Source organism: Alkalihalobacillus sp. CinArs1 (assembly GCF_947387515.1).
In the GTDB taxonomy this organism is placed as follows: Bacteria; Bacillota; Bacilli; order Bacillales; family Guptibacillaceae; genus Guptibacillus.
Genome location: NZ_CANDOB010000004.1, coordinates 56,344 through 170,388, shown reverse-complemented (window position 1 = coordinate 170,388; position 114,045 = coordinate 56,344). Strand labels below are relative to the sequence as shown.

General features: G+C 41.0%; 126 protein-coding genes, 1 pseudogene and 1 other annotated feature (1 of these 128 only partly in view). Of the genes and pseudogenes, 39 read left to right on the top strand and 88 right to left on the bottom strand.

What is annotated here, in order from left to right; all coding sequences use genetic code 11:
• The 4 genes from PFZ69_RS18385 to PFZ69_RS18370 form a co-directional block, all read right to left on the bottom strand.
• Positions 1-1,643 carry the 5' portion of a DUF7408 domain-containing protein gene (locus tag PFZ69_RS18385; RefSeq protein ID WP_270182560.1) on the bottom strand. 751 nt of this gene lie to the left of the window's left edge, so 1,643 of the gene's 2,394 nt are visible here — the first part of the coding sequence; it begins with the start codon at positions 1,641-1,643; its stop codon lies beyond the left edge, outside the window.
• A gap of 96 nt (positions 1,644-1,739) precedes the next feature.
• Positions 1,740-2,183 (bottom strand): GNAT family N-acetyltransferase, encoded by a 444-nt coding sequence (locus PFZ69_RS18380; RefSeq protein WP_270182559.1) that lies wholly within the window; start codon positions 2,181-2,183, stop codon positions 1,740-1,742.
• Positions 2,184-2,185: 2 nt separating this feature from the next.
• Positions 2,186-3,664 (bottom strand): hypothetical protein, encoded by a 1,479-nt coding sequence (locus PFZ69_RS18375; RefSeq protein WP_270182558.1) that lies wholly within the window; start codon positions 3,662-3,664, stop codon positions 2,186-2,188.
• Between the two features lie 85 nt (positions 3,665-3,749).
• Positions 3,750-3,989: a hypothetical protein gene (locus PFZ69_RS18370; protein WP_270182557.1), complete on the bottom strand. Its 240-nt coding sequence runs from the start codon at positions 3,987-3,989 to the stop codon at positions 3,750-3,752.
• Positions 3,990-4,126: 137 nt separating this feature from the next.
• On the opposite strand from PFZ69_RS18370, the gene PFZ69_RS18365 reads away from it, so the two are divergent.
• Positions 4,127-4,483, top strand: coding sequence for a hypothetical protein (locus PFZ69_RS18365; protein WP_270182556.1), 357 nt, complete (start codon positions 4,127-4,129; stop codon positions 4,481-4,483).
• A gap of 39 nt (positions 4,484-4,522) precedes the next feature.
• On the opposite strand, the gene PFZ69_RS18360 is transcribed toward PFZ69_RS18365, so the two are convergent.
• Positions 4,523-5,014 carry a universal stress protein gene (locus PFZ69_RS18360; RefSeq protein ID WP_270182555.1) on the bottom strand — a complete coding sequence of 164 codons (492 nt, stop codon included), beginning with the start codon at positions 5,012-5,014 and terminating at the stop codon, positions 4,523-4,525.
• 220 nt (positions 5,015-5,234) lie between these two features.
• Between PFZ69_RS18360 and PFZ69_RS18355 the strand changes: the two genes are divergently transcribed.
• The 3 genes from PFZ69_RS18355 to PFZ69_RS18345 all read left to right on the top strand — a co-directional run bounded on the left by PFZ69_RS18355 (position 5,235) and on the right by PFZ69_RS18345 (position 8,157).
• Positions 5,235-6,833 carry a GAF domain-containing sensor histidine kinase gene (locus PFZ69_RS18355; protein WP_270182554.1) on the top strand — a complete coding sequence of 533 codons (1,599 nt, stop codon included), beginning with the start codon at positions 5,235-5,237 and terminating at the stop codon, positions 6,831-6,833.
• A gap of 12 nt (positions 6,834-6,845) precedes the next feature.
• On the top strand, positions 6,846-7,499 hold the full coding sequence (locus PFZ69_RS18350) for a response regulator (protein WP_270182553.1): 654 nt from the start codon (positions 6,846-6,848) through the stop codon (positions 7,497-7,499).
• Between the two features lie 94 nt (positions 7,500-7,593).
• Positions 7,594-8,157: an NADPH-dependent FMN reductase gene (locus tag PFZ69_RS18345; protein ID WP_270182552.1), complete on the top strand. Its 564-nt coding sequence runs from the start codon at positions 7,594-7,596 to the stop codon at positions 8,155-8,157.
• Positions 8,158-8,175: 18 nt separating this feature from the next.
• Here PFZ69_RS18345 and PFZ69_RS18340 read toward each other — a convergent pair whose 3' ends face one another.
• The 11 genes from PFZ69_RS18340 to PFZ69_RS18290 form a co-directional block, all read right to left on the bottom strand.
• Entirely contained in the window at positions 8,176-9,246 is a 1,071-nt protein-coding gene (locus PFZ69_RS18340; RefSeq protein WP_270182551.1) for a Ger(x)C family spore germination protein, read from the bottom strand.
• On the bottom strand, positions 9,243-10,337 hold the full coding sequence (locus PFZ69_RS18335; protein ID WP_270182550.1) for a GerAB/ArcD/ProY family transporter: 1,095 nt from the start codon (positions 10,335-10,337) through the stop codon (positions 9,243-9,245). Before PFZ69_RS18335 ends, PFZ69_RS18340 begins: the two co-directional genes overlap by 4 nt.
• A 22-nt stretch (positions 10,338-10,359) precedes the next feature.
• Positions 10,360-11,838: a spore germination protein gene (locus PFZ69_RS18330; RefSeq protein ID WP_270182549.1), complete on the bottom strand. Its 1,479-nt coding sequence runs from the start codon at positions 11,836-11,838 to the stop codon at positions 10,360-10,362.
• 174 nt (positions 11,839-12,012) lie between these two features.
• Positions 12,013-13,452 (bottom strand): NADP-dependent isocitrate dehydrogenase, encoded by a 1,440-nt coding sequence (locus PFZ69_RS18325; RefSeq protein ID WP_270182548.1) that lies wholly within the window; start codon positions 13,450-13,452, stop codon positions 12,013-12,015.
• A 452-nt stretch (positions 13,453-13,904) separates the two neighbouring features.
• Positions 13,905-14,477, bottom strand: coding sequence for an SCO family protein (locus PFZ69_RS18320; protein ID WP_270182547.1), 573 nt, complete (start codon positions 14,475-14,477; stop codon positions 13,905-13,907).
• A 184-nt stretch (positions 14,478-14,661) separates the two neighbouring features.
• Positions 14,662-15,432, bottom strand: coding sequence for an SDR family NAD(P)-dependent oxidoreductase (locus PFZ69_RS18315; protein WP_270182546.1), 771 nt, complete (start codon positions 15,430-15,432; stop codon positions 14,662-14,664).
• A 67-nt stretch (positions 15,433-15,499) separates the two neighbouring features.
• Entirely contained in the window at positions 15,500-15,817 is a 318-nt protein-coding gene (locus tag PFZ69_RS18310) for an ArsR/SmtB family transcription factor (protein ID WP_270182545.1), read from the bottom strand.
• Between the two features lie 401 nt (positions 15,818-16,218).
• Positions 16,219-17,142, bottom strand: coding sequence for a cation diffusion facilitator family transporter (locus PFZ69_RS18305; RefSeq protein ID WP_270182544.1), 924 nt, complete (start codon positions 17,140-17,142; stop codon positions 16,219-16,221).
• A 150-nt stretch (positions 17,143-17,292) separates the two neighbouring features.
• Complete coding sequence (locus PFZ69_RS18300) at positions 17,293-17,439, bottom strand: hypothetical protein (RefSeq protein ID WP_270182543.1); 147 nt, start codon at positions 17,437-17,439, stop codon at positions 17,293-17,295.
• A 35-nt stretch (positions 17,440-17,474) separates the two neighbouring features.
• Positions 17,475-17,597 (bottom strand): hypothetical protein, encoded by a 123-nt coding sequence (locus tag PFZ69_RS18295; protein WP_270182542.1) that lies wholly within the window; start codon positions 17,595-17,597, stop codon positions 17,475-17,477.
• Between the two features lie 102 nt (positions 17,598-17,699).
• Positions 17,700-18,026, bottom strand: coding sequence for an ArsR/SmtB family transcription factor (locus PFZ69_RS18290; protein ID WP_270182541.1), 327 nt, complete (start codon positions 18,024-18,026; stop codon positions 17,700-17,702).
• Between the two features lie 255 nt (positions 18,027-18,281).
• On the opposite strand from PFZ69_RS18290, the gene ctaG reads away from it, so the two are divergent.
• Positions 18,282-19,187 carry a cytochrome c oxidase assembly factor CtaG gene (ctaG, locus tag PFZ69_RS18285; RefSeq protein WP_270182540.1) on the top strand — a complete coding sequence of 302 codons (906 nt, stop codon included), beginning with the start codon at positions 18,282-18,284 and terminating at the stop codon, positions 19,185-19,187.
• A gap of 40 nt (positions 19,188-19,227) precedes the next feature.
• On the opposite strand, the gene PFZ69_RS18280 is transcribed toward ctaG, so the two are convergent.
• On the bottom strand, positions 19,228-19,692 hold the full coding sequence (locus PFZ69_RS18280; protein ID WP_270182539.1) for a hypothetical protein: 465 nt from the start codon (positions 19,690-19,692) through the stop codon (positions 19,228-19,230).
• A gap of 150 nt (positions 19,693-19,842) precedes the next feature.
• On the opposite strand from PFZ69_RS18280, the gene PFZ69_RS18275 reads away from it, so the two are divergent.
• Positions 19,843-20,577 carry a TraR/DksA C4-type zinc finger protein gene (locus PFZ69_RS18275; protein ID WP_270182538.1) on the top strand — a complete coding sequence of 245 codons (735 nt, stop codon included), beginning with the start codon at positions 19,843-19,845 and terminating at the stop codon, positions 20,575-20,577.
• Between the two features lie 58 nt (positions 20,578-20,635).
• Here the strand turns inward: PFZ69_RS18275 and argS are convergent, their stop codons facing one another.
• From argS to PFZ69_RS18260, 3 genes are all read right to left on the bottom strand, one after another.
• Positions 20,636-22,321: an arginine--tRNA ligase gene (gene argS / locus PFZ69_RS18270; RefSeq protein ID WP_270182537.1), complete on the bottom strand. Its 1,686-nt coding sequence runs from the start codon at positions 22,319-22,321 to the stop codon at positions 20,636-20,638.
• A 49-nt stretch (positions 22,322-22,370) separates the two neighbouring features.
• Positions 22,371-22,581 (bottom strand) — a binding site (T-box leader).
• 58 nt (positions 22,582-22,639) lie between these two features.
• Positions 22,640-22,834, bottom strand: a complete 195-nt coding sequence (locus PFZ69_RS18265) for a hypothetical protein (protein WP_270182536.1) — start codon at positions 22,832-22,834, stop codon at positions 22,640-22,642.
• 221 nt (positions 22,835-23,055) lie between these two features.
• Positions 23,056-23,370: a hypothetical protein gene (locus PFZ69_RS18260; protein ID WP_270182535.1), complete on the bottom strand. Its 315-nt coding sequence runs from the start codon at positions 23,368-23,370 to the stop codon at positions 23,056-23,058.
• Between the two features lie 152 nt (positions 23,371-23,522).
• Between PFZ69_RS18260 and PFZ69_RS18255 the strand changes: the two genes are divergently transcribed.
• Positions 23,523-23,690, top strand: a complete 168-nt coding sequence (locus PFZ69_RS18255; protein ID WP_270182534.1) for a YfhE family protein — start codon at positions 23,523-23,525, stop codon at positions 23,688-23,690.
• Between the two features lie 48 nt (positions 23,691-23,738).
• On the opposite strand, the gene PFZ69_RS18250 is transcribed toward PFZ69_RS18255, so the two are convergent.
• Positions 23,739-24,374: an N-acetylmuramoyl-L-alanine amidase gene (locus PFZ69_RS18250; RefSeq protein ID WP_270182533.1), complete on the bottom strand. Its 636-nt coding sequence runs from the start codon at positions 24,372-24,374 to the stop codon at positions 23,739-23,741.
• Between the two features lie 152 nt (positions 24,375-24,526).
• Here PFZ69_RS18250 and PFZ69_RS18245 point away from each other — a divergent pair, with 152 nt between their 5' ends.
• On the top strand, positions 24,527-25,090 hold the full coding sequence (locus tag PFZ69_RS18245; protein WP_270182532.1) for a sigma-70 family RNA polymerase sigma factor: 564 nt from the start codon (positions 24,527-24,529) through the stop codon (positions 25,088-25,090).
• The gene (locus PFZ69_RS18240; protein WP_270182531.1) at positions 25,087-25,725 is read left to right on the top strand and encodes a hypothetical protein; all 639 of its coding nucleotides are present in this window, start codon (positions 25,087-25,089) and stop codon (positions 25,723-25,725) included. Before PFZ69_RS18245 ends, PFZ69_RS18240 begins: the two co-directional genes overlap by 4 nt.
• A gap of 32 nt (positions 25,726-25,757) precedes the next feature.
• On the opposite strand, the gene PFZ69_RS18235 is transcribed toward PFZ69_RS18240, so the two are convergent.
• Positions 25,758-26,798: an ABC transporter permease gene (locus PFZ69_RS18235; RefSeq protein WP_270182607.1), complete on the bottom strand. Its 1,041-nt coding sequence runs from the start codon at positions 26,796-26,798 to the stop codon at positions 25,758-25,760.
• A gap of 28 nt (positions 26,799-26,826) precedes the next feature.
• Positions 26,827-27,681 carry an ABC transporter permease subunit gene (locus PFZ69_RS18230; protein WP_270182530.1) on the bottom strand — a complete coding sequence of 285 codons (855 nt, stop codon included), beginning with the start codon at positions 27,679-27,681 and terminating at the stop codon, positions 26,827-26,829.
• Positions 27,682-27,838: 157 nt separating this feature from the next.
• On the opposite strand from PFZ69_RS18230, the gene PFZ69_RS18225 reads away from it, so the two are divergent.
• The 3 genes from PFZ69_RS18225 to PFZ69_RS18215 all read left to right on the top strand — a co-directional run bounded on the left by PFZ69_RS18225 (position 27,839) and on the right by PFZ69_RS18215 (position 30,261).
• On the top strand, positions 27,839-28,771 hold the full coding sequence (locus PFZ69_RS18225) for a hypothetical protein (protein ID WP_270182529.1): 933 nt from the start codon (positions 27,839-27,841) through the stop codon (positions 28,769-28,771).
• Positions 28,752-29,630, top strand: a complete 879-nt coding sequence (locus PFZ69_RS18220; RefSeq protein ID WP_270182528.1) for a protein-glutamine gamma-glutamyltransferase — start codon at positions 28,752-28,754, stop codon at positions 29,628-29,630. Before PFZ69_RS18225 ends, PFZ69_RS18220 begins: the two co-directional genes overlap by 20 nt.
• 91 nt (positions 29,631-29,721) lie before the next feature.
• Positions 29,722-30,261 carry a GNAT family N-acetyltransferase gene (locus PFZ69_RS18215; protein ID WP_270182527.1) on the top strand — a complete coding sequence of 180 codons (540 nt, stop codon included), beginning with the start codon at positions 29,722-29,724 and terminating at the stop codon, positions 30,259-30,261.
• 34 nt (positions 30,262-30,295) lie between these two features.
• On the opposite strand, the gene PFZ69_RS18210 is transcribed toward PFZ69_RS18215, so the two are convergent.
• On the bottom strand, positions 30,296-31,567 hold the full coding sequence (locus tag PFZ69_RS18210) for an MFS transporter (RefSeq protein WP_333489750.1): 1,272 nt from the start codon (positions 31,565-31,567) through the stop codon (positions 30,296-30,298).
• Between the two features lie 152 nt (positions 31,568-31,719).
• On the opposite strand from PFZ69_RS18210, the gene PFZ69_RS18205 reads away from it, so the two are divergent.
• Both PFZ69_RS18205 and PFZ69_RS18200 read left to right on the top strand, forming a co-directional pair.
• Positions 31,720-32,253 (top strand): RNA polymerase sigma factor SigX, encoded by a 534-nt coding sequence (locus tag PFZ69_RS18205; RefSeq protein WP_270182525.1) that lies wholly within the window; start codon positions 31,720-31,722, stop codon positions 32,251-32,253.
• Positions 32,253-33,458, top strand: coding sequence for a GerMN domain-containing protein (locus PFZ69_RS18200; protein ID WP_270182524.1), 1,206 nt, complete (start codon positions 32,253-32,255; stop codon positions 33,456-33,458). Before PFZ69_RS18205 ends, PFZ69_RS18200 begins: the two co-directional genes overlap by 1 nt.
• 117 nt (positions 33,459-33,575) lie before the next feature.
• Here PFZ69_RS18200 and PFZ69_RS18195 read toward each other — a convergent pair whose 3' ends face one another.
• From PFZ69_RS18195 to PFZ69_RS18185, 3 genes are all read right to left on the bottom strand, one after another.
• Complete coding sequence (locus tag PFZ69_RS18195) at positions 33,576-34,073, bottom strand: hypothetical protein (protein WP_270182523.1); 498 nt, start codon at positions 34,071-34,073, stop codon at positions 33,576-33,578.
• The gene (locus tag PFZ69_RS18190) at positions 34,066-34,269 is read right to left on the bottom strand and encodes a hypothetical protein (RefSeq protein WP_270182522.1); all 204 of its coding nucleotides are present in this window, start codon (positions 34,267-34,269) and stop codon (positions 34,066-34,068) included. Before PFZ69_RS18190 ends, PFZ69_RS18195 begins: the two co-directional genes overlap by 8 nt.
• Positions 34,270-34,473: 204 nt before the next feature.
• Complete coding sequence (locus PFZ69_RS18185; protein WP_270182521.1) at positions 34,474-35,097, bottom strand: NUDIX hydrolase; 624 nt, start codon at positions 35,095-35,097, stop codon at positions 34,474-34,476.
• Between the two features lie 140 nt (positions 35,098-35,237).
• On the opposite strand from PFZ69_RS18185, the gene PFZ69_RS18180 reads away from it, so the two are divergent.
• Complete coding sequence (locus PFZ69_RS18180) at positions 35,238-35,732, top strand: BsuPI-related putative proteinase inhibitor (protein ID WP_270182520.1); 495 nt, start codon at positions 35,238-35,240, stop codon at positions 35,730-35,732.
• Between the two features lie 37 nt (positions 35,733-35,769).
• On the opposite strand, the gene PFZ69_RS18175 is transcribed toward PFZ69_RS18180, so the two are convergent.
• The gene (locus PFZ69_RS18175) at positions 35,770-36,444 is read right to left on the bottom strand and encodes a DUF1836 domain-containing protein (RefSeq protein WP_270182519.1); all 675 of its coding nucleotides are present in this window, start codon (positions 36,442-36,444) and stop codon (positions 35,770-35,772) included.
• A gap of 170 nt (positions 36,445-36,614) precedes the next feature.
• Here PFZ69_RS18175 and PFZ69_RS18170 point away from each other — a divergent pair, with 170 nt between their 5' ends.
• Positions 36,615-36,890, top strand: coding sequence for a hypothetical protein (locus tag PFZ69_RS18170; RefSeq protein WP_270182518.1), 276 nt, complete (start codon positions 36,615-36,617; stop codon positions 36,888-36,890).
• Positions 36,887-37,282 (top strand): hypothetical protein, encoded by a 396-nt coding sequence (locus tag PFZ69_RS18165; protein WP_270182517.1) that lies wholly within the window; start codon positions 36,887-36,889, stop codon positions 37,280-37,282. The genes PFZ69_RS18170 and PFZ69_RS18165 overlap by 4 nt, the downstream gene beginning before the upstream one ends.
• A gap of 64 nt (positions 37,283-37,346) precedes the next feature.
• Here PFZ69_RS18165 and PFZ69_RS18160 read toward each other — a convergent pair whose 3' ends face one another.
• The 5 genes from PFZ69_RS18160 to PFZ69_RS18140 form a co-directional block, all read right to left on the bottom strand.
• Positions 37,347-37,517: a hypothetical protein gene (locus tag PFZ69_RS18160; RefSeq protein WP_270182516.1), complete on the bottom strand. Its 171-nt coding sequence runs from the start codon at positions 37,515-37,517 to the stop codon at positions 37,347-37,349.
• Positions 37,518-37,585: 68 nt separating this feature from the next.
• A complete protein-coding gene (locus tag PFZ69_RS18155; protein WP_270182515.1) occupies positions 37,586-38,578 on the bottom strand; it encodes a zinc-binding dehydrogenase in 993 nt (330 codons plus the stop codon).
• 141 nt (positions 38,579-38,719) lie between these two features.
• Complete coding sequence (locus PFZ69_RS18150; protein ID WP_270182514.1) at positions 38,720-40,687, bottom strand: hypothetical protein; 1,968 nt, start codon at positions 40,685-40,687, stop codon at positions 38,720-38,722.
• A gap of 30 nt (positions 40,688-40,717) precedes the next feature.
• On the bottom strand, positions 40,718-41,986 hold the full coding sequence (locus PFZ69_RS18145) for an ATP-grasp domain-containing protein (RefSeq protein WP_270182513.1): 1,269 nt from the start codon (positions 41,984-41,986) through the stop codon (positions 40,718-40,720).
• Positions 41,987-42,246: 260 nt separating this feature from the next.
• Complete coding sequence (locus PFZ69_RS18140) at positions 42,247-44,358, bottom strand: ATP-dependent Clp protease ATP-binding subunit (protein WP_270182512.1); 2,112 nt, start codon at positions 44,356-44,358, stop codon at positions 42,247-42,249.
• Between the two features lie 338 nt (positions 44,359-44,696).
• On the opposite strand from PFZ69_RS18140, the gene PFZ69_RS18135 reads away from it, so the two are divergent.
• A complete protein-coding gene (locus PFZ69_RS18135) occupies positions 44,697-45,161 on the top strand; it encodes a hypothetical protein (RefSeq protein ID WP_270182511.1) in 465 nt (154 codons plus the stop codon).
• On the opposite strand, the gene mnmH is transcribed toward PFZ69_RS18135, so the two are convergent.
• Complete coding sequence (mnmH, locus tag PFZ69_RS18130; RefSeq protein ID WP_270182510.1) at positions 45,124-46,185, bottom strand: tRNA 2-selenouridine(34) synthase MnmH; 1,062 nt, start codon at positions 46,183-46,185, stop codon at positions 45,124-45,126. The genes PFZ69_RS18135 and mnmH overlap by 38 nt on opposite strands.
• Before the next feature lie 115 nt (positions 46,186-46,300).
• On the opposite strand from mnmH, the gene PFZ69_RS18125 reads away from it, so the two are divergent.
• The 3 genes from PFZ69_RS18125 to PFZ69_RS18115 all read left to right on the top strand — a co-directional run bounded on the left by PFZ69_RS18125 (position 46,301) and on the right by PFZ69_RS18115 (position 47,628).
• A complete protein-coding gene (locus PFZ69_RS18125) occupies positions 46,301-46,648 on the top strand; it encodes a hypothetical protein (protein ID WP_270182509.1) in 348 nt (115 codons plus the stop codon).
• 107 nt (positions 46,649-46,755) lie between these two features.
• Positions 46,756-47,118, top strand: coding sequence for a DUF4870 domain-containing protein (locus PFZ69_RS18120; protein WP_270182508.1), 363 nt, complete (start codon positions 46,756-46,758; stop codon positions 47,116-47,118).
• 312 nt (positions 47,119-47,430) lie between these two features.
• On the top strand, positions 47,431-47,628 hold the full coding sequence (locus tag PFZ69_RS18115; protein ID WP_270182507.1) for a DUF2188 domain-containing protein: 198 nt from the start codon (positions 47,431-47,433) through the stop codon (positions 47,626-47,628).
• Positions 47,629-47,738: 110 nt separating this feature from the next.
• On the opposite strand, the pseudogene PFZ69_RS18110 reads toward PFZ69_RS18115, so the two are convergent.
• The 4 genes and pseudogenes from PFZ69_RS18110 to PFZ69_RS18095 form a co-directional block, all read right to left on the bottom strand.
• Positions 47,739-47,990 (bottom strand): annotated as a pseudogene (locus PFZ69_RS18110) (KGG domain-containing protein); the annotation flags it as partial.
• A gap of 127 nt (positions 47,991-48,117) precedes the next feature.
• Positions 48,118-48,486: a KGG domain-containing protein gene (locus tag PFZ69_RS18105; RefSeq protein ID WP_270182506.1), complete on the bottom strand. Its 369-nt coding sequence runs from the start codon at positions 48,484-48,486 to the stop codon at positions 48,118-48,120.
• Between the two features lie 172 nt (positions 48,487-48,658).
• Entirely contained in the window at positions 48,659-49,099 is a 441-nt protein-coding gene (locus tag PFZ69_RS18100) for a hypothetical protein (RefSeq protein ID WP_270182505.1), read from the bottom strand.
• A gap of 150 nt (positions 49,100-49,249) precedes the next feature.
• Complete coding sequence (locus PFZ69_RS18095) at positions 49,250-49,948, bottom strand: AIM24 family protein (RefSeq protein ID WP_270182504.1); 699 nt, start codon at positions 49,946-49,948, stop codon at positions 49,250-49,252.
• A 159-nt stretch (positions 49,949-50,107) separates the two neighbouring features.
• Here PFZ69_RS18095 and PFZ69_RS18090 point away from each other — a divergent pair, with 159 nt between their 5' ends.
• Both PFZ69_RS18090 and cls read left to right on the top strand, forming a co-directional pair.
• Complete coding sequence (locus PFZ69_RS18090; RefSeq protein ID WP_270182606.1) at positions 50,108-50,503, top strand: DUF948 domain-containing protein; 396 nt, start codon at positions 50,108-50,110, stop codon at positions 50,501-50,503.
• Positions 50,504-50,558: 55 nt separating this feature from the next.
• Positions 50,559-52,058 carry a cardiolipin synthase gene (cls, locus tag PFZ69_RS18085; RefSeq protein ID WP_270182503.1) on the top strand — a complete coding sequence of 500 codons (1,500 nt, stop codon included), beginning with the start codon at positions 50,559-50,561 and terminating at the stop codon, positions 52,056-52,058.
• 5 nt (positions 52,059-52,063) lie between these two features.
• Here cls and PFZ69_RS18080 read toward each other — a convergent pair whose 3' ends face one another.
• On the bottom strand, positions 52,064-52,603 hold the full coding sequence (locus tag PFZ69_RS18080) for a GNAT family N-acetyltransferase (RefSeq protein ID WP_270182502.1): 540 nt from the start codon (positions 52,601-52,603) through the stop codon (positions 52,064-52,066).
• A gap of 204 nt (positions 52,604-52,807) precedes the next feature.
• Here PFZ69_RS18080 and PFZ69_RS18075 point away from each other — a divergent pair, with 204 nt between their 5' ends.
• Entirely contained in the window at positions 52,808-53,359 is a 552-nt protein-coding gene (locus PFZ69_RS18075) for a histidine phosphatase family protein (RefSeq protein ID WP_270182501.1), read from the top strand.
• 206 nt (positions 53,360-53,565) lie between these two features.
• Here the strand turns inward: PFZ69_RS18075 and PFZ69_RS18065 are convergent, their stop codons facing one another.
• Positions 53,566-53,739: a hypothetical protein gene (locus tag PFZ69_RS18065; protein WP_270182499.1), complete on the bottom strand. Its 174-nt coding sequence runs from the start codon at positions 53,737-53,739 to the stop codon at positions 53,566-53,568.
• 128 nt (positions 53,740-53,867) lie between these two features.
• Here PFZ69_RS18065 and PFZ69_RS18060 point away from each other — a divergent pair, with 128 nt between their 5' ends.
• Positions 53,868-55,205 (top strand): DUF2254 domain-containing protein, encoded by a 1,338-nt coding sequence (locus tag PFZ69_RS18060; RefSeq protein ID WP_270182498.1) that lies wholly within the window; start codon positions 53,868-53,870, stop codon positions 55,203-55,205.
• Between the two features lie 34 nt (positions 55,206-55,239).
• Here the strand turns inward: PFZ69_RS18060 and PFZ69_RS18055 are convergent, their stop codons facing one another.
• From PFZ69_RS18055 to PFZ69_RS18030, 6 genes are all read right to left on the bottom strand, one after another.
• Positions 55,240-55,755, bottom strand: a complete 516-nt coding sequence (locus PFZ69_RS18055) for a redoxin domain-containing protein (RefSeq protein ID WP_270182497.1) — start codon at positions 55,753-55,755, stop codon at positions 55,240-55,242.
• A 17-nt stretch (positions 55,756-55,772) separates the two neighbouring features.
• Positions 55,773-56,153, bottom strand: coding sequence for a YueI family protein (locus PFZ69_RS18050; protein ID WP_270182496.1), 381 nt, complete (start codon positions 56,151-56,153; stop codon positions 55,773-55,775).
• Between the two features lie 114 nt (positions 56,154-56,267).
• Complete coding sequence (locus PFZ69_RS18045) at positions 56,268-57,539, bottom strand: M48 family metallopeptidase (RefSeq protein WP_270182495.1); 1,272 nt, start codon at positions 57,537-57,539, stop codon at positions 56,268-56,270.
• A gap of 180 nt (positions 57,540-57,719) precedes the next feature.
• Complete coding sequence (locus PFZ69_RS18040) at positions 57,720-57,971, bottom strand: hypothetical protein (RefSeq protein ID WP_270182494.1); 252 nt, start codon at positions 57,969-57,971, stop codon at positions 57,720-57,722.
• Between the two features lie 211 nt (positions 57,972-58,182).
• Positions 58,183-58,491, bottom strand: coding sequence for an AzlD domain-containing protein (locus PFZ69_RS18035; RefSeq protein ID WP_270182493.1), 309 nt, complete (start codon positions 58,489-58,491; stop codon positions 58,183-58,185).
• A complete protein-coding gene (locus PFZ69_RS18030; protein WP_270182492.1) occupies positions 58,484-59,194 on the bottom strand; it encodes an AzlC family ABC transporter permease in 711 nt (236 codons plus the stop codon). Before PFZ69_RS18030 ends, PFZ69_RS18035 begins: the two co-directional genes overlap by 8 nt.
• A gap of 103 nt (positions 59,195-59,297) precedes the next feature.
• Here PFZ69_RS18030 and PFZ69_RS18025 point away from each other — a divergent pair, with 103 nt between their 5' ends.
• Positions 59,298-59,867, top strand: a complete 570-nt coding sequence (locus tag PFZ69_RS18025) for a helix-turn-helix domain-containing protein (protein WP_270182491.1) — start codon at positions 59,298-59,300, stop codon at positions 59,865-59,867.
• 18 nt (positions 59,868-59,885) lie between these two features.
• On the opposite strand, the gene PFZ69_RS18020 is transcribed toward PFZ69_RS18025, so the two are convergent.
• The 10 genes from PFZ69_RS18020 to PFZ69_RS17975 form a co-directional block, all read right to left on the bottom strand.
• A complete protein-coding gene (locus tag PFZ69_RS18020; RefSeq protein ID WP_270182490.1) occupies positions 59,886-61,298 on the bottom strand; it encodes a dihydrolipoyl dehydrogenase family protein in 1,413 nt (470 codons plus the stop codon).
• Positions 61,298-62,470, bottom strand: a complete 1,173-nt coding sequence (locus PFZ69_RS18015) for a dihydrolipoamide acetyltransferase family protein (protein WP_270182489.1) — start codon at positions 62,468-62,470, stop codon at positions 61,298-61,300. Before PFZ69_RS18015 ends, PFZ69_RS18020 begins: the two co-directional genes overlap by 1 nt.
• A gap of 15 nt (positions 62,471-62,485) precedes the next feature.
• Positions 62,486-63,481, bottom strand: coding sequence for an alpha-ketoacid dehydrogenase subunit beta (locus tag PFZ69_RS18010; protein ID WP_270182488.1), 996 nt, complete (start codon positions 63,479-63,481; stop codon positions 62,486-62,488).
• Positions 63,478-64,542: a pyruvate dehydrogenase (acetyl-transferring) E1 component subunit alpha gene (gene pdhA / locus PFZ69_RS18005; protein WP_270182605.1), complete on the bottom strand. Its 1,065-nt coding sequence runs from the start codon at positions 64,540-64,542 to the stop codon at positions 63,478-63,480. Before pdhA ends, PFZ69_RS18010 begins: the two co-directional genes overlap by 4 nt.
• A gap of 29 nt (positions 64,543-64,571) precedes the next feature.
• Positions 64,572-65,672, bottom strand: a complete 1,101-nt coding sequence (locus tag PFZ69_RS18000; RefSeq protein WP_270182487.1) for a Glu/Leu/Phe/Val dehydrogenase dimerization domain-containing protein — start codon at positions 65,670-65,672, stop codon at positions 64,572-64,574.
• A 25-nt stretch (positions 65,673-65,697) separates the two neighbouring features.
• Positions 65,698-66,093 carry a thioesterase family protein gene (locus PFZ69_RS17995; protein WP_270182486.1) on the bottom strand — a complete coding sequence of 132 codons (396 nt, stop codon included), beginning with the start codon at positions 66,091-66,093 and terminating at the stop codon, positions 65,698-65,700.
• Positions 66,094-66,253: 160 nt separating this feature from the next.
• A complete protein-coding gene (locus PFZ69_RS17990) occupies positions 66,254-67,048 on the bottom strand; it encodes an ABC transporter ATP-binding protein (RefSeq protein ID WP_270182485.1) in 795 nt (264 codons plus the stop codon).
• Positions 67,014-68,039 carry an ABC transporter permease gene (locus tag PFZ69_RS17985; RefSeq protein ID WP_270182484.1) on the bottom strand — a complete coding sequence of 342 codons (1,026 nt, stop codon included), beginning with the start codon at positions 68,037-68,039 and terminating at the stop codon, positions 67,014-67,016. The genes PFZ69_RS17990 and PFZ69_RS17985 overlap by 35 nt, the downstream gene beginning before the upstream one ends.
• 85 nt (positions 68,040-68,124) lie before the next feature.
• On the bottom strand, positions 68,125-69,141 hold the full coding sequence (locus PFZ69_RS17980; protein WP_442865219.1) for an ABC transporter substrate-binding protein: 1,017 nt from the start codon (positions 69,139-69,141) through the stop codon (positions 68,125-68,127).
• Between the two features lie 163 nt (positions 69,142-69,304).
• Entirely contained in the window at positions 69,305-70,279 is a 975-nt protein-coding gene (locus tag PFZ69_RS17975) for an NAD(P)H-dependent flavin oxidoreductase (protein ID WP_270182483.1), read from the bottom strand.
• A gap of 128 nt (positions 70,280-70,407) precedes the next feature.
• Between PFZ69_RS17975 and PFZ69_RS17970 the strand changes: the two genes are divergently transcribed.
• A complete protein-coding gene (locus tag PFZ69_RS17970) occupies positions 70,408-70,938 on the top strand; it encodes a gamma carbonic anhydrase family protein (protein ID WP_270182482.1) in 531 nt (176 codons plus the stop codon).
• Positions 70,939-70,971: 33 nt separating this feature from the next.
• Here the strand turns inward: PFZ69_RS17970 and paaX are convergent, their stop codons facing one another.
• From paaX to PFZ69_RS17920, 10 genes are all read right to left on the bottom strand, one after another.
• Positions 70,972-71,862: a phenylacetic acid degradation operon negative regulatory protein PaaX gene (gene paaX, locus PFZ69_RS17965; protein ID WP_270182481.1), complete on the bottom strand. Its 891-nt coding sequence runs from the start codon at positions 71,860-71,862 to the stop codon at positions 70,972-70,974.
• An 86-nt stretch (positions 71,863-71,948) separates the two neighbouring features.
• Positions 71,949-72,725 (bottom strand): enoyl-CoA hydratase-related protein, encoded by a 777-nt coding sequence (locus PFZ69_RS17960; RefSeq protein WP_270182480.1) that lies wholly within the window; start codon positions 72,723-72,725, stop codon positions 71,949-71,951.
• Between the two features lie 121 nt (positions 72,726-72,846).
• On the bottom strand, positions 72,847-73,620 hold the full coding sequence (locus tag PFZ69_RS17955) for an enoyl-CoA hydratase-related protein (protein WP_270182479.1): 774 nt from the start codon (positions 73,618-73,620) through the stop codon (positions 72,847-72,849).
• A gap of 15 nt (positions 73,621-73,635) precedes the next feature.
• Positions 73,636-73,959, bottom strand: a complete 324-nt coding sequence (locus tag PFZ69_RS17950) for an EthD family reductase (RefSeq protein WP_270182478.1) — start codon at positions 73,957-73,959, stop codon at positions 73,636-73,638.
• 26 nt (positions 73,960-73,985) lie between these two features.
• Positions 73,986-74,459, bottom strand: a complete 474-nt coding sequence (gene paaD, locus PFZ69_RS17945) for a 1,2-phenylacetyl-CoA epoxidase subunit PaaD (protein ID WP_270182477.1) — start codon at positions 74,457-74,459, stop codon at positions 73,986-73,988.
• A gap of 18 nt (positions 74,460-74,477) precedes the next feature.
• Positions 74,478-75,254, bottom strand: a complete 777-nt coding sequence (gene paaC / locus PFZ69_RS17940) for a 1,2-phenylacetyl-CoA epoxidase subunit PaaC (RefSeq protein WP_270182476.1) — start codon at positions 75,252-75,254, stop codon at positions 74,478-74,480.
• Complete coding sequence (paaB, locus tag PFZ69_RS17935) at positions 75,254-75,595, bottom strand: 1,2-phenylacetyl-CoA epoxidase subunit PaaB (protein ID WP_270182475.1); 342 nt, start codon at positions 75,593-75,595, stop codon at positions 75,254-75,256. Before paaB ends, paaC begins: the two co-directional genes overlap by 1 nt.
• A gap of 15 nt (positions 75,596-75,610) precedes the next feature.
• Positions 75,611-76,558 (bottom strand): 1,2-phenylacetyl-CoA epoxidase subunit PaaA, encoded by a 948-nt coding sequence (gene paaA, locus PFZ69_RS17930; RefSeq protein WP_270182474.1) that lies wholly within the window; start codon positions 76,556-76,558, stop codon positions 75,611-75,613.
• A gap of 123 nt (positions 76,559-76,681) precedes the next feature.
• Positions 76,682-78,208, bottom strand: coding sequence for a fatty acid--CoA ligase family protein (locus tag PFZ69_RS17925; protein ID WP_270182473.1), 1,527 nt, complete (start codon positions 78,206-78,208; stop codon positions 76,682-76,684).
• 147 nt (positions 78,209-78,355) lie between these two features.
• A complete protein-coding gene (locus tag PFZ69_RS17920; protein ID WP_270182472.1) occupies positions 78,356-79,345 on the bottom strand; it encodes a lipoate--protein ligase in 990 nt (329 codons plus the stop codon).
• 156 nt (positions 79,346-79,501) lie between these two features.
• Here PFZ69_RS17920 and PFZ69_RS17915 point away from each other — a divergent pair, with 156 nt between their 5' ends.
• Positions 79,502-79,693 (top strand): hypothetical protein, encoded by a 192-nt coding sequence (locus PFZ69_RS17915; protein ID WP_270182471.1) that lies wholly within the window; start codon positions 79,502-79,504, stop codon positions 79,691-79,693.
• A 40-nt stretch (positions 79,694-79,733) separates the two neighbouring features.
• Here the strand turns inward: PFZ69_RS17915 and PFZ69_RS17910 are convergent, their stop codons facing one another.
• The 4 genes from PFZ69_RS17910 to PFZ69_RS17895 all read right to left on the bottom strand — a co-directional run bounded on the left by PFZ69_RS17910 (position 79,734) and on the right by PFZ69_RS17895 (position 85,667).
• Positions 79,734-80,468: an MBL fold metallo-hydrolase gene (locus tag PFZ69_RS17910; RefSeq protein WP_270182470.1), complete on the bottom strand. Its 735-nt coding sequence runs from the start codon at positions 80,466-80,468 to the stop codon at positions 79,734-79,736.
• A 5-nt stretch (positions 80,469-80,473) separates the two neighbouring features.
• The gene (locus PFZ69_RS17905; protein ID WP_270182469.1) at positions 80,474-81,421 is read right to left on the bottom strand and encodes a sugar-binding transcriptional regulator; all 948 of its coding nucleotides are present in this window, start codon (positions 81,419-81,421) and stop codon (positions 80,474-80,476) included.
• 94 nt (positions 81,422-81,515) lie between these two features.
• Complete coding sequence (gene tkt, locus PFZ69_RS17900; RefSeq protein WP_270182468.1) at positions 81,516-83,516, bottom strand: transketolase; 2,001 nt, start codon at positions 83,514-83,516, stop codon at positions 81,516-81,518.
• 477 nt (positions 83,517-83,993) lie between these two features.
• Entirely contained in the window at positions 83,994-85,667 is a 1,674-nt protein-coding gene (locus PFZ69_RS17895) for a glycoside hydrolase family 13 protein (RefSeq protein ID WP_270182467.1), read from the bottom strand.
• A gap of 188 nt (positions 85,668-85,855) precedes the next feature.
• Here PFZ69_RS17895 and PFZ69_RS17890 point away from each other — a divergent pair, with 188 nt between their 5' ends.
• Complete coding sequence (locus PFZ69_RS17890; protein WP_270182466.1) at positions 85,856-86,584, top strand: amino acid ABC transporter ATP-binding protein; 729 nt, start codon at positions 85,856-85,858, stop codon at positions 86,582-86,584.
• Between the two features lie 68 nt (positions 86,585-86,652).
• On the opposite strand, the gene PFZ69_RS17885 is transcribed toward PFZ69_RS17890, so the two are convergent.
• From PFZ69_RS17885 to PFZ69_RS17840, 10 genes are all read right to left on the bottom strand, one after another.
• A complete protein-coding gene (locus PFZ69_RS17885; RefSeq protein WP_333489749.1) occupies positions 86,653-87,552 on the bottom strand; it encodes an ABC transporter substrate-binding protein in 900 nt (299 codons plus the stop codon).
• 13 nt (positions 87,553-87,565) lie between these two features.
• Complete coding sequence (locus PFZ69_RS17880) at positions 87,566-88,228, bottom strand: ABC transporter permease (RefSeq protein ID WP_270182465.1); 663 nt, start codon at positions 88,226-88,228, stop codon at positions 87,566-87,568.
• Complete coding sequence (locus PFZ69_RS17875) at positions 88,221-89,360, bottom strand: ABC transporter ATP-binding protein (protein WP_270182464.1); 1,140 nt, start codon at positions 89,358-89,360, stop codon at positions 88,221-88,223. The genes PFZ69_RS17880 and PFZ69_RS17875 overlap by 8 nt, the downstream gene beginning before the upstream one ends.
• A gap of 167 nt (positions 89,361-89,527) precedes the next feature.
• Positions 89,528-91,834: a YhgE/Pip domain-containing protein gene (locus PFZ69_RS17870; RefSeq protein WP_270182463.1), complete on the bottom strand. Its 2,307-nt coding sequence runs from the start codon at positions 91,832-91,834 to the stop codon at positions 89,528-89,530.
• 171 nt (positions 91,835-92,005) lie between these two features.
• Complete coding sequence (locus tag PFZ69_RS17865; protein WP_270182462.1) at positions 92,006-92,581, bottom strand: TetR/AcrR family transcriptional regulator; 576 nt, start codon at positions 92,579-92,581, stop codon at positions 92,006-92,008.
• Positions 92,582-92,593: 12 nt separating this feature from the next.
• On the bottom strand, positions 92,594-93,841 hold the full coding sequence (locus PFZ69_RS17860; protein ID WP_270182461.1) for an ATP-binding protein: 1,248 nt from the start codon (positions 93,839-93,841) through the stop codon (positions 92,594-92,596).
• Between the two features lie 115 nt (positions 93,842-93,956).
• Positions 93,957-95,372: a protoporphyrinogen oxidase gene (gene hemY, locus PFZ69_RS17855; RefSeq protein ID WP_270182460.1), complete on the bottom strand. Its 1,416-nt coding sequence runs from the start codon at positions 95,370-95,372 to the stop codon at positions 93,957-93,959.
• On the bottom strand, positions 95,365-96,321 hold the full coding sequence (gene hemH, locus PFZ69_RS17850; protein ID WP_270182459.1) for a ferrochelatase: 957 nt from the start codon (positions 96,319-96,321) through the stop codon (positions 95,365-95,367). The genes hemY and hemH overlap by 8 nt, the downstream gene beginning before the upstream one ends.
• Positions 96,322-96,343: 22 nt before the next feature.
• Positions 96,344-97,384, bottom strand: coding sequence for a uroporphyrinogen decarboxylase (gene hemE / locus PFZ69_RS17845; protein ID WP_270182458.1), 1,041 nt, complete (start codon positions 97,382-97,384; stop codon positions 96,344-96,346).
• A gap of 207 nt (positions 97,385-97,591) precedes the next feature.
• Positions 97,592-99,754 carry a transglycosylase domain-containing protein gene (locus PFZ69_RS17840; protein WP_270182457.1) on the bottom strand — a complete coding sequence of 721 codons (2,163 nt, stop codon included), beginning with the start codon at positions 99,752-99,754 and terminating at the stop codon, positions 97,592-97,594.
• Between the two features lie 155 nt (positions 99,755-99,909).
• On the opposite strand from PFZ69_RS17840, the gene PFZ69_RS17835 reads away from it, so the two are divergent.
• The 4 genes from PFZ69_RS17835 to PFZ69_RS17820 all read left to right on the top strand — a co-directional run bounded on the left by PFZ69_RS17835 (position 99,910) and on the right by PFZ69_RS17820 (position 103,182).
• Complete coding sequence (locus PFZ69_RS17835) at positions 99,910-100,416, top strand: antibiotic biosynthesis monooxygenase family protein (RefSeq protein WP_270182456.1); 507 nt, start codon at positions 99,910-99,912, stop codon at positions 100,414-100,416.
• A 60-nt stretch (positions 100,417-100,476) separates the two neighbouring features.
• On the top strand, positions 100,477-101,226 hold the full coding sequence (locus PFZ69_RS17830; protein WP_270182455.1) for a PRC-barrel domain-containing protein: 750 nt from the start codon (positions 100,477-100,479) through the stop codon (positions 101,224-101,226).
• Positions 101,227-101,376: 150 nt separating this feature from the next.
• Positions 101,377-102,246: a formate/nitrite transporter family protein gene (locus tag PFZ69_RS17825; protein ID WP_270182454.1), complete on the top strand. Its 870-nt coding sequence runs from the start codon at positions 101,377-101,379 to the stop codon at positions 102,244-102,246.
• 51 nt (positions 102,247-102,297) lie between these two features.
• Complete coding sequence (locus PFZ69_RS17820) at positions 102,298-103,182, top strand: diacylglycerol/lipid kinase family protein (protein ID WP_270182453.1); 885 nt, start codon at positions 102,298-102,300, stop codon at positions 103,180-103,182.
• 55 nt (positions 103,183-103,237) lie between these two features.
• Here the strand turns inward: PFZ69_RS17820 and PFZ69_RS17815 are convergent, their stop codons facing one another.
• Together PFZ69_RS17815 and PFZ69_RS17810 are read right to left on the bottom strand one after the other, a co-directional pair.
• The gene (locus PFZ69_RS17815) at positions 103,238-103,594 is read right to left on the bottom strand and encodes a DUF3243 domain-containing protein (RefSeq protein ID WP_270182452.1); all 357 of its coding nucleotides are present in this window, start codon (positions 103,592-103,594) and stop codon (positions 103,238-103,240) included.
• 13 nt (positions 103,595-103,607) lie between these two features.
• Positions 103,608-104,123, bottom strand: coding sequence for a type 1 glutamine amidotransferase domain-containing protein (locus tag PFZ69_RS17810; RefSeq protein WP_270182451.1), 516 nt, complete (start codon positions 104,121-104,123; stop codon positions 103,608-103,610).
• A 163-nt stretch (positions 104,124-104,286) separates the two neighbouring features.
• Between PFZ69_RS17810 and PFZ69_RS17805 the strand changes: the two genes are divergently transcribed.
• On the top strand, positions 104,287-104,721 hold the full coding sequence (locus tag PFZ69_RS17805) for a ferritin-like domain-containing protein (RefSeq protein WP_270182450.1): 435 nt from the start codon (positions 104,287-104,289) through the stop codon (positions 104,719-104,721).
• Positions 104,722-104,761: 40 nt separating this feature from the next.
• Here the strand turns inward: PFZ69_RS17805 and PFZ69_RS17800 are convergent, their stop codons facing one another.
• From PFZ69_RS17800 to PFZ69_RS17785, 4 genes are all read right to left on the bottom strand, one after another.
• A complete protein-coding gene (locus PFZ69_RS17800) occupies positions 104,762-105,493 on the bottom strand; it encodes an EcsC family protein (RefSeq protein WP_270182449.1) in 732 nt (243 codons plus the stop codon).
• A gap of 19 nt (positions 105,494-105,512) precedes the next feature.
• The gene (locus tag PFZ69_RS17795; RefSeq protein WP_270182448.1) at positions 105,513-106,724 is read right to left on the bottom strand and encodes an ABC transporter permease; all 1,212 of its coding nucleotides are present in this window, start codon (positions 106,722-106,724) and stop codon (positions 105,513-105,515) included.
• Positions 106,721-107,461, bottom strand: a complete 741-nt coding sequence (locus PFZ69_RS17790) for an ABC transporter ATP-binding protein (protein ID WP_270182447.1) — start codon at positions 107,459-107,461, stop codon at positions 106,721-106,723. The genes PFZ69_RS17795 and PFZ69_RS17790 overlap by 4 nt, the downstream gene beginning before the upstream one ends.
• A 64-nt stretch (positions 107,462-107,525) precedes the next feature.
• The gene (locus tag PFZ69_RS17785; RefSeq protein ID WP_270182446.1) at positions 107,526-107,996 is read right to left on the bottom strand and encodes a PCYCGC motif-containing (lipo)protein; all 471 of its coding nucleotides are present in this window, start codon (positions 107,994-107,996) and stop codon (positions 107,526-107,528) included.
• A gap of 253 nt (positions 107,997-108,249) precedes the next feature.
• On the opposite strand from PFZ69_RS17785, the gene PFZ69_RS17780 reads away from it, so the two are divergent.
• Positions 108,250-108,681, top strand: a complete 432-nt coding sequence (locus tag PFZ69_RS17780) for an HIT family protein (protein ID WP_270182445.1) — start codon at positions 108,250-108,252, stop codon at positions 108,679-108,681.
• Positions 108,682-108,710: 29 nt separating this feature from the next.
• Here PFZ69_RS17780 and PFZ69_RS17775 read toward each other — a convergent pair whose 3' ends face one another.
• A complete protein-coding gene (locus PFZ69_RS17775; RefSeq protein ID WP_270182444.1) occupies positions 108,711-109,598 on the bottom strand; it encodes a hypothetical protein in 888 nt (295 codons plus the stop codon).
• A gap of 183 nt (positions 109,599-109,781) precedes the next feature.
• On the opposite strand from PFZ69_RS17775, the gene serC reads away from it, so the two are divergent.
• The 4 genes from serC (at position 109,782) to PFZ69_RS17755 (ending at position 113,551) form a co-directional block, all read left to right on the top strand.
• Positions 109,782-110,870: a 3-phosphoserine/phosphohydroxythreonine transaminase gene (gene serC / locus PFZ69_RS17770; protein WP_270182443.1), complete on the top strand. Its 1,089-nt coding sequence runs from the start codon at positions 109,782-109,784 to the stop codon at positions 110,868-110,870.
• A 126-nt stretch (positions 110,871-110,996) separates the two neighbouring features.
• On the top strand, positions 110,997-111,512 hold the full coding sequence (locus PFZ69_RS17765; protein ID WP_270182442.1) for a tryptophan transporter: 516 nt from the start codon (positions 110,997-110,999) through the stop codon (positions 111,510-111,512).
• Between the two features lie 165 nt (positions 111,513-111,677).
• Entirely contained in the window at positions 111,678-113,318 is a 1,641-nt protein-coding gene (locus PFZ69_RS17760) for an ABC1 kinase family protein (protein ID WP_270182441.1), read from the top strand.
• Entirely contained in the window at positions 113,315-113,551 is a 237-nt protein-coding gene (locus tag PFZ69_RS17755) for a hypothetical protein (protein ID WP_270182440.1), read from the top strand. The genes PFZ69_RS17760 and PFZ69_RS17755 overlap by 4 nt, the downstream gene beginning before the upstream one ends.
• A 39-nt stretch (positions 113,552-113,590) precedes the next feature.
• Here the strand turns inward: PFZ69_RS17755 and PFZ69_RS17750 are convergent, their stop codons facing one another.
• A complete protein-coding gene (locus PFZ69_RS17750) occupies positions 113,591-113,992 on the bottom strand; it encodes a YkvA family protein (protein ID WP_270182439.1) in 402 nt (133 codons plus the stop codon).
• Between the last annotated feature and the right edge of the window lie 53 nt (positions 113,993-114,045).

Sequence of the window (114,045 nt, the reverse complement as noted above, 5' to 3'; positions counted from 1 at the left end):
GTGCCACTGATGAGGTAGACATGGTTTAAATCGTACGTTAAGTTACTAGTGATCTCACCAGTCAACTGACCATCTTCCACTGCTAGATCAGCTTCGAGTTCACCTAGTTGGACTGATGGTACAGTAACTGTTGCAGATCGTGTCGACCAGTACTCTACATCCTGGAATGTGATCTTCTCTCCATCTGCCGTATTTTCTTTCATAGGAAACGTGCTGTAATCAATATCTTCATAGACGTGATCTGTTTTTGGTGAAAGAGATAAGGTTTCCCCCTCAAATGAAAGACTATAATCCCCGCTCCCATTTGTTAAAAGTGACGCACTTCCATAACCTGAAGCCATTCCGGATTCATTTAGCTCGAAAACCATCATTTCATTCACTTGTGTTCCTTGCAATCGATCTTTTGCTCCTACGAGATAGATACCAATGCTAGTAATCAAAGCGAGCGAAGGAATAATCCACCATCCCCACTCACGTCGATCTTTTTTCTTCAAAATAACGTAGAGAACAGGTACAACTACTATAAGATAGATCGCAAACACCATAACCAACATTGAAATCGGGACGACAGATCCTGGGAACATCTCTGAGTCATATGTAAGCTGCTGAAGCATGTCATCCGTTGAGTTGTACCCTCCCCTGCTAATATCTACAGTGTTTTGAATCAGTTTATCCCACCATTTGCTATTTCCTTCCCAGTCAACGAGGGCTTTTGAGGATGGGTTGTATGTAAGCTGAATGACCTGTCCCATACCGATAGAATCACTAACAACGAGTGGTGTGTTACCTTCCTTAAATTCTACCTTTGCTGAATCTTTCAATTCACCAGTCATCACTTCAAAGTTTGATAGAGACAGTGACTCCTCGGAATTAAGAACCTTGAATTCGTTTAACTGCTCTGATCCTGTTGGAGTAAGCGGTAACAGGTCACTCAACGACCCAATACGCTCCGTCACCCCAGAGGAACTCCCGATAACGAGGCTACCCCCTCGTTCAACCCATTCTGCTATCTTCTCCTGTTGATCATCTGAAAATACCGCTGCGTTATACTCATTAATAACAATGAGGTCAAATACCTCGAGTGCTTCTGCTGAATTATAAACGGAGTCCATTTGAATGACTTCTGGAGAACTTCCATTTATCGTCGTCACCTTAATCGCATTGAACGCATCTTGATCATCACTAAGCACACCGACTACAAGGCGATCGAACGGTAAAAAAGAAGGCGTTAAATCGAGATCTCCTGAAAGCTCCACTTGCTTTCCGTCCTCAAAGCCTCCCTCATAAAAATAAATATGCTGCGTTTTCTTTGTAGGGCTTGTCGAATGCTGGACGTGCTCCCCAAACCCTGAAACAGTGAGCTGGAAGGTTTTTTCCTCACCTTCCCCTAGTTCTACTGGAACAACCTGGTTGTGACCAGAGGAATAGCCTTTGCTTGAAGCAATGACCAAATCGCCCTTTACACTCTCCCCTTTGTTCTTAAGGGTGAGCTCGACAGGAAAGCCTTTTCCAATCTGTGCTTTTCCGTCGATGCCTATGTTTGTTTCTACCTCTATCCCACCTGCTGCATCGGCATAATGAGGTACCGAGATCGCAACTATGAAAAATAGAATAATTGCTAATTGTTTATGTATGTTCCTCACTTTTTCTTCCCCCTTTTTCATCGTCTCTCCACTAATTGAACGATTGATTATGCAAAAAAGTTCCATCTTCTGATAAAGAAAATGGAACAATATCCCTTACCGAACAGAAATCGATAACCTTATCATATCTCTGCATACGATTCCGTTCTCAATTATTTCTTCTTCATAGCGTTCAAAATAGCCATGTTGAATGTCTATGATCCTAAATCCACACTTTTGGTATAGAGCTAGCTGACCTATACTAGAGTTTCCTGTCCCAATTTCAACAGTCTCCACTCCCATTTGTTTTGCTTTAGCTAACGCATCCTTTAACAATCTCTTACCTATCCCTTTTCCTCGATATGATTCTTCTACTGCTATATTCATGATTTCTACGGAAGATCCTTTATGTAACAAAACATAAGTTCCGATGATCTTCTCACTAATTCTCGCGGTGTAACAAACCCCATGCGTGAGATATTCTTTCACCTTCTCGATTGATGGATCTGCATCGAGGAGAAGATCAAACGGATAGTCTTCCAACTCTCTATCTATTTTCATGATCAACCTCCTTTACTTGTTAACTTAAACGTTGTATTGTTCTCTTCAAGCTGTTCAACATAGGGAAAGTGACTGATCTTCAAGTTTATTTCGCTAGCATTTTCAAAATACGTTCTTTCGATCAATATATTTTGAACTTCTTTTTCAGGGGTCGGATTTAGTGAGCTACCGATAGGCTCTAAGATGTTTCCATCTTGGTCGGATATTTCAATAAGCGGGCCTTGCCTATATTGATAGACCTCAGACTCAGAATCACCTGAGATGTTATATTTTAAATTTTGCATACCTTCCGTCACGTAATTAAACCAAGTATTGAATTGTTTGTCCTCAACACCTTCTAACCCAACCAATATCCCCATCAATTCTTCATGTGGACCACCGTATGTATCATTAGTAGACAATCCTTCGAAAAAGATGTTCACGCCATTCTTAGATCCAATCTTTTTCTCGATAGATTGCGATTCTCCTTTATCCATTCTCAACCCTTGAGTGATTATTTCTTTCGGAATTGTAAACGTCATGGGCGTGCCTTCATCCATGAATTCAAGCGCAGTCACTTCAATGTCTAGTTCATTCGGGAATTCTGTAAACCCTCTCATGTTCACTTCATACTGCCCTTTTCCTAAACTCCCGACACTCACTTGGTCTTCAAAAACTTCTCCATTCGGTTTCTTAACTCGTAACGTCATACCTTGTAATGGCCGCTCGGTATCCATGTTGAATAAGAGCTTTGTATTATGAATAAATAAAGTGAGCGCTTCCCATTCGATCGTTCTTCCATCGTTCAAATTTGTTCTCTGATTAAGCTCCATCCTTTCGAGCTCATCATTTGCATTTGTAGGCAGTGAGAGACCGATCTTCATTGACTCCATTGCCTTCTTATCTTCAAATGAACCGTGAATCATGTTTGGCTGACCGATAACAATTTGATCAATTTCTTCATGTCCAGTTATGTTTTGAAGCTTTTCAAAGTTCTCTTCAGAACCTGTCATTCGTATGTTTATGCCTCTATACAATCGATAGTTATGTACATACCCTTTGGACAGCCAATTCGTCTCGAGTGTTGTGAGTTCAAAATTATAACGTTTCCCATCTGCCATTAGACCGACCTCTTCAAACATCAAATATGGCACGTCCAATTGCTTTTGATCCTCTCTGCGTAAATCGATACTATAAATAAGCTGTAGCTCACCTTGGTGTAACCATGCTTTTTCAACCTTCAAGGTGCGCTGAACCTCAATTAATAGTTTCTCATAATCTACATCTTCAAATAGTTGGTAGTTTGCAGCTAGCTCTGATCCAGTTAATTGCCTCGTCAATTCAGCCATCAACATTTGTTCAGAGTCAACTTGCTCGAAATCATCACTAATCGCAAAAGTAGGCTCTTCACCATGGTTCCAATTCATATAGAGGAGAAAGCCAGTAAAAATTGCTAAGACAATCAAAAGCTTGGGTGTATTCTTCTTAAGAATAATCTTCACTCCTTTTTACAGTTATTCCAGATTTATCATACTATTCTTTCTATTGGCAGCAAAGGGCTACAAAAAAACCGTGTTCACGACACGGTTAAGATGGTTTATATTTAGATGAAATTCCGATGCTGATCACGAGTGCTACGATTAAACTGATAAGATCTATTGGATTATACAACAGACCGAACGTTATGCTTCCTGTTATCTGCTGACCCTTGCTCCAGATCGGCAGCCATTCTGGTTGGAACGCTTTGTTCACAATAAAGCCGATGACCAAATTACATATAAAATAAAAACAAAATAAACTAATTGTGAAAATCACATATTTCTTCAAGTATCCCTACTCCTTCTAACACGTCTTCTCCAATATTGTAACCTGTCTTAATCTTTTTTCTCAACTTACCAGCAGTGACACATTCCAATTAATATCCATACCGTATAACTATGTAGAAGAAAAAAAGGAGGGGTGAAATGTACTTCCATTACAGACCACCGTATATACCACCAAACAGATATGTACCTTCAGAATATCTTCGACCGATGCCACCTGTTCAAGTAACTCGCTTTCAAGCTTCTGCAGGTACGTGTCTTCACCTTATGGAAGAAGGTAGAAAGCTATTGAACAAAGTGCATGACGACCATCATTTTGCGCACGAGCTTAAAGATGCAGCTCAAAGTAACGACCACACCTATGTTCACTCCCTTATTAGAAGTACTGGTGTTCAGTCTGCTTTGAAAACCACCTATACACCAGATGCGATTCGAATCGATCTTCATACCGGGGACGAAAGTGATTGCAGCGAACTCTCGATCAAGCTTTGCTGGTAATGAAAAAGAGAGCCTGACTAGAGGCTCTCTCATCATGAATTATTTCACGATTAATACCTGACATGGTGATTGCTGGGTTACTTTCTGACTAACGCTTCCTAACATCCATTTTTTCACACCACTCAAACCTCTGCTGCCAATCACGATTAACTCTGCTTCCGTCATAACAGCTAGATCTACTATCTCCTTAGCAGGATCACCTGCTCTTACTTCTGTGTGTACGTTTATACCCATATGCCTTAAAGTTTCTTTCACTTCCCTCAGCATGGCTTCTCCCTGACTTCGTTCAATGTTCATGCCTTCAGTATTTTCGTTCACAGGAGAAGGAACGCCAGCATGGCCCTCATTTCCAATGCTACCAGTTCCATAAGGAATTCTCGTTGCAGCCTGAGTCGAAAACTTATTCGAGTCTTTCATCACATGTACAAGCGTGAGGGAGGCTTGGTTGAGCTCTGCAAGCTTTACTGCTTGATGCAATGCTTTTTCACTATCTTCAGAACGATCATAGGCAACCAGAATTCTTGAATACATACTATTCACTCTCCTTATGGATTGAAGTAGTAATGATATACCCGGTTCCTCTAGAAAATAACGCTGTGGTTGAAAGCGTATTCTTAACGATATATTTGTTACATGATCATAACGTAGAAGTAATCAAATTCTTTCAAATCTTCTCAAAGCGAATTTAGAAACTGAGGTTCTTGTAGTATAATGAACTCTACTATTTGTACGTTTTTTGGAGGGAGAGACTGTGGAAGATAAGCAACACGAACAAGAACTGTTAACGCTTAAAGCGATCGCTGAAACGCTAAACCGTTCGACTGATTTAGAGAAGATGCTCCAGGCTGTGTTAGAAGAATTGCTGAGTGTAACCGGACTAACATCTGGATGGATATTTCTCACACACGATCGATCGAGCTTTACGTGTACTGCAGACTCACATTTACCTCAAGCCTTGTCACAGAACAACAAGCAGTTGATGTGTTCTGGATCATGCTGGTGCTTGAACCGTTATTGGGATGGCAGGCTTAAAGAAGCTGTAAACATCATTGAATGCAAGCGTCTAGAAGATGCCACGAAGTTAAAACTCGGTAATACTGAGGGACTGACGCATCATGCTACCGTACCTCTTGCTGCAGCAGGTGAAACGTTCGGGTTACTTAACGTCGGGTCTCCTGGAAAAGAACAGTTTTCAGATGAAGAATTAACGTTATTAGAATCTGTTGCATTTCAAATTGGTACCGCTATTAAACGGACGCTACTGTTTGAAAGTGAACAAAAGCGTGGCGAGAATTTCTCTAAACTCGAAACGATTACGAGAGAACTTTGGAAACAAGAACGAATCGATCATATCATCGACATCGTAATAAATCGTACAGGCAAATGCTATGGATGGCCATTTGTTGGCTTTTTTGTAAAAGAGGGAAACGATTTTCTGTTATCTAAACATCATATAGATGGGGAAAAATCACTTTCGAAAGAATGTTACGCTAAAGAAGAACTTCCTATGATCGATCAAGCTTTTGATGAACAGCAAACTGTGGAGACAACTAGTGAGTTTTCACTATATCCAGAGGCAGCTTCAACGCTCTCATTACCAGTTTCAGTAAAAGATGAGCATATCGGCGTTCTTTTAGTAGCAAATGAAAAAGACAACGCTTTTGAAAGTAGTGAAAAGGATGTTACGAAAGCAATCGCAGATCATATGGCTCTAGCGATTGAACATGTAAAACTAAATTACAAGAAACAAGAGCTGCTTCTCGCTGAAGAAAGGAACAGGTTAGCGAGGGATCTTCATGATTCTGTTAGTCAGAAGCTCTTCTCCTTGTCGATGACGGCTAGAGGAGCGCGCAGCTCACAAAAAGAAGAAAACCCTGTTCTAACAGATGCGCTATCAGATATTCAGCAGATGGCTCAGGACGCGATGCGTGAAATGAGAACCCTGATCTGGCAGCTAAGACCTGCTGGAATGGAGGCCGGTCTTATGACTTCATTAAATTCCTATGCGACAGGTCTTAACTTAGAGCCTCACTCTGAGACAGAAGGCATTAAAGAGTTACCGAGGTTTATTGAAGAGGCTTTGTGGAGGGTCGGTCAAGAAGCGTTAAACAATGTACACAATCACGCAAACGTGAAAGATGTTCGAATTAGTTTGGAGATACAGGAAAAGCAAGTAGCGCTTACGATTCAAGATTCAGGAAAAGGATTTGACCCAACCACACATTCGTCACTCACGTTAGGGATTCAGGGAATGAAAGAACGAACGGAGCTGCTAGGCGGTTCCTTAGAAATCAATAGTATTCCAACTCAAGGCACTACGGTTAAAGCCGTTCTGCCGCTAATGAAGTAGAAAGGGATCGATATGAAAATAAAACTTCTCCTTGCAGATGATCATTTAATGGTACGAAAAGGATTGAGACTCTTCTTACAAACGCAGACAGACATCGAAATCGTAGGCGAAGCGGCAACAGGAAAGGAAGCAGTAGACTTAGCTGAAGAACTTCATCCAGATGTTATTTTGATGGACCTTATCATGCCTGAGATGGATGGCATTCAAGCCACTAAAAGCATTAAAAAACAATTACCGAAAACCAAAATCATCATTCTCACGAGTTTCTCTGATCAAGAACACGTTTTACCGGCTATTCGAGCAGGTGCAGAAGGATATCAACTAAAGGATATCGACCCGGACGAACTGATCTTTACAATCCGTTCTGCTTATAAAGGACACCGTCACCTCCATCCTCAAGCAACGAATCAAATACTTTCACATATGAATGGGACTTCAGACGCAGAAGGTGAGCCATCACTCGAAATGCTTACACCGAGGGAGAAAGACGTATTACGAGAAATCACAACAGGTAAAAGCAATAAAGAGATCGCGACAACGCTATATATTACCGAAAAGACAGTCAAAACGCATGTCAGCAGTATCCTCTCCAAACTAGGACTACACGATCGAACACAAGCTGCATTACTAGCTACCCGAAAGAACTGGTTTGACGCATACGACTAAAGTCTGAGAATGGTATCGGTCATTCTGTGGATTACGACTTCTCTCTATTCTGATAATCTAAAAGTATAGAAAAAATAATGAAAGGGGAATACGCATGAATATTCTTGTAATCAATGGCAGCCCACGTGAACAATCCATGACACGCAACTTATCGAACACAATTATTGACGAACTAGATGAAAAAGGGATCAACGTCCTCTCCTTTGATGTGAATTTTCATGAACTACCGCTTTTCAAAGGCGATCAATCAGACCTAGAGCATCCTGAGGTACAGCGCCTCTTAGAATATGCGACGAAAGCTGATGCTTTCTTTCTTTGCTCACCTGAGTACCATAACGGCATGAGCGGCGCCCTAAAAAACGCCCTTGATTTTCTTGGGGGAAGTCATTTTAAACATAAGCCTACAGCGCTTGCTTCCGTAGGTGGCGGTGGTAAAGGCGGCATCAATGCTCTTAACAACATGAGAACAGTGATGCGCGGCTTATACGCACTCGTGCTGCCTGACCAGTTTTGCGCCGATCCGACTTGCTTTGATGAGAAAGGATACATGGCAGACGAACAAGCGAAAGAACGATTATTAGTCGTAGTGAAAGAACTGATCACCCTCACTAAACAAGTGAACCAGCCGACGGAAACACAACAAAACGCATCCAACTGATCTTGGATGCGTTTTTTCTTATTCGATTACTCCTGACTCTGTTATCACGACCTGCATATTAAATTTAATATCAACTTCTTGATAACGGTCCTTCCACTGATCGTAATCAAACTTTCCTCTCGTTACACTGCGTACAGCGTTTCCAAGACCCAGCGGATCGATGCCCTCCTCCTGGAATTTCTTAATCATCTCTCTTCCTTTCGCTTCAACCTCTGCCTCCATATCCTTTTCTATCTTATCTATCACTTTGGCACTTAATTCCTCTCCTGTATACTCTTTTATAACACCCAACACTTTACCTTTTATCGTAATCTCGTTCTTCTTTAACATTTTTAAGTCGATGTTTCTTTTTGAAGCAATATTGTATATTGATGCATGATCACCATTACCTAGGTCGGTTGTAAACGAATCGTTGCTGCTGAAATTTTCATAAAGGATTTTGAATGTAAAGAGATCGTCAGCAGGCAATTCAGCTACCATTTTATCTTCCTTTAGTAAAGCTAGCCCCGCGATCTTCACTTTTCCTTCCTCTAACGTGATGAGTGGAAGAAATGGATCATTTCCTTCTGAAAAGTAATAGTAGAAAAAGTTATGTAAATTGGTTTTCGGTAACATTCCATAATTACTGTTATGGTCTAAAAGACTATGAAGAAAATGACCTGTATCTGCATTCCCAAAGTTCGTACTTAACATTTTTTCGATGTCGGTATCTGAAATCGCTAGAAACGCACGTGACCCAATAAAAGGATCTCTTTGAAGGGTATCTGTGAGTTCCATGATTCCATCTTCTTCAGCAATCTCTCTGCTATAAATCGCGAGCTGTAATTTCCCACTTACGAAAGGCTTTGGAGATTCCGAATTGTATTGACTTCTTATTTCCTTACTAATTTCAGCTTCCTCAATATAAACACTGTTCTGAATCGTTCCATCTGCCTGAAATTGCGGAGCAACTGCGATTCCTTTAATTTTTCCATCCTCTCCTTTTTCATATCCAATAACGGTTACCATCTGAATGTCGTCCACAACTGAATTTTCTACACAGCCACTAAGTAAAAGAATGCTTATGCATAATAGCACTGGTAATTTCATTGTAGCTTCCTCACTTTGTATACGATGAATTGTAAAAGAAAAAGAAGAGGTATATAGATATAAGTCATATAAAACCCAACCTCACTTATACTACTATTCAACAAATCGATGTTTCCTCTTTCCGTAAGCATGCCATTCACAATCAATACTAAAATCAGGATTGGAATTGTCGCCTTTCTTTGCTTCACTTTGATGAGCCTTCTGATTCCTCTCCCTGCAACCCAGACTGTGATACACATATTCGGAAGAATAACGAGTGCCCAAGTTGCAATACCAATGTACTCAAAGCGTTCTACAAACGGCATCTCAGCAATTTTCCACGTAGTTAACGTTGCCCAAATTGTTTTTTCTAACTGACGCTCACTAAAAAAAGCGATTGTAGCGACCATGACGACCACATACATAAAAACCGTTAAGAGATGTCCGCCTTGAGCCCAACGATGCGATTTGGCAGGGTCTTTGATGAACGGAAAATAAATAAGAAGTGTCGAGAAGCCCAAGTATGGAAGTGAAGCACCTTTTGCACCTGCATAGAGTTCTGAAATCGAATGATTAAGTACCGGTAGAAGGTCTCTAAAATGACCGTGATACAACGGAAACGCCATCGTTAGAAGAAGATAGAACGGTAACACGACTCCAAAGAAGGAAATACCCGTAACGACCTTAAAACCGCCAGAAAGGCAGTAGTAGACGAGGAGTAAAAAAACACATCCAAATATCCATTTATTAAGATCTGGAAACATCCAAACTTGCACCACTTCTATGTATGTTCTTAAAACGGTAATGCTCATCGCGATAAAATAAATAATAAGAATCCAGCTCAGAAAACCTCCCAACCATTTCCCAAAAAGGTTTTTATGCACTGAAATGATATCACCATTTTCTTTTAACAATATTTTGTACATGAGAAAGATGATCAGGTGAAGGCTTAATCCTGCCGCCAGAACTGATATCCACGCATCGTTCCCTGCTTCTTTTGTAACGATGCGCTGAAATCCCATAACCCCAACGCCTACTTGCATCGTATGAACTAAATAAAACACAAGGAAAGGTGAAATTTTATGTTGTTCTTTAACTTCCGCATCTCGCATATAAAATCTCTCCTTTCACCTGCTATTCATGAAATTCGTTCTTATCTTTTTCAAACCTCACCGTCGATTCAGTTTGTAGTTGAATCGGTCTTTTCGTTTGAAATTTATTAGGTAACCTGATCAAAGCATCCTTTAAATCTTTTACACGAAGTGGATAAATCGGTTCAAGAAACGGCTTGCCTAAGGACTTTAATCGGAGTAGATGAATAAGTAAGAAACAGAAGCAGAGGACCACTCCTAGTAATCCCCATAGATGAGCAAAGAGTAAGAATGGAAAACGTATGAGTCGTATCGTATTACCCATGCGATAAACAGGTGTTGTAAAAGATGCAAGAGCTGCTAACGCCACGATGATCAATAAAACATTGCTCGTTAAACCCGCTTCAACTGAAGCAGTTCCGATTACAATACCACCTACGATACCGATCGTCTGACCAACCTTAGTAGGTAGCCTTGCCCCCGCCTCTCTTAATAGCTCGATCGATAGTTCTAAGAATATTGCCTCTAGAATAGGAGGAAGTGGTATTTGCTGCCTTGAGCTTACGAGCGTACTGAGTAAGTCGCTCGGGATAAGCTCGTAGTGATACGTCAATGTTGCTACATAGAGCGGTGTTACGAGAATCGAGAACAGCACTGCAAATATTCGAATCAGTCGTGCCGTAGATGCGATTATCCAATTCACGAAATAATCTTCGAACGCTGAGAAAAACTCGATAAATGTTGTAGGCCCAAGAAGAGCTTGAGGAGAGCCTTCTGATAAGATGACGATCTTTCCTTCACAAAGCACGGATGCTGCTCTGTCCGGCCTTTCTGTATCAACAAGTTGAGGAAAAGGAGAGTTCTTATTATCCGTAATAAGCTGCATGATGACGGAATTATCTACGACTTGATCAACATGAATGCCCTTAAGACGATCTTTGACTATCTGTATATTTTCTTGATTCGTAATGCCATCTAAATAAAGGACAGCTACTTTTGTATGTGTAAGTTTTCCAATTGTTATTTCATAGGCTTTCAGCTCATGTACAGGCAGTCTTTTACGAATCAAGTGAAGGTTTTTATCAAGCGATTCCACAAATGATTCCTTTGATCCTACTACTGTGAACTCTACTTCAGGCTGTGACACTTTTCTTGAAATATCTGTAGGGGAAGGAATTAAAGCACATTCGTTCGAATTTTCGTTGAAACGAAGGATAAGATACCCAATCATGACTTTCTCACAAATGTCCGAAAGATCATCTGTTAGAATGATTCCTGGAATTGGAACAGTATCTTTGACTTCTTTAAGAGATGAAACCTTATTCTTCACCATTGGCGCTAAGATTTTTTCGCTAAGTTCTTGCTCATTAACTAACGTCTTAAAGTAATAGATAAAATATGGCATACCGGTCTGTTCACTTTTAAAATGGAGAAAGTCCCCGGATGTTTTCAAGTTAGCAATGAGTTGGGGTAAGTTCTTTATCTGATCAGGTTTTTGTCGTTTTCTTAGCCATTGAAACACACAGATCACCCCCTCTTTCCTCCATTACTATCTGTACGTTAGTGTTCTCACTATTCATTTGATTATCCAAACATACACACAAAAAAGAAGCGCTATAATGCGCTTAAAGTTAGCCTTATATTCACCTATTAAAAGAAGCCTGCCGAGATTTTCTCGACAGGCTTTCATACCCATTTATTGACCTTGTGCTAATGAATAAGCAATTTTCCCATTAAAACGGTAGAGGTTTTCAATCTTGATCCAATCAAGCTCTTCGTCTTCGATGCGTGAAAGCAGTTCACGTATTTCTGACTGCTCGACTTGCTTTCCTTCTGCCTTTTGGAAACGGCAACGCCAGTGATCAGATAGGAACGTTTCTGAGAAACCATTTGGATAAACTTTCACTCCGCGGTTTGTCATCATGACGAACTCAAAGGATTCTCCAGCCGCTCTTTCAAGCTTTTCGCCGATTTCATCTACAGTAAGTGTGTTGTTGAATAAGAAGACATCTGTACCATCTAATTCTCTCTCAACTTCGTGTTTTGGACGGTCAAAATCTTTTTCTTTTTGAATTGTTTTCTTGTTATACGAAACGGGTTCGAGCGTTGATGGAGACTGACCAAGACGTTCAACGACAGCCGCTGCAAATTCTTTCGTTCCTACAGCTGCTTTCCCTCTTGCCATGTCGCCTGTTAAAACTCCGTCTTCAATCGTCTTCAACCATGCATTATGAATCTTCTCAGCCGCTTCAGGCTGTCCGATATGAACGAGCATCATGATTGCTCCGTGTAAAAGGCCAGACGGATTTGCAATTTCTTTGCCCGCGATATCCGGTGCACTTCCATGTATTGCTTCAAACATAGCGATTTCGTCACCGATATTAGCAGAGCCCGCTAAACCAACACTACCAGCAATTTGAGCAGCTATATCGGAAGCAATATCTCCGTAAAGGTTTGGTGTTACGATCACATCAAACTCTTCAGGTGTATCTGCAATACGCGCCATTCCAATATCTACGATGTAATGACTAGATTCGATATCCGGATATTCCGCTGCGATTTCTTTAAAGACTTGATGAAATAAACCGTCACTTAATTTCATGATGTTATCTTTCACTAAGCAAGTGACCTTTTTTCGGTTGTTTTGACGAGCATACTCAAACGCATAACGAACAATACGCTCAGAACCTGGACGAGAAATCAACTTTAGACTTTGAACAACATCAGGAGTTTGTTGATGTTCGATTCCTGCATATAGATCCTCTTCATTTTCACGTACAATCACTAAGTCCATGTCTGGATGTTTGTTTTCAATAACTGGACTATACGAAACGCATGGGCGAACGTTTGCATACAACCCCATAGCAGTTCGAATCGTAACGTTTAAGCTTTTATAGCCCCCACCTTGAGGTGTTGTGATCGGTGCTTTTAGAAATACTTTCGTACGACGTAATGAGTCCCATGCTTCTTGTGGGATTCCTGTGGAGTTACCTGTAAGATAAACTTTCTCACCTACATCAATATACTCTGGTTCTATTTCTGCCCCAGCTTGTTCTAAAATGTGCATCGTTGCTTCCATAATTTCAGGACCTATTCCGTCCCCTGTCGCAACTGTAATCGGACGCTTTTCTGCCATGGTTCTCTCCCCTTCTCTCTGGTCAGTCTCACAGATTCTATGATAAACCATCATGTTATCGCTTTCCTTCGTTATTATAGAAATCCTGTTGTTTTTTGTCAATTTAGCACGATGTAGCGCTAAATCAAAAAAGAACCTCATTGATGAGGTTCAAAACTATTCAGTGCTTCCCATACCGTAGGAGTACGAATACATCTTGCTTTCCTGCGGACGAACGCCCGATCCTCCTCCCGGACAAAAAACGTCCGGTCCGGGGTCTCTGTCGCCCGTTCTACCGCGGGAGTCAAGCTGTATTCACTCCTACTAGATTGCAGTCAAGTAACAATGTCCTACCTATTGTGATGATGAAATCTACTACTATTTTTTTCGCATCTTTTTCAAACGTTTCGCTTTAGGACGCTATTAAATTAATTTTGCAAAGCAGACGAAATTCAATCGTGAGGTTCTTCCTATTATTGCAGTGCCTTCACATCGTCTACGATTTCATCATATTTTACGTTCGAAACACCTTCGTATTTCATAACTACGATTCCCTCTTTATTCACGAGATAGAAAGATGTTCCGTGAGTGAATTGATCAGAGTTAGGGTCAGGTAGTGCTAGTGTTTGAAAGCTATTCTTCGCAAACTCCTGGATTTCATCTCCATCATAACCTGTTAGGAAATGCCAGTTAGATAAATCTGCATCAAACTTTTGAGAAAATGTTTCTAGCTGTTCAGGTGTATCACGTTCTGGATCTACACTAAACGATACGATTTCAGCATCGATATCTTGCTCTGCTAGTTTATCCTGTATTTTAGACATATTGGATGTCATAGGAGGACATACCGTATCGCAATTCGTAAAGATGAAGTTCGCAAGCCAAACGTCACCTTCTAAATCCTTAAGACCAAATTCGCTGTTTGTGTGATCCGTATATGTAAACTCTTCAACTTTCCAATCAAGATCATCGGGTACATCTTGTCCGCATGCTGCTAATAGCAAGATACTGATAAGACCGATCATCAATGTTAATTTTCTTTGCATTACTTTCTTCCCTCCAAACGTAATCGTTCTCTTACTACCATATATGATATATAATCGACTTGCCATACGTTTTATTCGTTAATTTTGAGCATTTCTTGAAATAGCAAGAGCCTGAATTAAATTCAGGCTGCTTGAGAAATAGTTATCATTCTTACTAGTTCATAAGGTATGAGCAAAATCACCCTCATTTTTCTTTTTGAACATTTCTAACGATCCTTGTCGCTAGTTTTCGAGGCATGAATCGTACGGATTTTGCCATCAAGCGATTTTGTCGACCAGGTATGATCACACTTCTGTTGCTCATAAACCCTTTATACCCTATTTTAGCAACAGACTCTGCATCCATCGTACCCATATCGAAAAGTTTTGATTTACCTAAGTCCGCTCGGTCGGCAAAATCTGTTTTTGTAGGACCAGGACATAGTGTCGATACTGTTACACCAGAACCGTTTAACTCGTTTTCTATCGCTTCAGAAAACGAAAGAACATAAGCTTTAGAAGCATAGTAAACGGCCATTAGTGGACCTGGTTGAAATGCAGCCGTTGAAGCGATGTTTAAGATCTTTCCGTGACCTCTATCTTTCATTCCGCGTAAAAATAGCTTCGTTAAATGTGTGAGGGAATTGATGTTCAAGTATAACATGTCCATCTCTTGCTGGAGGTCGTTCTCTATAAATCGACCAAACATGCCAACACCAGCGTTATTAACGAGAATGTCAACTTTCTTCCCCATTCTTTGTACTTCAGCATAAACTTCATCCGGTGCCCCGGGCTTCGAAAGATCGCTTACGATGACGTCTACCTGAATACCATGCTTCCTTAATTCGTTTGCGTTTTCCTCTAATTTCTTTTTGTTTCGTGCGACTAGAATCAGGTCGACGTTATCTTTCGCCATTAGTTTGCCTAATTCATATCCTAAGCCACCAGATGCTCCAGTTATCAGTGCAGTTTTCATATAAATTACCTCCATTACTTCTATTGGTTTAAACTTTTAAACATTAAATGTGTTAAAAAGTAGAAGACTAAAAGCAAGCATCTTCTACTTTTGCTAACAAGTGTTTTAATGTTGTTACGCTATCTTCTAACTGTAGTGAATAAAAACGTGTCGTACCTTGTTTAGAAGCAGATACAAGGCCTACTTCACGCAGGATCTTCAAATGGTGAGAGATCGCTGGTCTTGATAAAGTTGATTTCTCCGTAATTTCATTGACGCTCAATTTGTCATGTTCACTTAAGAGCATGATAATATCCTGTCTATATGGATCACCTAACGCTTGAAAAATTGGTGTGCTTTTTCTAAAAAGATCAATTACCTCGTGATGCTCTTGTTCGTTATTCATAGAAACCCACATCCGTTCAAAAGTTTAAACATATAATCTAATATGATAATAAGGAAAAAAGAGCTGGTTGTCAACCCAACTTGTCGAGGAACCCATTTCATTATTCGGTGCTCCCGATACCGTAGTCGATGACGATCGCATGCTTTCCGCGGACGAACGTCCAAGCCGGAGGTGAAACCCACACCCCGGTCTCGGCCGCCCGTACGACCGCAGGAGTCCGCGATCGTCTCTCCTACTTGATGAGAATTTATCCAAAACGAACATTCCGTCCAATGGTTTAACAGGCAGATATTTCAATATCCATCAACATTAATTAGAATGGAAATTATCATCTACTTTCATCTACCTTCGAGACTTTCTCTACACTCTGTGGTTGTCAACCTCTCTAAGCCTATGTACAACTACCGATCGTCCACAGACGACTCAGCCATCAGACAACGTTCATCTTGGTAATCGACTTGGATCGTTAAATGTTCCAGATGCAGCTCTTCAACAAACTCTTGAATTCGTTCTTTAATGTGGATGATTTCAGCTTTGTCTAGAGACTCTTCCACAACGATATGAGTACTAAGAACATGCTGTTCGCCATCGAGAGACCATAGATGCGTATGGTGGGTCGAAATAATGCCTGGTAGAGCTACAATCTTACTCTTTATCTCTTTAAGATCTACACCTTCAGGTACAGCATCTAAAAAGATCATAAGTGTTTTCTTGAGGTTCTTAATCACATTCACCAACACATAGAGCGTAATCATAACCGAAAGAATCGGGTCGAGAATCGGGATGTTTTTAAACATCAGAACGATACTCACGATCAATACAGCTACCCAGCCTAGTACGTCTTCAAGTAAGTGCCACGTTACCACTTTTTCATTCATGGATTTACCACTACGGAGTTTAAAAACAGCTGCACCGTTCACGAGAACGCCTAGAATTGCTAATACCATCATTCCACTCGCTTGAACAGGCTCTGGATTTAAGAGACGAGGGACGGCCTGTGTCAAAATAAAAAGGGAGCCGCCAATTAAAATGATGCTGTTGATTAAAGCTCCTAGTAACGAAAATCTTCTATACCCAAAGCTAAACGTGGCGTTACTTCCTTTACGGTTTGATTTCTTTTGGAGATACCACGAGATTCCTAATGATAATGAATCTCCTAAGTCATGCAGAGCATCAGATAGGATCGCCATACTGTTCGTTAAGAGGCCGCCTATGATTTCTATGATAGTAAAACTGAAGTTTAGGAAAAATGCCGTTTTAATATTTTTTACTGAGCTGTGATTATGGTGTCCCATCTTATCCCTCTCTTCGCTCGAATTCGCCATTATTATGTATTCCTTACTTCATGCTGTTTATAACAAAAAAAGACCTTTCTCCTCGGAAAAGTCTTTTATACATTACCAAATGCCCAGACCCAGTAGGCGACTCCCCATACTGCGCTGATAATAAGTAATATAATAAGCAGTCTTATATTTTTACTCCTCATGTTCAGGCATCTCCTTTTGATTCTCTTCCTTTCTTTCTTTTCGTTTTAGCATATAAAGAAAGAAACCAAACAGTCCGAAGACAACAAAGAAGATAACCGTCGACATGACGACTAAGATTGATCCTATATCCGTCATCTCGCCCACCTTCCTATGAAAACACTGTTAATTCCTTAGCCACTATAAGATAGATAGATCGATAATGCACCGATCACAACCATCGTAATAAAAGGCAGAATAAAAGCTAAGAAAATAACAGCAGATTCAGTTTTATGCTGCTTAATTTTTGCTAACATGCTTATTCCCCTCTCGTTCGTTCTATCCACATTATAACTTCGCTTACATTCATTCAACACCTAATTTTATGAACGTTTCCAAACTTTTTTCAATCATTCCTACTAATCATGACAAGCATGATTGATCGCCTGACTCAAAAGCGCCATAACGTGTGTATCATCTGGGGAATAATAAATGCTTGTTCCTGCTCGTCGAAATTTAACCAGCCTTAAATTTTTCAAGAAACGCAATTGATGTGAAACGGTGGATTGAGACAATTGAAGCCCTTCCGCTATTTCACTAACAGAGCATTCATGATCTGCTAGAAGATTTAAGATGCGTATTCTTGTAGGATCACCTAGTGCTTTAAACGTTTGCGACACGATAAATAACGTTTCTTCATCAAGATCCACGTTCTCAAGGATAGCGTCTCTTTCTTGATTATCCATACTTTTTCCTCCGTTTTATATGAATGTGCGTTCATATATGGTCCTGATGCCATTCTATGTGAAGGTTTGCTCTACTGTCAACTAGAGGTCAGAATGTCACGGTTCCTTCACACATTCCTATTAGGTATTGTTGTATTTCATTTGATTCCTTTTTACAATAATGGTAGAGGTTAATGAGATTTTGTATTGATGTGGTATGATGGGTATGTTGATTTGCTATGACTGGCTTATGAAATATAGATGGAGGTGTTCCTGATGTGGGAACAATTATCAAGCACGTTTTCCTTTAGTGCGTTGTGGAGCCCTGGGTTAATGGTCGCTGCCATTTTCGTAGGAGTACTCTATTTACTTCTAACTGGACCATGGAAAAATTCTTTTAAAGATTCAGCTCCTTTTCCGTTGTATAAAAAGCTGTTCTTTCTTTTAGGCGTATTTATACTCTATATTGGATTCGGTGGACCTTTATCACTTATGGGGCATTTACTTTTAAGTATCCATATGACCGAGATGGCACTCGTTTATTTAATCGCACCGCCATTGATGATCATCGGTACGCCAGCGTGGATGTTAAGACCGCTTCTCAATATCAAGGTCGTCCATAAAATTGTGAAGTTCTTTACGTTTCCAATCATTTCATTGCTCTTATTTAACGGGCTGTTTTCCTTTTATCATATCCCTGAGATCTTTGACTACTTAATGGTTAACTATACAGCTCAGGATATTTACAAGGTCGCACTGATTCTATCCGCTTTTGCAATGTGGTGGCCACTTGTATGTCCTGTCCCTGAATATGATACCTTATCAGGAGTGAAAAAGCTTGGATATATCTTCGCAGATGGTGTTCTATTAACACCTGCGTGTGCATTGATCATCTTCGCTTCAACTCCTTTATATGCTACTTATACTGATCCAACTGTATGGGCGACGGCAATGGGTTACTGTGTTCCTGGGGGCACTACTGTACCTCCTGAACTTTTCGCTCAATTTAAACCACTCGGAATCTTAGAAGACCAGCAATTAGGTGGAATCATCATGAAGATTATTCAAGAAATCTCATATGGTTCTGCACTAGGCTACATCTTCTTCCAATGGGCACGAAGAGAAAGAGAAAAAGATGCAGAAGAACTACAATCCGCAGATTTTCGAATGAGTGAAATTTAACTAAAACAGGCAGTGAGGAAAAATTCTCACTGCCTGTTTTTTAATTCGGTAATCTTCTTAATAAGAACTTTCGACACACAAGTCCTATTCCAACACCTATCACAATTCCGAGTATCGGAGTGAATGTGGGTGGAATCGGTATAACATTCGAGTAAATGACTCCGATCGTTGAAAAATATGCCCCTGAAACAAACGGAATACTTACGTATGTAGGAATACGCATGCTAAGACGCTGATATGCCATCACATAGCTTTCAAAAATCGCAAACAAATAGATACATGGATAAAACATCGCCCATTGATAGTTTGTTACATCGACTGCAAGGCTTGACTTGCCTTGAAAGCTATACAGAATGTTCAAGTTAAGGTTCGAGTTTACATTGATTAAAAATTCGAGAAGGATAAAAAATCCGCCGCGAATATAAGCACGATTTAAAATTTGTCCAAACCCTGGAAACGCGATACTCCAAAGTAAAACCTCAATAGGATAAAACTTCCTTTTCATCTGATCACCAGTTTCTCCACAGCTTTGTCACTTCCCTATTTTTTCCAAATAACTAGGATTCATTCTTTATTCATGGAATTATTTTCAGAAGTAGCATGTGAAGCTTTGCTACATACTACAACTATCCATAAAAATAAGGAGGCTGTATTTATGCTGACAACCAATCAGCTTCGTTCATTTAAAGAAATGATAAAGAATCGATTAGCAGAAATTGAAGAACAAGAAAGAACTGAACAAGACGATTTTGGTCTATCGCAGGCCTTTGTTCAAGAATCCACCGGTGAACTATCAAATTACGATAACCACCCTGGTGATACTGGAACTGAGTTATTCGAACGTGAAAAAGATTTGTCTTTAGATGAACACTTAAAACAAGAAAAAGCAGAACTAAACCTTGCCTTACAAAGAATCAACCAAGGTAAATATGGTGTTTGTCAGGAATGTGGAAAAGAAATTGCTACTGAACGGCTACTCGCCATGCCAACAGCAACAACTTGCGTCGACCATTCTCCATCTGATCAAACTTCCCACAATAGACCTGCAGAAGAGTCTGCAAATCCGTTTGGAAGATACGATAACGATAACCGTGATGCGAATTTCTTTGACTCTGAAGATTCCTGGCAACGTGCAGCGAGTTATGGAACATCAGAAACCCCTTCAGATTTCATCGATCCAAAAAAAGACTACGACAATATGTATGTCGAAGCAGACGAACCATATGGGTATGTTGAAGAGATCGAGACGTTTCTTACATCTGATATCGATGGGAAACCGACTGGTGTTATGCCGAATGAATCTCATGAACGATACGAAGAGACGATCGATGAATATGAACAAAATATGTTTGATGGAACAGTCGAGGATACGGATTACACGGGCTATTAAAAAAACGCAGATCCACTTAATGGGTCTGCGTTTTCCTTATAAAGCCTGAACCATGTTGTTACATTTCTTGCGGTGCATGAATTCCGAGTAATCGAAGACCTTCTGTTAACACGATCGAAACGGATGCCACTAAGTCTAGTCTACCTTGTTTCATATTTTCTTCATCAAGTATTCTTACATGGCTATAATATTTATTGAAAGAGCGAGAGAGATCGATCAAGTATTTAGCAACGATCGATGGGTCAAATTCACGCGCTGCTCTTTGAACCGTTTCAGGAAAAGCATTGAGTAACATAACGATTGGCCATGCCTTCTCATCCTCCACTCCAGAGACATCACCCTTAGTGTATTGTCCCTTTCTTAAGATCGAACATGCCCTTGCATTCGTATATTGCACGTACGGACCTGTCTCTCCTTCAACTCTCAACATGCTTTCGAGAGAGAAATCGATGTCGTTTCGACGGTCATTCTTCAAATCGTGGAACAGTACAGCTCCTACACCAACTTGTTTTGCAATAACATCTTTATTTAATAACGAAGGATTTTTCGTTTCAATATTAACTTTCGCAAGCTGAATTGCCTCTTCAAGCACTTCTTCTAGGAGAACGACTTTCCCTTTACGCGTAGACATTTTTTTGCCATCCTTCAACATCATACCGAATGAGATATGATGCATGTTTTCTGCGAAATCAAAGTCTAGCTTCTTCAATACTTCGATCAGTTGTTTAAAGTGCAAGCTTTGTTCATTCCCTACTACGTATAAAGATTGACTGAATCCATATGTTTCGTAGCGGTATAACGCTGCTGCTAAATCACGGGTAGCATATAACGTTGCTCCATCTTTTTTCTTAATCAAACATGGAGGAAGGTTGTCGTCGTCCATCTCTACAACTAGCGCACCTTCTGACTCTTTGAGCAACTCTTTGTCAGATAGAAGCTGAACAACGCGATCCATCTTATCGTTGTAAAATGCTTCCCCGTTTGTTGAGTCGAAGGAAATATCCATCAATTCATAGATACGATTAAACTCTTTTAGTGATTCTTCTCTAAACCACTCCCATAACTTTACGGCCTGCTTATCTCCATCTTCTAAGCGCTTAAACCATCTTCTTCCTTCATCTTCAAGATTGGCGTCTTTCTCAGCTTCTTCGTGAAACTTAATGTATAGAGCGAGAAGTTCTTTAATCGTATTCTGACGAACCTTTTCTTCGTCACCCCATTTCAAGTAAGCTGCAATCAGCTTACCGAACTGAGTTCCCCAATCTCCCAAGTGGTTGATTCGGATAGGCTCGCAGCCTATTTTTTCAAGTAATAGAGCTAGTGAATTTCCAATAACAGTTGAGCGTAAGTGCCCCATTGAAAAGGGCTTCGCTATATTAGGAGAAGACATGTCGATTGGAACCTTTCCATTGTTGCCATGATTGCTCCTTCCGAATTCATATCCACTCTCTAACACGTCACTTATGATTTCTGATGAAGCCTGTCTCTTTTTCAAATACACATTAAGATAGGCCCCTACAGACTCACATCTTTCAAACGCAGGATGTTCTAATTTGGGCGCTAACTCTGATGCGATTTGTTGAGGAGAACGTCTCATGATTTTAGCGAGATCAAAACATGGAAAGGCAAAATCTCCATAGCTTTCTTGACTTGGTTTTTCGATTCGGTTGAGGATGGTCTCGTACGCTACTTTATTTTCAATCACATGATAAAGCTCATTTGCAAATATGTCTTTATAGTTCAATTAAAAATCCTCCTTCATAATATACAAAAAACTCCGCCTCTAATCATTGATTAGAGACGGAGTAATCCGCGGTACCACTCTTATTGCCTGGTTACAACCAGTGCCAACTTTATTCCATAACGGGGAAACCGACCATTCCTACTAATCGTTCAGAACAGTATCTTGAAAGTCCGGTTCATGCTTGCCTAGGCTCCAGGCTCACACCATCCCCGGATCGCTTTTCCCTTCACAAACACTACTCTCTTTCGCATAGACGTTGTTATATTACTAATCAGTATAGCTAAATCACACAAAAAATCAAACCATTTTTTTGGCACATTAGCCTGAGTGCTGTTCCTGAGGTTGTTCTTGACGTTCTCCATCGGCCAAACCTTCTTTATAAGCTTCCCGATAAATAGAGGTCATGTACATGTAAATAAGCTGTCTTACTTTAGGTTCAACGTTGACGACTTCTAAATGTTTCATACACCGATCTACAGCGAGCTTCTCCTTCTGAGTGTTTCTTATCGTCATCGTAAGAACCACCTTCCAATTTAGTACCTTTATTATACATTACTTAAACAACAAGAGTACATACATTCGACAAAACCTATCAAAACATCAATGAAAATGATACAAATGGACAGCAAACCTGACTGTTCATCTGAGTCTTTTTGCATATATCTCGTTTGTTCAACTTATTTTCACCATACAACTATTGAACAATCGGTATACAAAAAAGTAGAACGAGAATATTACTCTCGTTCTACTTTTTCCATCTCTTCAATGACAGGTTCCTTTGAACCATGCCATGCATAAGCAACGTTGTAAAGTTCACCTTCGACTACTAAATTCCAAGTCATCTCATCTTCTACAACAAGCTTTTTGGCATCACCTTCACCCTCGGGCTGTACAAAGACATAGTACTCGTGGTGATGACTTTCCTTACTAACGATTTCGCCTCGTTCGATGTGCTCTTCATGAACATACGTATACTTCCCTAACAAAAGAGCTCCCACGATCACAATGAAACTTCCTATTATGAGATTCGTTAATTTTTTTCGTTCCATAATTCCTCCAATAGTAAAAACGACATACGCTTATCATTAAGTTACCACAAAATCGTGTTCGATAACAAAATAGAACATGTATGTTTAACTCATTTTCTACCAGGGTATCGATTTAATATAAGCCGATATTTACTACAAGGAGGAATAGCATCATGGCTAAGAACTCTCAATATCAACCGATTCACGAAAAAGGTTTTCAATTAAGTGATGCACAGGAAGTTGCATATGCAAAGGACTTTAAAAAAGCGGACATCGCAGGTGGCGTTCGAAAGCCTAAAGTAAAGCGAGCGAAAAGTGAAAATCCAGATTTATTAAAATAAGAACAACAAATGAGTCATGCAGCAGCATGACTCATTTTTTATTGACGATTATCGTTCTTCTTTTATGATCGCATCATACCCTTTTTCTCTTAATTCAGTACAAAGTGTTAGTGCTCGTTTCTTCTCTTGAAATGCACCAGCTTGCACAACATAGACCGACTGCGTCTTTTTAACAACGGCAAGCGCAACAGACTCTGCAAGTTTCAATCGAAGCGCACGTAGTTTCGCCATGTCCTCAGTTGAATCCAAAAAGCCATATTCTACAATGAGCGTTTCAACTGATCCAGTGAGGCGATGCATAAAGTAATAATCACGATCGTCTCTTCCTTTTCGCGAGAACACTCGCCTGAGAGGCATTCCCGCTGACGTAAGAGCATGTCCTGCTGCTTTTGCAAGCTTACCATCTGAATAAATTGAATGGATCACTTCAGCTCCTTTCCCTCCACCCGCGTTAAAATGATTACTAATACAAATTGACCCACCACACCGTTTGACGAGATTCGTTCGCTCTATAGGCGTCAACCCTTTATCGGAGGTTCTAGTCAGCACCGTTTGAATGCCAAGATTATTTAAAAACGATTGCTGATGCAACGACACTTCTAACGTCCAATCCTTTTCCCTTATCCCTCCTGCACATGCACCTGGATCCGTACCTCCATGACCAGCATCGATGATGATCATCATCTTTCACTCCCCATAAATAAATTTACTTCCTACTATATATCGAAAAGAAAAAGGAAAAAGGGGCACGCAAATGAAATAAATTAAAGATACCTGCAACTTTATGTAGGGGCGACCGTCTTTATAAGAAAAAGGACTTTTAAAGGGCTGATAACATGAGAAAGATCGACCTTAACTTAATAAAGAAAAGTGATATTACCTCCTATACCACTGTCGAGAAAACGCAGTTAATCGAACAGTTGATGTCACAATTTGGTGAGTCGATCCTTCGACTTTCTTATACATATGTGAAGGATTGGGGCAAAGCTGAGGACATTGTACAGGAAGTATTTTTAACATGCTTTCTAAAAATTGATACATATCGTGGAGAAGCTTCCTTAAAAAACTGGCTATACCGCATTGCGGTAAATCGTTGCCATGATTACGTTCGTAGCTGGTCCTTTAAACATATCGTTCCGAGCACAATGTTGAAGTTAATAAAATCTCATGATTCTTCTCCTGAATTACTAATCGTGAAAAACGAAGAAGCTTTGAAGTTGCGCAACGAAATTTTAAAGCTTCCCATTAAATACCGTGAATCGTTTATTCTTTTTTATCATGAAGATTTATCGATCAAAGAAATCAGTGATCTTCTAGATACAAAAGAAGCAACGGTTAAATCTCGTCTGCATCGGGCCCGACGCCTGCTTGAAACAAGACTCGGTGGAGAAAGTGAGTGAACAACTTTATGGAAACAAATGATATGAAGAAAAAGGTAAAGAACGTCATGTTTCAGAAGCAACATTTTACTGAAGCAAAAAAAGAAAAAATGCTCGACAATATACTCATCGAACATTACTCGAGACGTCCAAGGAAGAAAAGTATGGTCCTTGAATGGGTAGGGTTAGTAGCCTGCCTGCTCTTACTCATTACGACTACCATTCAATTAACAGGAACCGACATGTGGTTCCCTGAAAACAACAGTGCAGAGGAAAACATTGACTCCCCATATATTAGTGCCGCTTATATGAAGCGGTCAACAGAAATAGCAAAGCGAGACACGGATATTATGGATGTTACTTATTTCGCAAAAGGGAGCACGCTTCACCTTGAATTGATGGTCCCTGACTCCATGACGGAAGAGAAAATGAAAGAAGCAGCTAACAGCTATCTTACGTTACTTTCACACCTTTATATTGAGGAATATAACGGCCTCGGTGATCTTTGGAAATACTATTCTGTTGATATTATCATTACGGCAGAGAACGAATACGCCATACAAAATTATTTAGGTGGAGAGAATAGTGCGATTTTATTAAAAGGTACAAAAGGAAGAGATGACACTCGCATTAACTGGCTTCAACCAAATGAATAAAAATAGCACAACCTCCGCGGTTGTGCTTTTGTCTATCTGTTCACTGCTTTTTGATCTTCGTACTCACTTTCTTCATGGTTGATAAAATAAAATGACCCAGCTGACACGTTCTTCTCTTCTGTTGTTGTATGAACTTCTTTTCTCCGTTTACGCCTCTTCCCTACCTGACCATTTTGAGATTGCTTATAGCCTTCGAGGGTGATGTTAACTGAAAGAATGACTACGACAAAGAAAAGGATCGGGATAAGAGGAATCCACGTATTATACGGAAGAAATTCATATGTAGACCCGATTAGCCCCGACCACTCTGAAGACACCGAACGATATTCGTCCCCAAGCTGTGGATCAGGATTAAAGATTGTACCACCTAAGAAAAGCTTTAGTAATCCGAGATGTAACAACAGGATAAAGACATTGATCAACTGTTGCAGAAAGATGATCATCATTCTTGGCCACAAATGAGGAAAGATATGTTTGAACAAGATCCTTACTTTAGAACCGCCAAGAATTCTCGCACCTTCGATATAGCTTTTTTGCCACAATGAATGCGTCTCATTTGATATCAGTACGGTTGTAGTAGGAACAGCGACTGCTGTTAAGATAATGACTTCAAAGATCAACCTTTCCCAGAAATTATATTGAAACGTACCTTCCATCCCATTCTCCATCAGTACGCCCCTTAAGATAAAATAGCTCAGTAGAGAAATAGGAATGTACTGCATCGCATCTACCAGGCCTGAAGTTACACGAGACGTTTTCTTTGAATAGGTACCAGAGATCACTCCAGCTACAAAGGATAACGACATTCTCATACATGCGATAAGAAGCGCGATTCCAATTGTATATTTTGCACCTATAATGATCTGTTGAAAAAGATGGTATCCTAATTTATCTGTTCCAAACGGCTCAACCTGTGAAGGTGTTAATGGAGCTTTGTCGATCAAATTTCCTTCTTCATTATAAAGCATGAATGTTTGTGGAATGTGGTCATCATACGCGATGGTATAAAATACGCTCCCTCCAAACAAAAGGATAAGAACAAGTATCCCAGTAAGAAACATCGGATTTTTCATTAACACGAGCTATTCCCCCCATTCATCGTTACAATGCCTCCGCTTTGGAAACTCGTTCTGCAAGAAGTTGGTAGAGTCCTAGAATAATAAAGATCGGCACAAAAAGTAACAAAGCGCCAACTGTAAAGAGTTCAGGTGTAGGGTTAGTGTACATATAGCAGATGATACCGTTTAAGTTGAAAACAAATTCCATGATGAACAAATTTGAAAGCGCGAACCAGATGATTGACCTCGAATGAAAATAAATCGGTAACAAAGCGTTTCGAAACATATGAACAAACATGAGAGCAGTTCCTGCAACACCCTTTGTTTTCGCCAATTCGACATAAGGCTTTTCAGCTTCTTCTTCAAACACATGAAGCATGATGCGATAGAATAACAACGCTGGAAGGATCGACAACACGAGTATTGGCATCGCATAGATTCTTTCGAACGCAGCGATATCAACGAGTAGAATACTAGTCTTCTTATAGAACCAAATGACACCGATCTGTACGCATGCAAGAATAAAGACGTCTGGTAACGATTCGAATAAAAACGATCCTCTTTTAATCATCTGTTTAAATTTTATTGGAAGCATCATGGTGAGATATGTTGCCCCTAACGCACTAATGAAAGCTAAGATAAGTGCTGAAAATAGCAAGATCAAGGAATAGTTTAAGTATGTAAAGAGTTCAGGAAACAATGGATATTGGTTATCACCAACTCGGAAGGTGAGCTCGTTATAAGCCATCAGTTTTTGTATAGTCGCGACCAACCGATCTCCATAACCTCCTAGATCAAGTTTCATTCCATTGAACAAACCTGGTAAGGCACCAAGCAGTAAAACACCAACAAAAGATGCTATGAACTTCACCCCAAAACGATAGACCCCTCTAATCATAGATATCCCCTTTCTGTTTCTACCCTTCCACACTTGTAGACGTAAATAATTCCCAAAGGTTGCATATGGCGTGCCAAAATTTCAATTTCACTCAGTGATGAATTTTTAAAAAGATGAATAGGTTGTTAGAAGGAGCATTAAGAGGGGAGGAAATTCTATGAACAGTTCCTTGGAGATGATTCGAAAAGTAAGTGGGATCAGCGCTCTCAAGAGTCATTTTATAGACCTGATTGAACAAGATAAAAAGCTTGCAACTTCTCAAGTAAACAGTGAGGAGGTGTCATTCCCAACGCTTTATGTACTCTCATCATCTATTAGTTCAAACAGATTAACAAAATACTTATCAGATAGAAATAAAGTCGCACTCGCACTAAGAAAAGATATACTCGCAAAAGAACGTGCACCCGCGAGCCCTTTTCCATACTCAATATGTGAGACACCTCAGCTCATCCACTCTGTATTAAGATGGATCGTCACAACTGGGGCTAATGAAAATCTTAACTCGAAATACCGTTTTGTATTAGATCGGTCAGCAGGGTTGTTAACGACGATCTTTCATGACCCGACTGACCTTCCTGCTATTTCTCAGTTATTGTTTAAGCGACATCAAGAAGGACACCCAACGCATTATTTAACGTGGGCATACTTTTCAACACAAAACGTAAGTAGTTTACTTCCCGTGGGCGAAAGACTAGCATCGCATGATCGTGAGGAGAAACATTTCGCAAAGGAACTTCTTCACTTTATTCCTGGGCTGAACGAGTCAGAAAATCCTTATGTACATTTCAGGACGTGGTACGAAGAGAACCTTCCATACCTTGTACTCAATGAAAATAGTTATGAGCTTACAGCGCAGTTAGAGCCCTACTGTGTTGACTTTATGATGAAATACAAAGAACAGCCTGGAAACAGCCGCCTTCATGATGAAGAGTTCCGGTCACTGCCAGCGGAAACACAAAAACGTCTCAGTGACTTTTCATATAAATTAAGAAAGTATTCTCGCTCTGAATGGAATGAATGGTTAACACGGCCTCTAGAAGCACAGGTTCAATCGATTGAGGAGGTAAACCATGATACTTATAGGAGATAAGGTCGCGACGATCGACGATTTTGACCATCGTATGATTCAAAACTCCTTCGAGCGACAGGTGTTAGAAACGCTTCTCAACAGTTCAGTCACACACACGTATCGCTCTCGTGGCGAAGTCGTATTTGAAATGCAGTTTCGTTCAGCAATTACAGCGAGTGCTCGGGAACTTTATTATAGCGGCGCACAATTTGCGGACTTTTATAAATCAAGGTGTAATCCAATGTTTTGGAACTTGATGCCTGACGGAGCTTTTCAGCTAAGACAAGGCGTTCCTCCTGCTGAGGCTATCGTTGATATTTTTCGAAACGGAAGAATCTATGCGTTTGAATGCGCAACAGCCATGATCATCGTTTTGTACAAAGCTGCCTTAAGAATGCTTCCGCCCGTGAAATTCAATACGTTATTCGCAGATATTCGGCTATGGGGTTGGAAGTATGATGCTGACCTCCGGATCGTTCATAATATCCCATCGCAATATATTCCTGGCGATATACGGTATGTAAAGAATCCAGACGTAAATCCATTAACACCTGAATGGCAAGGTGAGAACATCGTCGATATGGGGGATGGTATGTATTTTGGTCATGGACTTGGTTTTAGGACGCTTCCTGGGATCATCGATGCCCTTGCGAGAAGACGACGACCTGGCGCCATGAGGATGCCTTACCTTCTTGAAACAGCAACAAGGCCTGGCTTCTCATATTTATACCAATTTGCGACTATGAGACTTGAGCAAGAACAAAACGTATTGTTATTTGACGATCAGCTGGAGAATAGCTCTTTATCTCTAGATGAATATAACAAGAAACAAGAAGAATTATTAAAGGAATACATTACGATTCGTTTTCCTCAATCATAAAAGAAGTTCATAAACTTCTTTTTATATAGATGACCGCCCTCCACTCTATGGATCGTTCTGCATATAGTATAAAAAACGGACGGTGCAGAACATGGATACTTTTCCAACACTTTTAACATCACGATTAGTGCTAACAGCTCTTCATCCGAACGATGTTGATGCTTTATTTTCCATTTTTTCAGATCCGCTAGTCACGTATTACGATACGGGTGACACCATGAAGACTAGGACACAAGCAAATCACTACATCAACGCTTTTAAAGATCCATCTTCGATTTCAACAACAAATTCAATTCGATTTGCCGTTCGTCTTAAAAGCAACAACCAACTGATCGGCACTGCAGGATTCCAAAACTGGGATCGCAATTCTTCCAAAGCGGAGATTGGCGCAGTACTATCGAGAGATTATTGGCGAGGAGGATATGGTTTGGAGGCAGCGAGGTCCATTATCGATTTCGGATTTTCAAAGATGAGATTACACAAAATTTATGCCCAGACCATCCAAAACAACGAATCTGCAGTCAAGCGCCTCAAACAGCTAGGGTTCAAGAAAGAAGGCTGTTTTAAAGAGCATATCTTTCTCCATCAAAAGTATTATGACGTTCTTGTTTATTCCATCTTTTCTAAATAAAAGCTCCTCCCATTCGATTGGAAGGAGCTTATTATTATGCGGGTTTCTTTGGAGGTGGAGATAAAAAGGCTGCAACCGTACCAAGGATTGGGAAAATCAAGATAAGTAATAAAATCTCTGTATACCCTCCAAATGTATCGTAAGCCACACCAAAAGGTAATGGACCGAAAGCAGAACCGATTACCATCGTTGTAGTCGCGATCCCTTTTATACTTCCTAGGTTTTCTCTGCCAAAATAATCTGGCCAAATAATGTTGAGGGTGATCCTCTCGATGCCACCTATGACTCCCCATAATACGCCGAACACAATTGCCAGGACATACGTATCTACTTGAGTCAATAACAGGATAAAAACCATTTGACCGATGAAAGAAAGGCCTAAAACGATATGTACATTAACACGTTCTAAAATAAAACCTGATGCCATCGTTACCGGAAAACCAACGATCGCCATGATACTCAAGATCAGTGCAGCTGTTTGGTCAGGTACACCTTGCTCTCCCAATATGGAAAACAAATGAAACGTGAGCCCTGTATTAACGAGTGCTGGGATACTCACACAAAATAAAATCAACCAGAACGCTCTCGTCCTCATCGCTTCCTTTACTGTCCAATTCGTTTCAAACCCTTCCTCATCTTCTTCACCCATCTTTTCTTCCTTACGCTTTGCTAGTCTTTTTTTCGAAACCGCATTATCAGGAAGTAAGCCGATGTCTTCAGGTTTGTTTCGGATTAGAAAGAAAACGACTGGTAAAAAGATGATGACGATTGCTGCTCCAAGAATTCTCCAGGCATTTTCCCAACCGAACGAGTTGATCAACCACGTGTTAAGAGGTGGAAAAATTGCAGAACTCAAGAATCCGCCTATCGCCATAAAACTTAGTGCTCGCCCCCTTTTAAGAATAAACCATTGAGGGACAAGCGTATTTGGAACTAGTGTCATTGAACCCTGTCCGAACAATCGGAGCATAAAAAAACCGATGAACAACATGACCGGTCCTATTACAAAGCTATTCCAAAGGCACGCGACCGCTAATAAAGACCCTATGGTGAGCATCATTCGTCTCTGCCCAAATTTGTCTACCATTCTACCAATAATAAATAGTAAAAGACCAGCTGCTAACGTAGCTGATGAATAAATACCAGAAACTAACGAACGACTCCAACCGAAATCTGAGATATAGTGATTAATAAAGACAGAAACGCCGTAGGTTTGTCCAGGTCCTGAAAAGAAAACGCCTAAGGCTGCTGCTGCGACGATCAACCATCCATAGAAAAATGGGGAAGACTGCTTAGAAGATTGCACGACTATTCTCCTTTTCATAAGGTATTGATTACCATTTTACAGAAATATTCATACTTCCCAAAACACTTTGTCCTTTTGAATAAATTTCAATGTCGTTGTAACCTTTTCGTAACGTATGTCGTTTTGTTATATAGGAGGAGGAGGGGTATAACATGAATGAAACATTTGATCGACTGTATAACGACTATCACGCAACATTATTTCAGTTCTTATTTTATATGGTAAAAAATCGTGCAGTCGCAGAGGAGCTTGTTCAAGAGGTCTATATTAAAGTACTACGCTCCTATCATTCATACGAAGAAAGAAGCAATGAAAAAACCTGGCTATTAACGATAGCGAGAAACGTCGCAATCGATTATTTGCGTACACATAACCGGAGAACTTCAAGGTGGCTGAGCAAGTTCGAATTTAACAAACAAAATACGAAAGATGATACACCGCTCCCTGAAGAAATCGTGATGCAAAAAGAAGACGTTCAAGCCATCTACCATAGTTTGAAAAATTGCACGCTCGACCAGCAACAAGTTCTTATTCTTCGCTACATTCAAGAGTTTACAGTGAATGAAACCGCCGAAGTTCTTCAGTGGAGCGTGAGTAAGGTAAAAACCACACAGCATCGTGCCATCAAAGCGCTTCGAGAACTTTTGGACGACCAAATGAAGACGAATTTAAAGGGGGTTTTATGATGAGTGAAAAAACAAAATCTCTGTTATCAAAATTACCCGAAGTTAAAGACCATCAAAGTAAAGAAATGATCTATCAACAAGTTCAAAATAAAATGAAAGAACGAGGTAGTCATGTGAAGAAGAAAAAACGTGCACCATGGATCATTCCATCATTTGCAACTGCAGCAGTCGTAAGTTTATCTTTATTTCTTTTACCAGGCTTATTCAACGAAACAGAAGATCAATCGCAACCTGCCATAGAATCTTCTTCGGGTCAAGGAGATTCCAATGCGAATGAAAGCGCAACTACCGCTACACTCGATGAAGATAAGAAAATTGTAGATGATCCGATCGGTGAAGCTGAAGATAGCGACAAGGGATTTGCCGCTAAGGAAATGGTAACGTTCGATCACTATACTCCTGCTATGCAACATGGCGCAGAAAGTATCGTCCTCTCATTTCCAGATCAAGAGGGGCAGGCTCTCATTCCTCTATCATTTCCTTTTGACAGTGAACAAACACTATCAGACCAATTAAAAGAAATCCTTTCCACCTTCGATGCAAGTGAATACGGACTTTCGGAATCGCCAATCTCTGATGCTTCCTTTACTATCGAAAATACTAATGATTCGAAAACCCTAGTCGTTGACTTCCCAACACCTGGTGATGGCCTTTCATCAAACGAATCGATCATGATTCGAGATAGTATCGCGTGGCTTGCGGATAGTGTCGATGCACAAAACATCGCATGGAAAACGAATGGTGAAGAAGGTTATACCCTAGGTAATTATGGTCCAGCAGAGCAAAGTATTGAAGACGAAACTGCACCATTCTTTCTATTTGAAGCGAGTACGGGCGATCGATACCTTGTAAAAGGTTCACCATTATATGGTGACAACGCGAATGATTTACAGAGCGTTCTCTCCCTTATGAAGAACGGCGATAGCGAAAACAACGCATATGCGCCTTCGATTCCAGAAAGTGTGTCGATCGATTCTGTTGAAAAAAGAGACGATGTAGCTGCGATCACATTCACAGAAGATAGCACATTTGATTCTCAAGAAGAAGCGATGGAAACACTTGAAGCGATTATGCTTACGGCATCACAATTCGGCTATAGCAAGGTCAGCTTCTTTAATACAGGGTTTGACAGGATTGGACCTTATTCTCTCTATGAAGCGATTCCAACCCCTCAGTCCCCAAATGCCCTCTCTCTCGATCAATAATCATAAAAAAACGCATCTGTTAATCCAGATGCGTTTTTCATTACACGGCAGCTTCTTTACCAAATAAAAAAAGAGCTTGAGGCACATGCCATTCCAAGCTCTTAAACTTACGATATGTTATCTTGCTATTTCAGCAATAATCTGAGCTGTTGTCATCTCTGTAGTAAGCTCGAATTCACGTGGTTGAATTGCAGTTTCCTTGCCTTTATCTCTTAATACCTTAATAAATTCATCAGCACTTTCCACGAGTTTTTGATCTTCGAGACTTTGAGCTACTTCTTGACTCGTCATGCCCTCTTTGATAACAAACGTAATCTTTTTAGGTTTTTCCTCTTTTTCCTCTTCTTCTTTTACCTCTTTATCTTTGGAGGTTTCTTTAGAAGTATCTTTAGCATTGATGGCTTCTAACTCTTTTTGTGAAGCCTGCAATGATTCGTACTCTTCTTTCTTTACCATCACCATGTTCTTTTCCTTCAATTGCTCTTCAATCAACTCGTCCGTTGATTTCTTACTCTCTTCAGCCCATGCACTTGAAAACATTAAATAATAGGCTCCGAGAAGAAGAGCAGCAACCAAAAGACCAGCCGCAATTCCCTTTGCTTCTTGCTTACTCATTGCTACCACCATTTGCAGTTTTTGCTTGGCGTTCGAGAAGTTCCGTACGTTGTTTTACAACTTTTAACTCTCTCATTAAGTTAATGTATACATCATCTACTTGTCCTTTAACTTCTTTCGCATAATCGTTAACGAAATATGAGTAAATAAAGAACCCTAGTGACCCGGCAAGCAATAGAAAAATGATCAAAAGCATTATTATCCCCCTACTAACTGTTTTTTGCATTTTCTATATATGTACGTATTTCATCCATCTAATTCTTTCGTGGGGTTTGAAGGCTTTTTGTCTATTTCAGCCAATATAAAAAAATTGCAAACACAAAAAAACTAGAAAATACGACATGAATCGACCTTTTCTAGTTTACCTATTATTTAAGAAACTGGCAATACATCTCTCATCCTACTGTTCACTTATAAGTTGAACGAAGTGGTATAGGATTCTTGCAGTCATCCCCCAAATCACATAATCCTTATAATAATAAAAGAACTCAGGTAATACAGAAGACGACCAGTTATATTCCTCACCATTTGGTATAAGATGAAACGGAAAGCTCTCATCGGGCTTTACATGTATTTTGATATCGTGGCGTTCAGGAGGATTCGATATAAAATAGCTTAAAGGTACTGTAAATACCTCCTCTACCTCCTCAGGATTATGAGACAACGTCGTATCTTTATTAATAACTCCCAGAAACGGGTAGACGATGGATTGAAAAGACGACACAAGGTAATCGAGCTCGCCAATGACTTGAAGATCATTTTCTGATACCCCCAGTTCTTCACACGTTTCTCTCGTAGCTGCTTTCAAGGGGCTATCATCGGTTCGATCGACTTTTCCACCCGGAAAACATACCTCACCAGGCTGTCTGCGCAGTGTATGAGCCCTCACTTCGAACAATACATGGAGTTCATCCTTCACCTCGATTAGGGGAAGAAGCACCGCAAATTTATAGAAGTTTTCGTTACCGAGTACTTCACCTTTTCTCCCTCCAACGTTAGCGTTTATCTTATGCCATAGCTGCATTCTATCGAACTCCTTTTATTCTTCCTTCACATTTATTATATACCCCTAAAAATAAGGATTACCTGCTTTTGATGAAATTTTCTAATAATCGTGTAACCTTTTCTTCACTTGAGTCGTCCAATTAAGAAAAGGGTGATTATATGCTTAAATACTTGGCTATCGGCAGTATCGCATTACTTACGTTAACTGGATGCGGAGAAGGGAATGAGTCAATGAATTCAACAAACAACGGAAATGGAAAGGCCGAAGAGGTTAACACTGGGGCAACTGGCTCCTCTGGCATTGTTGCTGGGTCAATGGAACCTTCCCTCACTTTAGATTCGATTAGTAACGGGCAAGCAACCTTTACTTACAAAGTTCAAAACCAAACTGAAAAGGTTCAAACCGTCGTTTTTCCTTCGAGTCAGAAATATGATTACAAACTTTATAATGAAGAAGGGGAAGTTCTTGTAACCTATTCTGCCAACAAAAGCTTCATCAAACAAGTTGAAAAGGAAGAAGTGAAACAGGCTGATACTCTTGAATATACAATCACGCTCGATTCACTTGCCAAAGGCTCATATACGTTAGAAATCTGGCTTGCAGTTGAAAACGAAGAAGATTTCAAGAAGACCATTGATTTTACGGTAGAATAATTCAAACCAGCTGGCATACCAGCTGGTTTTTTCATTATCAACGCAAGGCCTTCTCTAGATATTGTTTTGACAATGTTTGAAAGTATGCAGCTTCAACAGATAGTGATGAAGAGATAAGCAGACTTTCCATTGCTTCACTCTCCACAAACGTTAACCGACTCTTTGAACAAAGTTCCTGTGCCTTTTCTTTTACAACTGAAAGATTATTCTCTGAATGAACTTCTTCAAATAGACATGCATACGCATGATAAAAAACAAGAGGGTTGATCAAATCATCGTTTCGATCTGCAGGGTTGTTGAAAGCAAATCTTAATAACAGTCGAATGCTTTCAAAGTCATGAGTGTTCTTTAAATCTTCTACAATGAATAAAATCGCTGCCTGTTCAATCGAATACTTTTTCCCATGCTGCGGAGGGCCAATCCAATCTTTAATATCTCTTTTCACCCAATTTTGTACGGCAGTGGAACGAAAGCTTGCATATTCAATTTGATTACCGAGACTCACTATTTCATTGATAGACAATCCGATCGCTCTTTCTTCAGCTTTTAAGAGCTTTTGAAAGACAGTAGGCAGATTATTGTTTTCTTCAAATCTCCCTTCTCCTCCGGTACGCTCCCAAGCTTTCATCAAAATGTCATATGGACTTTCTTGATTCTTGATACATTGTAAGATCTTTCCCATTTCCATTCTAGTTAAATAATAGCCTTTCATCGTACACCCTACCTTATAAGGTCATTTGAACTTATCGTATAGTTTCTTTATGGAAATATCAAGAAGGAGTGCTTCTTACATGTAATAATTGGGCTTTTCACCCCTTATTTTGTTGTAACTGTTTAGGAACTGGGTGAATATCCTGTGTTGTGTAAAGGAGGAGTTCGCTTATGAACATGTACAACAACCCCTACGGGAACCAACAAGTTCAGGGTGCTAACATGCATAACCAAGTACAAGGCGCTATGAATGGTCCTAATCAGCAAGTTCAGGGCGCTATGCACGGATCGAATATGCCAAATCAACAAGTTCAGGGTGCCATGCACGGACCAAATATGCCGAACCAGCAAGTTCAAGGTGCCATGCACGGACCAAATATGCCGAACCAGCAAGTTCAAGGTGCCATGCACGGACCAAATATGCCGAACCAGCAAGTTCAAGGATGATGCACGGACCAAATATGCCGAATCAGCAAGTTCAAGGCGCCATGCAAGGACAGAAACAGCAAGTGCAAGGAGATTTAAAAGAACTTTCAGGGGACATGAAAAAGCTATGTAAGAAGTACAACAATTATCATGCAAACGTTCGAATGACTGATGGTATGGAGTATGAAGGTATTATAATGGACTCAGACAGTGAGCATGTTTCATTACTACTTCCTCAAGAAGTTGGAGAAGAAGAAACAGAGCGTCAGTACGGACGTCGTTACAGACGTTATGGAAGATACTATTTTCCACTCGCAGGCATTGCAGCACTTAGTCTAATTCCTTATTATCGCCCGTATCCTTACTACCCTTATTACGGCTATCCTCCATACGGATATCCATATTACTATTAAAATACCTACAAAAAGACGAAAAGGAAGCCGAGGGCTTCCTTTTCTTTTATGGTTTACCTTAAGCTTATTGCTTACTTTTAACATCCAAGTCATTTCTGGACATGAGCTCTTTTGCTTGCTCGGAAGTAAACCGTTGATTGAGTGAATCATCGGAAATACTGTCAAAAACCATATCTGGGTTCAATGAGGTATTCATCTTGATATCCTGTTTTGATCTATCCCTGTTTTCCGCCATGATATCCACCTCCATCATTAGTTATCATGACCTGTACTGTTCGAAACATACCTCACCCAACATTTAAGCTACATGGTAATTACGATTTTTCCGAACTGTTTGGCCTCAGCTAAATGATTGAACGCGTTCTCAATCTGCCCCAATTCATAGGACGCGTCGATGATCGGTTCAATGGAATGATTCGTTACAAAATCCAGCATAGCGCTAAATTCATCTGCACTCCCCATCGTCGAACCAAGAAAATTGTATTGTCCGTAGAAGAAAGCTCTTAAGTTAATTTCAGCTGTATCACCTGTTGATGAGCCAAAAATGACCAAAGTACCTCCACTCCGTAAGAGATCTAACGATCGGTTGATCGTCGCTGCTCCTACACTTTCGATTACAAGATCGACCTTTTCTTCTTTAGCAACGTTCGTCCAGTCATCTTCATTTGAAAGAGCGAGATCCGCTCCAAGATCGAGGGCTTTTTTGCGCTTTTCCTCACTTCTTGAACTAACGATTACCCTAGCGCCAATCGCTTTAGCAAATTGGAGTAAAAATGTCGCAACACCGCCACCGATTCCTGGAATAAACACCGTTTGATCACTTTTTAACTGTCCTCTTGTGAATAAAGCACGATAAGCTGTTAGTGCTGCGATGCCATAAGAAGCAGCTACCTCAAACGAAAGAGAAGAAGGCTTTTGAATAGCATTTTCTTCAGGAAGCACGATACTTTCTGCAAACGTACCGTCTCCAGGAAAACCAACAATTTGAAAGCCTTCGGGCGGTGCTGCAGCATTTTCTTTCCAACCGATCCCTGGATTAATGAGCACCTCATCCCCTACTTTTACTGATTGGACGCCTTCACCTACTTCACTGATGATTCCCGCACCATCTGAGCCTAAGATGACGTCAGGATCTCCGTTTGATCGTCGCGTAGGAACAGACAAATCTCTATGATTTAATCCCGCTGCTCGTAATCGGATTTTCACCTCACCTTTTCCAGGTCGAGGTTCTTCTAAGTTATCTTTGAATACTAGTCCTTCTTTTCCTTTGACTCCACCGTGCACATAACCTTGCATATGTAACTTCCCCTTCCTATAGTCATTTCGTCTCTTCTATCCAATGGTACTATTTATTCCCGGTGTTTTCGAATTCGTAAACCTTACCGCCGTAGTTAAAAAGTAAAAAGCATCAGGGGATAGTCCCTGACACTTTTATACTTATCCACTAATCCATTTGTATTCTTTCCCCCAGCTTTCTTTTGCAAGGGTTTTCACTTTTGCTACACTGTCTTGTTCAACTGCATACGAATCGCCCTGTTCGTATGGGTTGTAGTGAAACGCATAGAGACGAGAAGTGAATTCATCAAAAGGAAGCGAGCTTTCGCCAAAGTACTCACCGTTACCCATAACCGTACTAACAATTCCTTGCCCCCAGTTCTGAGAGCCGTCGTTATTCGGGTTATAGAAATAAACACGGTAGTTACCTTTAGGACATTTCGCAATTCTTTGAATCGATACCGCGTGGAAACCAAGCATCTTTCCATGAACGTTCGTGATGAATATACCGACAGGGTTCGGATAGATCAACTCATATTCATCGTTGTATTCCGGATGGTGAGTTGCATAAAACAGTCTCACAAAACCAGGATAGTCTGCGATGTTTCCAGTAATCGGTTCAATAACAGTGCTGAATCCTTTTTGTACCCAGTTTCCATAAAAAGCTGGATTTACCCAGCGATGTCCATCTTCTCCTCTTAGAGCTACCCTCGTCATCATCTCACTATAAATACGATCGAGGTGAGGAACTAAAACGATTGAAACAGGATCAAGTTCAGGATGTAGTTCAGGTGCTAATCCTCCCTGAAGATCCTTAGAGTAAATGTTAACACCTTCAAACACCATATCGATTTCACCGTCACGTGCAGCTCGAGGGATGATTTCTAATAAATAACCTGGAGCATGCTGTGCCCACAAGCTGATTCCCCTTGCAGCCTGACAGGTTGGGTTCAATCCTTGACCTACTCCGAGCGGTTGTCCGAGTACACTTATGACGCCAGCAAGGAGGATACTGTTCGCCGTTAACCCTTCACCTTCGTTCGCTTTGAACAATGCGTTTCGAACCTCTGGGCGGATATCAAGCTCAATCAGTCTTCTTAACCCTGGGATAACGGGTGATGCTGATAGTACGCCTCTTTCTAAGAGCAACGCTAGTCCGTATACAGATTGACATGTTGTCGGGAATAGAGCGACTTTTATAAGCTGATGAACGAGTTCTTCGTGCTCTTCGAAATTCGCTTTTCCTTTACCACTCAGTTGTAAAAGAGCAGGGAGAAGCTCCGGTGACTTCCTGCTTAACAAGCGTGCAAGCACGCTATGATGAGGAGAGCAAAGGCCAGTATTTCGCATCGATCGACCTAAAATTTCACTTTCCCGTTGAAGCTCTTCAACGGAAAGGTTCATCAATTGCTTCCGATATTCATTAGGCTGTGAATATAAATGACTTAAGTTAGACGGTCCTTCAATAGAGGCGACATATTGCTGAAGAACCTCTTTCTGCGTATCATTCTCATTTGATTTAAGCATTTCTTTCGCCATTTTGATGATGGAAACCGTTCTTTTGACCATTATCGGCCGCTGTGCAGTCAAACGTTTGATTTCATGGATCAGCGTTTCAGAAAGCGCACTCGATGAAAGGTATCGAGAGATAAACTGGAACAAACGCTGAGCCTCATCGGCATTCTCTTTTTTCTCGATTCGAGAAGCCTCTGTAGCTTGAGGGAAAAGCAAATCCAAATTGAGCGCCATGACCTCATTTAAGAAATCCATCGCCATTTCTTTAGAAACAGTAGGATGCTCCTCCATGCCTTCAGCAATAGCTAGCATACGTAAGTTACTAAGCATCTCAATGACATAAGGAAGCCCCTTCGCTTGCAGCGAACCTGCGACTAGCGGAGGCTGAAGCTTCGATGGATCTTCCCAAGGACCGTCTTGGAAAACACCTGCTTCATCAAAACGATCTGCATATTTAAATAGGATTTCGAGACCTTCTTCTGTTTCTAGGAGACGGTTTGCTTCTTGATAAACATCCGTCTGATATCTCGATTTTGCGTATGTTGGTGCCTCGCTGAGCTTAGTCAATGACTGGGAAAACCTTGCAATCTTTCCTTCTGTTACTTCAGATGGCATGCTTAATTCTCCTTTATGATAAAGAATATTCTACAAATAAAAATCGTACTTTTCATAGTATTCTAGTAGGCGTCTCATCTCGGCACTATCATCACCGAAGAAGAAAATCGTTCCATAGTGGTTACCAAAGCCTACTCGCTCTGCCACTTTACCTTGCGGTGGAGTGAACATGTCATGCTTTTCGAAGAAAGGATGCTCTTCAAGCTCATCTGGAATCGTTAGTTCTTCAATGTAAGTGACGTGCGGGTGTACCATAAGGCAGCCTGCATATCCATTAGCTTCATCTTCAGCTGGGAAGAATTTTCTTAGCTCTTCTTCTGTCGTGTTCGGGTCACTACAAAGAATTTGTGCTTCATATGCACTAAATCCGTAAGCGCGTTCAATTAAGTCGAAAATATGACCTCCTGGAACACGTGCAGCTACTTCACCGAAGTGCAACGTTCCGTCAGGCATGATGAAATATTCAGGATGAATAACCCCGTTCTCAATCTCAAATGCTTCGATCAGTTGCTCGATCGCTTGACGGATAACTGGTCTTTTCGATTCAAGAGTTGGAGAAGGCGGAACAAAGTTTGAATAACCTAACTTCACATATTCAGTGATGTTCAAGAATTGAATTTGTCCTTTGTGAACAAAAACTTCACATGAAAACTCTTGTCCATCAAGATGACTTTCCATCAAAAGTGGAAAATCATTGTCTGTTAGAGCTTCGATATCGGCTGGATTATCGATGGCACGGTGACCAACAGAACCTGCCTTATCGAGAGGTTTACAGTGAATTGGATCGTATTTATCTCCATCTACTTTAAGGAGTGCTTCATTAACTCGTTTCAGGAAGCGTTTGACATCATCTTTGTCTCTTGCCTCTTCAAAGACACCCACTTTAATTCCTGCAATCTGAGCCTTCCTCTTCATCATCCCCTTATCTCTCAATAGAAGTGAACGATTAAAGAGTCTTGGTTCTTGACGGAATCTGGCGTTTAGGGCTCCTGCCCATTCTACACATTCTTCATATAGTGGAACTGCAACTTCTGCACCAAGTGCTTTCAGCTGCTTATAAAGCTTGTCTGACCCTTCATTCAAACGATCAAACTCCCACCCTACAAATGTGATATTATGTTTTTCAGCGTAGTCTTTGAAATCAGGTGGTCCTACTACTACAAAAGGCCGTTTCAATTTATCACAGGCCTCAATTGCTGGAAGACTCCATCCAATTAAAGCAGTTAAATATGGAATAGTTTTTCCTTCTGGCTGACTTTCTTCCAACGTCTGGTTCATTTCTAATTGATCCAGTTCCATTCGTTTTCGCTCCTTTTTTTCGTATAGTAGAGAAATCTTCCTGAGCTTCCCTCTCTAACGTAGCAGATATACGATGACTTTTTAACTAATATTCTGACTTTTAGCCAAATTACGACAAAAGAAGTCGGCATTCTCTGTTATTCGAGTTAATTCGACTAGTCGAAAATCAGAAAACCAGCTAACTTCTCTATTCCCTAAATTTTCTATTTTCTAACAAAAAAAGAAAGCCACCCAATTGAGTGGCTTTCTAAAAATATAGCTTACGAAGCATTTTTCACAGCGATTTTATCTTCAATTACCTCTACTTTTACTGACGTTACATTGCCTTCGTCAACAAGTAGATCAGCTATTCCATCTTCAACGTGTTCTTCGATTACTCTTCGTAATGGGCGAGCACCGAACTGTGGATTGTATCCAAGCTCTGCTAACTTCGATTTAGCTTCCTCTGTGATCTCGAGGGTAATTTGCTGCTCAGTTAGACTTCCTTTTAACTCATCGATCATCAAGTCAACGATCGATACAAGACTTTCTTTCTCGAGTGACTTAAAGGATACGATCGAATCGAAGCGATTGAGAAATTCTGGTCTAAAGTAAGAGCCTAGGCTTTCCATCACATCGGTATAGCTATCAGCCGATTCAAACCCTACTGTAATACGGCGTTCTGTACTTCCTGCGTTGCTCGTCATGATGATCACGGTATCTTTAAAGCTCACTGTTCTTCCTTGGCTATCCGTCAATCGACCATCGTCTAAGATTTGTAGGAACATATTTTGAACATCTGGATGTGCTTTTTCAACTTCATCGATCAATAGAATGCTATAAGGCTTGCGGCGTACACGTTCTGTCAGTTGCCCTGCCTCATCATGACCTACATATCCTGGTGGTGAGCCGATCAATTTAGAGACGGAGTGTTTTTCCATGTATTCACTCATATCGAGTCGAACCATCGCATCTCGATCTCCAAATAACTCTTCAGCTAGAGATTTAGATAATTCTGTTTTACCGACACCAGTAGGCCCTACGAATAGAAATGAACCGATCGGTCTGTTCTTACGCTTCAGACCTGCGCGACTTCTTCGAATTGCTTTTGCAACCTTATAAACAGCGTCCTCTTGTCCAATAACTTTAGCATTCAGCTGTTCAGCAAGATTCTTCATCTTCATCTGTTCATCTTCTTGGAGTTTTTGTACAGGTATACCTGTTTTACTCTCGATGATTTGTTGAATATCTTCTAAGTTTACAAGAGCTTCCGCTTGATCATTCACACTTAATGATTCTTCTAGTTTCTTTTCAAGCTTTAATTCTTCATCACGGAGCTTTGCAGCTACTTCATAATTCTCTTCATCCGTCGCCTTCTTCTTTTCTACTGCAATTTGTTCGAGCCTCTTTTGTATTTCATCATGATTAGAAGTTGTAATCGTTAAGTTTCTTTTTGCACCAGCTTCATCCATTAAGTCGATCGCTTTATCTGGTAAGAAACGGTCTTGAATGTAACGATTTGATAATGTGACACAAGCTTTTATTGCTTCATCAGAAAACGCCACCTCATGATAATCTTCGTACCTCGGTTTTAGACCTTCTAGAATTTGAACCGCTTCTTCAATCGATGGCTCGTTAACCATAACTGGCTGAAAACGTCGTTCAAGAGCTGCATCTTTTTCAATTTGACGATATTCTTTCAACGTAGTAGCACCGATTAATTGAAGCTCACCTCTAGCGAGCGCAGGTTTCAGAATGTTTCCTGCATCCATCGATCCTTCGGCTGAGCCTGCTCCAACGATAAGATGAATTTCATCGATAAAGAGAATGACATTCTTTCTTGCTTGCAGTTCTGAAATCAACTGTTTCATTCTCTCTTCGAACTGACCACGGATTCCTGTGTTAGATACGAGAGATGCAACATCTAACAAATAGATCTCTTTGTTTTGTAATTTCGAAGGAACGTTTCCTTCAGAAATACGAAGTGCTAGTCCTTCGGCGATCGCTGTTTTCCCTACACCTGGTTCACCAATCAGGACAGGGTTGTTTTTGTTTCGACGATTTAGTGTTTCGATGACCCGTGCTACCTCTTGATCTCTTCCGATAACTGGGTCGATCAATCCTGCTTTTGCAGCATCTGTTAAATTCTTTCCTAAGTCATCTAGTAATCCACCGTTACCAGCGTCGGTTTGCTCACTAGGTTGAGTATGACCTGATTGATTCATAAATGATTGAAAGAAATCATCAAATTGACCTTTTGATGACGGTGTTGTCTGACCATTCATCACATTTGCATAGCAAGAGTTGCACAGATGAACACGTTTTTTAGAATGATTGATCTGAACATTCAACTGAACTGTTGCAGGATTTTGATTACATTTTTCACAAAGCATATGATGGCCTCCCTTAAAATTTATAAGATCGTTATATAATAGTGCGTTACTTGTATTAGTTAAGGTCAATGTATTTTGTTTTGACTTTGACTATATTTGACCTTGTAACCATATTATAATCTGACTATCTTTGACTTTCAAGTGTTATGCATTTTCTAATCTGTTCTTATAAACAAAGCCGCGATAATTGTATCGCGGCTAAAAAAATGTAATATTTGAAATAAAGGAATTTTTTTGAGGGTTGGATAATAGATTGTATTAAACTACTTTTCGACAAAGGGTATACAAGTTTACTAGTCTGGCAACAATGGTGATAGATTATAAAGGGAGGAATACCAATGAATGATTCAGTCTATCAATTGATAGTTGAAACGACCGTCAAGCGCGTGCCTACCTGTCATGAATCACCTAATGATTTCTTCATTGCCCTGGATGACTGTGATTACCCGTACCTTATCCTACCTACTCCTAAAGAAATGTTTGATAACGATGATGTCTTTGCCATTCGTTTAATTCCTGATGTGTTGAACAAATTCCGCTATGATTTGGACAACTCTTATACAAAGCTTTCGTTCAGTCGATTTTCTACTTTTTTCGATGATAAAACGTATTATTTTGGCCCAGAAGATAACATGCTAGTGAAATTCCTAACCTCTTCTATCTACAAGAACTATGTAGCGTGGATCAGCCACCTGTACTTCAAACGGATCGATGATTTAATTGAACAATACAATAATGAACCGGGCAAAGAGCAGAGAAAATCAATTAAAGCGAAACTTTCTCGCCTTCTAATCGAAGCTTAGACACTAGACGCTCCACTTCATTCTGGACAAGTTGGCATCCTTCATCAAGAGACTCATAGTGAACTTTTATAACCTCACCCACATTCTCTGTCGCCTTGTAGGTGTACCTAGGATCGTAATAATTCACCAGAAGGCTTTCGACGACTGCTTCATAGTTCTCTTCCTCAAGTGCGAGGGATATATAACGTCGTTCATTATCTGGCAGACGTTTCTCGATTCTTTGGATGCCCTTTACTATTTTCTCTCTATTCTGTTCGGGATGATATGTATCTAAAATGGTTTTTATTCGATAAGAAAGCGGGGCGTGAACATGTATGCGCGTCCCTTTTTGTTTGCCCTCAAAGATAAAGTCCGGAACGATAATGTTCCCAAGTCGCTTACTTTCAGACTCAATTACATAATAATCTGTCTCCCCTATTTCATTTAACCGATGAGAAAGCTTCGCTTCAAACTCCTTTTGACTTCTTTCAGGTAAATTCACTCTTCCGAAAACTGATCCTTTATGTGCAGCTAAGCCTTCAAGATCAATGACTGGGTAGCCTTTGTTTTTTAAATAATGTAAAATGTCTGTCTTAGATGTCCCAGTAAACCCTTCCACTATAAGAAAAGATACGTTTTTTTTAGCATGGCTTTCAAGTATTCTCATGACATTTTGACGATATGACCGAATGCCACCAACAAGTTGACGACATGGCAGCCCCATCATCTCAAAAATCACAGCAAGGCTTCTACTCCTCATACCACCTCTCCAACAGTAAACGACAAACTCCTGTCCTTTTGATAGAACTTTTGCCTTCTGATAAAAATCGGGAAGAGATGGAGACACAAGCGAGATCCCTAAATCCTTCGCTGCTTCTGTGCCTTGTTGTTTGTAAGTTGTTCCAACTAACTCTCTTTCTTCGTTTGAAAAGATCGGCATGTTAACTGCTCCTGGAATGTGGAACTGCTCGAATTCGGCTGGGGTTCGAACATCTATGATCGGTAATTTTCTATCGAAACATTCATCTATCGAAATAGTTCTCATAACGACTCATCCTTTGTATCTCATTATTAGCTCATTATATCATTCTAGACTTAAACCTTTTAAACCCTTGTTTATGTACCTTAAATTCGGGGAAGTTTATATTGAGGTGAAAAATATGGAAACTACTGAAATGGTATCTCGTATACAAGAAACCTTAAACGATTGGGTTGGCGGACATCTTATCATTCAAAAACAAGAGAATGAAGACTTGGATAAGGTAATCATGGTATTAGATCGCATTTCTTTGTTTCACAGAGAGGAAACGATCGATAATTACACGCCTTCTTCCCTCCTACAACTAGAGGGAAAAGGTAAGATCATATCTGAAAAAAATCCCGTTTCCCTTCCAGACGCTAACTATGAAGTACAATTAGAAGATTTAAAAGAAATCGATCGTTCAGCAAATGAGCTAAAAATAACGACAGAGAGAGCACATTACGTGATTACTTATAATTCCAACTAGAAGGAGCCAGCGACAGGTTCCTTTTTTTCGTTGGGAACAAATCGCAAAGAATATCTAAGAAGCCTTAATAATACCTTGTATATAGACGGTTATGAAGGAGGTACTTCATGGAAGAAAAGAACATTCAAACCCCCGATGACGAAACGCGTTCATGGGCTATGTTTGCGCATCTTTCTGCACTATCAGGCTATTTAATTCCGTTTGGTAACATCATTGCTCCATTAATCATTTGGTCACTAAAGAAGGATGTTCATCCTTTTATTAATGAGCAAGCAAAAGAAGCATTGAATTTCCAAATTTGCATGACCATCTACGGCATCATCGCAGGAATACTCACGCTCGTCTTAATCGGATTCATCCTTCTACCTGCAGTTTTTATCGTCCAACTTGTTTTTATTATCATCGCTTCAGTAAAATCGAATCAGGGCGAAGATTATCGGTACCCGCTGACGTTTCGAATGATCACCTAACATTCGACTAATTTTTAATGTTTCCACATAATTTAGGTATGTCCATGTTATAATGGAAGTAAACTTAGAATGTGGAGGGTGTGCCTTGACTGCAAAAGGAAAAGAATGGAACCGTTTTACTGTATGGGCGCTTGCATTTATGGTGTGGGCTGTACCTATCGCTTTTATCGTCGGTTTCTATATCACAACAAGACCTCAATAAACCAGCGGACCGCTGGTTTTTTATTTTTTCTGAATCGTTTTAGGCAGGTTTTAGCTTCCATCTTGTTGGGAAAGAAGTACATATACACCAACTAAAGGAGGAACAAAATCATGAAAGAATTCACAGTAGCACCAAACAAAGATGTAACAGGCTGGTATGTTAAGGTGGAAGATATTGCACCTACAGATTTATATAAAATGCGTTCAGATGCTGTTGAGAAGGCAGAGGAACTTGCAAAGGAAGATACTCCTAGTAAAGTATTGATCTTGAATGATCAGCATGAAGTCGAGGAAGAGCGTAAATTTTAATAACTACTCTAGCCCCTTTCAATAGAAGGGGTTTTAATTTTGTTTAAGTCCATAAAAAAAAAGAGCGGAGGCTTCTCCGCTCTTCGTACCGATCAATTACTGTTGCTGCCGTTTCCGCTATTTTTACCGCCTTTTTTTCCAATCTCTTCGTAAAATTCTTTGTCATGATTCTTAGATGTTTGCTCTCCGCCTTTTTCTCCTATTTCTTGATAAAACTCTTTATCATGCTCACGCGCTGTTTTGTTTCCGCCTTTTTCACCAATTTCTTCGTAGAATTCTTTGTCGTGCTCCCTAGCAGTCTTATTTCCGCCTTTACGCCCTGCTTCTTCTCTACTCATCTTGTTATTGTTATTATCAGCCATTTGAAAATCCTCCTTTAGAATGTGTGTTTATATCTCACTCAATTTACGTATTTTACTGTTTTTCATAAATTTGGTACACTCTATGTGAAGTATCATTTAGAGAGAGCGGGCCCAAACCGCTCTTTTTTTATTTGTTCTGATTTCCACCTTTTTTTCCTATTTCCTTATAGAACTCTTTATCATGATTCTTAGACGTTTGCTCTCCGCCTTTTTCTCCTATCTCCTGATAAAACTCTTTATCGTGTTCACGTGCAGTTTTGTTTCCGCCCTTTTCGCCGATCTCTTCGTAGAATTCCTTATCGTGTTCTCTTGCTGTTTTGTTTCCACCTTTTTCTCCTATTTCTTGATAGAATTCTTTGTCATGTTCATTTGCAGTTGTTTCTCCACCTTTTTGGCCGATATCTTGGTAAAACTCTTTGTTATGTTCTCTCGCGGTTTTGTTTCCACCTTTTCGACCAGCTTCTTCTCTGCTCATCTTTTCATTGTTATTTGCCATGTTCTCTTCCTCCTTTAAGATACTTTTTTCTTTTTTTGCTACAGTTGTGGTATTCCACGGTAGACTTTTTCAAAACCAAATAATGGGGTTATTTTACAAATATAAGCCAATCTTACCAACATGCTATGTTTTCTTCACACAAAAAAAAGCCCCCAACTTGGGGGCTTAGCGATTAAGAGTAGTACACATGGATTGGTCTTTCGTATTTCTTAGAAAGCTTTTCTAGTGATTTCTTTACGTTGATCAAATCGTCTTTATCGATTCCACAACCGATTTTTATTTTAAAACCTTTTTCTTCAAAGGGCTTTAATTCTTTAATCATACTCTCAAAAGATTTCAACCAGGCTGGGTAGTTGGTTTGAAGACCGGCTGGTTTATATTGACCGTATAGATTAGCAATAATTCTTTTATTATCATGACTCAAAGCAAACGAACATTTACCTAGCTTCTTTTTTGGTGGAAATGGAAAGTTTTCGTCTGCTTTCGCTGCTTCAGGGTACGTTTCTTTCACTGATTTTGCAATACCGACATCTAATGCATTGAAGCAATCACATTGGTGAGCAATAACAGTACAATCACTTTTAAGAAGGTTGCCTTTTTCTAATCGAATCATACATGCACTCTCCTTTAGAGAACCCTTTTGTATGATTATAATGAAAAATCAGATAAATTCAATAGGAATATTTTCCTTCGTTCTGCATAAAATGATAGGTTTCGCTATTTTAATAGGATCTTCCTATGAAAAAAGTTTTTTATCCCCTCTTTATCCCTGGTTGTTTTGCATGTATACTTCTTCGAAAGGCTGAACAACCACAAACCCTTCTCCCTCGAATTTCATCTGGATCGACTCTCCACTGCCTCTTCCAAAAAAGGACTTCAGAGACACATCAGTTTGAAAATCTGGGTTTAAATTACCAGACCATGCTACCGTTGCGTTTGGATCAGTAATAACTGGTTTATCTGGTGTTACTCGAATCGTGAGCGGCTCATAATGACTCGTTACGGCAATCATGCCAGGTCCATTACATGTTACATTAAATAAACCACCAGCCATCATCCCAGTAATTCGCTTCATCATTCGAATATCCCAATCGATTCGTTCTTCAAATGAAAGAAGATCATTGCCGTTTACGCTGATCGACTCACCATGACCTAAATGAATGATTGAAATCTTTTTCCCAGAATCAGCTAAGTATAGCTTCCCTCTTCCTTCAGCTTTCATAAGAGAAGCACCTTCACCTGTGAATGCTTTTTTGAACATTTTACCTAACCCATGTTCTAAAATTCCTTCACGTTCGAATTTTATTTCCCCATTATACGTGATCATAGATCCGGCTTTTGCCCATACTTTACCGTTTAAGTTCACTTCCAACATTCTTTCAGTTTCAAGTTCAAAAAAACCTTCACCTTTATCCTTTTGCTCTGTTGATTTTACGAACTCATCCATCGAGTATCGATTCACAAAAACCTCTCCCTTCTATTTCTTACCACCATTTTACAATAATCGCTATAACTTCTCACACAGTTGGTTTAGACTGTAGATATAGACTGTTTGGATCATTCCAGCACAGGGTACATTAAAACGTATAAGACTAAGACTGGAGGTATGACCTTGATCATCGTGTATGTAAGTATTGCACTAGTTGTCCTTTCACTCATTTATCTCGGCATCGTTGCAGTAAAAACCTCTAAAGAAACAAAAGTATCACTGAACGATTTTTCTGCCACTGCAGCAAGACTGCAAGAAAAAGTAGATAAGATCAACGAAGAAACAACGAACTTAACAAACACATCGAATCAAATAACAGAGAACATTCAATCGAAAAAAGAAACGATTCAAGGCGTGATCGGAGAAGCGAAAGCAACTCCTGAACCATTCAAAAAACTTTTCACATCGATTAAGAACACACCAAACCCACAAAAAGATACATCAGATGAAAGGTTGGTCGAACTAGGCGATCGACTGATCGACATGTGGGGCCGCTACCGCGTTAAGAGAAAATCGAGAGCGGAGTAAGGGCGCAGCCCTTACTTTTTTTGTACTGCAAAACAACTTATTAGGTGGGCTACTTATGAAACAAATTAGACAAATCATTTTCTTTATTCTGATGACAACAAGCCTTTATAGCGTGTTGTTCACATCGATCCCCACCCTATGGAAGTGGGTTTTTGGAACAATCTATCTTGTGATCTTATTTTCTATTCTCTTCGTCCTCATGCTTGAACAAAGGTCACCTTATAAAACGTTGTTGTGGATGTACGTGCTGATTTTCTTTCCCATTATAGGGTATGTGTTCTTCCTCTTCTCAGGTCAGTTAGAGGTAAAGGGGCACTTGTTTAAAGAGAAACGTACAAACGGCCTCGAGTTTTTTCAGAAATATGTTAATTTCTCTGCATCAGAGCGCTGGCATGACTTGAATGAGCGGAACCAAAACTTTTCAAACCTAATTGCTACGATGGTGTCTAGTCCTATCAGCATGCGATCCCAAACGAAGCTTCTTTTAAACGGAAGTGATACATTTCCTGCTATTAAGGAAGAAATAAAAAAAGCAAAAACGTACATTCACATGGAATACTACACTTTCCGTTCCGATGAGTTAGGAAAATCGATCATTGAGCTCCTCGTTGAAAAAGCGAAAGAAGGCGTTGAAGTTCGAGTGCTCTATGATTCAATCGGCAGTCATAATCTTTCGAGGGCTTCTAAGAATGCTCTAAGAGCTGCAGGGGCAAGTGTTCAGCAGTTCCTTCCCATTAAATACGGTTTCTTCAATCAAACCGTTAATTTTCGAAACCATAGAAAAATCATCGTGATCGATGGACGTACCGCTTTTGTCGGAGGCCTTAATATCGGAGATGAGTACGCCGGCGATTACAATAATAGGAACTACTGGAGAGATACCCACCTTCTCGTAAAAGGTGAAATCATTTCTGCTGTACACGGTGTTTTCCTTATGGATTGGGAATACATGTCTGGAGAAAGCCTGTTATCGGAAAAGTATCTAGAAACGTATGATGTGGAAGGTGACGGCGGTGCTCAGGTTGTCCCGAGCGGACCTGATACAAAGAGAAGTGCTATGACCGACCTTTACTTCAGCTTGATCACAACTGCAAAAGATCGCGTGTGGATCGCAACACCTTATTTCGTTCCAAACAAAGCTCTTAGAGCAGCTCTTTCCATCGCTGCGATGCGTGGTGTGGAGGTTAAGTTAATCGTTCCTGAAGTGAGTGATGGTTTTCTTACACAATACGCTACTCGATCCTACTTCTCACAGCTTCTGGAGTACGGTGTAGAAGTGTATATGTACCAACGAGGGTTTCTTCACCAGAAGATTATGATTGTGGATGATGATATCGCAACGATTGGAACAGCAAATATGGACATGCGTTCGATGCACTTAAACTTTGAAGTGAATGTTTTCTTATTTCAGGCGAACACCATTACCGACTTAATAAACGCCTACCAAGAAGATATAAAAGACTCTATAAAAGTAGATAAGAACAGATATAACGAAAGAGGATTGCTTCACCGTACGAAAGAATCCTTCGCAAGGTTATTTTCTCCCGTTCTCTAATGACATCACCAATCTTTTTTTAAGAGAGCGTGCATCATAAGATCAAAGTGCTTGCCTCCTGCGTATGCATAGTCTCTAAGAACCCCCTCCTCCTGAAAACCGAGCTTCGTTACTAACTTTCGGGAGGATGTGTTATCAGGATGAACCAATGCCCCTATACGATTGAGGTGCAACTCATCAAAACCAAACGGGATAATGGCGGATAGAGCCTCTGTCATATATCCCTTTCCTTCTGCTTTTTCTACTAAATCATAGCCAATCTCGATTCTTCCAACACGCTCAGCCCAGTTATGGAAACCACATGTTCCGATTAACTCATCAGACTCTTTAAGTGTGATTCCCCATCTCCATGCTCGCTTGTTCTCGAACCCTTTTCTAAAACTCATCATGATTCCTTCAGCTTCTTCTAAGTTCTGAATCGTATCATTGCCATAATACTTCATTGTGTGTGCACTAGAAAAAATCGTAAATAACGCCGTAACATCTTCTTCTTTAATCTCTCTTAAACGCAGCCTTGTTGTAATAAGTTCAGGAAATACGTTCACGTAAACATCCTCTCCACTTCAAAAAAATTCCTGGAGAACGTCTGCTCTCCAGGCAAAATAAAAAAACATAAAATAAGGGGATCAATTATAAGACGATTGAGAAACAATTAAGTTTCAATTTTTTGAATTTATTTTTTGCTCATAAGCTAATCATGGTAAAATTTATGATGAAAAATTATTCAGAGTAGTGAAGGAGTGATCTTAGTGAAAAACCTGTACCTCATTCGTCACTGTGAAGCAGAAGGTCAAGCTCATGATGCTTCATTGACTGCGAAAGGCCGGGAGCAGGCCGTGATGTTAGCGGACCATCTACAAGGTATAAAATTCGATAAACTTTATTCTTCTCCTTTCACAAGAGCTCTTCAGTCGATTGAACCGATTGCGCTAAAACTAGACAAGCAGATCACGATCGATGAAAGGTTAGAAGAACGAAGACTCTCAGAAGTAAGTCTAGATGACTGGATGACTGAATTAGAAAAAACGTTTGATGATTTCTCTTACAAGCTAACGGGCGGGGAATCTAGTTCTGAAGCAGCAACTAGAGGAGTAGAAGCTGTGATGGATGTTGTTCAAGTAACAAATGAAAATTCACTTGTGGTAACGCATGGAAATCTCTTCACACTAATTCTCAATCACTTTGAATCCTCACACGGATTCAATACTTGGAAGTCGTTAAAGAACCCTGATTGTTTTAAGCTGGTTTTCGAAAATGATAAAATCGTTTCGATCGATCATGTGAATGTGATCCCTACATGAAGACCGGATTTTATTCAAAATACCATTGTTGTGCTACGTGCATTCATTTTGAAATCGTTAAAAACCCACGTACTTCTTACAGATGCAAACGGCTCGGTTTTGAAACCAAACCTACGTATCGATTCGACTGCTGGGAACCTAAAGACGTTGTAAAAAAGCGGATAAAAAAAGACTTACCCTAAACCTCCTAATGCTTCGGGAGGTTTTTAATATGTCGTTTCGATATCAGTTACTTCGTTCATCCATTTATCGATTGCGTGCTGTGGTACATCCCAACTGATCCAAGAAGCCATCACTTTTAGGTCCTCCGACTTTACTACCCAGTATTCGTAGCGCTTTTCATGAATATTGCGATAGACTCCAGATTTATGAATGATCATAGACAACGCCTCCTCTTGAATCTCTTATATTTTTCATACCCTTTTAAATTAAAAGTAACACGGCAGATGTATGAATTATGACTTCATTATCAAATACTAACCTAAGTATATAGTAGGGGGTGATGGTAGTGAAGTATAGTAAATTACGACAAATCCGATCCAGCTTTTGGTTCATTCCAACCTTCTATGGAGTGGGAGCTTTCATTGCAGCGATTCTTACGCTTGTTTTTGACAGGCACTTCATTCAAGGAAATGCCATTATCCTACCTTACTTCTTCTTCGCTACCTATGATACAAGTATAACAATCTTAAGCACACTCGTGTCTTCAATGTTAACGATGACCACCATTACTTTCTCTACCATCATGGTTGTACTTACTACCTATTTATCAAATTTTTCTCCAAGAACACTTCAGAACTTCATAACAGATCGCATTACGAAGCGTGTCCTTGGGATTTTTGTAGGTGGGATCATCTACTTCATCATCCTTCTCCTACTGATCGAACAAACCGCAGAGGATGGATTCGTTTACTTTGCGCCGGTTTTGGCAGTCACTTATGCTATTGTATGCGTCGCTTATTTTGTGTACTTTATCCACCACGTTGCAAACTGGATTCTAGTCGGAAACTTAATCAAACATATCTCAAAGAACACGATGGATACAATCGATCGAACATTTATGGATTTTGAAAAGGCGAACGAAGGTGGATCCGCTTCATGGGACTCTTGGGAACTCGATGAAATCAAAATGAAAGAACCTCGTACAATTTCTTCTAGAGTATCTGGTTATCTACAAAATGTAGCGATCAAAGATCTATTAAAGATCGCAATTCAACATGATCTTATTATTAAACTTGATAGAGATATTGGTGAATTCATCGACGAAGGTACAGTCGTCATCTCTTATTGGTCTGCAAAAGATTATCCCGGAGAAGAAAAAATATTAGATGCCTTATCGCTTGGAACGGAACGAACAACAGATCAAGATATTGAATATGGAATCCAAAAGCTCGTTGAAATTGCATTAAGAGCAATTTCCCCTGGAATCAACGATCCTAATACTGCGATCAATTGCATCAATCGCTTAGGAAGGGTGTTATCAAGGTTAGGGCAAAAGCATATCCCACAACCTTTATACCATGATGAAAACAAAAACCTTCGCGTCATAACGAACCCAGTAACCTATAGTACGTACCTTTATAAAAGTTTTTACCAAATCAGGCATTATGCGCGTGAGGACGTATCCGTTCTTGGCTCGATCCTTCACTCACTAGAACTTGCAGCAGACGGGAATAAGCATGACATTCATGAGACGATATGGGAGTTCGGTCAGTTTGTGATAAGAGGATTTGATCCAAATGTTCTAGATGATCTGGATTTTCGATTTATCAATGAAAAATTAAAAAAGGTGGCAAAAGCAACCGGATTTGAAGAGGCTTATACGCCTCTCAAAAAGCCAGTCTAAAACACAAAAAACGGCCGATATGGGCCGTTTTTGTTTATGATGCAGATTGCAACCACTCTTCCATTTCTTCAAGGGTTAAAGGGCCTACCCGTTTTTCAACAATAACTCCTTCACGATCGATCATGTAGGAAGTAGGCATAGAAATAACTTTGTAGAGATCTTCTCCTACCTTCCCCTCATTATCCATCAAAACAGGAAATCTCAAGTTATTTTCTTCAACAAAGATCGGAATCTCATCCTTTTTAGGTTCAAACTTCGTAAAGTTCACCGATATCACTTCGACCTCTTCCCCGTATTGATCAGCGAAGGCCTGAATATCTGGCATTTCCTCTTCACAAGGTGGACACCAGGTTGCCCAGAAATTTAAAAACACCGGTTTTCCTTCAAAATCCGACAAGCTTACTTTTTCTTCATCTTCAAGTGTCGTAAGAGTGAAGTCAGGTGCACGATCGTTTATTTCTGTACCAACACTTGGTTCTGCGATTACCGTACTATAAACTCCCCATCCAAGCGCAGCGACAAGGATGAGAAGCACGATTCGTTTAAGCATCTCGTTTCACTCCTTTATTACGTATCTAGAGAGAAATATTCATCGCGAACGAAGATTTCTTCACGATTTACTGCATCATCTTTTGATGCTAGCACTAGCCCTAAAGGAGTATCGGTCTCTTTATCATTAATGATCGTAAACGGTATTGAAGCTTTGTTTGCTTCTTTTATATATTTCGATAGCATGGAATACGGTAAATCTCCATTTAGGAGTAAAACACGCCCCCTACTCATCTCGTTCTTTACAGAAGGATACAGTTTTTGAGCTACTTGTCTTTTCGTAAGTGCAACGTAAACTCGCTCCCTGAACGTTGATAAGTAAAGTGCTTTTTCAGCAGGCTTTAACTCAGGAGTACCATGTATTCCAGCTTCTAATGCTTGTTTGATCTCTTTGTCCAATTCATCCACCTCTTCTTGATGATTAAGAATAGTGTCTCACATAGTATGATTGAAATGCTAGTAAAGAGAGATTCGAACTTAGACATTTCTCTAAATAAAAAACGCCTTTCTGAGTTATTCAGAAGGCGCATCGTTTTCGTATTGATTTAGCATGATTAAACGTTCCATCATTGTTGGATGACCGTATTTGAAAAACTTTACTAAGATCGGTGGATTCACTTCGTTTAAACTGTTTATTGTTAGCTTCTGGAAAGACCCTACTGCAGCATCCACATCGTCTGTCATCTCAATAGCATATTGATCGGCATTCATTTCAGCATGCCTCGAGATAGCAAGTTCTACCGGACTTGCAATAAATGACATGATTGAAAAGAGAAGCAGCAATGCAGGAAGTGTCGTTATATCGGAGACTGATGTTGCCCCCCATGCATCTCCCCACTTCGCAACAATTTTACCTAAAAGGCGATAAGCGATATACAAACCGAACAAGCTCATGATCAAAGCACCTGCAAGGTTCCCATACAAGTGGTTCATGACATAGTGCCCCATCTCGTGGGCCATGATGAAAAGCACTTCATCATCTTGTAACTTGTTCGTTGTCGTATCCCATAGCACAATTCGTAAATTTGAGCCTATTCCCGTAACATATGCATTCATTGCATTCGTTTTTTCAGACATGTTCACTTCAAATACTCTGTCAGCTGGTATATTGGCCTCATTCGCTAACCCGAGAATTTGCTCCTCAAGTTCTTTATCTGAAAGTGAACTGAAGTCGTTGTACAAAGGATCGATAACGACGGGTTGAATGTACATCATAAAAGCTAAGTACGGGACCATCAGCCCCCATGCAGCAAGCCACCATCTTTTCTCAAAGCGTTTGATCAAGAAATACAGCACTCCGATTATGATTGAGGTGAGACCGATCTCTATCCAGAAAGAAATCATTTCGTCCTTCATCCAATCGGAAAAAGCCTGGGTATTGATGCCATATTTTACTGAAAGGGACCTGCTCCAAAATTTAAGAGGAAATGTAACGATCCACGTAAAGGCAGAGAGAAGAACAATATAGACAGGAACGATAACGAAACCTTTCTTTGAGATTCCTTCCCCAAACGACTTGAACATTTTCGATAGACCGAATCCTAGTACAAGAAGGTAGATCCCCCATTCAAAGGGAATTGACAGGAATGATAAAAAACTTCTGTAGCGTGAATATTCTTCCGAAAGTTCAAGCTGCCGTTCAGACATGAAGGTAGCTGGATCTGCCGCTGTCCCTTGATACGCTTTCGGTACTCCAAAGTCAGCCCAATAAAACAAATAAAGCCCCATTAAGAGCGCGTATGCGGAGAAGCCAAGAATAAACCACCAGGTTACTCGTTTCCTCATAATATTTCTCCTCCCGATACTTTCTCTATATTATTTGTACGAGCAAACCTCACAAATAGAACCTGTCTGTATTGTAGGGTTATGTATTAGTACTTTACCTATATTGTTATGATTTAGATCAATATTATTACAAACGTTGAACAAAAAAATCGGCGGGATAACCGCCGATTTCATTTCAGTTTATTTACTCTCCACATAGACGTTCGTGCGATCATAGCTGTGATCAAATCGGTTCATCACTCCACAATGTGGACATTGTGCAATCACATGGAGCTCAACCACTGGAGCTTGACTGCTTTTTGTCGTAATTGCAGTCGCTTCAACCCTACCTTGTGATTGATAATTATCCTTTGCTATCGGAATGAACCAAGTATAATCATTATCGCACATTCTACAAGTTGATTTTTCCTCAATTTCAGTTGGTTTTAACATGTTTCCAGCTCCTTTAGCAGATTATTTCTCTAGACTGCGAGAAACAAGGCTCCGGAAACCCTCCTTTTTAGATGGGAATCCCTTCCTGGTAACACAATTTCCCGCTCAAAAGGAACTGAAACGTAAATACCACTAATATTTTTGACTATTTCGTTAATTTAACCATCCTGTAATGAAGTAGAAATTGTTCAATAATCCTTGAAATGTCTCTTTACAAAAAGAAATACGCATAAACACTAAGAGCTCCAACAGAAGTCATCACTACGACAATTAGGTTGGCACCAAGGTAAGCAGTGATGAAAGCGACGGCTGCTCCGATCAGACCAAATGTCATGTCTTCATGAATCGTTAAGATACCAGGAAAAATTAGTGCGCCTAAAATCGCAAACGGTACATTTTTCAGTATGTTTTGAAGAGAGGCAGGTATGTGATCAGAGTTGAAGAATACGAGTGGCACCATTCTTGGAATATACGTCACGACAGCCATACCAACGATGATCAACAGCATTGTACTAGACATTCTCTTTCCTCCCCATAACAATCTCTACTAGCACGGATGATAATAATGTAGCTAGGACAATAGACCAACCTGTCGAGATGCTAAGATAAGAAAAGAAACTATTTAAGAGTGCAGCCAAACCTGCTAGAATGATGACTTTCCGACTCTTCTTAGAGGACGGAACAAGCAGTCCAACAAACATCGCATATAGTGCAACGCTCATCCCCTGTTGGATAACACCCGGAAGTGATGCTCCCACCATATATCCTGCTCCCGTGAAAACCACCCAACTCGTGTAGGAGATCAAGCAGAGTCCAAACATATAACCTGTCGTCACGTTTCCACTCTTTGTAGCTGCTACAGTAAACGTCTCATCTGTAATACCAAATGCATATAGAGCCTTTTTCCAGACCGAATCTTCTGTTACTCTTTCGTTAATGGAGGCACTCATCAATAGATGTCGAATATTTACAATGAATATTGTAAATATAATTTCTAATGCACCTGTTCCGATTGCAAGTAGGCTTAGCGTTATGTACTGTGCTGCGCCAGCAAAAACTAGCATGCTCATTAAAATCGCTTCAAACACAGTAAGCCCTGTCGTTCTAGCTAATAAGCCAAATGTGAGCGCTACTGGCATATAGCCAATCGCTATGCTTGTTCCTGCTCTAAGACCTGTTGCAAATCCTGACTCACTTCTTGTAACACTCGTGATCGCCTGCATACCATCACTCCTATTGGCGTTAGTTGTTCAATATATTATACTGATTGTATGTTATATTAAACAAAACATCAATAGGTATTTTACCATAGAATAGGAGATAAGAATGAGTGACAACTCTTTAACAAAACAAATCGGTGAAAAGCTTAAGAAGCTACGCCAGGAGAATGGTCTGAGTCTCGATCAGCTTAGCTCTCAATGTTCAGTTAGCAAGCCGATGCTCGCTCAAATTGAAAGAGGAGCCTCAAACCCGACCGTAAATACACTTTGGAAAATTGCAAATGGCCTTGGTGTTTCCTTCACAGCCTTTATAGATGAGGAACAACCAGTGATAAAAAAGGTGAACAGAGACGAAATTGAACCGCTTTTTGAGGAAGGTGGAAAAATGAAAGTCGTTCCCCTGTTTCCAATGGAACCAGGGAAATCGTTTGAAAGTTTCGCGATAACGTTAGATGTAGGCTGCGATTATCACTCTAACCCTCATCCAGAAGGCGTGGAAGAATACCTTTTTGTCGAAGAAGGGGACATGCAGCTCGTTGTGAATGATATCTCGTATACGATTAAGAAAGGTGAGAGCTTGCGCTTTACCGCAAATTATCCACACCGTTATGTGAATCCATCAAAATCTCTTTGTAACGCGATGATGATCATTCATTACCCCACGCGTCATAGGTGAGCAAAAAAACAACGCCAATCAGCGTTGTTTTTGTTTTGATTCTGTTTTAAATGTTTGAAGTGAATTTTCAGCTGCTTCGATCCATGCTTCTCCAAATCCCGGGTGAGGCGCAAATGGGTAAATAAAGTCTTCATCTCTAGCAACCATCTCCAGGGCGAGCGTTCCTTTTTCGATGAGTTCGATCGCACCGCTTCCAATTGCATGAAAGCCTAGTAAAAGATGCGTCTCCTCATCTCTTATCACTTTTACAAGACCTTCAGGTTGCCCTTGTAACGTCGCATAGCCGTTTGCTCTCATATGAGATAGCCCTGTAGATACTTGGTACCCTGCTTCTTTCGCTTCCGCTTCGGTTAATCCGACAGATGCTACTTGAGGTAACGTGTGCATGACGACAGGTAAAAAAGTAAGATCACATACAGAAGAAACCCCACAGCAGTTGTCTGCTGCTACCTTACCTTGCTTGATCGCTTTAACCGCAAGTGACGGTCCGTTTGTAATATCACCACAAGCATAGATGCGATCATTAGATGACTGACATGAATCGTCGATCGTAATAAAGTGATCGTCATTCACCTTAACTCTCGCATTCTCTAAACCGAGGGCTTCAAGATTACGCCTTCTTCCGGCTGAATATCCTAATATATCGGCAAACATCTGTAAATCTTTCCCCTTAGAATCGTGCGCCGTAACTTTTATAGAGCTTCCTTCTTCGTTTATCGTTATATTTGTAACCCCTGTAGAAACACGGATTCCCTGTTTCTTGAACTGTCTTCTTACTTCTTTTCCAATCGTTTCATCAAGTTCAGATAGAAATGACGCCTCATCTGTCATCACATGGACATGAGAACCAAGGGCTTGAAAGCTACTTGCTGCTTCTGCAGTCACATAGTCCGATCCATATAGAACGAGGGTCTCTGGCACACGTTCCAGATTGTAAAGGTCTTCGACAGATTGTACAAAATCACTATGTTCTTCATAAAAGGAGGGGATCTTCGGACTGCTTCCTGTTGCGACGATCGCATGGTTAAAAGACCATACTTCAAATTTCTCGCCTTGCTCAACACCGATCCGCTCCTCTGATAAGAAAGAGGCGTTTCCTTGTATAAATTCGATTTTACTCGTTTTGAACAATGAGTGAAGTCCTGTTTCTAGTTTCTTTACCACTTCTTTTTTGTCACTGTTCCACTGTTTCATCGAAAAGGAAGCTGACAATGTAAGGCCAGGAGCTGCTTCGTTCATCTTACTCGCAGAAACAGCAAGCAGTTTTGAAGGGATACACCCGCTATGTAAGCACTCCCCACCAGGTTCAGTGCGATCGATCAAGGTCACATCACGTCCGTAGTTCGCTGCACGGATCGCTGCCTGATAGCCTCCTGGGCCTGCTCCAATGATTACCAGATCTTTTTCATATACCAATTCTCCTACTACCATTATTTCAACTCCGTTAAGAGCAGTGCAGGCTGCTCGATTAATTCCATCACACGATTCGTAAATCGCATCGAATGTGCACCATCAGCTATCCTATGATCGAACGTCATCGATAGATTCATGATCGAACGGATCACGATTTCATCATTTTTACCTACGACAGGCATTCTCTTTGTTTTATGAAAAGCCATCAACGCTACTTCTGGGTAATTGATAATCGGAGTTGCACCAGTACTACCTAGGGGACCAGCATTGCTGATGGTAAATGTACTACCAGACATTTCTTTCGGAAGAAGCGTATTCGTACTTGCAGCTTCATATAACCTCTTCATTTCTTTATGGATTTCCTTAACTGAAAGCTTGTCACAATCATGAATAACTGGAACGATCAATCCATCCTCCGTATCAGCCGCAAGACCAATATGAATAGAAGGCTTTAAATGGATAACCCCTTCATCTTCATCGAGCACTGCATTGAAAATAGGAAAGTCTCTAAGGGCAGTACAAACCGCTTTAATATAAAACGCAGCAACTGATATCGCCTCTCCCCTTTGTTCTAACTGTGCTTTCATTTCCAGAACATTGGAGACGTCGACTTCATCAAAGTGTGAGACGTGAGGAATCGCAAGTCGCGAATGTGACATCTTCGCTGCAATCTGTTTACGCCTCCCCTTGAATGGTATGGTCGTTGTCGAGCTTTCATGTGGAGCTTCTTTCCTGACTTCTTTTTTCTCCTTGATCGGTGCCGGCTTCTTAACACTTGTTTTCATATGGTTGATCACGTCTTCATCCATGACGCGCCCTGCAGGACCAGTTCCAACAACCTTCTCGATATCTACCCCGTTTTCCCTCGCAATCTTTCTAGTAAAAGGAGCAGCTAGTATTCTATTGTGATTGCGCCATCCCCGTTCTGTTGACTCAGCAGGAGGCCGCTCGCTTTCCTGAGCCGGATTGATCGTTAACATCACATTCCCTACCTCGATCACATCTCCAGGAGAAACAAGGATATTCTCAATCTTTCCAGCGATAGGTGCCGGAAGCTCAGCCGTCACTTTATCTGTTTGGACTTCAAGCAACGGTTGATCCACAGTTACAACATCGCCAGGATTAACGAGAAGTTGAACGACTTCTCCCTCAGACATCCCTTCACCTATATCATGAAGTTTCACTTCCATTAACGTTCACCCTCCTTAGAAACGCGTCACTTCTTCAATTGCTCGATAGATTTTCTTTTCATCAGGCGCATAGTCGTCTTCAAGTGTAAATAGAGGTACAGGCGTATCGTAGCCTGTCACTTTTTTAATTGGGGCTCTCATGAAAAGGAAGGAAGTATCGTTGATGATCTCGATCACGTCATTGCTAACGCCACCAGTTGAAGGAGCTTCATGGACGATAATGGCTCTTCCCGTTTTCTGTACAGATTCAGCGATTGCATCTTTATCTAACGGATATAACGTTCTTAGGTCGATGACATCACAGTGCATTCCATTCTTACTTGCTTCTTCAGCTGCTTTTTCTGCAACTCTCACCATAGCACCCCAGGCGAAGATCGAGACATCATCACCTGTTCGTTTGACTGAAGCTTTACCAAGTGGAACAGAATAGCTTTCAGTTGGTACATCTTCTTTCCCTGCACGATATATTTTCATAGGTTCAAGGAATAGAACTGGGTCTGGATCTTTAATAGAACTGATCAGAAGACCTTTTGCATCATAAGGGTTTGAAGGTACAACCACTTTTAAGCCCGGAATATGAGTGAAAAGAGCTTCAGTACTGTCACTATGAATTTCTGGTGCTCTTACGCCTGATCCATATGGAGCTCGTACAGTTAACGGAACGGTATAGCGGCTTTGCGTCCTAGTTCGAATGCGCGTGGCATGGGTGATCAATTGATTAAAACCAGGATAGATAAACCCAAGGAACTGTATTTCTACAACGGGTTTAAAGCCGTTCATCGCAAGACCGATCGATGACCCGATCAATCCTGATTCTGCTAGAGGCGTATCGATTACGCGATCATCACCGAACTGCTCAAAAAGACCATCTGTCGCTCTGAATACCCCTCCGTTCTTACCTACGTCTTCTCCGAGCACCAATACGGATTCATCTTCAGCTAGCATTTCTCTTAACGCATCCGTAATCGCTTGGACGATAGTCAATTTCTTTGTATTTACGGCAGTACTCATCCCTTCTCGCTCCCTTCATAAAAGAAACGATGCTTTTGCTCCTGAACTGGCCAAACATCCGTCCCAAACACATGGTCAAACATGAGTGATTCATCAGATTTAATCGTTTTTTCCATTTCGATCACCGCTTCATCAAGCTTTTGTTCTGCCTCTTCATGAACATTTTCTGCCCAATTTGAATCCCATGCCCCTTCATGTTCAAGAAACCTCTCTACTCTTGTAATTGGGTCTTCATTCTCTCTTCTTCTTTTACTTTCAGACTGGTCACGATATTTCGAAGGCTCATCCGTCGTTGTATGAGCGCCGTACCTCCAGGTGACTGCTTCGATCAACGTCGGTCCACCGCCGCTTCTTGCTCGCTCGACCGCTTTGATCGTTTCATCGTAAACAGCAAACACATCGTTTCCATCGACGCGAACGCCAGGGATATCATATGCTAAAGCCTTCTGGGCAATCGTTTTTGTTTTCATCTGACGTTCAAGAGGAACACTGATCGCATAGCCATTATTTTGGTTGAAAAATACGACAGGAATATTAAACACACTGGAAAAGTTTAGCCCCTCATGAAAATCTCCCTCAGAAGTTGCACCGTCGCCAAAATAGACGATCGACACTCTGTCGGTCCCTTTCTTTTGCTCCGCCCATGCGGTACCTGTAGCGTGAAGAATCTGAGATGCAATCGGAACGGAAGGTGGAAAGATATGCTTTCCTTTCGGAGGCACACAGCCTTCGATACACCCTTTCCAATAGAGGAATATATTTTTTAAAGAATGACCAAATGCAGCAGTAGCTGCATGATCGCGATAAGTCGGAAACATCCAGTCGCCATCTTCCATAGCAAGTGCACTTCCGATCTGAGAAGCTTCCTGCCCTTCAAAAGGAGCGTATGTCCCAATACGCCCCTGTCTTTGAAGATTTACTGCTTTTCGGTCGAACAAACGAGAAAACACCATATGCTGATAAAAACGTTTTGCTTTTTCGATCGTAATGTTTTCAGAAATAGCTCCGGTTCTCCTGCCGTCACCAGTGATTAGCTGTACGATAGGGAATTTCTCATTCATATCCATACGTATCCTCCTATTATCTGCATTTAAGAACGCACAGCCCATTTGCCAGGCTTTTTGTGAGAAAAGAAGCTATTTCTTCTTTTACGGCTTTCAATTCTTTCTTCACAAAAATAATTCGCAGCCTGGACAGTCGATATTGAATTTTCTTCTGCGTTTTTGAACACCGTATGAAGCGTATCGTAAATTGCTTTCGTCTTTTGAAGTACACGCATCGGGTGAGGAGAATATAGCTCATCAGATACTTGTATCAACCCTCCGCTGTTCACAATATAGTCCGGTGCATATAGAATCCCTCTATTATGAAGGCGGTCTCCGTGCTCAAGAGTGAGAAGTTGATTGTTAGCTGATCCGACAACAGCACTGACTTTTAACATATCGATCGTACGATCATTGATGATCCCACCTAGCGCACATGGTACGAACACATCTGCGTCAGCTTCGTAGATCTCATCACCTGAGACGACCTTGACCTCACCCTTCAGTTCGATCGCACGCTGAATGAGTCGATCGATAGCGGAGCGGTTAATATCAGTAACGATAATTTCGGCGCCCTCTTCAAGCAACATTTCAGCAACTTTATACCCTACTTTTCCAAGACCTTGAATCGCATACGTCTTACCTCCGAACTCTTCATTTCCAAATACCATTTTGTTCGTAGCTTGTATGCCGTATAAAACACCTTTTGCAGTAGGAATAGAAGAGTCTCCGCTTCCACCATATTCTTCTGGAACGCCGACGATACAGTTCGTCTCACGTAGAGAATGTACAAAGTTATCTGGTGTCGTCCCCATATCTGTTCCTGTATAAAATCGCCCGTTAAGCGATTCCACAAACTGACCGAATGCACGGAATAATTCAGGAGTGCGATCTGTAAGAGGATCTCCGATAATTACAGCTTTACCTCCTCCGAAATCCACATCTGCTGCAGCACATTTATATGTCATTCCTTTAGAGAGTCTTAGGACATCTTCTAAAGCATCGTCTACGGTTTCATACGGTCTCATCCGACAGCCACCAAGAGCAGGACCAAGCGTTGTATTATGTATCGCGATGATGGCCTTAAGTCCTGTATCTGCGTCATTACAAAAAAGTACTTGTTCATGCTCAGCTATTCGATCAAACATGATTTTCACCCCTTAATGAAATCGCTTACAATTTAGCATTTGCTAATTTCTCTTCTATTGCTTTCTTAGGTAGGATGAACTGAACGACTGATCCCGTTCCAATAATATCCAATCCTCTTCTCACTTCCACATAGCTAATAACTGATTTACTCGTCAATGAGGTGATCGTTGCGGTGATCGTGATCTCTTGACCTTCACATGCTGGCCCAAGATGCTTCATTTCGACCCCTCCGCCAATTCCCTCTTCTTCCTCTTCTAAGTATGGAAGAATGAGCTTTCTCGATGCCCATTCCATATGGTAGACCATTGAAACGGTAGAATAAGCTGGATGGACAACGTTCCCTTCAAACTGAGCGAACATTTCTGATGTCACTGTTGTTGTAACTGTTGCTTTTTGTCCGATGGCGATACCATCCTTCACTCGCTTCATCCCCTAATCATCACACTAAAATATATGACGTTTATTTAACGATATAATAACATCACGTATAATAACCGTCAATTAATTGTCAAAAAATTACGACCCTTTCGCGTTAGAAAAGCTGCCGAACCTACTTCGACAGCCGTAACGTTCACAAGGTTTATCCAAGCAGTGCCTTGTCACTATTCAACTTTGAACCTTTGATTCTTTGAAATTCATGTAGCAGGGCTTCGATCGTAAGATTCTGCTTGTCCTCACCATCGACTTCTAGAATAATCTTTCCGCTGTCCATCATGATCAAGCGATTTCCGAGATCTAGCGCTTGTTGCATATTATGCGTAACCATCACTGTGGTTAGGCCCGTCTTCTCAACGATTTCTCCTGTAAGCTTAGTTATGAGCTCTGCTCGAGCTGGGTCGAGTGCTGCCGTATGTTCATCAAGCAAGAGAATTTTCGGATCAGTAAACGTGGCCATCAGTAGAGAGAGTGCTTGTCTTTCTCCACCGGATAATAATCCTACTTTCGCGTTCAGTCGATCTTCAAGTCCAAGGTGAAGGCTTTCGAGAGCTTCCTGGAAAGTGGTTCTTAGTTTTTTCGTAACGCCTTTTACAAGGGTACGCCTACGGTTCCGACAGTAGGCCATCGCTAAGTTCTCTTGAATCGTCATCGAAGGGGCTGTCCCTGCCATCGGATCTTGAAAGACTCGCCCAATTAACCTCGACCGCTTATACTCTGGCATCGTCGTTACTTTCTTGTCATCGATAAAAACATCACCTACGTCTGGAGTTAACACGCCAGAGATCATATTCATCAACGTCGATTTTCCTGCACCGTTACTTCCGATCACAGTTACAAAATCACCAGGTTGTAATTTTAGATCGATATCTTCTAGCGCAACCTTCTCGTCTAGTGTTCCTTCGTTAAACACTTTGTGAATCTGATTTAGAAGAAGCATACTCATTTCCTCCATTCTCTTTCAGTTTCGTTTGCTGTAGACGTTTCCGTTTCTTTCGATTTCGCTCCTTTTGCCCATCGATTAACTGCGGGAAGATCAATGCTCCGATAACAATGACTGCTGTGATCAATTTCATATCACCTGTTTCAAGAAAATCAACTCGAAGTGCCAGACTTACAACCAATCGGTAAACGATGGCTCCCCCAATAACGGCAAACGTTGTGATCGCGATCGTTTTCGTTCCGAATATCGCTTCTCCAATTATGACGGAGGCAAGACCGATAATAATCATCCCGATTCCCATTCCTACATCTGCAAATGAACTATACTGCGCAATGAGCGCTCCAGACAGTGCGACAAGAGCATTTGAAATACCAAGACCTAGGATTGTCAGTTGATCAGTGTTGGCTGAAAAACTCCTAATCATTCGTTTGTTATCGCCTGTCGCACGTAATGCAAGACCGACCTGCGTCTTAAGGAAATAGTCGGTCAAGATTTTAATAACAGCTGTAAGCAACAGCATACTGATTAAAATCGACCATGTAGAGGTGATACCTCCTAGCCCAACGGCCGATGCTATGCTGTTTACTAACGACTCAATTCCTAGTGATGAGAAAATGAATTCTACTTTTGTAAAGATCGACTCTTCGTTCAACAGGGGCACATTCGAACGGCCCATGATTCTGAGATTGATCGAGTAAAGTGCGATCATCATTAAAATCCCTGAAAGCAGTGGATTTATTTTTCCTTTTGTATGTAGTAATCCTGTCACACATCCTGCTAAAAATCCTGCACCGATTGCAATCAAAGTTGCAAAGAAAGGATTTGTTCCATTAACGATCAGAATAGCGGCAATTGCAGCCCCAGTTACAAAGCTTCCGTCTACCGTTAAATCTGGAAAGTCTAATATTCGAAATGATAGATATACACCGAGCGCCATGATAGCATAAATCACACCAGATTCAACCGCACCAAATAATGCTGAGCCCATATGTAAGCCTCCCCCTTAATTTCATTCTCACGAGTAAAAAAAATGGTTCGAAAAAGAAGCTGACTTCTTTCTCGAACCTGTCCTGTTACTCGATATATTCTCCTTCTTCCTCCCATTCTTGTTTAATATCGATTCGCATTTCTTCAGCAGCACTCTTATTCATCTTAAGCTTCAGATTTTGAGGATATTGAACAGGTAATTCAGATGCAGTTGCTTCACCATTTAAGATCTTTGCTGCCATCAAACCTGCTTCGTACCCAATATCTTTATAGTCGAATCCGTAGGCAGCAAACGCGCCTCGTTCAACAGAATCGAATTCCCCTGCAAACATTGGAATGTCTTTGTCGTTCGCAACGCTGATAACAGATTCAAGGGCAGATACGACCGTATTGTCAGTAGCAATATAGATCACATCGACTTTTCCTACTAGGGCTTCAGCAGCTTGCTTTACTTCAGCTGAAGTCGAAACGCTTTTCTCAACAGGCTTCAATCCGTTACTTTCTAGCGCTTCTTTTACAACTTTGACTTGTGCAACAGAGTTTTGCTCCCCAGCGTTATAAATTAACCCAACGTTCTCAGCGTCGAATTCACTCGAGATAAATTCAATCGTCTTTGGAATCGCATCAGGATGAGTATCAGTTGTACCTGTTATATTCTCTCCTGGCTTATCAAACGATTCTACTAGCTTCGCTCCAACAGGATCTGTAACCGAAGTGAAGATGATCGGTATATCTGACGTTGCGTTCAATGCTGATTGAGCACTTGGTGTAGAGTTTGCAAAGATCAGATCGACATTATCTCCAACTAAGTTTTGAGCGATGGTATTGCTGTTGTTCATATCATTCTGCGCATTTTGCACATCGTATGTAACGTTCTCTCCTTCTTTAAAGCCGTTCTCTTCTAGCGCCATCTTAAAGCCTTCGAATGCCGCATCCAACGACGGATGTTCAACGATCTGCGTTACTCCGATCGTATACATCTTATCTTCTGACCCTTCTCCCCCGCTGTCAGAGTCTGACGATGCATTGTTGCTTCCACACCCTGCAAGCACCAAGACACTACTGACAAGAGAAATCCCAACCCATTTTTTCCATGATTTCAACATCATTTTCTCCCCCTGTTCATTTAATGAGAACCTACATGTAGCTATCTGTCATATTTTATCGTAATGGTACACTGCAATTGTGAAACTTGTCAACGAATTATCAAACAATTATTACTATTGTATATTTTTAAAATATTTGTCTTAGACAAGGGCTTCCCCCTTATCCGTTATTAGGTTGTTTAAACTTGTTGAACTGTAGGGATTGATCGTTTAGTGTTTCTGAAGCTTCTCGTATCATCGTTACAAAAAGCTCTTCCACAGTAGGTAACGAATTGATCAGTCCACTAACTTGTCCACCATTGATGAACCCTTCTTCCAGCCGTCCTTCAACCGCTCCAATAATGTGCTTATCTTCAGCCGTCATCTTGGCAAAATCGTTAGGATGTACTCCATTTCTTTCTGCTTCTTCTATCATTGATGAATAACTTGTTTTTAATATCCTTCTTACTTTGCCTACACTTCGTCCAACGATCACAGTACCAGTGTCTTTCGACTGCAAAATTTGATCTAAATAATTTGAATGATACGGAGAATCTTTCGTTGCGACGAGTCTTGTCCCCATCTGAACCCCTTCAGCTCCGAGCACAAAGGCTGCCGCTAATCCTTTGCCATCTCCTACTCCACCAGCAGCGATGACTGGAATGGATACACTAGCTTTTAACTGAGGAATCAACGTCAAGGTCGTTAGCTCTAGAGATGAGTTGATCCCTGCTGCTTCAAAACCTTCTCCAACAATGATGTCTGCTCCGGCATTTTCAGCTTTCATCGCATGCTTCACACTCGCTGTCACGCAGATCACTTTTATGCCATGCTCTTTAAAAAAAGAAATATGTGGCGAGGGATTCCCTGCTGAGAGAGACACTACTTTGACGTCATGCTTCACTACCAGCTCACACATTTCTTTAAAGTATGGAGTTACGGTGATCGGGATGTTCACAGCGAATGGTAGTGATGTAAGCATTTTAATATCTACTAATAATTTCTCGACCTCATCTGGCGACATCGTTCCAGTTCCGATCGTGCCAAGACCTCCAGCCTTCGAGACTGCAGATGCTAGTTCTGAGCTTGAGATATTTCCCATCCCCCCTTGTATGATGGGATAGTTGATCGATAGCGTTTCACAAATCCGATTCATGATGTCTTCGCCCCTTTTCCTGTAACGTATTTATTACGTTTAATAGATTACGTGTTATACTCATACTAAACATTCAAAAAACAGACACTGAATTCCTGCAAAAAAATGAGAAAGAGAGGATTTTTTCGATGCTAATTTCTTATAACGGTCATAAACCATCGGTAGGCAAAGATGTTTTCGTAGCTCCAGGAGCTAAAATTATCGGGGATGTTACGATTGGAGAAGAATCAAGCGTGTGGTTCAATACTGTATTAAGAGGAGACGAAGCACCGATTACAATCGGAAACGGATGTAACATTCAAGATAATTGTACGTGCCATTTGTTTGAAGGGTATCCTCTTGTGCTAGAAGATGAAGTTTCGGTTGGACATAACGCGATTCTTCATGGATGCAAGGTAAAGAAAGGTGCTCTCATTGGAATGGGTGCTATCGTACTTGACGGAGCTGAAATTGGTGAAGGTGCATTAATTGGAGCGAATACACTTATACCTGCAGGAAAGAAGATTCCACCAAACACGATGGTTCTCGGCTCACCAGGCAAAGTCGTTAGAGAACTTACTGACAAAGATCGAGAATTGATTAAGTTAACGATTGATACCTACAAGAAAAAAGGAAAAGAATTTCTTGAACAAATCGAAGGCGTTGAAGAAATTCGCTGATACCAAAAAAGGAACGGGAGCCCGTTCCTTTTTTTATCTATCGATCAATAGTGGATGCTGAAGCGCATCATAACGATCGTCTTTCTTCTTCAATTCATTGCCTTCTTTAAAGACCTCCTCAAAAAAGCGTGATGAAGGTTTTGCAAGCGTACGGTAGTAGTCGCTGAATAGCTTCGCCGCATGTTCTCCCGGCCACTCATCTGGCAGCAGCTGAGGAGGAAGACCCGGATCCACGAATAGAAACTTACGATATTCATGAACAAGTTTTGCCCTTTCAACAAAACATTCTCCGTCTGTCATGTTCCCTTTTTCGATCTTATTACGATCGATGACGAACTTCTCACTGTAACGTTTGATAAAGGAGCGATATTTATCGCTGATGTCCTTCAAATCCCAGCATTCATTCACAAGAGCAGTATTTTCGTGTGGACCTTTGTAATCAGCTACAAAGAAATGAATATGTTCTTTAATATCGTATTTCTCGATCAATACATCCACTTGCTCTTCCAGATGATTAGGAGACATCCACAAACTCGCAGAAGAACTTCCAAAGCCGCTCCAGACAAGTTCTTTTCGTAGCTCGTCACGAATGTGTCTTTTTTCTTCTGGAATCGTGTAAAGAAGCATGCGCCATCTTCCATCCCAACTGAACGGCTGAAGCTTAAAGATACGCCTTGCCGCTTCATCGATCCGTTTTACCCCACGCTCTGTTAAGAAGTAATAGCTTTTGTTACCTTCTTTTCTTGATTGTACCCATCCTTGTTTGTTCATTCTTGAGATTGCAGCTCGAACTGACTGATCATTGTGTCCAAACTCCTTCAACAGCCTGATCAAACTTCCGATCCAAATCTCATTACCGTAGTGGCGGATATAATCCCCATACAGCGTAAAGATCATCGACCTTGTATTTAAACCTTCATTCATAACATTTTCCTCCGCTCAAGGTATACCGTTAATAAAACGCACCCTAAATATGATGTTATACTACCAAAGAGCGAAGGACATCGCAACTACTCTCCTTTAAACTCAGGCTTTCGCTTCTCAGCAAAAGCTTCAAGAGCTTCTAAACGATCCTTCGTGGGAATTGTCACTTCATACGCTTTCGATTCGATAGCCATGCCCGTATGTCGATCGACATTCATGCCTTCTCGGACTGCAAACTTCGCTTGTTGAACAGCCACCGGCGCATTCTTACAAATTTCAGAAGCAAGGTCCTCACACTGAGATACCAAGGCTTCAACTTTTACGACACCATTCAGGATGCCATAATCAAACGCTTCTTCTGAAGTTAGTTTTCTTGCGGTCAATACCAGTTCGAGTGCTTTAGCAGAACCGATAAGGCGTGGAAGCCTCTGTGTTCCACCGGCACCAGGTATAATACCTAGACTCGTTTCAGTAAGCCCCATCTTAGTTCCTTCTACTGCATAACGAAAGTCACATGCTAGTGCGAGTTCAAATCCGCCTCCGAATGCATAGCCGTTGAGCGCTGCGATCGTCGGTTGAGGAAGAGCTTCAACGGATGAAAATACCTCGCGAATCTTTTTGACGTTCCGCTTCACTTCACTTTCAGAGAGTGATCGTCTTTCTTTTAAGTCCGCTCCTGCACTGAAAGCCTTTTCACCAGCCCCCATAAAAATAACAACACGTACATTCTTATCGGTATAAATATCATCGATGATTCCTTGAAGTACAGAAAGCGTTTCATAGTTAAAGCAGTTTAGAACATCCGGACGATTCAATGTAACGTATCCTACGTGATTCTTTACTTCATATGTAACGACAGCCAATTTGCATCCTCCTCTAGTTAAGAACATAGGAAAGAGCCTGGTAGGATAATTAACCTCCAGGACCCCTTCCCCCTAACATCTATTATTCTCGATATTTCCCCCAGTTTCCTTCTTTAAAGCATTATGAACCTTGAAACACCGGGCGTCTCTTCTCAATAAAAGCTTTTACACCTTCATGATGATCGTTGGTTCGACCTGCTTTACGCTGCGCTTCTGCTTCAAATTCTAGCACTTCCTCAAGACTGCTGTCCCAACTTTTTGCCATCCCTTCTTTGATGAGTGAGACCGCTTTAGGTGGTAGATTCGATAGACGCGCAGCAAACTTACTGACTTTTTCTTCCCAAGCATCATGCTCATACACATCGTTGACCATACCAAGTTCCTTCGCATTCGATGCACTCACTTTATCACCAAGCATCGCAAGCTCTAACGCTTTTGCATGACCGATCAATCGAGGTAAAAAATACATGCTGCCAGAATCAGGAACAAGCCCGACGTGTACGAATGCCTCAATAAAACTAGCGTTCTCATGTGCAAGACGGAAATCACATGCGAGAGCAAGGCTCATCCCTGCACCAGCAGCTACACCATTAACAGCTGCAACGACTGGTTTCTCACAGTTCACGACTTGCTTGACCATAGGATTATATGCTGATCGAAGTACGTCACCATGATCGAGTCCTTCGTCAACTCCATTCAAATCCTGTCCTGCACAAAATGCTCTTCCATTTCCGGTAATCACGATACAGCGTACGTCTTCATTGGCCTCGCCACGCTCAACCGCTTCTTGAACTTCTTTATTCATCACCATTGTAAACGCATTCATTTTATCTGGTCGATTTAGGCGGATCCATGCAATCCGATCCCTTGTTTCGTATTCAATCGTTTCGTACATTCTCGTGCCCCTTTTCTATTGCTTAGTATCAGCTGTTTCGTGTACTTCTTCTCCGATCATCAGCGTAACAAGATCTCCAGCAAAGCTCATCAAGTCTTTTCCTGACGCTTTTCCTTCTTGTGATTTCATACCTGCCTTCATAGATTCATGATCTTCATAGTACATCTCGCAAAGTAGATAAAATTCACTTTCTCCCATAGGAGAACCAACGATTCTCGTTACTTCCATCTTCTTTAACCCTGGGATCTTTGACGTGATCGGCGCGTGCGTGTTGAAATAATGCTCATCAAATTTCTGCTTGTTCTCCGGCTGCTTATACAATGCGATAACTTTAACCATCTTTCATCAACCTTTCTATTTTAAAATTAAATTGCTACAGGCTTCATGGCTTCAAACGGATTTTTACAGCTTTTACAATAAAGAATACTTCGACATGCTGCTGGACCAAAAATGTTGTCCATCGTAGTGTATACAGAGTCACAGTAAGGACAAGGAACACGCCATTCGTCCCCGCTTCTCTCTTCTGGAGGAGCGATTCCGTAATCTTTCAGTTGTACCTTCCCTCTTTCCGTAACACGATCGGTGGTCCATATCGGTTCACGTATATACTTCACTTCTACGGATGTAATTCCTTCTATTGCTTCAATTGCTTCTTTAATATCTCGTTTGATGATATCAAGAGCAGGACACCCGGAGAATGTAGGCATCGCCTCTACTTCAACGTTTCCTTCATCCACCTTCACATCGTAAATGATACCGAGGTCGACAACACTAACCGAAGGAATTTCAGGGTCTTTTACAGAATCAAGCTTCTGTAGAACTTTCATTCTCGTTGTCATAACAAAGCTCCTCTCAAACTACCATTCTGCTGATGGTACCGATTGATAAACTTCTGACAGTGTTGATAACGCGCCCTCAAGGTGGTCAGTATGCTTGCCGTTTCTTCCATCTAAGCTCATTTCAATATCTAGGCTAAAGTCCACCTTCTCGTTAAGAATGTCCTTCCACCTCTGAATCAGTACCTCTTCACGTTCTATCAAGGAAAGACGTACGATCTTTTCTCCATTTTCTCCATATGAGAAAACGCCCCTCATTTCTTTGAGTACGATATTGATCGCGTCTGTCATTCTTCTTTTAGCTTCTGGCGTACTGTTCATTAGTTGATCGAACCACGTTTCCCAGTGCATGAGGTGGTACGACATCTCGACAGAAATCTTTTTCACGATTTGTTGAAGGGATTCATAAGAGTTTTCCTTGATGGATTGCAAGCGTACTTTTTTCGCTAACGTGTAGAAATAGTTTCTTACTACAGTAAAAGCCCAATCGTAGTTAGGTTCTTCGAGATATGTTCCTTGCCCGTTCGGAAGTTCTAATAAAACTGCATTATGGAAGTCATGAGGTGACCTCGCATGTGTGAGTTTGTCAGCGTCCCCTTCACCAAGCTCTTCGAGTAACGAATAGTAGAGGGTTGCATGCCCCATTAAATCCTGACTGATCGAAGAAAAGGCGACATCCTCTTCAATATGGGGAGCGAGTCCTAACCACTCTGATCCTCTATAGGCAAGGATAAAATCATCATCTGCAAGCTGGTAAATGAGCTCGATTAGACTATTGCGGTATTCGGCGGACTCCATCAATGATTGCCTCCTCCCATAATATCTTTTTCAGTAAGCTGTTCCTGTTCGTATTTGCGCCACTTTTTCTTCAAGTAACCATATCCTTTTGTTTCTCTATAAGATTTATCGAGATTCTTCATTCCCTCTCGTTCTTCTTGTGTCATCGTTCGGATATCGTCTCGTTTTACGACCCAGATATCTGCAGGCTGTTCTCGTCGGAAGAAGTTTTCCTTTGCCATGATAAAAGCAAGCTCACGATTTGGAGCAAGCAGGCTGAATTGGTACTGTAGCGGCGCTTTGTCATTCTTCTTACTAAACACTTCATAAACTTGGTAGAAATCCTTTTCACCTTCACTCACTTCAAGAACACCTCTCTATATATGCTGTGGTCTTTTACCAAGCGCCTCACGCACCCAGCTATTCATTTCATATGAGCGCACTCTAAGCGCTAGTCGTTCTTTAGACTTCGGACCATTTCCAGTAACGATTTTCTTAAATTCCGACCAATCAGGATCTGCGTACTCCCACTCTGATTTTTCTTCATCAAATTTTAATGTAGGATCTGGAATCGTTAATCCTAACGCCCAGATTCTTGGAACATATTTCGTTAAAAATTCCTGGCGTAGCTCTTCATTCGTTTTCGTACGCAGTTTGTACTGCATGTTTTTATCTTGATTCGAGTGACCCGTTTCATTTTTTGATTTAGGACCGAAGAACATTAGGAGCGACGTCCACCATCTGTTTAGCGCGTCCTGCAAAAGTTCCCTTTGCTCTTCTGTGCCTTCTGCAAGTGCCATGATGATGCTCTCGCCATGCTGCGCATGAAAGACCTCCTCAGCACAAATCCGTTTCAGAGCTCTTCCATATGGTCCATAAGAAGTGCCTAGCATCATCGTTTGTGAGATGATCGCAGCACCATCCACTAGCCATGCAATTATTCCCGCATCGCCCCACGTTGGTGCCTCCATATGAAACACGTTGTGAAACTTTAAGCGTCCTGAGAACAGGTCCTTCATGATGTCATCTCTATTCTTTCCAAGCGGTGCCATTAAATCTTCAGCTACACGAAGTAAAAGCTGCCCATGCCCCATCTCATCCTGAACCTTTGCCATGATCGCTAATTTTCGATGAAGCGTAGGTGCTTTTGGAACCCATTCCTTCTCGGGAAGTGCCCCCATTATTTCACTGATTCCATGCATTGATATCAAACGGATCAATGCTTCACGATACTCATCTGGCATCCAATCGTCCGCTTCGATTTTTTCGCCATTGTTAATTCTATCCATGAAATGATCAATATTTTGCTGATAAACAGCTTCCATACCCACACACCTCCAATATAACGTTTATTTAACGTCATTATATTTTATTGTTATATAAATATCAAATATTTTCTGAATACTTTTCGAAATAAAAAAGCCGGCTCTCAGCCGACTTCTTTGTTTCTACGCATTTACATGCTTTCTTAACGCTTTCCTTAGAATCTTTCCAGTAGTGTTCTTCGGTAGTTCATCGATAAACTCGACGATCGTTGGGCATTTATATTTCGCAAGATGTTCCCTACAATAGGTCTTTACATCCTCTTCCGTAAGCGTGTCTTTTGAAACGATAAAGGCTTGTACCGCTTCTCCGAAATCAGGGTCGGGTACTCCTACAACAGCTGCTTCCACAATACCTGGATGCTGGTATAATACCTCTTCCACTTCTCTCGGGTAGACATTATATCCGCCTACGATCACGAGGTCTTTTTTACGATCTACAATATAGAAATACCCTTCTTCATCCATCTTTGCGAGGTCTCCGGTATAAAGCCAGCCGTCTCTAATTGTTGCAGACGTATCTTCAGGGAGCTTGTAATAGCCCGTCATGACATTAGGACCTTTTACAATAAGTTCACCAACGACACCAGGAGACACTTCTTGACCTAGCTCATCTACTACTTTATTCTCTACATTCGTAATATTCGTGCCGATTGAACCAGGCTTTCTCGGACGATCTAACGGATTGAAACATGTAACCGGTGCCGCTTCAGATAATCCGTACCCTTCAGATACTCTTACGTTGAACTTTTCTTCAAAGCGATGAAGGAGCGCAACAGGCAGCGGTGAACCTCCAGAAATACATATCCTAACATGCTTAAAATATTCACTTCGTCCTTCTGGATACTGATAGAGAAAATTATACATCGTTGGAACACCTGCAAAAACGGTTGCTTTGTACTTTTCAGCAACACGAAATACTTCTTGTGGACTAAATTTCGGCATGATCAGAAGTGTTCCACCTGAAATAAGAGGAGCATTCATAGAAACGGTCATACAAAATACATGGAACATTGGGAGGGCTGTGATAACGACGTCGTCAGAATTAAACTCAAGATAATCGGCTGTGTCAGAAGCATTACTCACGATATTTTTGTGAGATAACATCGCTCCTTTTGGTCGACCAGTTGTCCCCGATGTATAGAGAATCACTGCAACATCATCTTCTTCTGTGTGAAGAGATGGTACAGGGTTTCCTTCTTCGGCAACCATACTTGTAAACGGTTTCAATTTTATGTTTGAAATGACCTTTGAATCCGTTCCTTCTCCTACATACGTAACGAGGTTCACTCCAGGAAGCTGACCTGCCATACCTTCTACAAGGGGTAATGCTTGTTCGAGCGTTACGATCGCCTTAACATCTCCATTGTGAAGCAAATAGCCGATCTCACTAGGGGTATAGACCGGATTGATTGGAATGACAACTGCACCCGCTCGTAATACGCCATAATAACTGATGAGAAATTCTGGTGAATTTCCAAGTATTAATGCCACGTGATCGCCTTTGTTGATATCCTCAGCTGCAAGGTTTGCTGCGAAAAGAGATACTTTCTGGTCAAGCTGTTCATACGTTACTGCCTCATCCTCATAAATATACGCTTGTTTATTTGGATGCGATAATGCGGCTCGTTTCAGTTGTTCCGAAAGATTCATTCGCTCTCCTCCTGATATGAATGAATAGTCATTCATTTTTAATTTTCTAAATATATTATATTGGAAGAAAATTTATCAAGCAAGGGGGGAATCCTCTTTCCAGCTCGATCCAATAGAAATAGGAGCTGATATATCAGCTCCTATCCGTTAATAAAGAAGATTTATAAATTCTTCTTCAGTAATATTTCCAAAATAATGTTTTACATCAATATCTTCAATCGCATCTCGAATGGACGCTGGATCATACCTGGTATCGTTTAGACGTTGTTCTAACTCTTTTACATCTCCTACCCCGAAGAAGTCTCCAAAAATCGTTGCTTCCTTAATGTAACCCTTCTTCACTTCTAACCTAACATCGATCGATCCGATTGAGAACCGCTTTGAATGCTGAACGTTGAATTTTGGGGACCGTCCATAGTTCCAATCCCAATTCTTATATCGCTTCTCTGCAATCTCATGTATTTTCTGCCAATCTTCCTCAGTTAGCTGATAGGTGGGGATAGTATCATACTCTTCAAAAATTGAATCCAATAGCTTTTGTTTAAATACTTCACGAGTCATATCGTCGTCCATATGCTCACTGATGTTCGTCACTCTGCTTCGGATCGATTTAATTCCCTTTGATTCTATCTTCTCTTTGTTTACTTTTAATGCTTTTACGACGTTTTCTAGATTCACATCAAACATCAATGTTCCATGACTATACATTCTACCTTTCGTTGAAAACTGAGCATTCCCTGATATCTTTTTTCCGTTTACGAGAAGATCGTTCCTCCCGCTTAACTCAGCTTCTACTCCCATCTTATGTAATGCTTTTACGACTGGGTCAGTGAACTTTTTATAGTTGTGAAAACTATTTCCATCGTCTTTCGTGATAATACTAAAGCTTAGATTACCCTGATCATTGTACACGGCTCCGCCACCTGAGAGACGTCTGATGACATCAACATCATTCTCTCGAATATAAGCAGTATCGATCTGTTCGATCGTGTTCTGATTCTTTCCGACAATTACCGTAGGATTCATTGAGTAAAAGAGCAGATAGGTTTCATCAGGGTCGAGTTCTTTTAGAATGTATTCTTCAATAGCCAGGTTAATCCCAGCATCCATAATGTTTTCATTATCGATATACCGCATAGCATTCCCTCCAGTTTGTACTGATTCTATTGTAATGAATTGTCTTAAACTAAGCAAAAAACCTACGCTCTCCCATAAAATGTTATGCGCTTCCTCCCCGTTCTTTTGTCCTATGCTACGAATACTTCTAGTAAACGCAAAAGAGGAGGAGCACAAATGAAGATTGTGTATTACGAAAAAGGGGATATCCCAGTTATTGTAGGTGCTTCGAGTTTAAATTCAAGCTTAACGATAGAGCAAATTAAAGCAGAAGGCGAAAAAAAGTGTAAGGAAATCGCAAGACTTCTTGGAAGAGAAATTGGTTTCTTAATGGATATGAACGGTAAACTCGAATCAAATCTAGATTAATATTTCAAAAGGACTGAAGGGAACCCCTCCAGTCCTTTACTCATCTTTCCCACGTTAATCCACTTTTCGCAAGGACAACTTCTCCATCAAAATACTTCTTCGCATCGTCCTCTAACTCTTCTAACACACCAAAGTGTGGCAGGTGAGTTAGCATTAGCGTGCCCACATTCGCTGAATTTGCAATTGTCGCCGCATCCGTACTATTCATATGACCCATGGCGGTCCCGTCCATATGACTGTATAGATTACATTCACATATAAAGAGATCAGCATCTCGTGCAAACGCTTCGAACTCTTTCATATAACTTGAATCTGCAGTAAACACCATGCTTGTTTGTTCATCCGTAATTCTCATAGCAAAACAAGTCACTGGATGCTTCGTTTTGAGGAACGTAATCGTAAATGGGCCAATCGTAAGCTCTTCGTCTTCCTTATAAGGTTTTGCCACTGTATATGGTTCATGACTGAGTCGTTTAAATTCTGCTTTATCATGAGGAGGCGCATAAATCGGCAGCTCAGGAAGTTCCTTACCAATCTTTGATTGTATGAGCCTTCCATGATAGAGAACACCGATATCCGCGATGTGATCAGGATGATAATGACTGATCACTACGGCATTCAGCTCCTCAACAGACAGATAGTGCTGTAGCTGTGCCAAGACTCCACTACCGCAATCTACTAGTAAGTTAAAGCCGTCTGATTGTACAAGATAACCAGCGCTAGCTTCTCCCACTTTAGGATATCCTCCCCACGGGCCGAGAACTGTCACTTTCATCTTTTTCACGCTCCTTTCAACTCAAGTAATGCTCTTGCAGTATATTGATCAGTAATTAAAATGTTTGCATAGCCGCCTTTTAACGCCCCAAAAATGGCCTCTACCTTCTTTGGACCGCCCGCGATCAAAATCGATTTTTCCTTTTTCGAAAGTTCTTCTAGGTCGATTCCTATTGTCCGATCATTTAAATCCTTATGAATCGGCCGTCCATTGCGATCGAAAAAACGAGAGCAGATTTCACCGACAGACCTTGAGTGGATGACATCTAATTCTTCCTCACTCACATACTCTGCTTGAACGATTACAGAATCTTTTGTTGGAATGCCTACGCTAAAGAGAGCTACGTTCGCATCGCGCCCCATATCGAGTACCTTCCGAATATGTCGATCAGCCTCCATCGTCTCTTTCACAAGCAGCTGATCTACGATAGCAGGTACAGGTAAGAAGTGACCCGCTGCATGGAACGAACGACTGAGCATCTGTATAACTTCATATGCAAACGTATTGGTTTCTGAATAGCTGATCCCACCATTTAACTGAACGACAGTCACATTCTTCAATAATTTATGACGGAGGTTTTTCCCCACCTCATGTAAGGTCGTTCCCCAGGAAACTCCAATTAGATCATTATCTTTTATCGTGTCATTAAGATACAGAGCAGCTGTCTTTCCCACATGGTGTTTTACGATACTGTCTTCATATTGGGGAACGATGGTCACTTCGGCGTCCATCAGGCCAAAAGCCTCGACGAGCTCGGTGCTTAATCGATGGACATCCTCAGAAGGATCATGAATGGTTATCTCCACGACACCTTCCGCTTTCGCTTGTTTCAACAGCCTGGATACGGTTGGCCTAGATACCGACAACTTGCTGGCGATTTCTTGCTGACTGAAATCAAGCTGATAATATAAGCGGGCTGCCTCTACAACCTTTTCAAGTTTTCCCTTATCCATAGCAACACCTGTAATTCCGTATTATTTGCCACCTAAACACCTTTAAAAAAGGCTTTCAGAAAGACCTTTTCGCCTTCTGAAAGCCTCTCAAGTGTTATCTTGATAGCATTGCTTTTACTCTTTTAACGACGTTTTCTGGAGTGAAGCCAAATTCTTTGATGACCGTATTTCCTGGTGCTGAAGCTCCGAAACGGTCGATCGCTAGGACATCACCTTGTTGTCCTACATAGCGATCCCAGCCCATGGATGCTCCCATTTCAATTCCAAGACGAACAGTTACATCATCAGGCAACACTGTTTTCTTGTAGTCTTCTGACTGCTGTTCGAAAAGATCCCAGCTTGGCATGCTAACTACAGAAGCCGTGATTCCTTCTTTTTCAAGAAGCTTTTGTGCTTCAACTGCAAGACCAACCTCAGAACCAGATGCGAGTAGAAGAGCATCCGCATTTGTGCTGCCTTCCACGATGTAAGCACCACGCTTAACGCCTTCGTAAGCTTCTTCGTGAGAGTCAGTTACTACAGGAAGGTTCTGACGAGACAAAACAAGTGCTGTAGGATTCTTAGAAGATTCTAGTGCTACTTTCCAAGCCGCAGCCGTTTCGTTACCATCAGCTGGTCTGATAACAGATAATCCAGGCATCGCACGAAGAGAAGCTAGCTGCTCTACAGGCTCATGCGTTGGTCCATCTTCACCAACTGCTACGCTATCGTGAGTGAACACATATGTTGCTGGTACACCCATCAATGCTGATAAACGAAGTGCAGGACGAAGGTAATCAGAGAATACAAAGAATGTCGCGCCAAAGATCTTAAGACCTTTGTGAAGTGCGATACCGTTCATCGCAGCTGCCATTCCGAATTCACGAACACCGAACCAGATATTTCTTCCGCTATAATCTGCTGCTGAGAAATCATTCTCGCCCTTAAGCATCGTCTTGTTAGAAGAAGCTAGGTCAGCAGAGCCACCGAAGATTTGTGGATTGTTCTTAGCGATCGCATTTAGTACTTCACCAGATGCAGCACGTGAAGCAGTGCTCGTACCTTTTTCATAAGAAGGAATTTCACTATCCCATCCTTCAGGAAGCTCCCCTTTGATCGCTGCTGTCAACTGTGCAGCTAGTTCAGGGTATTTTTCTTTATAGCTAGCGAAAAGATCGTTCCACTGCTTCTCTTTCTTATCTCCTTCTTCCTTAAGCTCTGCGAAGACACTCTTCACTTCTTCAGGAATATGGAAGTCATTTTCATAAGACCAGTTGTAGTTTTCTTTTACTAGAGAAATTTCATCTGATCCAAGTGGTGCACCATGAGATGTGTTGCTTCCACCTTTATTCGGAGAACCATAACCGATCGTTGTCTTCACTTCGATCATAGTTGGCTGCTCTGTGTTGCTCTTCGCTTGTTTTAGAGCATCAGCAATTGCTGCCATATCGTTACCGTCTTCAACGCGAATCACTTGCCAGCCATAAGCTTCATAACGCTTTTGAACATCTTCTGAGAATGACTGGTTTAATTCACCGTCAAGAGAGATATCGTTCGAATCATACATAACGATTAGACGGCCAAGCTTAAGGTGACCAGCTAATGAAGCTGATTCAGATGAAACACCTTCCATTAAGTCTCCGTCACCACAAATGCTATAAGTGTAGTGATCGATCACGTTAAAGTCATCTCTGTTGTATGTCGCTGCTAGATGACGCTCTGCCATAGCCATTCCGACTGACATTGCAAGTCCTTGTCCTAATGGACCAGTCGTAGCATCGACTCCTGGAGTTTCACCAAACTCAGGGTGTCCTGGAGTGTTACTACCCCATTGACGGAAAGATTTAAGATCTTCCATGCTAACATCGTAGCCGAACAAGTGAAGCATGCTATAGAGTAGCGCTGAGCCGTGTCCTGCTGAAAGGACGAAACGATCACGGTTAAACCACTCTGGGTTAGATGGACTGTGATCCATGAACTGGCTCCATAATGTATATGCCATCGGCGCAGCTCCCATCGGCATTCCTGGATGTCCAGAGTTAGCCTTTTCGACTGCATCGATGGATAAAGTACGAATTGTATTTACTGCAAGTGAATCCATTTGATTTGTTGTCATATGTATACACTCCTTTTTTTATTGTGAAATTTAGTAAAATGTCTTTTGAACAAATGTACATTCATTATTATACATCAGTGCTCGAAAAAGAAAAAGGAAAGATGTCTGATTTTACAAAAAAACATCTAGACCACAAAATTATCTTCCCTCGAAAATGAGTTTTCAATCATGAAAGTTTTATTATCCAAAAGAAAATAATATTTAGCTGTCTTCAGTTTGTAAAATACACTGGGTACCTACCGTAGGTGCAAATACCGCTCGCTTTCCGCGGACGAACGCCCGAGCCTCCTCGCAAAGAACGCTCCGGGGTCTCGGTCGCCCGTTTTTCCGCAGGAGTCTCGCGGTATTAGCTCCTACTTTTTAAGAGAATACCAGAGATAGAGAAGTCGTACCTTAGAAAGAGTAAAACAGAAATAAGCTGTCGAAATCGTATCGACAGCTGTGAAAGTCTTTTTTTTTTTTTGCAAATTCCCATTTTTAAATCAAATAAGCTTTTACTTCGTAAGGACGCATCGTAGAGGTTTGCTCTAATTTATCCGAAGTACTCTCATAGTTCTTGATAAGGAGGTTGCCTCCTTGCAGTGATTCATCTAGTTCATGTGTTACGTTTTCGCCTGAGAAGTTAGCGGCTACGATGAGTGTTTGGTCTTTGTATGATCTGGTATAGACGTACAATTGCTCGTTGTCTTCTAGTAGAAGTTTGTAATCACCGTGAACGATGATGTCGTGTTCTTTTCTTAGGCGAATAAGCTCTTTATAGAAGTAGAAGGTTGAGTTTTCGTCGCTCAATGCTTTTTTTGCATTCACTTCGGTATAGTTCGGGTTAAGTTTAATCCATGGCGTGCCAGAGGTGAATCCAGCATGCTGCTCATCTGTCCACTGCATTGGCGTTCTAGCATTGTCTCGTCCTTTTTTATGGATAGCTTGAAGGATTTCCTCATGCTCTCTCCCTTTTTCTTCTACCTCTTCTTTATACATGTTCAGTGTTTCGATATCTTTATATTCCTCAATCGAATCGAAGTATACATTTGTCATACCAAGCTCTTGACCTTGATAGATGTATGGCGTTCCTTGAAGCAAGTGAAGCCAGGCTGCAAGCATTTTTGCTGATTCAACGCGATACGATTGATCATCACCAAAGACAGATACAGATCGAGGTTGATCATGATTTTCCATATAAAGACTGTTCCAACCTCTACCATGTAACTCGGTTTGCCACTTAGAGATGATTTTCTTTAAATCTGTCAGCTTCCATGGCTGCTGGTCCCATTTTCCTCCTGGACCACTCGTTACGTCCATATGTTCAAATTGAAACAGCATGCTGACGATACCATCTTTTTCGTCTGTATACTTCACACCATCTTCAGGTGTAGCAAGCGGCATCTCCCCTACCGTCATGGCTCCATACTGGCTCAATACCCTTTCGTTCATGTCTTTCATATACTCAAAGAATTTCGGCCCATTAACGAAATAGTCGCCACCCCACTGGTATTTATCAGGTGAAGTTACTTCAGCATCAGGAAGACCAGGCTCTTTCGATATGAAGTTGATGACATCCATTCGAAAACCATCAACACCTTTATCAAGCCAGAAGCTCATCAGTTCATACACTTCTTCACGTAACGTTGGATTTTCCCAGTTTAAGTCTGGCTGCTTCTTTGAGAAAAGATGAAGGTAATACTCTTCAGTCGTCTCATCATACTGCCATGCAGACCCACCGAAGATCGACCCCCAGTTGTTTGGTTCATGTCCATCAACACCAGGACGCCAAATATAATAGTCTCGATATGGATTGTCCTTTGATTTACGAGATTCTGCAAACCATGCATGCTCATCTGAAGAATGGTTAACAACGAGATCCATCACGAGTCGAATGCCACGCTTATGCATCCCATCCAACATCTCTTCCCAGTCTTTCATTGTACCGAATTCATCCATAATCTCTCTATAGTTACTAATATCATACCCATTGTCATCGTTTGGTGATTGATATACTGGTGACAACCACACGACATCGATCCCTAGTTCTTTTAAGTAATCGAGTTTCTCTGTAATTCCTTTAATATCACCGATACCGTCACCATTACTATCATTAAAACTTCTTGGATATATTTGATAAACGACACTATCTTTCCACCATTGCTTCCCCACGTCGAAACCCTCCTGATCATAAAATTGCGCAAACGTTTTCACAACCTATTATATAAGAGATTCTATTGAAGTACAAATGAGGGATGCGAAGCGAGCTTCTTTTATTTCTAGTATGAAAATTGGTATAATAGGTCTATTCTTCAGTATCTAATAGGCAGAAAGAGTTTTGTCGAGAGGGGCTATACTACATGAGTATCATTCAAGTTAAAAACTTAAAGAAATCATTCGGTGATTTAGAAGTTCTAAAAGAGATCAATACTGAAATAAATGAAAAAGAAGTCGTCTGTGTTGTGGGCCCATCTGGGTCAGGTAAAAGTACGTTTCTTCGTTGTTTAAATAAATTAGAAGATATAACCGGTGGTAGCGTCATCGTGAATGGTCATGATATCGCTGATCCAAAGACCAAAATTAACAAAGTTAGGCAAGATGTCGGAATGGTCTTTCAGCACTTTAATCTCTTTCCACACAAAACTGTTCTTGAAAATATCACGGTTGCACCTATCAAAGTAAAGGGAAACAACAAACAAGAATCCAAAGAACAAGCTTTGGAACTGCTTCAAAAAGTAGGACTAAAGGAGAAGGCAAACAGCTACCCTGGCGAGCTCTCTGGTGGTCAAAAACAACGTGTTGCCATCGCTAGAGCACTAGCTATGGAACCAAGCGTCATGCTGTTTGACGAACCGACTTCAGCGCTTGACCCTGAAATGATCGGAGAAGTGCTCGAAGTTATGAAGCAGCTTGCTAAAGAAGGAATGACGATGGTAGTCGTTACTCACGAGATGGGCTTCGCAAGAGAAGTAGGAGATCGCGTACTGTTCATGGACGGAGGCTACATTGTAGAAGAAAATGTACCGGAAGAAATCTTTAAAAATCCACAAAATGAACGAACAAAAGCATTCTTAAGTAAAATACTATAAAAAAACGTGCAGATCACTGATCTGCACGTTTTTAAGTAGAAAATAATGACTTCTCCTCACTATTCCCTTTAGTCGATAAGACCTTTATCTTTCAAGAAGTTCATCGCGACATCTTCCGGCTCTTCTCCATCCAGGTCAACCTTCGCGTTCATTTCAGACATTTCTTCTTCAGAGATCTTACCTGCTAGTTCATTCACAATATCAGCTAACTCTGGATGAGAATCCAGCGTTTCTTGTCTTACAACAGGTGCAGCGTAATAAGGTGGGAAGAAGTTCTTATCATCTTCCGTACTTACAAGGTTAAAACGAGCGATACGACCATCTGTTGTAAAAGCAGGAATCACATCTACTTCGCCTTCATTCAAAGCATCGTACATGATGTTCGGATCAAGACTTTCTGTTTCTTTAAAATCAAATCCATACGTTTCTACCATCGCTTCGTAACCATCGATGCGTTCATAGAATGGGTGTGGTCCTCCAAATACCATTTCGTTCGATACTGGCACTAAGTCTGAGTACGTTTCAGCATTCAAGTCTTTATTCGTTTCTTGTGTGATCGCAAGAGTATAACCATTCTCAAAACCTAGCGGCTCAAGCCAAACGAGGTCGAATTCGTCCTTGTACCCCTCTTTAACACGATTAAAGATATCATCAGCAGATTCACTAGAATCCGCAGTATCTTTTAAGACCGTTTCAAGCCCTGTTCCCGTATACTCAACATACATGTCCACATCGCCATCCACTAAAGCTTGATGGATAACACTTACCTCACCTACAGCTTCATCGATCTCGACTTCATAATCGCTATTCGCCTTTATGTATTCACCAATAAGGTGCGGTAAAATATATTGCTCTGTCCATGGCTTCCCTGAAATAACGATTGGATCATCCTCACTACTTCCGCTATCGTTACCGCAAGCAGCCAGTACCATAGCGAGGCCAATAATGAATACCGTAAACTTCTTCAAATTAATCTCCCCTTTATTTTTTTGCTTTAATCCCTTTTGGAGTTGCTGCATTTTCTAATAACTTTAAGATCAAGTCGAACCCTAATGCTAGAATCGTAGCTGGAAGTGCACCAGCTAACACAAGCTCATCCTTGTTCGATGTAAGTCCTCTATAGATGATGTCTCCAAGTCCTCCAGCGCCAACGAACGTGGCTAACGTTGCAACACCAATCGTCAATACAGTCGCAGTTCTTACACCTGCCATAATAACAGGTAAAGAAAGAGGAATCTCGATTTTCTGAAGGATCTGCAAATTCGTCATCCCCATACCTCTACCGGCTTCGATCGAGGATTGATCGACTGAAGTGATTCCAGTGTATGTATTTCTCAAGATTGGGAGCAACGCATAAACTGTCAAAGCGATGATTGCAGTTGTGTTCCCAATTCCTAGGAAAGGAATTAAAAAACCAAAAAGCGCTAAACTTGGTACTGTTTGAAAGATCGCTGAAATTGCGATAAACGGTTCTGCAAGTTTTTTTCTTCGAGAGATAAAGATGCCAAGTGGAACTGATATTACGATTGCGATCACGATCGATATGAACGATAGAAAGAGATGTTCTTGTAGGGCAACTAGAATATCATCCCATCGGCCTTGAATGGTTTCAATGAACAAAACAAAGAAATTTCGATCATTCATTTAGGGCACCTTCCTTTCGCTGACTCACTTGATCGAGACCGGCTAGCCCTCTCATCATACTGCCATTTGTGATGACACCTTCAAGCTTTTTCTCATTCACTACCGGAATCATCTTCACTGTTTCTTCAGCAAACCGTTTTGCGATTTCTGGGTAAACCGTATCACTCGTAACAGGTTCAGGTTCACTCATCACATCGACGATGCGCTTAGAGTCATCCTCATAATGCTCTTGAACCACCTCAAGTGTAATCACTCCCTGATAAACTTGTTCAGGACCTGTAACGACAAGACTGTCGACGCGTTCTGACTTCATTAATCGAAATGCCTCGGCTAGGCCACGGCTATCTTTCACAGTAGCGACTTTTCGGATCATCAAATCACGAGCTGAAGGCGTTTGTCCTTTAGCAATTCGTTCATCACCTACAAAATCACGGACAAACTCATTTTTGGGATGGCGCAGAATACGATCAGGAGTATCGAGCTGGAGGATCTCGCCGTCTTTCATGATAGCGATACGGTCAGCGATCTTCATCGCTTCGTCCATATCATGAGTTACGAAAACAATCGTCTTTTGTATCTCCTTCTGCAGTTTGATCAATTCATCTTGGAGCTGTTCACGGCTGATCGGATCAAGAGCACTAAAAGGCTCGTCCATCAGTATGATCGGAGGCTCTGCAGCTAAAGCACGGATAACCCCGACACGCTGCTGTTGTCCTCCACTTAACTCTAGAGGATAACGAGAGCGAAATGTTGAAGGCTCTAGTCCAACAAGATCCAATAACTCATCAACACGTTTATCAATTTTATTTTTCTCCCATTTCTTTAGCTTCGGTATCAACGAAATGTTCTCTGCAATCGTCATATGTGGTAGAAGCCCAATTTGTTGAATCACGTACCCGATGCTTCGTCTGAGCTCTACTGGATCCTGCTCGGCAATCTGTATGCCGTCTATGTAGATCTGACCTCCTGTTGGTTCGATCAACCGATTGATCATTTTCATAGTCGTTGTTTTTCCACAACCACTTGGACCGATCAAGGTCAAAAGTTCGCCTTTTTCAATATGTAAGTTAATGTCCTTTAAAGCAGTTGTTCCATCAGGAAATTGTTTGCTAACATTTTTAAAAGTAATCATTCTTCCCCTTCACCCTGCCTCCTTAAAAATTCCTATTCTAAGTGAATACCCTAACGTGCTCGTTTCAAACTGAACGATACTATTACAATCTTACTAATACTCTATCCTTTTTCGCAGTATAATTCAAAGAAATAAGCCTTCTCACAATCGAGAAGGCTTAGTAGTTTTTATTTCGTTACAGCAGGTTCATCAAACCTCTGAGCTTTGCGTTTTTTCATTTCCATGAAGAAAAATACAATTGTCCCAACTATGAATATAGTGGTGAACCCGACTAATACCCATACGTTATCCCACATAAATGCAAAATCTCCACTAGAGATTACAGCCTTGAGTCCAGAAACGGTGTACGTCATCGGAAGCCATGAATTAAAGATTTGAAGACTCTCCGGAATTAACTCAAGTGGGAATGTACCTGCACTTGTCGTTAATTGCAGAATCAAAATAATAATAGCGACAAAGCGTCCAGGATCGCCCATCGTCGTCACGAAAAACTGGATCATCGCCATATACGTTAAACTCGAAACAATTGAAAACATGACGAATAACGGTACGCTCTTAACTTCGATTCCTAATCCATACAGTAATACAGCATCCGCGATCACTGCTTGAATAACGCCTACTGTAAGAAGAATTCCATACTTACTCACAAACCATCCTAAAGCAGACTTAGGATCTGCTGCAGGTTCCCGAAGCGGGAAGACGATCGACATAAGAAGAGCGCCTACAAATAATCCGAGGGACAGAAAGTATGGAGCGAAACCTGTTCCATAGTTTGGAACAGAAGAAGTTGCATCACTTTCTACATCGACTGGGTCTGCAAACATGTTGTAGTTTTCTTCATCTGCTTTTGTTTGAGACGTTTCTTTGGCAGCTTCATCTAGCTTAGTATGAAGTTCGTTCGATCCGTCACTTACTTTTTCAGCACCACTATCTACCTTCTTTGACCCTTCTAGAAGCTTGCCTGCACCTGTTGTTAGATCAGACGTTCCTCCTTCTAAATCGGTTAAACCGGTGACGAGCTTCTCTGATCCATTAGATAATTCAACAACACCTCTATTGAGTTTTCCTACATTCGTTATCATATCTTGCCAGCCAGATGACACGTCGCTCGTTCCTTGAGCTACTTGAGCAGCACCGGCTTCAAGTTTTGATACCTTTTCTTTCGCATCATTTATCTCTGTTCCAAACTGATCGAGACCTTGTTCAAGCTTTACTTGTCCATCATATAGAGATTCTAGTGCCGAAATAAGCTCTGATTGACTCGTTTTCATCTCACTTATGCTTGAAGAAACACCCTTTGAAACGGTTTCTAACGTTGTAGCTCCCTCCTGAATGGACTGAGCGGCACCTGCAGATTTTTCTGCGATTGGTTGCAGTTGACTGATCAACGCTTGTTTCTCTTCTTCTGTATAAGCATCATTTGATTGAATACCTTGAATCACGCCCTGAAGCTCTTTTGAAACTTGAGCAGCTCCGTGACCACCATTAACAATCGGTTCTTTTATGCTTTCAGCAGTCGTACCTAAAGCGGTCACTTCTGACGATTTTTCCTTAAGGTTCGTTAAAATTTGTTCGATGCCTTGTTGACTTTGTTTCACTCCACTTGCCAGGCTTTCTTGCCCTGACTTAAATTCATTGAAACCATCGTTTAACTTTGTCACACCATCACTGACTTGATTGGCACCAACAGTTAGATCATTTACTTTAGATTGTCTTTCTTTCAATGTTGTTAACAAAGTAGTGGAACCTTGACTCGCTTCGTCTAACCCCTTTGCAAGTTCCTCTGATCCATTTTGTAATTCACTCACGCCATTCGTGATTTCGATCGATCCATTGTTTAACTCTGCTAGATTTGCTTTTAACTGCGCTGTTCCATCTTTTAATTCTGAAGAGCCATCAGCTAAATCTCCTGCACCATCTGATGCATCTGACAACCCCTCTGCAATCTCGCTAAACGTATCAAAAACAAGTTCACTATAATTCTCTGTTATATTGTTCGCGATTTGAGACTTGATTTCACCTACAGCTGTACCACCTATTTGCCCCGCAAGGAAGTTAAAACTTTCATTCGGCACATACTCTAAATTAAGTTTTTCAGGCTTTTCATCAAGCACAGTCGTTGATCGTTCTGAGAAATCTTCAGGGATCTGAATCTTCATATAGTAGGTCTGATCTTCGAGACCCTCATTCGCTTTTTCCTCATCAACAAAGTCCCATTTGAATTGCGGATTTTCTTTCAGCTTTTCTATTAGTTCATTTCCTATTTCAATATGCTCTCCTTCAAAATCAGCACCGCTATCCTCATTTACAACAGCGACAGGAATTTGATCGAGATTTTCATACGGATCCCAGAATGCCCATAAAAACATACCACTGTATAAAACAGGGATGAATATGACTGCTAGAACAGGTATGAGAATTTTTTTATTAGTGAACAATGCACGCCACTCAGAACGGAGATGACGAAAATTCATAGTTGATGACCTCCTATTGTCTATATGACCAATTTTGTCATTTGGTCATTAATGCTAAAAAAAAGAACAATCCATACTATCTCGACTACGTTTTGACCAAAATCAAAATTTAGTCATTTTAACTACAGATAGTAATATATCATCCTTTTTTTATTTAGGCAATAGGATCTTTTATACCTTCTTAATCCCTTCCATCGTGAATAACTCGATGTGGTGTGCAATTTCTTCTTTTGTCAGAGAACGGTTTGATTTCTCCCAATCAAACACGAGAGCGATATACATTTTGAAAAGCAGGAATGCAGTGAGAGAAGGATCGCATTCTTTTATCTCATTGTTCCGTATTCCTCGCTCGATTTCTTGCTTAATAAAGGACGTAATCGCTTGTTCTACAAGATTGAGTGCTTCTAAAGCAGCTGGCGTTCCTATCTCTCGAACTTCTTGTGATAGTTTAATTGCGAGTTTATGTTCCTTCCGGTGCTCAAGTACATCGAACAAGCCTCTATGAAGATTCTCAAAAAACGTATCCTCTTCATTGATCGAGGTTTGAGCAAGCTCTTTCATCTCACTCACCATCTGGTTTACGATCTCATTGAAAAGCTCTTCTTTATTCCGAAAAAAAGTGTAGATCGTCCCTTTTCCCACATTCGCTATTTTCGCTACTTGGTCCATCGTTGTTGCTTTGTATCCAAACATTGAAAAAGATTTTTCTGCAGCATTGATAATGCTTATCTTTCGGTCAAATCCCATTGTCCTCCCCCTTTATTTTAATGTAGGGAGCGTTACCGTAACGGTCGTTCCCAAACCAATCGTACTTTCATACGATATTTTTCCATTCATATTTCTTATGAGTCTATTTGTTATCATCGTACCTAACCCAGTACCTTTTGATTTCGTAGTGTAAAAAGGAAGGCCGATCTTTTTTAGCTCTTCATCACTCATGCCAGATCCATTGTCTTTTATAACGATATCGACCGTGTTTCTCTTTGTTCCATTCTGCAGAGAGATTTCGATCAGTCCATCTTTCTCTATCGCTTCGATGGAATTCTTAATTAGATTGATCAAACACTGTTTCATCTCTTGAGGATTGGTTAAGATCCTGAAATCACCGTTCTCTTCGTAAGAAATTTTAACAGCATGGTAAACCCCTAGAACGGATGTCAACTCGATCGTATCACTGACAACTTTATTTAAATGGACCTCAACATGATCCAACTTTGTTGGTTTGATGAGAGTCAGGTAATCGGTAATAATTTTATTCGTTCGATCGATTTCATCTAGCATCAGTGGCGCATATTTTTTCACCTGCTGATCTTTTGCACCTGTAGAAATAAATTGAAGAAGTCCCCTAACCGTTGTGAGTGGATTTCTGATCTCGTGGGCAATTGAAGCAGCCATTTTTCCGGCAACAGAAAGTTTTTCAAGATAGACTGTCTCCTCGAGCTGGAGGTTAATGATAACAAGTTTCTCCGTTAAATAGAAAATAAAAAAATAGGCGATTGCAAAAGACAGAAAATAGATCGGATAAAAGTACGGTTCTGATGGTTTTACTAACCATAAGATGATCGATATATAAGTAATGATAAAGATACTGCCTACTTTTAAGATAACATTCCATTTCTGGATCGACCTTTCGAATAGACCTCTATATCCCCAAGCTAAGACAAATGCAATGATCGCTAAACTGACACCTACATAAGCGAACTCCCCGCCCATTGAGAATCGAGTGATCGAGATAACGACAGCACAGATGACTCCCGGGACTGCTCCTCCATATAACGTAACAAGAATGAGAGGAACCACCCGCAGGTCAAATACAGTATCTCCGAATTTTTCTAACGGAAACAGCATACACAAAAGGGCCATTAAGGAGCTAATCACACCATATAAGATTTTATCTTTTAAACTTAACGACCTTGACCGTGTAAAAGGCATGACCATGTTCCAGATAAATAGCACTGAAAATAGCATCGCAATATTCACAAGTAGAGGTCTTGCCATATCTAACATTGCCAAGTCTCCTTTTTCTATATGTTGCCATTTCATTTTATCATTAGAGACGCAAAGAGACTATCCTATATACAGTTACTACTGCCGCACAAAAAAGATTCACCAATTGGTGAATCTACTTGTGACTACTGAGGTATGAAACGACTGATGTTACGGATTCGACTCCTTGATCGATACAATCAGGAAGCCCAACTCCTCCATAGGAAGCTCCTGCGAGAAAGACGCCAGGCATTTTACTTCTTAATCCTGTTTGTACTTCCTCAAAGCGGTTTCTATGTCCTACTTCATACTGCGGCATAGCCTCACGCCATCTCGTAATGCGGTAGAACTCTGGGTGCCCTTCAATTTCCATGATTTGATTCAAATCATTTAGAACGGTTTGGACAATTTCCTCATCGCTCTTCTCAACGATTTCTTCCTCACCCGCTCTACCTACGTAGCACCTAAGAAGGACTTTCCCTTTCGGTGCAGCATGCTGCCATTTTCGATGTGTCCACGTGCAAGCCGTAATCGTATAATCGGCATTTCTAGATACGACAAATCCTGTACCATCTAATGATTTCTTAACTGCTTCTTCCGGAAAAGCCATAGCTACTGTTGCCACCGTTGTTGAAGGCATATCTTCTAATGGAGCAACTTCCTCGTGATCCCTGAACATCTTTGTCACTTGCTGATGTGGAGTCGTAACGATCACAGCATCAGCCTCGATCTGTTCACCGCTCATCGTTGTAAGCTTATATGACTCCCCATCTTTTTCAATCGAATCAACTTTAGTATTTTTTCTAATATCTACTTCAGTTAGGTGATCTTCAATCGCCTTTACTAGCGATTGCAGCCCTGATTTAATCGTTAAAAACGCTGGTTTCTTTTTACCCGTTTTTCTCCTTGAAGCTGGCGTTGTCTTCTTCATCCCTAATATTAAACTACGATGCTTCTTTTCAACTTCATAGAATTGAGGAAACGTAGACATCAGACTCAATTTATCAATATTCCCAGCATAAATTCCTGATAATAATGGTTCGATCAAATTTTCAACGACTTCATTACCCAATCTTCTTCTGAAGAAAAGACCTAATGACTGGTCCTCGCCATGACTATCTCGTCTTGGGAGTGCTAGGTCGAGGGCTGCTCTTAGTTTTCCTTTCAAGCTGAATAAACGCGTCGAAACAAACGGAGCTACTTCCGTTGGTATCCCCATTACAGATCCACCAGGAATGGGAAAGAGCTGATCGTTATTTAAAATAAATGCGTTACCGGTCGAGTTCGGTACAAGCTGATCTTCTAGCCCTACCTCTTTCGCTAACGTCGCGGCACTCTTCTTTCTTGCTAGAAATGAATCAGGGCCTCTCTCGATCACAAAACCATTGGTTGTGTCGGTATAAATCTTCCCTCCGAGGCGTTCACTGCCTTCGAGAAGTGTAATCTGAAAAGGTTCGCCGGAGTCTTTCATTTCTTTCTGAAGATAGTACGCGGCAGTTAAGCCAGTGATACCCCCGCCAACTATCACAATTCGTTTTTCTTTATTATTCATGATTTATCATCTTCTTTTTTATTAATTCTTTTGTCACAACAGAAGCTAATATCTCTATAAATTCGTCTCGTGCATTCGGCATATCAGGCCTATGATAGGTAGCCCCTAGCTCATCTGTTACCTGTTTACATTCATAATCGTTGTCATAGAGTACTTCGAGATGATCTGCCACGAAACCAACCGGGCAATAAATGAACCCTGTATACCCTTCTTGTTCAAATAGATCCCGAGTTAAATCCTGAACGTCAGGACCGATCCAAGGTTCTGGTGTATTTCCTTCACTTTGCCACGCAACAGCATAATTTTGGATACCCGCTCTTGTAGCAATATGACTTGCAGTTTCTTCTAATTGGGAAGGATAAGGGTCTCCGTGTTGCAATACTTTCTCAGGTAAGCTATTAGCAGTAAAGATGACGACAGTCTTTTTCTTCTCCTTGTCATCTAGCTTTCTCAAACAGGAGTTTAGTTGTTCAACCCAGTATTGAATGAATTTTGGCTCTGTGTACCATTCGTCGATGCAGTGGATATGCGGGAACCCTAGCTTTGCAGCAGCCTTATTCGCTCTATCATTATAAGCTTGTACACTATAACTCGAATAATGTGGCGCAAGAACGATGCTGATCGCTTCTTGGATGCCATCTCTCTGCATATTTTTCACTGCATCTTCTACAAAGGGTTCGATATGCTTCAAGCCTAAATAGCTCTTAAACGCAATGTCTTCTCCAAAAAGCTCATTCATCCTGACCTCAAGCTTCTCAGATTGTTCTTTCGTAATCTCATACAGCGGAGAAATGCCCCCGATTGCCTCATACCGTTCAACTAGATCTTGTAGCATGTCCTCTGTCGGCCTTTTCCCTCTTCGAATATGAGTATAATATGGTTCGATTTCCGCTTCGTTCCGCGGTGTACCATAAGCCATTACAAGGAGACCTATTGTTCGTTTCGGCATAGTTTACCTCCCGTTCCCCTGCCTATTTCTTACTTGTATATTCGTGTACAAAACGAGTTAATCTCTGCAACGTTTCAACTTCAACTTGCGGGAATACACCATGACCGAGGTTGAAGATAAACCCAGGATCCTGCATCCCTTGATCTAAGATTTCTTTTGTACGCTCTTCGATCACGTCCCAAGGCGCAAGAAGCAATGCTGGCTCGAGGTTGCCCATAAGAGGTTTAGTGATTCCCTCTTTCACTCGTGCATTCTTAATCGTGATTCTCCAATCGATCCCAATCACATCGACAGGGAGCTTGTTCCATTCTTGAATAAGATGGCTCGCTCCGACACCGAAGATGATAAGAGGAACACCGGTCTCTCTAAGACTAGAGAAAATACGATTCATGACTGGCGCTATGTACGTTCTATAATCAGCTTCGTTTAGAGCTCCAACCCAAGAATCGAACAATTGAAGCGCCTGAGCGCCAGCTTGTACTTGGGCTTTAAGATACGCGATCGTCATATCTCCTAATTTATCCATAAGACGGTGCCATGCTTCAGGATCTGAGTACATAAGCGCTTTCGTTTTGTAATAGTTTTTAGAAGGGCCGCCTTCTATCATATAACTAGCAACGGTAAAAGGAGCACCACTGAAACCGATCAAAGGTACAGATAACTCTTCACGAAGCATCTTGATCGTTTCCATGACATACGGAACATCCTTAAGCGGATCTAACTCTCCTAGTCGATCGATATCTGATACGGTGCGGATCGGGTTGTCGATTACAGGACCAATCCCTTTTTTAATTTCAACATCGACTCCGATTGATGGAAGTGGAGTCATGATATCTGCAAATAGGATCGCCGCATCTACACCTAGCTGCTCGACGGCAAACCTTGTTACTTCTGCAGCAACCTCTGGATTTAAGTTCATTTCATGAAAAGAGTACTTTTCTCTAATCTTTCTATATTCAGCCTGATATCGTCCAGCTTGTCTCATATACCAGACTGGCGTAAAATCTGTTTCCTCCCCGCGACATGCGCGAAGAAATTGATCATTGAATGGCGCTTTACTCATCGTTGTCCACCTTTCCCACACTCTTAGTGCTTTACGTTCATTTATGCATCCCTACATACTATAGCTGTGCATGTCTTACGTGTATAGTCATTGAAATAAACTGTCATAAAATTGTCCTTGTTTGATGCCGTTTACACTTCTTACCTTAACACACTGAAAACCTTGATTAAGAGGTATTATCACATTATTACCCTCTTTTGTAGATTACTACCCTGCTTCCTCTTCATTGCGGTCCATAAATCGATCAAAAAGACGGATCGACGTTTCATTCGAAGGCGTTCCTTCTTGGTCTGTAAGTGGATTAACAGGTACGACTTGATATGATACAGAGCCGAAGAAAGAAACGGAATGTTTCGTGTATTCGCCTTTTCCTGTCACTGAATCAATCTTCTTTCTGTTACCGTCTTTTACTTCATAGATGGCATACTCCACTCGATCATCTGAAGAAGCCGTCCATTTTAATGTTACTGCTGGTAGACCATATAAGAAATCGATATCAGCTTTTAAGTCATCGATTTCAGGAAGGTTGACAGGCTTCTCCATATCTTTTACATCTTCAGGTTTTTTAAAGGCCTTCGTTTTAGCTTCACTTGCGTTCACAACTTTTTTGAACAGCTGTACAGGATATTCGCTGCCGCCTTTGAGGTATTGGTCCTTTGTTGTTCTGTCATACCCCATCCAGACGGAGCCTACAATCTCTGGTGTGTAACCAACAAACCAAGCATCTCTAACGCCGCCTTTTACTCCTTCAAATGAAGTTGTTCCCGTTTTTCCTGCTAGAGCTGTGTTCACCTTACCACTTTGGGCAGTACCGTTCTTCACAACTCCTTCAAGAATACGCGTCATGTACCAAGCCGTTTGTTTTTTATAAACGGATTCTTTCTCAGGCTTTGCTTCACCTACAAGTTCACCATCGTGATTGTAGAGCTTCTCAATAAAATATGGTTCTATTCTTTCCCCTTGATAAGCAAAAGGTCGATATGCTTCCATCATTTCAAATGGAGTGACTCCCTTGTCGATGCCGCCAAGGGCAATCTTCAAATCTTGATCTTCAATCGAAATGCCGCTCTTTTCTAAATAAGATTTAGCATAAGAAATCCCGATCTCGTTTAAAAGCCAGACCGCTGGCGCATTCGCAGAAACTCTAACTGCGTCATACAGTGGCATCTCACCTGAGTATTGGCCATTGTAATTAGATGGTGAATAGCCGTTATACTCTTCTTTCTTATCTTGTAAAAGCGTGTAGGGCTCGTACTCTTTTTTATCGAGAGCCGGCCCATAGACAGCGATCGGTTTAAACGATGAGCCTGGCTGTCTTCGTGCATTCACATGGTTCAACCCTTTTTGAACGTAGTTCCTGCCCCCTTGAACAGCAAGTACACCACCGCTTTTAACATCCATCATCGTTAAAGCACCTTCTGGAGGCATGTTAGGATCGCTTCCTGGGAATAGCGCTTTATTCTGGAACTCTGTATATGCGGATTTCTGTAGCGTGACGTCCATTGGGACGACGATTTTATATCCGCCCCTTAATACTTCTTCATTCGAAAGGTTATATTTCGTTTTCGCCTCATCTAGTGTCATATCTACGTAAGTTAAAAACGAGGGATCTTTCGTGACCTCTGCGATGTCTAACGCCACCGTTTTCCCTTGTAAGCGAACAGCTTTTTCAGCGGTTAAATAGTCTTGCTTCTCCATAAGGGATAGAATCAGGTCTCTTCTTTCTTTACTCTTCTCCGGCTGATCGATCGGGGAATAGTTAGAAGGCGCCTTAGGAAGCCCTGCCAATAGCGCTCCTTCCTCTATGCTGAGTTCAGTCGTCTTCTTATTGAAATAGAGTTTAGAAGCGGACTGTATTCCATATGCACCGTGTCCAAAATAAATCTGATTCAAATACATCTCTAAGATTTTCTCTTTGCTGTAGTTGCGTTCAAGATTGATCGCAATCACGGCTTCTTTTGTTTTCCTTAACCAAGACTTATCGTTTGTTAAGAAGACGTTTTTTGCAAGCTGTTGCGTGATCGTACTACCGCCTTCAACTTTCTCACCTGCCAAGATATCTCGATATAATGCACGACCGATCGCTTTTATATCAAGTCCATGATGATCATAAAAGCGACTATCTTCCGTCGCAATAAAAGCTTCTTGTACGTGCTCTGGTATATCTTCGATCGATACAGGATCTCTATTTTCAATATATAGCTTTGTAATAAGCTCGTCTTTAGGTGTTACAAGCTTAGTCGCTGAATTCATCACAAGCTTTTTCTCATCGATCGCATAATTACCTGCAAGTAGAATGCCTAGATACCCTAGCAATCCTACTAGAAAAACAGCAATCGTCGCAATTAAGCCTATCCCTAGCTTTTTCATTATGTACGGCACCCTCCTTACAAGTCGAATAAAATTAAGCTTACATCACCGACTATGTTTTTTGTACATCATAATTTGACAGTTCTGTTTAGTTTTCGCCAAAAATGGGTAAAGTATCAGGCGTTTCCTATCTTATTGTAGAAAGGGTGTATAGCATGAAGGTTTATGTTACATACGGTACATACGATTACTTATTAAAAATAAAAGAAGAGAATAACGAAGAGATGTTTTTATTAGTTGATGATGACGGTGCAGAACTCTATCACCAAACCGCATCACAACCCGTTTTTAAAAGTGGGAAAGAGTATGACATACTCGACCAAAAAGGGAATGTTACTGAACCTAGATTTGTCGTCTTAAACCATATACCAGTGGAAGAAAGCGAACGCCCAACCTTTGAAGATCGATTCAAAAACAGGGCAGGAAAGGTTGAAAACGAACCCGGCTGTGAAGGCATCAGAATTTTACGGCCCGTTGATCCTAATGACCCCTACATCGTCGCCACCTTCTGGCGTAGTGAGGACGACTTCAAAAACTGGCAATCCTCCGAAGCTTACAACACCGCTCATAAACACCGTAATACAGATAAAGGATTACCGAAAACAGTCTTCAGAGGCAAACCCTATGTTAAAACGTACCATGTCGATTCCCCAAGCGTTTAACTAGAACGACTCAAGGGTATTTTCATTACAGCAGAAATAATTATACAGGAGTGTTAGCACATGCTTGTAAGTGAAAATGAAGTTTATAAATACAATATCGATACAAGCGACGGAGAAAAAGGTGCGCTGAAAGAACTCTATTTTGATGACGAGCATTGGACAGTAAGGTACCTAGTTGTCGACACGCATAAATGGCTGCCTGGAAAAAAGGTGTTAATATCACCATACTCAATCGAAAAGCTTACTCATGATGAAGAAACAGTTTCCGTTTCACTTTCGACGGAGGAGCTAAAAAACAGCCCCTCGATCGATACGGATCAACCGATATCTAGAAAGCATGAAATGTCTATGAACAAGCATTACGGCTGGCCTTACTATTGGGTAGGCACAGGCGCATGGGGGAGCGGGATGCACCCTAACCCTCACATGGACGTTCAAGAACTTGAAGTCTCTTATAAGGAAACTAGCGATGAAGATAACCATCTTCGCAGTACGAAAGAAGTTTCGAATTATCATATACAAGCAATCGATGGCGAAATCGGCCATGTTGATGATTTTATCTTTGACGATGAAACATGGAAGCTTAGATATTTTGTTGTAGATACGAAAAACTTTTTAAGTGGAAAGAAAGTATTGTTATCTACCGAATGGATTGAAGACATCCATTGGAATGACCGTAGTGTAGTCGTAAATGTACCGAAAGACAAAATAGAAAATGCCCCAGAGTATCTATTGAACGAGCGCCTTACCCGACGATTTGAAGAAGATCTCTATACTCATTACGGGAAAACAGGATACTGGAAATTTTAAATAAAGGGCGAGGTGGATACCATCTCGCTTTTTTCCCTTACTATTCTTCATGACACCGCAAGCGGTCTTTGTGAATACTAGCCGAAAAATAGTTTTTTTCAATCAACTGCATTTACGTTTGCAGTAATCGATTACGTTAGGAGACTTGTTATGGCAAATGAAGATAAATCGAAACAGCAGGAAGGAAAAGCAGCATATCCTGAAAGACAATTTTATTTTCCTGCTCAAATCGTTGAAACCTTTATCGTTAAGGGCGAGTCTCATAGTGCAAGACCACTCAACAGGCAGTTTATCTTATCGATATTAGCAGGAGCTTTCGTTACCTTTGGTTCGATCCTATCTGTCCTCATCGCTTTAGGGGTGGAAACGAAAGGCATACATAATCTTCTTGCAGGAGCAGGTTTTGTAACAGGCTATGCTATCGTGTTCATCTCAGGAGCGATTTTGTTCACAGAAGTAAACGTCTTGTTACCAAGCTATATACTGCAAAGAAAGTTCTGGATTCCAAAACAGCTCATGAAGTTTTGGGTAGTTTGCTATATTGGTAATTTAATTGGAGCACTTTTAGTCGGAGGTTTAGTGGTACTATCAGGTTCACTATCACCTGAATTCTATACAGAGTTAAACGTTTATATCGAACATAAGATGAAGTTTTTATCGGAAGGAACGAAAGGATGGTTTCAGATTCTGCTATCTGGGGTCATCGCAAACTGGCTGATCGGGATGGCAGCATTCCTTGCAACTGCAGCCAGAGACTTAACAGGAAAAGTACTCGCTACGGCGCTCCCAGTCATCATATTCGTGGCAGGGAATTTCCAACATAGTGTAGCCAACATGGGTTATTTCGGTACGGCTATTTTTAATAAGGGAGAATATACGTGGGTGGAGTTTCTATTCTTCAACCTAGTCCCTGCTAGTATAGGTAACCTTATAGGCGGAGGAGTATTAGTAGCACTTACGTTCACTTATGCTTATAAACAAGAAATCAATGAAGAGCATTTTCCTCGAGAAGAAGCTTAAGTTATTTAGGGAATACTAATCCAAAAACCATATGAAAGGAGAGCTTCCACTTTGGCGCATGCAGCCCTGATTCTAAATCCTAATGCTGGTAATCAAAAAATGATAAAGCAAATCGATACGATTAAAACGAGGCTCGATGAACACTATCAGCAATTTACGTTTTATGAAACCGAATATCCAGGACATGGAGCTGAGATTGTCGACGAGATTAATGAAGAAGTGGATATCATTATCGGAGCCGGTGGAGATGGAACGATCTATGAATTAGCAAATGCACTCTGCAGCAAGCAGAACCGCCCAACCTTTGGAATCATCCCCGGTGGAACGTGTAATGATTTCTCAAGAGCGATAGGAATCAATCAGAATCCGATTCTGGCCGTTGAACAAATCATCCAGAACATCACGAAAACCATCGACGTCGGACGTTCAGATAAAGAGTACTTCCTAAACTTTTGGGGCATCGGGATGATCACACAGGCTTCTGAAAATATCGATCCGAATACAAAAGAACTGTTCGGAAGGCTGTCGTATTATATCAGCTCTGCTCAGACGATCAACAACCCTTCTCCATTCCATCTTAAAGTGGAGGCAGAAGAGCACCAATTTGAGGGCGAAGCAGTGATGATGCTTGTAGGAAACGGACCATTTACAGGAGGCATACAGGCTTTCTTCCCTGAGAACAATCTTACGGATGGTAAATTCGACGTGTTGATCATTAAAGAATCGTCCCTTCCTACATTTTGGTCATTCTTTCAATCTAAGTTCACAAAGGAACCTGCTTTGCATGAAGATATCATCCATTACCAAACGAGAGAATTGCGTATTTCCGCAGATCCAGAACAGAAAATTGATTGTGACGGAGAGCGAAACTACACGACCCCTTCCACATTAGAACTACTTCCGGAACACTTGACCGTCCTCGCAGGAGAAGTATAGGTTTTAGGTGACAGGCACCTGTCGAATCTTCGCATAAACAAAAGCCGCTGAAAACTCAGCGGCTTTTGTTATCTTCGTTTAATACCATTCTTACAAGAAGATGAGCTAAAGCATGACGGTGCTCTTTTTCACCTACGAGCCATAGTTCTTGAAGAAGCTTTTCTTCTCTGTTCTTAGGCTCTTCTTTGTGAGCTAAGTAATCAGCCACTTTCTCTGCAGCTTGAGCTAATCTTTCTTCACTCAGTCCAAGCTTTTCACCCACTTCTACTTTATCAGCAAGGTACCCTTTGAAATGTTCAAAATTACTTAAAATATCATCGATTCGATCCTCACTAATACGATCCATCGTGTCGTCCACTTTTTTTAGATCTAATTCACTGTTTTTGTTTACAAGGTGATTTTTCTCACTCATACCTATACACTCCTTAGCTGTCCATTACAGACAGTGACTTTTCAATAAATGCAGGGATATCATCTGGGTTTCTACTGCTGACTAATGTTCCACCACATACGACAACTTCTTCATCGAAAACATTCGCTCCAGCATACTTTAGATCTGTTTGGATCGACTTGAACCCTGTAATGTTGCGACCATGTAGCGCTTCTGCAGTAATTAGCAGTTGTGGACCATGGCAAATCACAAGTGTCTTCTTATTCAAATACATCATTTTCTTCGTAAAGTTTACAAAGCGATCGTCGGCTCGTAATTCATCTGGAGAGAATCCTCCTGGAATGAATAACACATCAAAATCCTCTGCATTTACATCGTCGATTCCTTTGTCTGATGTGACCGTAGCGTCTTGTTGCTTCCCAGTTAACGATTCACCTGCTTTATGACTGATAACAGTCAATTCATGACCAGCATTGCTGAATTGCTCAGCCGGTTTTGTATACTCCACATCTTCAAACATGTTTGTCATAAGTACCGCTATTTTACTCAAGGTAAGTCCTCCTTCTGTTTAACCATCTAGTTGGACTATTACCCCTTCAACACCGATGCAAACATGAGAGTATGTAGCACCAATTATTCTTTCCATGTTTTATTAAATTCATGAATGGGTAAAAATAAGGTGGAACGAATTTTGTATAGAAAGGGTGTTTTGAATGGAAGACAAGAAACAGGAGCTAATCGAAGGGTTAAATGAAGACCTAGCGAACGAATATGCTGCGAGTATCATGTATACGTACAATGCGGCAGTTGTATCCGGCTTGTACCGTCAAACGTTGAAACCTTTCTTTGAAGGTGAAATAGCTGATGAGCAGGGCCACGCACTGTATCTTGCAGAAAAAATCAAGGTGCTCGGTGGTACACCAACAACGAAACCAGCGGAAGTTAAACAACTAAGTGATGTTAAGGAAATGCTCTTAGAAGCAAGAAGAGCTGAAAAAGATACGATCGACCGCTATGAAAAGCGAAAAGTCCAAGCTGAAGAGCTAGGGTACACGGAGCTTGTTGTAAAGCTGGACGATATGATCTCTGACGAAACGCATCACATGGAAGAGATGGATCGCATCCTAAGCGACGCTCGCTTTGAATAATGTGAAAAGAGCCGGCCATTTTGGCCGGCTCTTTTGCAATTTATGAGGAAGCGAGCATTCTGTAGCGATAGGCATTCATAGCAGTTTCACCTAGCCAATCGATAAAGTGGTAATTAACGAACGCTCCAACGATCGCACCAAAACCTGGAATCATTTGAAGTAGCTTCGGTAGATCAATATAATCCCTGTATTCAAGCTGAAACGACTTCCAGTTGTGTTCCTCATTAAAGAAATCTTTCTCTTTATAAAGGTGGCTCGTCTCTTCCCAATTCTTTAGTCGTTTGAAAATTTCTTTACGGGTTTTATCTGAAGAAAAAGCAAGTTGAAAGATGGTAAGGATGAAAACTCTCTCCTCAAATCGCCTTGCATCGTACCCATAAATACTAGCAAGGTCAAACAAAAACTTCATCTTGATGGACAATAGTAATGGAAAATCTGCTAGCCCTAACAGTATGCCTCCTGCTCCAGTTCCTGCTCCTTCAACAGCGGCAACTCGTTTGAAAGTGGCCGTTGCTTCCTTCGCCAATCTGTCCCTCTCTTTTAGTGAGAGATTCTGTAATGGCTCTTTCACTGCGTACGTATTGCCAGCAAGCACGCCTTCCACCATCGTTCGAATACTATTCGTCACAACAGTGTGGACACGCTCAGGTATCGCATCGTTCACTTTGTTTTGAAGTTTTTTAGTAGCTCTAGAGTATAATGGAGCTTTACGCGTCATCTTTTTTTCCCAAATAAAGAGTTCATCTCTCAATTCTTCTTCATAGCTGTTCATTGCAATCTTCCTTTACGGATCAGATTGGTGGTGCTTTTTGTTTCTTCGTAGTAGCGAATAGGACGGTTAGAATTCCAACCAAACATATTACAAGAAACGTGATTACGTCTCGTTCTAAAATAAGTGTGACCAACGCAAACAAGGCAGCTTGAATTCCTAGTAAGCGTCTTAACATTTTGTTGAATGCACGATCTTTTTGGTCCTCCGGAAGGGGATAAAGCTTTATCATCACGTGTGCTGAATAGTGAGGATATAATGTGCGCAGCTGTGTAGCCGTCAAATAGATAAATAGCCCTGCCCCAATTACCTTACCTATCGTCCCTGGAACGAAGACCACGACCAACAGACCGATGATCGCTAGGCGCAGATAGATTCCAAGGTATTCATTGCTTCGTACAAACGCTTTTTGATAAAGCTTTTCGTAAACCGTATCATTCGGAAGGAGTTTTTCAGCGATCGAACTGATCATTCTTCTTCCTTTAACAGACTGTTTTAGTTTCGGAACGTCTGTAAATAGATTTGCTGTTCGATAAAATTTCATACTTTGCTTCTCATCTAAAGCAAGAAGCTTCTCCCATTTAACCGAATACTTTCGATTAAGGGGATAAAACACAAACCATAAGAGACTAACGAGCGCTATAGCAGTCAGAGCAACAACGATCAAAGATGCTTGAACGAGAACGAAGTACGTAAACAGTAACGTAGCCACTGTGCGTAACCCTACGAATCCAGCAACAGATCGATGTGCAGGTAAATGTAATTCCATCCATTTCATGAAGATGTTTAGTGCTTTCAGTAATAACATGATCGCGATCACGAAAACGTAATATGCGGTCCCCGCTGCCATTTCATGCTGATACAACGGGGCAAGGATTACCATCGCAACAATCGTGATGAACGCCTGAAGCATAAAGCTATAGAGTAGTGATCGGTTAAAATAGTCTTTTAGATTTCTTTCTGCAGGTAATAAGAATACAAGATCAGCTTCTGATAGAAAGAACCTTAGAGGGGACCTTACGATTACAAAAGAAGCGATGATCGTGATAACAGCAATGCCTGGAAACGCTTCGGGCAGTACCTTGAGTAATTCACTATAATAATATGCGCCAAAGATAAGGGTCAGGACGAGCGTAAATAGAAAGCTGCTATTACCGATTAACCGGAAGTAACGAAGCGCAATCTTCCAAAAGGCACCCGCTCTTTCCTTCCACAGGGTCTCGAACTGCATCATTTCTCGCTCCTGGTCGCTTCGATATAGATGTCATCCAATGTAGCGTCCTTACGCCCGATTTGTTTCTGAAGCTCCGCCATTGTTCCTGACATAACAATGACACCATCATGTAGGATGATGAAGCGATCACAGTATCGTTCAGCTGTAGAAAGAATATGAGTAGACATCAATACGCCAGCACCCTTCTCTTTCACTTGGACCATCATATCCAAGAAAGACTGGATGCCGATCGGATCGAGTCCGACAAACGGTTCATCGACAATATAGAGAGAAGGTTGAACAAGGAAAGCACACATGATCATAACCTTCTGCCTCATCCCTTTTGAAAAGTGACCCGGAAACCAGCTTTTCATATTCGTCATTCGAAACTCTTTCAAAAGACCATCTGCCCTTTGTTCCCAACCCTCTTCCAAGTCGTACGCAAGAGCAGTCAATTGTAAATGCTCCCAAAGCGTCAATTCATCGTACAATAAAGGTGTTTCAGGTATGTAGGAAAATTGTTTTCGGTACTTATCTTTGTTTTCACTGAAAGTATTACCTGCAACACGGATGTTTCCTTTCATAGGATCAAGCAGACCAAGAACATGCTTAATAGTGGTACTTTTTCCTGCTCCGTTCAAACCGATCAATCCTACGATCTCATTCGCATTCACATTTAAAGAAAGATCATGCAAAACAGGTTTATTTGCCTGGTATCCACCAGTTAAATTGTTCACTTCTAAGATCGAATTCGACATAATGACCCTCTCATTTCTGTATTTGACTCCATTTTAACAAACTTTGATTACCTCGGTGAAACGACTACGCTTCTGGTAGCGGCGTCGGAGTTGGTTTGCCATAACCAACCTTATACGTCTCATCGATGAACGCTCGAATGTCTTTAACCGACTTTCCATTTTCTTTCATTTCAATGGCTTTCACAGCGATGTCAAGACAAACGCCGCACTTCGTACCATGGTCATCCCAAGTAGTACGTTCAGCTGTTTTGTCATGTACAAAGCAGTCGTAATTATTCATGTGACCTGCCGTGTCTCCACAACCGCAATAACATGGTATGTGTTGTAATAAATCTTCCTCCGACTCTACTTTTGAATAGATTGCCTGTACTGTATCGTGTTTATCTTCAAGGAATGTAGGGAGTTCGTTAGATGCTGTTGTTTCCCGTATATCTCCATTACTTAAATGTTCTTGGATATGACTTTCATTATTATTGCACCCCGTCATAACGGAAACGATAAGAATCCCTACTATTGCTAGAAAACGAAACTTCATTTGTCTCTCCTCCATTTTATAAATCTGTACACATCATATCTTGATTAAACGAAGGAATCCAGATTTTCATAAGAATATTCGCAAAACAGTTGAATAGTTTGTTCTATTTCCGAGCAACCTAGTACGGAGTGTGACGTCTTCCCTGAAACTAGTTACGCTCATGGCTCTGCACCCCCGGCAGAGCCTTATTTGATTTTTCAATAAACATGAAAAATATGGTACGATAAACAAAAATGATGAAAGGAAGATCGTAATGAGTCATTCTCCTGACTGTATTTTTTGTAAAATCATTAATGGCGATATTCCATCAGCTAAAGTTTATGAATCAGAAGATGTTTTAGCTTTTCTAGACCTCACCCAGGTAACGGAGGGGCACACACTAGTCATTCCAAAGAAACATAAGCAAAACATTTATGAGTTAGATTCTGATACAGCATCAAAGCTCTTTGAAGCTGTTCCTGAAATTGCAAATGCATTAAAAGCAAATTTTGCACCTGAAGGTATGAATATATTAAATAACAATGAAGCGATTGCTGGACAATCTGTGTTTCACTATCACCTTCACCTTATTCCACGCTATGGGAAAGGCGATGGATTCGGCGCTGTCTGGAAAACACACGAAAGTGAATACGATGCCGAGAAGCTACAGAAGCTTGCAGAAGGAATTCGCTCACAATTTAAGTAATACAAAAAAGGAGGCAAACGCCTCCTTTTTTATTTACATGACCTTTTCATTTCCTTCAACGTGTGAAACCCTGTTGGCTCTACCCAATCTGAATGGTCGAACTTCTCCTCCATGCCAGCCAGGAGTGTAGATACTTTTGACTGAAGGATCGAGTTCCAACGAAGTTCATGTATGAACTCCTCCCTATGCCCCTCATATCCCATCAGTCCTTTCAGTTCATTCAACAAGTCAGCCTGCCACATGGATGGCAAAGGCGATTGCCCCGGGATATCCATAAACCGTACCATTGAACCCTCTCTTAACAATGCATGAGGATAATAGTAAGCATATACCCGTTCAAATCGCTCACCTGTCGTTAGCATAAGCTTTTCGCCTTGGTGCTCCCTAAGAACATAGCTGCCTTCTGTACGGTTCAATAGCTCGAGTTGTTCACGCTCAACAAAGGTAACCCAAACCTCTGTTTTAGCACCTGTAACCGGGGCGATTACTGCCGGAAGTGCTCCATATGGTGCTAGAAACGATCCTGCAACGACATCGGTATCTACGATGTTTGCACGGAAAAACAAGATAAAGTCGTTTAAATCTGGATTAAGGCTGAATTTATATTTTAATTGCGCCAAACAAACGTTAGAACCATATGCCAGTAAAGGAATCCGATCTTCAATGGAAGTAAGCCCTTCACTCTTCAGCAATTCATTAACTGTCAACTTTGTTGGTGAGGAAAAAGATAGTGTTCCCGTTACTTCTTCCCCCATAGAGTATTGAACAACTTGTTCTTCGATTGGGACATTTTGCTGTTCATCAATTCTATGAGCTTTTCCGTTATGATAAACGAACGAAGAAGATGGCCTGGGTCCTGGATAAATATCTGGATGGTCGTATGGTCCGATATGAATTGGTTTATTTTCTCGGTACATGTTATGGTTCACTCCTTTTTCATTCGTTCCTATTAGGATAGCAAAACAATGCAAGTTATCAAAAAGTTAAAGCGAAATCTTTTATAAGATTCAGAAAAAATATAGCGATAAGGTTTCGATAATGATAGGATAATTACAAACAAAATAGGTTATCGCATTACTACATTAAAGGAGTGTCTTCTGTTGAATAGACGTTTTAATTTTAATGCCGGTCCTTCTGCATTACCTCTTGAAGTACTAGACCAAGCGCAATCTGAACTGATCAGCTATCAACAATTTGGTATGTCAGTCATGGAATTCAGTCATCGTAGCAAGGAATACAAAGCGATACATGAAGGAGCAGTTAACCTATTGCGTGAGCTTCTCAATATTCCAGACGATTATGAAGTTCTCTTCCTACAAGGTGGAGCTAGCTTGCAGTTCTCAATGGTCCCTATGAACTTTTTACAAGAAGGACAACAGGGAAATTATTTTCTTACAGGAAGCTGGTCACAAAAAGCCTTGAAAGAAGCACAAAAAGTAGGTGATACGTTCATAGGAGCAAATGGAGAACAAACAAATTTCAGCCGTATCCCCACTCCTGACGAATTAACCTACAGGGATAATGATGCATACGTACACCTAACATCCAACAATACGATACATGGTACTCAGTGGAAAGAATTCCCTAACGAACCAGACAAGACATTTATTGCAGATATGTCTAGTGACATCTTGAGCCGTGCTATTCCGATCGAACAATTTGGATTGATCTATGCTGGCGCACAAAAGAACCTTGGACCTGCTGGTGTTACGGTAGTTATTTTGAAGAAGGATCTACTAAAAAACGCACCTAAGAACTTGCCTACAATGCTAGATTACAGGACTCATGTTGAAAAGAGTTCACTCTACAACACACCTCCGTCATTTTCCATTTACATGCTATCACTCGTTTTAAAATGGACAAAGAAATATGGAGGCATTGAAGCGATCGAAAAATGGAATAAAGAAAAAGCAAGTCTTCTCTATAAAACGATCGATGAGAGCAACGGATTTTATAATGGCATCGCAGATAAACAAAGCCGCTCTAGCATGAACGTCACCTTTACATTACGTGAGAAAGAACTAGAAGAATTATTCCTTAAAGAAGCAGAAGACGAAGGTTTTGTAGGACTGAAGGGGCACCGTTCGATCGGAGGGTGTCGCGCTTCCATCTACAATGCAGTTCCACTCGAATCTGTCAAAGCACTATGCGACTTCATGAACACGTTCCATCAAAAGCATAATATTTAATACTTTTCAAGAGACAAATCGTTTGTTACTATTAAACTAGTTCTTTCGCAGGAGGCAACGAGTGCACTTCTGGAGAGAGCCACCGTCTAAGAGACGGAAATGAGATGAGAAGAGGAGAGTTTCTTTATGAAAACAAAAAATTTGGTATTGATGGCTTTACTACTTGGAATTGGGACGATTCTACACGCAGTAATTCCAGGACTTATTTCTGGAATGAAGAACGATATGCTGCTCACAATGATGTTCCTTGGAATCCTGTTATTCCCAGACCGTAGAAGCGTTCTAGTGCTCGGTTTGGCCACTGGCGTAATTTCAGCAGCAACAACGACATTCCCTGGTGGACAACTAGCCAACGTAATTGATAAACCGATCACAGCTTTTGTATTCTTCGGACTCTACTTGCTTGTCCGACGATTCAACTCACTCGTTACAGCTGGTGCATTAACTGCAATCGGAACGATGATTAGTGGAGCGATCTTCTTAGGTGCAGCGCTTGTCTTCGCTGGACTTCCTGGGGGCGCAGCTTTTACAGGACTATTCCTAACAGTTGTCATCCCAACGGCTGTCGTGAATACGATCGCTATGGTATTCATATACCCAGTCGTACAATCCATTTTAAAACGTACAACATTTGCCTTTTAAATAGATCGAACGGCAGGCTGTCGAGAGCTTTCTCGACAGCCTATTTTTTTTGCCTTTGTAACACACTCCTCCCTTCTATGTGCACCAATTTACTATTAAATTGTTTCTAATTTGGGTAAATAGGCTATGTTAACCATTATACGTTTAAAGAATCAGGTGAAAAAATTGAAGTTTAACTCTCTATATCGCATCGTTGTCATCGTCTTTATGTCCGTTAAATTCTTCATTCAACTCGAGACGTTTCGTAGAAGAAGCAAACATTCCTGGAATCAGGAACGCTGGCAAAAGCTCTTAAAAAAGCAGGCAAAAGAATATAAGAAAAAAGCAATTCGACTCGAGGGGTTGCTCGTAAAGCTCGGTCAGTTCCTTTCTACGAGGGCTGATATTTTACCTAAGGTTTTTCTTGAGGAAATTGAAGACCTTGTGGATCGCGTACCTTCTTTTTCATGGAACAAAGCAAAGCGTATTTTAGAAGAAGAATGGTCTTCTACTTACCAAGATGTCATTAAGGACATATCTGAACGGCCAGTCGCTTCAGCTTCTATCGGACAAGTGTATCGTGCAAACTTAATAAGCGGTGAAGAAGTCGCTATCAAAATTAGAAGACCCAATATACGTAAGATTATTAGAGCGGACTTCAAAGCACTTCAAATCGTCTTCTGGATGATCGATACCTTTACGTCATACAGTAAACAGCTCGATCTTCCTAAGCTGTATGATGAGATTCGAAACGTGATCGAAGATGAGCTCGACTTTAACAAGGAATTAAAAAATGGTCTTAATTTTCAGGAGCGATATAAAGAAAGTCTAGATTATCGCATCCCTCACTACATCTCAGAATGGTCAACAAAAAAAGTCCTCGTGATGGAATGGATGGAAGGCGCTCGGGTCACGAACATCTCTTATATAGAAGAGCAAGGCATCGATCGAAAGGAGTTAGCTAGAAAACTTCTAAAGGGATTTCTCGAGCAGTTATTACAAGAAGGTCAGTTTCATGCTGATCCTCACTCCGGTAATATCCTTATTCAGCAGGACGGCACTATCGTATTTATCGATTTTGGTATGGTTGGATTTATTGAATCACGCGATGCCCTTAGCATTCGAAAATTGATTACCGGCGTTGTTCTGAGTCAGTATGACGACGTAACCGAAGCGCTTGATGAGCTACGCTTTCTCCTTCCTGACTCTGACAAGAAACAAATTGAGAAAGCGATCAAAACCCTCGTGACCTTATTTATCGAACAAGATTTAACGATGATCGATGAGGATACTGCAGAACAAGTCTTACGAGAAGTCCAGACTCTTGTGAACAAGCAGCCCATCCAACTTCCTAGTGAATTTGCTTTCCTTGGTCGCGCCATCTCAACGATCATTGGCATCCTTTATACACTCGACCCTAAGATCGATCTTATCGAAGAAGGAAAGCCTATCGTTCAAGAGTGGATCAACCGAGAAGAAGCTTCTGATGAACGATACGACCCTTCGAGAATGATTCGAAAGCTATACGGAAAACTAACCTCGATAGAGAATCCTCTCGATCGACTTTCTGAAGAGTTAAATCAGCACCGGACATGGGAAGAATCAGTTAAACGAAGAGAATTTCAATCTAAAAGTATGCTTTGGAACAAGCATTATAGCTTTATCGCGTTGCTCATTTCTTTAATCGCCCTATTTGTAAGTTTTTCACTTGAACTTGATAATCTACAGCTTGCAAGCTCAATCACCGGTGGGATGAGTTTATTTCTTATCATCATAACGAGTACATTAGAGAAACGTGTCTGGTTAAAAAAGGAGGGTCCTAAATGAGCGACGTTATGAAAGAAACGACTGAAAAAGTTGGGGATTCAGAAGTAAAAATAGAAGGCCTCTCTAACGGATATCGCATTACTGTTAGAGGGGATGAAGAAAAATTAAAACAGAATAGACGCATAGGTGGCGCGTTCATCAATCTTTTAAGACAATTAGAAAAAGCCGGATACCGCCTCCCCTTCCCATTCTCCTGGATATTGCGTTTTTGGAATCGCTATTCGAGACCATAAGAAAAGAGGGGACGATCCGTCTCCCTCTCCATCTATTCATTAAATTTTCACTCCCGTTTCCCATTCACGAAACTTCTCTAGTTCTTGTCTCAGTTGACTAGCTACAAACCCGATGACTGCAACATCATCTAAAAGGCCTACCCCTGCAAGCAAATCCGGGACAGCGTCGATTGGACTTATGAAATACAATAGCCCGCCTACGATCATGACCACGGATTTTCGAGAAATATCTTTATACTCCCCTTTCCTCACTTCTTGTACCAACCTTGAGAAAGTTTTAACATCGACCCACATATCGCTCATGCCCTTTCTTCCTTTATAAAGAGCACCTTTCTTCAGAGATTCGAGGGAAACTTCATTTAAACGATCTTTGTCCTTCACAACACTAACAGCTTTTTTTGTCATCCTCTTAAATACACTTTTCACCATTCTATTCATCATACACACGCTCCTTTGCGTCCTTCTATCTATAGGATACCTCAAATGAGCGTATT

Coding starts and splice junctions, on each gene's coding strand:
- PFZ69_RS18380 (WP_270182559.1), bottom strand. CDS start 2,183: ATGAAAATAGATAGAGAGTTGGAAGACTATCCGTTTGATCTTCTCCTC.
- PFZ69_RS18365 (WP_270182556.1), top strand. CDS start 4,127: ATGTACTTCCATTACAGACCACCGTATATACCACCAAACAGATATGTA.
- PFZ69_RS18360 (WP_270182555.1), bottom strand. CDS start 5,014: ATGTATTCAAGAATTCTGGTTGCCTATGATCGTTCTGAAGATAGTGAA.
- PFZ69_RS18350 (WP_270182553.1), top strand. CDS start 6,846: ATGAAAATAAAACTTCTCCTTGCAGATGATCATTTAATGGTACGAAAA.
- PFZ69_RS18345 (WP_270182552.1), top strand. CDS start 7,594: ATGAATATTCTTGTAATCAATGGCAGCCCACGTGAACAATCCATGACA.
- PFZ69_RS18340 (WP_270182551.1), bottom strand. CDS start 9,246: ATGAAATTACCAGTGCTATTATGCATAAGCATTCTTTTACTTAGTGGC.
- PFZ69_RS18335 (WP_270182550.1), bottom strand. CDS start 10,337: ATGCGAGATGCGGAAGTTAAAGAACAACATAAAATTTCACCTTTCCTT.
- PFZ69_RS18325 (WP_270182548.1), bottom strand. CDS start 13,452: ATGGCAGAAAAGCGTCCGATTACAGTTGCGACAGGGGACGGAATAGGT.
- PFZ69_RS18320 (WP_270182547.1), bottom strand. CDS start 14,477: ATGCAAAGAAAATTAACATTGATGATCGGTCTTATCAGTATCTTGCTA.
- PFZ69_RS18315 (WP_270182546.1), bottom strand. CDS start 15,432: ATGAAAACTGCACTGATAACTGGAGCATCTGGTGGCTTAGGATATGAA.
- PFZ69_RS18310 (WP_270182545.1), bottom strand. CDS start 15,817: ATGAATAACGAACAAGAGCATCACGAGGTAATTGATCTTTTTAGAAAA.
- PFZ69_RS18305 (WP_270182544.1), bottom strand. CDS start 17,142: ATGGCGAATTCGAGCGAAGAGAGGGATAAGATGGGACACCATAATCAC.
- PFZ69_RS18300 (WP_270182543.1), bottom strand. CDS start 17,439: ATGACGGATATAGGATCAATCTTAGTCGTCATGTCGACGGTTATCTTC.
- PFZ69_RS18295 (WP_270182542.1), bottom strand. CDS start 17,597: ATGTTAGCAAAAATTAAGCAGCATAAAACTGAATCTGCTGTTATTTTC.
- PFZ69_RS18290 (WP_270182541.1), bottom strand. CDS start 18,026: ATGGATAATCAAGAAAGAGACGCTATCCTTGAGAACGTGGATCTTGAT.
- ctaG (WP_270182540.1), top strand. CDS start 18,282: ATGTGGGAACAATTATCAAGCACGTTTTCCTTTAGTGCGTTGTGGAGC.
- PFZ69_RS18280 (WP_270182539.1), bottom strand. CDS start 19,692: ATGAAAAGGAAGTTTTATCCTATTGAGGTTTTACTTTGGAGTATCGCG.
- PFZ69_RS18275 (WP_270182538.1), top strand. CDS start 19,843: ATGCTGACAACCAATCAGCTTCGTTCATTTAAAGAAATGATAAAGAAT.
- PFZ69_RS18265 (WP_270182536.1), bottom strand. CDS start 22,834: ATGACGATAAGAAACACTCAGAAGGAGAAGCTCGCTGTAGATCGGTGT.
- PFZ69_RS18260 (WP_270182535.1), bottom strand. CDS start 23,370: ATGGAACGAAAAAAATTAACGAATCTCATAATAGGAAGTTTCATTGTG.
- PFZ69_RS18255 (WP_270182534.1), top strand. CDS start 23,523: ATGGCTAAGAACTCTCAATATCAACCGATTCACGAAAAAGGTTTTCAA.
- PFZ69_RS18250 (WP_270182533.1), bottom strand. CDS start 24,374: ATGATGATCATCATCGATGCTGGTCATGGAGGTACGGATCCAGGTGCA.
- PFZ69_RS18245 (WP_270182532.1), top strand. CDS start 24,527: ATGAGAAAGATCGACCTTAACTTAATAAAGAAAAGTGATATTACCTCC.
- PFZ69_RS18235 (WP_270182607.1), bottom strand. CDS start 26,798: ATGAAAAATCCGATGTTTCTTACTGGGATACTTGTTCTTATCCTTTTG.
- PFZ69_RS18230 (WP_270182530.1), bottom strand. CDS start 27,681: ATGATTAGAGGGGTCTATCGTTTTGGGGTGAAGTTCATAGCATCTTTT.
- PFZ69_RS18225 (WP_270182529.1), top strand. CDS start 27,839: ATGAACAGTTCCTTGGAGATGATTCGAAAAGTAAGTGGGATCAGCGCT.
- PFZ69_RS18220 (WP_270182528.1), top strand. CDS start 28,752: ATGATACTTATAGGAGATAAGGTCGCGACGATCGACGATTTTGACCAT.
- PFZ69_RS18215 (WP_270182527.1), top strand. CDS start 29,722: ATGGATACTTTTCCAACACTTTTAACATCACGATTAGTGCTAACAGCT.
- PFZ69_RS18205 (WP_270182525.1), top strand. CDS start 31,720: ATGAATGAAACATTTGATCGACTGTATAACGACTATCACGCAACATTA.
- PFZ69_RS18200 (WP_270182524.1), top strand. CDS start 32,253: ATGAGTGAAAAAACAAAATCTCTGTTATCAAAATTACCCGAAGTTAAA.
- PFZ69_RS18195 (WP_270182523.1), bottom strand. CDS start 34,073: ATGAGTAAGCAAGAAGCAAAGGGAATTGCGGCTGGTCTTTTGGTTGCT.
- PFZ69_RS18190 (WP_270182522.1), bottom strand. CDS start 34,269: ATGCTTTTGATCATTTTTCTATTGCTTGCCGGGTCACTAGGGTTCTTT.
- PFZ69_RS18185 (WP_270182521.1), bottom strand. CDS start 35,097: ATGCAGCTATGGCATAAGATAAACGCTAACGTTGGAGGGAGAAAAGGT.
- PFZ69_RS18180 (WP_270182520.1), top strand. CDS start 35,238: ATGCTTAAATACTTGGCTATCGGCAGTATCGCATTACTTACGTTAACT.
- PFZ69_RS18175 (WP_270182519.1), bottom strand. CDS start 36,444: ATGAAAGGCTATTATTTAACTAGAATGGAAATGGGAAAGATCTTACAA.
- PFZ69_RS18170 (WP_270182518.1), top strand. CDS start 36,615: ATGAACATGTACAACAACCCCTACGGGAACCAACAAGTTCAGGGTGCT.
- PFZ69_RS18165 (WP_270182517.1), top strand. CDS start 36,887: ATGATGCACGGACCAAATATGCCGAATCAGCAAGTTCAAGGCGCCATG.
- PFZ69_RS18160 (WP_270182516.1), bottom strand. CDS start 37,517: ATGGCGGAAAACAGGGATAGATCAAAACAGGATATCAAGATGAATACC.
- PFZ69_RS18155 (WP_270182515.1), bottom strand. CDS start 38,578: ATGCAAGGTTATGTGCACGGTGGAGTCAAAGGAAAAGAAGGACTAGTA.
- PFZ69_RS18150 (WP_270182514.1), bottom strand. CDS start 40,687: ATGCCATCTGAAGTAACAGAAGGAAAGATTGCAAGGTTTTCCCAGTCA.
- PFZ69_RS18145 (WP_270182513.1), bottom strand. CDS start 41,986: ATGGAACTGGATCAATTAGAAATGAACCAGACGTTGGAAGAAAGTCAG.
- PFZ69_RS18140 (WP_270182512.1), bottom strand. CDS start 44,358: ATGCTTTGTGAAAAATGTAATCAAAATCCTGCAACAGTTCAGTTGAAT.
- PFZ69_RS18135 (WP_270182511.1), top strand. CDS start 44,697: ATGAATGATTCAGTCTATCAATTGATAGTTGAAACGACCGTCAAGCGC.
- mnmH (WP_270182510.1), bottom strand. CDS start 46,185: ATGAGAACTATTTCGATAGATGAATGTTTCGATAGAAAATTACCGATC.
- PFZ69_RS18125 (WP_270182509.1), top strand. CDS start 46,301: ATGGAAACTACTGAAATGGTATCTCGTATACAAGAAACCTTAAACGAT.
- PFZ69_RS18120 (WP_270182508.1), top strand. CDS start 46,756: ATGGAAGAAAAGAACATTCAAACCCCCGATGACGAAACGCGTTCATGG.
- PFZ69_RS18115 (WP_270182507.1), top strand. CDS start 47,431: ATGAAAGAATTCACAGTAGCACCAAACAAAGATGTAACAGGCTGGTAT.
- PFZ69_RS18105 (WP_270182506.1), bottom strand. CDS start 48,486: ATGGCAAATAACAATGAAAAGATGAGCAGAGAAGAAGCTGGTCGAAAA.
- PFZ69_RS18100 (WP_270182505.1), bottom strand. CDS start 49,099: ATGATTCGATTAGAAAAAGGCAACCTTCTTAAAAGTGATTGTACTGTT.
- cls (WP_270182503.1), top strand. CDS start 50,559: ATGAAACAAATTAGACAAATCATTTTCTTTATTCTGATGACAACAAGC.
- PFZ69_RS18065 (WP_270182499.1), bottom strand. CDS start 53,739: ATGATCATTCATAAATCTGGAGTCTATCGCAATATTCATGAAAAGCGC.
- PFZ69_RS18055 (WP_270182497.1), bottom strand. CDS start 55,755: ATGCTTAAACGAATCGTGCTTCTCATCCTTGTCGCTGCGCTTGGATGG.
- PFZ69_RS18045 (WP_270182495.1), bottom strand. CDS start 57,539: ATGAGGAAACGAGTAACCTGGTGGTTTATTCTTGGCTTCTCCGCATAC.
- PFZ69_RS18040 (WP_270182494.1), bottom strand. CDS start 57,971: ATGTTAAAACCAACTGAAATTGAGGAAAAATCAACTTGTAGAATGTGC.
- PFZ69_RS18035 (WP_270182493.1), bottom strand. CDS start 58,491: ATGTCTAGTACAATGCTGTTGATCATCGTTGGTATGGCTGTCGTGACG.
- PFZ69_RS18030 (WP_270182492.1), bottom strand. CDS start 59,194: ATGCAGGCGATCACGAGTGTTACAAGAAGTGAGTCAGGATTTGCAACA.
- PFZ69_RS18025 (WP_270182491.1), top strand. CDS start 59,298: ATGAGTGACAACTCTTTAACAAAACAAATCGGTGAAAAGCTTAAGAAG.
- PFZ69_RS18020 (WP_270182490.1), bottom strand. CDS start 61,298: ATGGTAGTAGGAGAATTGGTATATGAAAAAGATCTGGTAATCATTGGA.
- PFZ69_RS18015 (WP_270182489.1), bottom strand. CDS start 62,470: ATGGAAGTGAAACTTCATGATATAGGTGAAGGGATGTCTGAGGGAGAA.
- PFZ69_RS18010 (WP_270182488.1), bottom strand. CDS start 63,481: ATGAGTACTGCCGTAAATACAAAGAAATTGACTATCGTCCAAGCGATT.
- pdhA (WP_270182605.1), bottom strand. CDS start 64,542: ATGAATGAGAAATTCCCTATCGTACAGCTAATCACTGGTGACGGCAGG.
- PFZ69_RS18000 (WP_270182487.1), bottom strand. CDS start 65,672: ATGTTTGATCGAATAGCTGAGCATGAACAAGTACTTTTTTGTAATGAC.
- PFZ69_RS17990 (WP_270182485.1), bottom strand. CDS start 67,048: ATGCTTCTTCTAAATCAGATTCACAAAGTGTTTAACGAAGGAACACTA.
- PFZ69_RS17985 (WP_270182484.1), bottom strand. CDS start 68,039: ATGGGCTCAGCATTATTTGGTGCGGTTGAATCTGGTGTGATTTATGCT.
- PFZ69_RS17975 (WP_270182483.1), bottom strand. CDS start 70,279: ATGAATCGGATTTGTGAAACGCTATCGATCAACTATCCCATCATACAA.
- PFZ69_RS17970 (WP_270182482.1), top strand. CDS start 70,408: ATGCTAATTTCTTATAACGGTCATAAACCATCGGTAGGCAAAGATGTT.
- paaX (WP_270182481.1), bottom strand. CDS start 71,862: ATGAATGAAGGTTTAAATACAAGGTCGATGATCTTTACGCTGTATGGG.
- PFZ69_RS17955 (WP_270182479.1), bottom strand. CDS start 73,620: ATGTACGAAACGATTGAATACGAAACAAGGGATCGGATTGCATGGATC.
- PFZ69_RS17950 (WP_270182478.1), bottom strand. CDS start 73,959: ATGGTTAAAGTTATCGCATTGTATAAGCAGCCGGAGAACAAGCAGAAA.
- paaD (WP_270182477.1), bottom strand. CDS start 74,459: ATGACAACGAGAATGAAAGTTCTACAGAAGCTTGATTCTGTAAAAGAC.
- paaC (WP_270182476.1), bottom strand. CDS start 75,254: ATGGAGTCCGCCGAATACCGCAATAGTCTAATCGAGCTCATTTACCAG.
- paaA (WP_270182474.1), bottom strand. CDS start 76,558: ATGGAAGCTGTTTATCAGCAAAATATTGATCATTTCATGGATAGAATT.
- PFZ69_RS17925 (WP_270182473.1), bottom strand. CDS start 78,208: ATGAATCTTTCGGAACAACTGAAACGAGCCGCATTATCGCATCCAAAT.
- PFZ69_RS17920 (WP_270182472.1), bottom strand. CDS start 79,345: ATGCGGTATATCGATAATGAAAACATTATGGATGCTGGGATTAACCTG.
- PFZ69_RS17915 (WP_270182471.1), top strand. CDS start 79,502: ATGAAGATTGTGTATTACGAAAAAGGGGATATCCCAGTTATTGTAGGT.
- PFZ69_RS17910 (WP_270182470.1), bottom strand. CDS start 80,468: ATGAAAGTGACAGTTCTCGGCCCGTGGGGAGGATATCCTAAAGTGGGA.
- PFZ69_RS17905 (WP_270182469.1), bottom strand. CDS start 81,421: ATGGATAAGGGAAAACTTGAAAAGGTTGTAGAGGCAGCCCGCTTATAT.
- tkt (WP_270182468.1), bottom strand. CDS start 83,516: ATGACAACAAATCAAATGGATTCACTTGCAGTAAATACAATTCGTACT.
- PFZ69_RS17890 (WP_270182466.1), top strand. CDS start 85,856: ATGAGTATCATTCAAGTTAAAAACTTAAAGAAATCATTCGGTGATTTA.
- PFZ69_RS17880 (WP_270182465.1), bottom strand. CDS start 88,228: ATGAATGATCGAAATTTCTTTGTTTTGTTCATTGAAACCATTCAAGGC.
- PFZ69_RS17875 (WP_270182464.1), bottom strand. CDS start 89,360: ATGATTACTTTTAAAAATGTTAGCAAACAATTTCCTGATGGAACAACT.
- PFZ69_RS17870 (WP_270182463.1), bottom strand. CDS start 91,834: ATGAATTTTCGTCATCTCCGTTCTGAGTGGCGTGCATTGTTCACTAAT.
- PFZ69_RS17865 (WP_270182462.1), bottom strand. CDS start 92,581: ATGGGATTTGACCGAAAGATAAGCATTATCAATGCTGCAGAAAAATCT.
- PFZ69_RS17860 (WP_270182461.1), bottom strand. CDS start 93,841: ATGTTAGATATGGCAAGACCTCTACTTGTGAATATTGCGATGCTATTT.
- hemY (WP_270182460.1), bottom strand. CDS start 95,372: ATGAATAATAAAGAAAAACGAATTGTGATAGTTGGCGGGGGTATCACT.
- hemH (WP_270182459.1), bottom strand. CDS start 96,321: ATGCCGAAACGAACAATAGGTCTCCTTGTAATGGCTTATGGTACACCG.
- hemE (WP_270182458.1), bottom strand. CDS start 97,384: ATGAGTAAAGCGCCATTCAATGATCAATTTCTTCGCGCATGTCGCGGG.
- PFZ69_RS17840 (WP_270182457.1), bottom strand. CDS start 99,754: ATGAAAAAGCTAGGGATAGGCTTAATTGCGACGATTGCTGTTTTTCTA.
- PFZ69_RS17835 (WP_270182456.1), top strand. CDS start 99,910: ATGAAGGTTTATGTTACATACGGTACATACGATTACTTATTAAAAATA.
- PFZ69_RS17830 (WP_270182455.1), top strand. CDS start 100,477: ATGCTTGTAAGTGAAAATGAAGTTTATAAATACAATATCGATACAAGC.
- PFZ69_RS17825 (WP_270182454.1), top strand. CDS start 101,377: ATGGCAAATGAAGATAAATCGAAACAGCAGGAAGGAAAAGCAGCATAT.
- PFZ69_RS17815 (WP_270182452.1), bottom strand. CDS start 103,594: ATGAGTGAGAAAAATCACCTTGTAAACAAAAACAGTGAATTAGATCTA.
- PFZ69_RS17805 (WP_270182450.1), top strand. CDS start 104,287: ATGGAAGACAAGAAACAGGAGCTAATCGAAGGGTTAAATGAAGACCTA.
- PFZ69_RS17800 (WP_270182449.1), bottom strand. CDS start 105,493: ATGAACAGCTATGAAGAAGAATTGAGAGATGAACTCTTTATTTGGGAA.
- PFZ69_RS17795 (WP_270182448.1), bottom strand. CDS start 106,724: ATGATGCAGTTCGAGACCCTGTGGAAGGAAAGAGCGGGTGCCTTTTGG.
- PFZ69_RS17790 (WP_270182447.1), bottom strand. CDS start 107,461: ATGTCGAATTCGATCTTAGAAGTGAACAATTTAACTGGTGGATACCAG.
- PFZ69_RS17785 (WP_270182446.1), bottom strand. CDS start 107,996: ATGAAGTTTCGTTTTCTAGCAATAGTAGGGATTCTTATCGTTTCCGTT.
- PFZ69_RS17780 (WP_270182445.1), top strand. CDS start 108,250: ATGAGTCATTCTCCTGACTGTATTTTTTGTAAAATCATTAATGGCGAT.
- PFZ69_RS17775 (WP_270182444.1), bottom strand. CDS start 109,598: ATGTACCGAGAAAATAAACCAATTCATATCGGACCATACGACCATCCA.
- PFZ69_RS17765 (WP_270182442.1), top strand. CDS start 110,997: ATGAAAACAAAAAATTTGGTATTGATGGCTTTACTACTTGGAATTGGG.
- PFZ69_RS17755 (WP_270182440.1), top strand. CDS start 113,315: ATGAGCGACGTTATGAAAGAAACGACTGAAAAAGTTGGGGATTCAGAA.
- PFZ69_RS17750 (WP_270182439.1), bottom strand. CDS start 113,992: ATGATGAATAGAATGGTGAAAAGTGTATTTAAGAGGATGACAAAAAAA.